This window comes from Paraburkholderia sp. LEh10, assembly GCF_017814945.1.
Taxonomy (GTDB): domain Bacteria; phylum Pseudomonadota; class Gammaproteobacteria; order Burkholderiales; family Burkholderiaceae; genus Paraburkholderia.
In genome coordinates this window covers 1-115,343 of record NZ_JAGIPX010000002.1, presented here as the reverse complement: position 1 = coordinate 115,343, position 115,343 = coordinate 1, and the positions used below count along the sequence as shown (strand labels likewise).

100 protein-coding genes and 1 pseudogene (1 of these 101 running past the window's edge) are annotated in these 115,343 nt (G+C 63.9%); 49 read left to right on the top strand and 52 right to left on the bottom strand.

The features are described from left to right. From J8I87_RS02165 to J8I87_RS02155, 3 genes are all read right to left on the bottom strand, one after another. A protein-coding gene (locus tag J8I87_RS02165) for a CheR family methyltransferase (RefSeq protein WP_209929804.1) crosses the window boundary here: on the bottom strand, nt 1–2,680 show its 5' portion. Its footprint begins 1,403 nt before the window's first position; only the first 2,680 of its 4,083 coding nucleotides appear in the window; its start codon is at nt 2,678–2,680; the stop codon falls past the left edge of the window. A 93-nt stretch (nt 2,681–2,773) separates the two neighbouring features. Further along, nucleotides 2,774–3,778: a chemotaxis protein CheB gene (locus J8I87_RS02160; RefSeq protein ID WP_209929803.1), complete on the bottom strand. Its 1,005-nt coding sequence runs from the start codon at nt 3,776–3,778 to the stop codon at nt 2,774–2,776. Nucleotides 3,779–4,406: 628 nt separating this feature from the next. Next, nucleotides 4,407–4,700 carry a hypothetical protein gene (locus J8I87_RS02155; protein WP_209929802.1) on the bottom strand — a complete coding sequence of 98 codons (294 nt, stop codon included), beginning with the start codon at nt 4,698–4,700 and terminating at the stop codon, nt 4,407–4,409. 280 nt (nt 4,701–4,980) lie between these two features. On the opposite strand from J8I87_RS02155, the pseudogene J8I87_RS02150 reads away from it, so the two are divergent. From J8I87_RS02150 to J8I87_RS02140, 3 genes and pseudogenes are all read left to right on the top strand, one after another. After that, nucleotides 4,981–5,214: pseudogene (locus J8I87_RS02150) on the top strand (aldehyde dehydrogenase family protein); the annotation flags it as partial. A gap of 555 nt (nt 5,215–5,769) precedes the next feature. Beyond that, nucleotides 5,770–6,741: a glycosyltransferase family 2 protein gene (locus J8I87_RS02145; RefSeq protein WP_209929801.1), complete on the top strand. Its 972-nt coding sequence runs from the start codon at nt 5,770–5,772 to the stop codon at nt 6,739–6,741. Nucleotides 6,742–7,157: 416 nt separating this feature from the next. Next, nucleotides 7,158–8,255, top strand: a complete 1,098-nt coding sequence (locus J8I87_RS02140; RefSeq protein WP_245253648.1) for a porin — start codon at nt 7,158–7,160, stop codon at nt 8,253–8,255. A gap of 26 nt (nt 8,256–8,281) precedes the next feature. On the opposite strand, the gene J8I87_RS02135 is transcribed toward J8I87_RS02140, so the two are convergent. After that, nucleotides 8,282–8,965 carry a Crp/Fnr family transcriptional regulator gene (locus J8I87_RS02135; RefSeq protein WP_245253647.1) on the bottom strand — a complete coding sequence of 228 codons (684 nt, stop codon included), beginning with the start codon at nt 8,963–8,965 and terminating at the stop codon, nt 8,282–8,284. A 243-nt stretch (nt 8,966–9,208) separates the two neighbouring features. Between J8I87_RS02135 and J8I87_RS02130 the strand changes: the two genes are divergently transcribed. The 6 genes from J8I87_RS02130 (at nt 9,209) to J8I87_RS02105 (ending at nt 15,786) form a co-directional block, all read left to right on the top strand. Then, a complete protein-coding gene (locus tag J8I87_RS02130) occupies nt 9,209–10,852 on the top strand; it encodes a fatty acid--CoA ligase (RefSeq protein ID WP_209929799.1) in 1,644 nt (547 codons plus the stop codon). A 27-nt stretch (nt 10,853–10,879) separates the two neighbouring features. Continuing rightward, entirely contained in the window at nt 10,880–11,344 is a 465-nt protein-coding gene (locus J8I87_RS02125) for a MaoC family dehydratase (protein ID WP_209929798.1), read from the top strand. A gap of 49 nt (nt 11,345–11,393) precedes the next feature. After that, complete coding sequence (locus J8I87_RS02120) at nt 11,394–13,112, top strand: alpha/beta fold hydrolase (RefSeq protein WP_209929797.1); 1,719 nt, start codon at nt 11,394–11,396, stop codon at nt 13,110–13,112. A 68-nt stretch (nt 13,113–13,180) separates the two neighbouring features. Continuing rightward, on the top strand, nt 13,181–13,603 hold the full coding sequence (locus tag J8I87_RS02115) for a phasin family protein (RefSeq protein WP_209929953.1): 423 nt from the start codon (nt 13,181–13,183) through the stop codon (nt 13,601–13,603). 69 nt (nt 13,604–13,672) lie between these two features. Then, nucleotides 13,673–14,506, top strand: a complete 834-nt coding sequence (gene phaZ / locus J8I87_RS02110; protein ID WP_209929796.1) for a poly(3-hydroxyalkanoate) depolymerase — start codon at nt 13,673–13,675, stop codon at nt 14,504–14,506. Continuing rightward, nucleotides 14,503–15,786, top strand: coding sequence for a DUF445 domain-containing protein (locus tag J8I87_RS02105; protein ID WP_245253646.1), 1,284 nt, complete (start codon nt 14,503–14,505; stop codon nt 15,784–15,786). The genes phaZ and J8I87_RS02105 overlap by 4 nt, the downstream gene beginning before the upstream one ends. 14 nt (nt 15,787–15,800) lie before the next feature. Here J8I87_RS02105 and J8I87_RS02100 read toward each other — a convergent pair whose 3' ends face one another. Beyond that, nucleotides 15,801–18,533, bottom strand: a complete 2,733-nt coding sequence (locus J8I87_RS02100; RefSeq protein WP_209929795.1) for a LuxR C-terminal-related transcriptional regulator — start codon at nt 18,531–18,533, stop codon at nt 15,801–15,803. Nucleotides 18,534–18,750: 217 nt separating this feature from the next. Then, a complete protein-coding gene (locus J8I87_RS44410) occupies nt 18,751–19,047 on the bottom strand; it encodes a hypothetical protein (RefSeq protein WP_245253645.1) in 297 nt (98 codons plus the stop codon). A gap of 94 nt (nt 19,048–19,141) precedes the next feature. Here J8I87_RS44410 and J8I87_RS02095 point away from each other — a divergent pair, with 94 nt between their 5' ends. Beyond that, nucleotides 19,142–19,987, top strand: a complete 846-nt coding sequence (locus J8I87_RS02095) for a GNAT family N-acetyltransferase (RefSeq protein ID WP_313063658.1) — start codon at nt 19,142–19,144, stop codon at nt 19,985–19,987. Nucleotides 19,988–20,280: 293 nt separating this feature from the next. Here J8I87_RS02095 and J8I87_RS02090 read toward each other — a convergent pair whose 3' ends face one another. Next, nucleotides 20,281–21,633, bottom strand: coding sequence for an MFS transporter (locus J8I87_RS02090; RefSeq protein WP_209929794.1), 1,353 nt, complete (start codon nt 21,631–21,633; stop codon nt 20,281–20,283). Nucleotides 21,634–22,126: 493 nt separating this feature from the next. Here J8I87_RS02090 and J8I87_RS02085 point away from each other — a divergent pair, with 493 nt between their 5' ends. The 4 genes from J8I87_RS02085 (at nt 22,127) to J8I87_RS02070 (ending at nt 27,831) form a co-directional block, all read left to right on the top strand. Further along, complete coding sequence (locus J8I87_RS02085) at nt 22,127–23,122, top strand: LacI family DNA-binding transcriptional regulator (protein ID WP_209929793.1); 996 nt, start codon at nt 22,127–22,129, stop codon at nt 23,120–23,122. A gap of 179 nt (nt 23,123–23,301) precedes the next feature. After that, entirely contained in the window at nt 23,302–25,086 is a 1,785-nt protein-coding gene (locus J8I87_RS02080) for an IlvD/Edd family dehydratase (protein WP_209929792.1), read from the top strand. Between the two features lie 79 nt (nt 25,087–25,165). Further along, a complete protein-coding gene (locus J8I87_RS02075; RefSeq protein WP_209929791.1) occupies nt 25,166–26,344 on the top strand; it encodes a fumarylacetoacetate hydrolase family protein in 1,179 nt (392 codons plus the stop codon). 44 nt (nt 26,345–26,388) lie between these two features. Continuing rightward, nucleotides 26,389–27,831 (top strand): aldehyde dehydrogenase family protein, encoded by a 1,443-nt coding sequence (locus J8I87_RS02070; RefSeq protein ID WP_209929790.1) that lies wholly within the window; start codon nt 26,389–26,391, stop codon nt 27,829–27,831. A gap of 166 nt (nt 27,832–27,997) precedes the next feature. Here the strand turns inward: J8I87_RS02070 and J8I87_RS02065 are convergent, their stop codons facing one another. Together J8I87_RS02065 and J8I87_RS02060 are read right to left on the bottom strand one after the other, a co-directional pair. Further along, on the bottom strand, nt 27,998–29,476 hold the full coding sequence (locus J8I87_RS02065) for a YncE family protein (protein ID WP_209929951.1): 1,479 nt from the start codon (nt 29,474–29,476) through the stop codon (nt 27,998–28,000). Between the two features lie 19 nt (nt 29,477–29,495). Beyond that, entirely contained in the window at nt 29,496–29,945 is a 450-nt protein-coding gene (locus J8I87_RS02060; RefSeq protein ID WP_209929789.1) for a DUF305 domain-containing protein, read from the bottom strand. Nucleotides 29,946–30,383: 438 nt separating this feature from the next. Here J8I87_RS02060 and J8I87_RS02055 point away from each other — a divergent pair, with 438 nt between their 5' ends. The 3 genes from J8I87_RS02055 to J8I87_RS02045 all read left to right on the top strand — a co-directional run bounded on the left by J8I87_RS02055 (nt 30,384) and on the right by J8I87_RS02045 (nt 32,671). Continuing rightward, a complete protein-coding gene (locus tag J8I87_RS02055) occupies nt 30,384–30,608 on the top strand; it encodes a 4-oxalocrotonate tautomerase family protein (protein ID WP_209929788.1) in 225 nt (74 codons plus the stop codon). A 331-nt stretch (nt 30,609–30,939) separates the two neighbouring features. Continuing rightward, complete coding sequence (locus tag J8I87_RS02050; RefSeq protein ID WP_209929787.1) at nt 30,940–31,743, top strand: alpha/beta fold hydrolase; 804 nt, start codon at nt 30,940–30,942, stop codon at nt 31,741–31,743. 313 nt (nt 31,744–32,056) lie between these two features. Further along, nucleotides 32,057–32,671 carry an intradiol ring-cleavage dioxygenase gene (locus J8I87_RS02045; protein ID WP_209929786.1) on the top strand — a complete coding sequence of 205 codons (615 nt, stop codon included), beginning with the start codon at nt 32,057–32,059 and terminating at the stop codon, nt 32,669–32,671. Nucleotides 32,672–32,929: 258 nt separating this feature from the next. Here J8I87_RS02045 and J8I87_RS02040 read toward each other — a convergent pair whose 3' ends face one another. Both J8I87_RS02040 and J8I87_RS02035 read right to left on the bottom strand, forming a co-directional pair. Next, nucleotides 32,930–33,157: a hypothetical protein gene (locus J8I87_RS02040; protein WP_245253643.1), complete on the bottom strand. Its 228-nt coding sequence runs from the start codon at nt 33,155–33,157 to the stop codon at nt 32,930–32,932. Nucleotides 33,158–33,210: 53 nt separating this feature from the next. After that, nucleotides 33,211–33,453, bottom strand: a complete 243-nt coding sequence (locus J8I87_RS02035; RefSeq protein WP_209929785.1) for a hypothetical protein — start codon at nt 33,451–33,453, stop codon at nt 33,211–33,213. 121 nt (nt 33,454–33,574) lie between these two features. Between J8I87_RS02035 and J8I87_RS02030 the strand changes: the two genes are divergently transcribed. The 15 genes from J8I87_RS02030 (at nt 33,575) to J8I87_RS01960 (ending at nt 49,109) form a co-directional block, all read left to right on the top strand. Beyond that, a complete protein-coding gene (locus J8I87_RS02030) occupies nt 33,575–34,003 on the top strand; it encodes a hypothetical protein (RefSeq protein ID WP_209929784.1) in 429 nt (142 codons plus the stop codon). A 56-nt stretch (nt 34,004–34,059) separates the two neighbouring features. Then, nucleotides 34,060–34,305, top strand: a complete 246-nt coding sequence (locus J8I87_RS02025; protein WP_209929783.1) for a hypothetical protein — start codon at nt 34,060–34,062, stop codon at nt 34,303–34,305. An 82-nt stretch (nt 34,306–34,387) separates the two neighbouring features. Next, entirely contained in the window at nt 34,388–35,047 is a 660-nt protein-coding gene (narL, locus tag J8I87_RS02020; protein WP_209929782.1) for a two-component system response regulator NarL, read from the top strand. A gap of 137 nt (nt 35,048–35,184) precedes the next feature. Beyond that, the gene (locus J8I87_RS02015) at nt 35,185–35,829 is read left to right on the top strand and encodes an XRE family transcriptional regulator (protein ID WP_209929781.1); all 645 of its coding nucleotides are present in this window, start codon (nt 35,185–35,187) and stop codon (nt 35,827–35,829) included. 365 nt (nt 35,830–36,194) lie between these two features. Then, nucleotides 36,195–37,058 (top strand): formyltetrahydrofolate deformylase, encoded by an 864-nt coding sequence (gene purU, locus J8I87_RS02010; protein WP_245253642.1) that lies wholly within the window; start codon nt 36,195–36,197, stop codon nt 37,056–37,058. A 124-nt stretch (nt 37,059–37,182) separates the two neighbouring features. Next, a complete protein-coding gene (locus J8I87_RS02005; RefSeq protein WP_245253641.1) occupies nt 37,183–38,370 on the top strand; it encodes an FAD-dependent oxidoreductase in 1,188 nt (395 codons plus the stop codon). A gap of 14 nt (nt 38,371–38,384) precedes the next feature. After that, a complete protein-coding gene (locus J8I87_RS02000; RefSeq protein WP_209929778.1) occupies nt 38,385–38,642 on the top strand; it encodes a sarcosine oxidase subunit delta in 258 nt (85 codons plus the stop codon). Then, entirely contained in the window at nt 38,643–41,609 is a 2,967-nt protein-coding gene (locus tag J8I87_RS01995) for a glycine cleavage T C-terminal barrel domain-containing protein (protein WP_209929777.1), read from the top strand. Beyond that, nucleotides 41,606–42,280 (top strand): hypothetical protein, encoded by a 675-nt coding sequence (locus tag J8I87_RS01990; RefSeq protein ID WP_209929776.1) that lies wholly within the window; start codon nt 41,606–41,608, stop codon nt 42,278–42,280. The genes J8I87_RS01995 and J8I87_RS01990 overlap by 4 nt, the downstream gene beginning before the upstream one ends. Nucleotides 42,281–42,357: 77 nt before the next feature. Further along, a complete protein-coding gene (gene glnT / locus J8I87_RS01985) occupies nt 42,358–43,686 on the top strand; it encodes a type III glutamate--ammonia ligase (RefSeq protein WP_209929775.1) in 1,329 nt (442 codons plus the stop codon). Between the two features lie 51 nt (nt 43,687–43,737). After that, nucleotides 43,738–44,646 (top strand): amidophosphoribosyltransferase, encoded by a 909-nt coding sequence (locus tag J8I87_RS01980; RefSeq protein WP_209929774.1) that lies wholly within the window; start codon nt 43,738–43,740, stop codon nt 44,644–44,646. Beyond that, nucleotides 44,634–45,332 (top strand): protein glxC, encoded by a 699-nt coding sequence (locus tag J8I87_RS01975; protein WP_209929773.1) that lies wholly within the window; start codon nt 44,634–44,636, stop codon nt 45,330–45,332. The genes J8I87_RS01980 and J8I87_RS01975 overlap by 13 nt, the downstream gene beginning before the upstream one ends. Before the next feature lie 15 nt (nt 45,333–45,347). Beyond that, nucleotides 45,348–46,715, top strand: coding sequence for an FMN-binding glutamate synthase family protein (locus tag J8I87_RS01970; protein WP_209929772.1), 1,368 nt, complete (start codon nt 45,348–45,350; stop codon nt 46,713–46,715). Beyond that, entirely contained in the window at nt 46,712–47,632 is a 921-nt protein-coding gene (gene folD / locus J8I87_RS01965) for a bifunctional methylenetetrahydrofolate dehydrogenase/methenyltetrahydrofolate cyclohydrolase FolD (RefSeq protein WP_209929771.1), read from the top strand. The genes J8I87_RS01970 and folD overlap by 4 nt, the downstream gene beginning before the upstream one ends. Before the next feature lie 25 nt (nt 47,633–47,657). Then, a complete protein-coding gene (locus tag J8I87_RS01960; protein ID WP_209929770.1) occupies nt 47,658–49,109 on the top strand; it encodes a pyridoxal-dependent decarboxylase in 1,452 nt (483 codons plus the stop codon). 79 nt (nt 49,110–49,188) lie between these two features. Here the strand turns inward: J8I87_RS01960 and J8I87_RS01955 are convergent, their stop codons facing one another. From J8I87_RS01955 to glyA, 7 genes are all read right to left on the bottom strand, one after another. Then, entirely contained in the window at nt 49,189–50,166 is a 978-nt protein-coding gene (locus J8I87_RS01955) for a CoA ester lyase (RefSeq protein WP_209929769.1), read from the bottom strand. Between the two features lie 51 nt (nt 50,167–50,217). Continuing rightward, nucleotides 50,218–53,130, bottom strand: a complete 2,913-nt coding sequence (locus J8I87_RS01950; protein WP_209929768.1) for a phosphoenolpyruvate carboxylase — start codon at nt 53,128–53,130, stop codon at nt 50,218–50,220. Next, nucleotides 53,108–54,013 (bottom strand): succinate--CoA ligase subunit alpha, encoded by a 906-nt coding sequence (gene sucD, locus J8I87_RS01945; RefSeq protein ID WP_209929767.1) that lies wholly within the window; start codon nt 54,011–54,013, stop codon nt 53,108–53,110. Before sucD ends, J8I87_RS01950 begins: the two co-directional genes overlap by 23 nt. An 11-nt stretch (nt 54,014–54,024) precedes the next feature. After that, complete coding sequence (locus J8I87_RS01940) at nt 54,025–55,212, bottom strand: malate--CoA ligase subunit beta (protein WP_209929766.1); 1,188 nt, start codon at nt 55,210–55,212, stop codon at nt 54,025–54,027. Nucleotides 55,213–55,259: 47 nt separating this feature from the next. After that, on the bottom strand, nt 55,260–56,216 hold the full coding sequence (locus tag J8I87_RS01935) for a D-2-hydroxyacid dehydrogenase (RefSeq protein WP_209929765.1): 957 nt from the start codon (nt 56,214–56,216) through the stop codon (nt 55,260–55,262). Between the two features lie 67 nt (nt 56,217–56,283). Beyond that, nucleotides 56,284–57,540, bottom strand: a complete 1,257-nt coding sequence (locus tag J8I87_RS01930; RefSeq protein WP_209929764.1) for an aminotransferase class V-fold PLP-dependent enzyme — start codon at nt 57,538–57,540, stop codon at nt 56,284–56,286. 45 nt (nt 57,541–57,585) lie between these two features. Next, nucleotides 57,586–58,893, bottom strand: coding sequence for a serine hydroxymethyltransferase (gene glyA, locus J8I87_RS01925; RefSeq protein WP_209929763.1), 1,308 nt, complete (start codon nt 58,891–58,893; stop codon nt 57,586–57,588). A 284-nt stretch (nt 58,894–59,177) separates the two neighbouring features. Here glyA and J8I87_RS01920 point away from each other — a divergent pair, with 284 nt between their 5' ends. After that, nucleotides 59,178–60,101, top strand: a complete 924-nt coding sequence (locus J8I87_RS01920) for a LysR family transcriptional regulator (protein WP_209929762.1) — start codon at nt 59,178–59,180, stop codon at nt 60,099–60,101. Here J8I87_RS01920 and J8I87_RS01915 read toward each other — a convergent pair. From J8I87_RS01915 to J8I87_RS01900, 4 genes are read right to left on the bottom strand one after another with little or no spacing between them, the layout of a single operon-like run. Then, complete coding sequence (locus J8I87_RS01915; RefSeq protein WP_209929761.1) at nt 60,098–60,922, bottom strand: formylmethanofuran dehydrogenase subunit C; 825 nt, start codon at nt 60,920–60,922, stop codon at nt 60,098–60,100. The genes J8I87_RS01920 and J8I87_RS01915 overlap by 4 nt on opposite strands. Then, entirely contained in the window at nt 60,919–61,905 is a 987-nt protein-coding gene (fhcD, locus tag J8I87_RS01910) for a formylmethanofuran--tetrahydromethanopterin N-formyltransferase (RefSeq protein ID WP_209929760.1), read from the bottom strand. Before fhcD ends, J8I87_RS01915 begins: the two co-directional genes overlap by 4 nt. Beyond that, nucleotides 61,902–63,593 (bottom strand): formylmethanofuran dehydrogenase subunit A, encoded by a 1,692-nt coding sequence (locus J8I87_RS01905; RefSeq protein ID WP_209929759.1) that lies wholly within the window; start codon nt 63,591–63,593, stop codon nt 61,902–61,904. The genes fhcD and J8I87_RS01905 overlap by 4 nt, the downstream gene beginning before the upstream one ends. Further along, nucleotides 63,590–64,954: a formylmethanofuran dehydrogenase gene (locus J8I87_RS01900; RefSeq protein WP_209929758.1), complete on the bottom strand. Its 1,365-nt coding sequence runs from the start codon at nt 64,952–64,954 to the stop codon at nt 63,590–63,592. Before J8I87_RS01900 ends, J8I87_RS01905 begins: the two co-directional genes overlap by 4 nt. 266 nt (nt 64,955–65,220) lie before the next feature. On the opposite strand from J8I87_RS01900, the gene J8I87_RS01895 reads away from it, so the two are divergent. From J8I87_RS01895 to J8I87_RS01885, 3 genes are read left to right on the top strand one after another with little or no spacing between them, the layout of a single operon-like run. After that, entirely contained in the window at nt 65,221–66,219 is a 999-nt protein-coding gene (locus J8I87_RS01895; RefSeq protein ID WP_209929757.1) for an ATP-grasp domain-containing protein, read from the top strand. Beyond that, nucleotides 66,209–67,279 (top strand): hydantoinase/oxoprolinase family protein, encoded by a 1,071-nt coding sequence (locus J8I87_RS01890; protein WP_209929756.1) that lies wholly within the window; start codon nt 66,209–66,211, stop codon nt 67,277–67,279. Before J8I87_RS01895 ends, J8I87_RS01890 begins: the two co-directional genes overlap by 11 nt. A 30-nt stretch (nt 67,280–67,309) precedes the next feature. Next, nucleotides 67,310–67,900, top strand: coding sequence for an aspartate kinase (locus J8I87_RS01885; protein ID WP_209929755.1), 591 nt, complete (start codon nt 67,310–67,312; stop codon nt 67,898–67,900). Here the strand turns inward: J8I87_RS01885 and J8I87_RS01880 are convergent. From J8I87_RS01880 to J8I87_RS01865, 4 genes are read right to left on the bottom strand one after another with little or no spacing between them, the layout of a single operon-like run. Continuing rightward, nucleotides 67,882–68,688, bottom strand: a complete 807-nt coding sequence (locus J8I87_RS01880) for a (5-formylfuran-3-yl)methyl phosphate synthase (protein ID WP_209929754.1) — start codon at nt 68,686–68,688, stop codon at nt 67,882–67,884. The genes J8I87_RS01885 and J8I87_RS01880 overlap by 19 nt on opposite strands. Beyond that, the gene (locus J8I87_RS01875) at nt 68,685–69,278 is read right to left on the bottom strand and encodes a DUF447 domain-containing protein (RefSeq protein ID WP_209929753.1); all 594 of its coding nucleotides are present in this window, start codon (nt 69,276–69,278) and stop codon (nt 68,685–68,687) included. The genes J8I87_RS01880 and J8I87_RS01875 overlap by 4 nt, the downstream gene beginning before the upstream one ends. Before the next feature lie 2 nt (nt 69,279–69,280). After that, on the bottom strand, nt 69,281–70,666 hold the full coding sequence (locus tag J8I87_RS01870) for a DUF6513 domain-containing protein (RefSeq protein ID WP_209929752.1): 1,386 nt from the start codon (nt 70,664–70,666) through the stop codon (nt 69,281–69,283). Then, a complete protein-coding gene (locus J8I87_RS01865) occupies nt 70,666–71,280 on the bottom strand; it encodes a flavoprotein (RefSeq protein ID WP_245253640.1) in 615 nt (204 codons plus the stop codon). The genes J8I87_RS01870 and J8I87_RS01865 overlap by 1 nt, the downstream gene beginning before the upstream one ends. 204 nt (nt 71,281–71,484) lie before the next feature. Here J8I87_RS01865 and J8I87_RS01860 point away from each other — a divergent pair, with 204 nt between their 5' ends. Further along, nucleotides 71,485–71,898: a dihydroneopterin aldolase gene (locus tag J8I87_RS01860; protein ID WP_209929750.1), complete on the top strand. Its 414-nt coding sequence runs from the start codon at nt 71,485–71,487 to the stop codon at nt 71,896–71,898. 56 nt (nt 71,899–71,954) lie between these two features. On the opposite strand, the gene J8I87_RS01855 is transcribed toward J8I87_RS01860, so the two are convergent. The 7 genes from J8I87_RS01855 to J8I87_RS01825 form a co-directional block, all read right to left on the bottom strand. Further along, nucleotides 71,955–72,887 carry a triphosphoribosyl-dephospho-CoA synthase gene (locus J8I87_RS01855; RefSeq protein ID WP_209929749.1) on the bottom strand — a complete coding sequence of 311 codons (933 nt, stop codon included), beginning with the start codon at nt 72,885–72,887 and terminating at the stop codon, nt 71,955–71,957. Further along, on the bottom strand, nt 72,887–73,840 hold the full coding sequence (locus J8I87_RS01850; protein WP_209929748.1) for a RimK family alpha-L-glutamate ligase: 954 nt from the start codon (nt 73,838–73,840) through the stop codon (nt 72,887–72,889). Before J8I87_RS01850 ends, J8I87_RS01855 begins: the two co-directional genes overlap by 1 nt. Nucleotide 73,841: 1 nt before the next feature. Next, nucleotides 73,842–74,870, bottom strand: a complete 1,029-nt coding sequence (gene mch / locus J8I87_RS01845; RefSeq protein ID WP_209929747.1) for a methenyltetrahydromethanopterin cyclohydrolase — start codon at nt 74,868–74,870, stop codon at nt 73,842–73,844. Beyond that, nucleotides 74,845–76,026, bottom strand: a complete 1,182-nt coding sequence (locus J8I87_RS01840) for an ATP-grasp domain-containing protein (protein ID WP_245253639.1) — start codon at nt 76,024–76,026, stop codon at nt 74,845–74,847. Before J8I87_RS01840 ends, mch begins: the two co-directional genes overlap by 26 nt. Nucleotides 76,027–76,033: 7 nt before the next feature. Next, nucleotides 76,034–76,954 carry an NAD(P)-dependent methylenetetrahydromethanopterin dehydrogenase gene (locus tag J8I87_RS01835; protein WP_209929746.1) on the bottom strand — a complete coding sequence of 307 codons (921 nt, stop codon included), beginning with the start codon at nt 76,952–76,954 and terminating at the stop codon, nt 76,034–76,036. Between the two features lie 23 nt (nt 76,955–76,977). Beyond that, nucleotides 76,978–78,000 (bottom strand): beta-ribofuranosylaminobenzene 5'-phosphate synthase family protein, encoded by a 1,023-nt coding sequence (locus J8I87_RS01830; RefSeq protein WP_209929745.1) that lies wholly within the window; start codon nt 77,998–78,000, stop codon nt 76,978–76,980. A 192-nt stretch (nt 78,001–78,192) separates the two neighbouring features. Beyond that, entirely contained in the window at nt 78,193–79,164 is a 972-nt protein-coding gene (locus tag J8I87_RS01825; RefSeq protein ID WP_209929744.1) for a LysR substrate-binding domain-containing protein, read from the bottom strand. 134 nt (nt 79,165–79,298) lie between these two features. On the opposite strand from J8I87_RS01825, the gene J8I87_RS01820 reads away from it, so the two are divergent. From J8I87_RS01820 to gph, 3 genes are read left to right on the top strand one after another with little or no spacing between them, the layout of a single operon-like run. Next, nucleotides 79,299–80,510 carry a fructose-1,6-bisphosphatase gene (locus tag J8I87_RS01820; RefSeq protein ID WP_245253638.1) on the top strand — a complete coding sequence of 404 codons (1,212 nt, stop codon included), beginning with the start codon at nt 79,299–79,301 and terminating at the stop codon, nt 80,508–80,510. A 14-nt stretch (nt 80,511–80,524) separates the two neighbouring features. Beyond that, complete coding sequence (locus J8I87_RS01815) at nt 80,525–81,397, top strand: phosphoribulokinase (RefSeq protein ID WP_209929743.1); 873 nt, start codon at nt 80,525–80,527, stop codon at nt 81,395–81,397. Between the two features lie 46 nt (nt 81,398–81,443). Continuing rightward, entirely contained in the window at nt 81,444–82,211 is a 768-nt protein-coding gene (gene gph, locus J8I87_RS01810) for a phosphoglycolate phosphatase (RefSeq protein WP_209929742.1), read from the top strand. Nucleotides 82,212–82,262: 51 nt separating this feature from the next. Here the strand turns inward: gph and J8I87_RS01805 are convergent, their stop codons facing one another. The 8 genes from J8I87_RS01805 to J8I87_RS01770 form a co-directional block, all read right to left on the bottom strand. Next, entirely contained in the window at nt 82,263–84,311 is a 2,049-nt protein-coding gene (locus J8I87_RS01805; RefSeq protein WP_209929741.1) for a sigma-54-dependent Fis family transcriptional regulator, read from the bottom strand. A 254-nt stretch (nt 84,312–84,565) separates the two neighbouring features. After that, nucleotides 84,566–85,213, bottom strand: coding sequence for a two-component system response regulator NarL (gene narL / locus J8I87_RS01800; protein ID WP_209929740.1), 648 nt, complete (start codon nt 85,211–85,213; stop codon nt 84,566–84,568). Between the two features lie 218 nt (nt 85,214–85,431). Continuing rightward, complete coding sequence (locus J8I87_RS01795; RefSeq protein WP_209929739.1) at nt 85,432–86,391, bottom strand: electron transfer flavoprotein subunit alpha/FixB family protein; 960 nt, start codon at nt 86,389–86,391, stop codon at nt 85,432–85,434. Further along, a complete protein-coding gene (locus J8I87_RS01790) occupies nt 86,391–87,191 on the bottom strand; it encodes an electron transfer flavoprotein subunit beta/FixA family protein (RefSeq protein WP_209929738.1) in 801 nt (266 codons plus the stop codon). Before J8I87_RS01790 ends, J8I87_RS01795 begins: the two co-directional genes overlap by 1 nt. Then, the gene (locus tag J8I87_RS01785) at nt 87,188–88,699 is read right to left on the bottom strand and encodes a hypothetical protein (protein ID WP_209929737.1); all 1,512 of its coding nucleotides are present in this window, start codon (nt 88,697–88,699) and stop codon (nt 87,188–87,190) included. Before J8I87_RS01785 ends, J8I87_RS01790 begins: the two co-directional genes overlap by 4 nt. 89 nt (nt 88,700–88,788) lie before the next feature. Then, nucleotides 88,789–90,951: a heterodisulfide reductase-related iron-sulfur binding cluster gene (locus J8I87_RS01780; RefSeq protein WP_209929736.1), complete on the bottom strand. Its 2,163-nt coding sequence runs from the start codon at nt 90,949–90,951 to the stop codon at nt 88,789–88,791. A 150-nt stretch (nt 90,952–91,101) separates the two neighbouring features. After that, nucleotides 91,102–93,294, bottom strand: coding sequence for an FAD-dependent oxidoreductase (locus tag J8I87_RS01775; protein ID WP_209929735.1), 2,193 nt, complete (start codon nt 93,292–93,294; stop codon nt 91,102–91,104). A gap of 171 nt (nt 93,295–93,465) precedes the next feature. Continuing rightward, a complete protein-coding gene (locus J8I87_RS01770; RefSeq protein WP_209929734.1) occupies nt 93,466–94,578 on the bottom strand; it encodes an aminomethyltransferase family protein in 1,113 nt (370 codons plus the stop codon). A 504-nt stretch (nt 94,579–95,082) separates the two neighbouring features. Between J8I87_RS01770 and J8I87_RS01765 the strand changes: the two genes are divergently transcribed. The 5 genes from J8I87_RS01765 to J8I87_RS01745 all read left to right on the top strand — a co-directional run bounded on the left by J8I87_RS01765 (nt 95,083) and on the right by J8I87_RS01745 (nt 100,822). Then, entirely contained in the window at nt 95,083–96,039 is a 957-nt protein-coding gene (locus J8I87_RS01765; protein ID WP_209929733.1) for a PDR/VanB family oxidoreductase, read from the top strand. Between the two features lie 10 nt (nt 96,040–96,049). Beyond that, nucleotides 96,050–97,120, top strand: coding sequence for a DUF3445 domain-containing protein (locus J8I87_RS01760; RefSeq protein ID WP_209929732.1), 1,071 nt, complete (start codon nt 96,050–96,052; stop codon nt 97,118–97,120). A 146-nt stretch (nt 97,121–97,266) separates the two neighbouring features. Next, nucleotides 97,267–98,946 carry an APC family permease gene (locus tag J8I87_RS01755; RefSeq protein WP_209929731.1) on the top strand — a complete coding sequence of 560 codons (1,680 nt, stop codon included), beginning with the start codon at nt 97,267–97,269 and terminating at the stop codon, nt 98,944–98,946. Nucleotides 98,947–98,972: 26 nt separating this feature from the next. Next, complete coding sequence (locus J8I87_RS01750) at nt 98,973–99,566, top strand: dimethylamine monooxygenase subunit DmmA family protein (protein WP_209929730.1); 594 nt, start codon at nt 98,973–98,975, stop codon at nt 99,564–99,566. Nucleotides 99,567–99,685: 119 nt separating this feature from the next. Further along, on the top strand, nt 99,686–100,822 hold the full coding sequence (locus tag J8I87_RS01745; RefSeq protein ID WP_209929729.1) for a porin: 1,137 nt from the start codon (nt 99,686–99,688) through the stop codon (nt 100,820–100,822). Between the two features lie 21 nt (nt 100,823–100,843). Here J8I87_RS01745 and J8I87_RS01740 read toward each other — a convergent pair whose 3' ends face one another. Further along, entirely contained in the window at nt 100,844–102,670 is a 1,827-nt protein-coding gene (locus J8I87_RS01740; protein WP_209929728.1) for a histidine kinase, read from the bottom strand. Nucleotides 102,671–102,742: 72 nt separating this feature from the next. Here J8I87_RS01740 and J8I87_RS01735 point away from each other — a divergent pair, with 72 nt between their 5' ends. Continuing rightward, nucleotides 102,743–104,620, top strand: a complete 1,878-nt coding sequence (locus J8I87_RS01735; protein ID WP_209929727.1) for a PAS domain-containing protein — start codon at nt 102,743–102,745, stop codon at nt 104,618–104,620. Nucleotides 104,621–104,628: 8 nt separating this feature from the next. On the opposite strand, the gene J8I87_RS01730 is transcribed toward J8I87_RS01735, so the two are convergent. The 9 genes from J8I87_RS01730 to J8I87_RS01690 all read right to left on the bottom strand — a co-directional run bounded on the left by J8I87_RS01730 (nt 104,629) and on the right by J8I87_RS01690 (nt 111,808). After that, on the bottom strand, nt 104,629–105,117 hold the full coding sequence (locus tag J8I87_RS01730) for a hypothetical protein (RefSeq protein ID WP_209929726.1): 489 nt from the start codon (nt 105,115–105,117) through the stop codon (nt 104,629–104,631). Nucleotides 105,118–105,167: 50 nt separating this feature from the next. After that, complete coding sequence (locus tag J8I87_RS01725; protein WP_209929725.1) at nt 105,168–106,808, bottom strand: APC family permease; 1,641 nt, start codon at nt 106,806–106,808, stop codon at nt 105,168–105,170. A 187-nt stretch (nt 106,809–106,995) separates the two neighbouring features. Next, the gene (locus J8I87_RS01720) at nt 106,996–108,126 is read right to left on the bottom strand and encodes an aminomethyltransferase family protein (RefSeq protein ID WP_209929724.1); all 1,131 of its coding nucleotides are present in this window, start codon (nt 108,124–108,126) and stop codon (nt 106,996–106,998) included. A 300-nt stretch (nt 108,127–108,426) separates the two neighbouring features. Then, nucleotides 108,427–108,714 (bottom strand): hypothetical protein, encoded by a 288-nt coding sequence (locus tag J8I87_RS01715; protein ID WP_209929723.1) that lies wholly within the window; start codon nt 108,712–108,714, stop codon nt 108,427–108,429. Continuing rightward, a complete protein-coding gene (locus J8I87_RS01710) occupies nt 108,701–109,378 on the bottom strand; it encodes a hypothetical protein (protein WP_209929722.1) in 678 nt (225 codons plus the stop codon). The genes J8I87_RS01715 and J8I87_RS01710 overlap by 14 nt, the downstream gene beginning before the upstream one ends. A 17-nt stretch (nt 109,379–109,395) precedes the next feature. Further along, entirely contained in the window at nt 109,396–110,790 is a 1,395-nt protein-coding gene (locus tag J8I87_RS01705; protein ID WP_209929721.1) for an APC family permease, read from the bottom strand. Nucleotides 110,791–110,826: 36 nt separating this feature from the next. Further along, the gene (locus J8I87_RS01700; RefSeq protein ID WP_209929720.1) at nt 110,827–110,967 is read right to left on the bottom strand and encodes a hypothetical protein; all 141 of its coding nucleotides are present in this window, start codon (nt 110,965–110,967) and stop codon (nt 110,827–110,829) included. Beyond that, a complete protein-coding gene (locus J8I87_RS01695) occupies nt 110,964–111,350 on the bottom strand; it encodes a hypothetical protein (protein ID WP_209929719.1) in 387 nt (128 codons plus the stop codon). The genes J8I87_RS01700 and J8I87_RS01695 overlap by 4 nt, the downstream gene beginning before the upstream one ends. A gap of 122 nt (nt 111,351–111,472) precedes the next feature. Next, nucleotides 111,473–111,808 carry a hypothetical protein gene (locus J8I87_RS01690; RefSeq protein WP_209929718.1) on the bottom strand — a complete coding sequence of 112 codons (336 nt, stop codon included), beginning with the start codon at nt 111,806–111,808 and terminating at the stop codon, nt 111,473–111,475. 539 nt (nt 111,809–112,347) lie between these two features. Between J8I87_RS01690 and J8I87_RS01685 the strand changes: the two genes are divergently transcribed. The 3 genes from J8I87_RS01685 to J8I87_RS01675 are packed head-to-tail and all read left to right on the top strand — an operon-like array spanning nt 112,348 to nt 114,432. Continuing rightward, nucleotides 112,348–112,968 carry a cytochrome b/b6 domain-containing protein gene (locus J8I87_RS01685; RefSeq protein ID WP_209929717.1) on the top strand — a complete coding sequence of 207 codons (621 nt, stop codon included), beginning with the start codon at nt 112,348–112,350 and terminating at the stop codon, nt 112,966–112,968. Nucleotides 112,969–112,971: 3 nt separating this feature from the next. Beyond that, nucleotides 112,972–113,763: a molybdopterin-dependent oxidoreductase gene (locus J8I87_RS01680; RefSeq protein ID WP_209929716.1), complete on the top strand. Its 792-nt coding sequence runs from the start codon at nt 112,972–112,974 to the stop codon at nt 113,761–113,763. 54 nt (nt 113,764–113,817) lie between these two features. Further along, nucleotides 113,818–114,432, top strand: a complete 615-nt coding sequence (locus J8I87_RS01675) for a hypothetical protein (RefSeq protein ID WP_209929715.1) — start codon at nt 113,818–113,820, stop codon at nt 114,430–114,432. 171 nt (nt 114,433–114,603) lie between these two features. On the opposite strand, the gene J8I87_RS01670 is transcribed toward J8I87_RS01675, so the two are convergent. Then, nucleotides 114,604–115,248 carry a hypothetical protein gene (locus tag J8I87_RS01670; protein ID WP_245253637.1) on the bottom strand — a complete coding sequence of 215 codons (645 nt, stop codon included), beginning with the start codon at nt 115,246–115,248 and terminating at the stop codon, nt 114,604–114,606. Between the last annotated feature and the right edge of the window lie 95 nt (nt 115,249–115,343).

Below are 115,343 nucleotides of genomic sequence, written 5' to 3'. Positions count from 1 at the left end.
TGTAGCCGAAGATGCGTTCCGCGCCCGCGTTCCAGCTCGTGATGATGCCGTCGTCGTCGAACGTGATGATCGCGTAGTCCTTAGTGCCCTCGGCCACGATGCGCATGCGCCGCTCGCCTTCGCGCAGCCGGTCTTCCGCCTGCCGGCGGCCCGTGATGTCGATAAAGGAGAGCACCGCGCCGTCGATGCGGTCTTCCGTCGTCCGGTACGGGACGAAGCGCGCGAGATACCAGCGTCCGTCACTGCTTTTCAGTTCGCGTTCGATCAGACGCAGTGAATCGAATGCCTCGGCCGCGTCGTCGGCGAGCTTGTCATATTCGAGCCGGTGCGTGATGTCGAGTAACGAGCGGCCAATGTCGGACGGAATGATGCTGAACACGTCGGTCGCGCGCGGCGTGTAGCGCTTGATGCAGATGTTGCGGTCCACGAAGATCGTGCCGATGTCGTTCGCGGCGATCAGGTTCTGCAAGTCGTCGTTGATCTTGCCCGTTTCCTCGACCTTCGACTTCAGTTCGGCGTTGACGGTCGTCAGTTCTTCGTTGATGGACTGCAGTTCTTCCTTGCTGGTCTCGAGTTCTTCCGTTGCCGAGCGCAATTCTTCGTTGATCGCCTGTAACTCTTCGTTGGAAGCCTTCAACTCTTCCGTCGACGTTTCCGATTGCTCGATCGTCGACTGGAGCTGTTCTTTTGTGCGCTGCAGTTCGCGTTCGAGCTGGCTGATGATCGGGTCTTTCTGCGCATCGCTCGACGCGGTTTCCGCGCCGCTCATGCTGTCTTCGACTTCGTCGAACAGCACCAGCACGAAATCCGCATTGGCCTCGGAATCGTGCACGGGGCGTGCCGTCATGTTGACGAAATACGAACGCCCCTCGCGCTCGATCCGCACGCGCCGCGCCTCCACACTCCGATTAGTGTGCAAGGCCTGATAGATCGCGGTGCGCAGTTCGAGGCGCAGTTCGGATCGCACCACGGCGATGATGTTGTGAGACGGCTCGCCGCCCGAATACTGCAAAAAGCGGCCCGCGCGGTCCGACAGATGGACGATCTCGGAATCGCGGCTGACGAGCACGCTAGGCGGCGCATATTGCTCGACGAGACGTTGATGCAGGTCGCCAAACGAGAAGCGGCGGCGTCCGGGCGGCTGCACCGTCGCGACGACGGGCCGTGCGCTCATTGTTCCCGAGATCGCAACGGGGACGGGCGTATCGCCGCGCACCGCCATGTTCGCGCGATAGATGCGGTTGCGCTTGTCGACGACACTGAACATCGAACTGACGCTGTCGGCGGATTCGGAACTGCCGAGAAAAAGCACGCCGCCTGGACGCAGCGCGAAGTGAAACATTTTCAGAATTTCGATCTGCGCTTCCCGATCGAGGTAGATCAGCAAGTTGCGGCAGCAGATCAGATCGAGCCGCGAGAAGGGCGGGTCGCTCAGCACGTTATGGTGCGCAAACAGCATGTGCTCGCGCAGTTCCTTCTTGACGCGATAATGCGCAGCGTCTTTCGTAAAGAACTGGCGCACGCGGGCAGCCGGCACGTCGGCGAGAATCGAGTCGGGATAGAGACCCGTGCGTGCAAAGGAAATGGCCCGTTCGTCGATATCGGTCGCGAACACCTGGAACGAGTTGCCCTCCGGCGACTTCTGCGAACGCTCCTGCAACAGCATCGCAACGGAATAGGCCTCCTCGCCCGTCGCGCAGCCGACCGACCACACGCGGATGCGATCCTGCTCGCCGCGCCTGTCGAAAAGCTGCGGCAGGACTTCACGCTCCAGCACCTCGAAGGCTTCCTTGTCGCGGAAGAAATTCGTGACGCTGATCAGCATGTCCTGCAACAACGCCTGCGTTTCTTCCGGATGCAGATGGAGGTGGTCGCGATATCCCTGGAGGTCCGTGATGCCGTTGACTTGCATCCGGCGTTCGATCCGGCGCAAAACGGTCGCGCGCTTGTAGTGACGGAAATCGTGTGCCGTGCGCGTGCGCAGGATGATCATGATCTCGCGCAGCGCGCGCTCGGCCGTCTCGTTGATCTGGTCCTCGTAGCGCTCCTCGCTTTCGACGACGGGCAAATGAATTTCCCTCGCAGTCGACCAGAGATCCATCAGCCTTTGCGGCATTTCCGCAGCGGGAAGCACGAAATCGACCATGCCCGTGGCGATTGCGCTTCTCGGCATGCTGTCGTATTCGGCTTCCGCGGGGTCCTGGGCGAGCGTGATGCCGCCCATTTCCTTGACTCTCGACAGGCCGACGGAACCATCCGAACCGGCGCCGGACAGCACGATGCCGATCGCGCGCTCGCGATGGGCTTCGGCAAGCGTCCGGAAGAACAGATCGATGGCGGCCCGGCGGCCTTCCCGGGGCTGATTGGGCGCGACGCGCAGGAAGTCGTCGACCATGGTCAAATCGAGCGACGGCGCGATCAGGTAGACGTGGTCGGGCTGGATCGGCGTGGCGCTCGTCACCTCCAGCACGGGCATGTCCGTCACCTTCTGGAGCAACGAGGCCAGATTGCTTTCGTGATCCGGCGCGAGATGAACGACCACGACGAACGCCATCGACGTATGGGCGGGCAGCGCTTCGAAGAATTCCGTCAACGCATTCAATCCACCCGCCGACGCGCCGATACCGACGATCGGATGATGTGCCTGACTCGGCAGAGCCTGCCCACGTCGTTTCGGCATGTCTGCTTGTCCCTTTGGAAGAATAATAGTGTTCGCCGCCCGCCTCCGGCAGGCGCGTGGACCCTTCGCGCAAAGCCGCCGCGCAATTACTTATTATCCCTCCAACAGCATAGACTGCAAAAGTCCTGCCGCTTCGCCCGCCCGGCGGGCCGTTGCCTCCTCGCGTTTCTGAGCCGCGGCGTCGCCGCGTCTGCGGAATTGCTCGCCCAACGCACGGCACATGATTTCCCGCTCGCGCAGCGCGCGCAGGGCGTCCCGCAGCGAGCGCTCGACATCCCCGACCCGGCCCTGCGCCAGCGACGCGGCCGAGTACGCGTGGCCCGTGTGGCATCTGTAGCGCAACAGGCCGGAATGCTTCAGCTGCCATAACGTGCCGCTGCACTCGGGGCACGTCAGCGTGGATGGTGTCGCGATGCGGCACAGCTCGCCCGGCAAGGGATCGCCCGCAAGCCATGCGCGCTGCTCGGAGGCGGCGGCGGCGCGCGCGGCGGCGCTGCGAATTGCCGGGTCGCCTGCCGAGCGCGCGTCGTGCGCATCCGTTGTTCCGCCCGTCAGTTGGACCAGCCGGCCCGGCATCCGGGCGAGCGGCAGGACGTAGTCCGCAAACGGCGACGCATGCAGCGGCATGTCCTTCGCGAACGCATCGGCGCGGTCCTGGACGATCGTCGCTCCGCCGCACGCCTGAACGGCTTCGAGGCCCGCCGCCCCGTCGTCCAGCAAGCCCGTCAGGATCACGCCGATCACGCGCGTGCCGATTTCGGCGGCGGCACTGCGAAAGAGGGGGTCGATGGCGGGGCGCGCAAAGTTTTCCTTCGCGCCGCGTGAAAGCCGTAATTGGGCGCCGTCGACGGTCATGTGCTGATCCGGCGGCGCAACGTAGATTCTGGCGCGTTGGTATTTTTCGCCGTCTGTCGCGTGCGAGGCTCGCAGCGGTCCGGACTCGCTCAGCAACGACGGCAGGAGGCTGTCGTGCGCGCCCACATGCAGCACGATCGCGAGAGTGGCGGGCAGGTCGCGAGGCAGCCCGGAAACGAGTGTGCGCAGAGCATCGACTCCGCCCGATGACGTGCCTATTGCAATGAAGTCTCGGGGGATCAAATGTGCGCTCCCGTCTGCCTAATCTTCTTAACGTAGCAATTGGCGTGCCGCATCGTGCCAGTTTTGCCTGTTCTTGGCTGGTGCCGTCGCGATCCCGCCGAGAGCCTCGTCACGCTCCGCCGCAACGGAAGCGATCAATCTCAGTCTTCAGGCGGTGGGGCGCGCGGGCGACGCCATTGCCGCCGAGTCGCCGACGCGTGACGATGACCGCTCCGGCAGGCGGCTATCTGTTGTGGGTCGAACTGCCGCACGCGTTCGATTCGAAGCGGCTATACAGAGACGCGTCGACAACGGCATCACGATCGGACCCGCTTACATGTCGTCGAGGTCGGGAAATTCGGAGATTCACTTCGCCTGAATTACAGCTGCGCGTGGTCGCCTGAAATCGAGGGAGCAGTCATCACGCTCGGAAAGCTGGCGTCGCAAAGCGCGACTTTTCGGCGGCACGAAGAACGGCTGACGCAGGCGTTTGCCGTTCGTTGATGCGTGCGCGGTTGCGCTCGCCATCAGAAGAGCATGGGGATTCGACGCGCATCAGCGTCGGCTTCAGAGCGAAGCCGGCCGCCGACGTGAAGAGCGACTTATATGAAGAGCGCTCATGCCCAACGCGAACGCGCGCATTGGACGATCAGTCGCCAAAGTAGGTGTTGCAGTAGCTGACGGGGCCCACGCACGAATTGGCGCCCGTGCTGCGCTTGCGAAACAGACCGCCCGCTTGCGACGTGCCCGAAGTGACACCGCCGTACGACGTGGCAGCGTTATCGCCACCTTGAGCCGTCGTGGCAGACGGGCCGCGCTCGGAAGCGGGCGCGCCGGCGATGGGGTTGTAGTATGGCGCCGGACCGTACCCGCTAGCGAAGACAGGAGCGGATACGAAAGCGGTGGCGGCGAGAAGGGCGGCGGCGACGAATCGGGTTTTCATGGCTGGTACCTCAGAATCAGTTCAGGAATCGAAAGTTCGTTGAACGAATGTGCGTCAACGTTGATGCCAGTCTATAGGCTGAGGCGAAAGAGAATAAGACCTCCGTCGGGAACGCTCACTTGCAGGATTCGCGCGTAATCCGTGGATGGAAATGAAACGCGGCGTGTTGTCGCGACGTGCGTATCCGCACCCGTCGATATCACCGGAACCTGGCAAATCTATTTGCCGCGCCGATCCCTTATTCATGCTTGCGCGCACTTTTAGACTCTCGCCTGTGATCGGCAACGCGGCGCGTGCATTTTCCCGTCAGATTCAGATCGGCATGGTGGGGATCGACGTGCCGAGTCCGGTGCCGCCAGCATGGCATTCGTTCGGGGGCTGGAAGCGTTCGCTGTTCGGCGGCCATCACGCATACGGTGAGGAAGCCGTGCGCTTTTACACGCGCTACAAGAGCGTCATGCAGGGCTGGCCCGACAGCATCGCTAAAGGTGCTGAATTCACGATGCCCGTAGCCAGCCAGGCTGGCACCAGCATCGCTACGCCGCTCATTCATTTCGTTGCGCAATCCCGGCATGAATGAGCGAGCGGCGCAGCGACGCGGGTTTTTATCCGCTAAAGCGTGACCGCTTGTGCGGTTAAGCAGGGGCGAATTTCCCTGAAGCCCATTTACGATCAGAAGCACTGTAATCGAAGACCACAAATATCGAGTAGATCATTACTATCTTTTCAATCGCCCGTTTGCGCTCATCCACCGATGGCTACACTCAATCTAACCATGGTCTGCCGCTTTCATGTGAGGTGAGGGGAAGGCGCACGACCACGATGGTTTGTCCATTGATCCTCCGCCCGGCAAGCGCGTTTCAAAAGCTTGCCGCAATACTTCTGAGCAAAGCTGTTCGTCGACCGATAGCCGTTTGACTGACGATGCCGTCGGAGTCACTTAAGTGTGGCAAACAAAACTGAGTCAGGTTCCGGGAGCGCTGACGGCGAATATAGGTAGAACCTGCGAGTAGTCCCCGATCCGGAATGGCACAGTCTTGTTGGCGAAACTAACCTCGGAGGATAGTTCATGCCAGCTTTTTCGATTATCGTGCCGGCCTACAACATGCAGGATCACCTCGAGGAAGCGCTGGAGAGCATTGCCGGCCAGACCTTTACCAATTTCGAGGCGATTGTCGTCGACGACGGATCGACTGACGCCACGGGCGTGATTGCAAAACGCTTCTGTGCAATGGACTCCCGCTTCAGATATCTCCGCCGGCAGAACGGCGGCTTGTCGGCCGCTCGCAATTCGGGCACTTCAGTCGCGGTCGGAACGTACATTTATTACCTGGATAGCGACGACATCATCGATACAGGTGCATTAAGTACCTGCTATCGGGAACTCACGAATCAGAAAATCGATGTGGTCCTGTTCGAGGGCGAGGTCTTCCCGATCGACTCGCCGATGTACAGGCTCGAAGCAGATTACTTTCAGCGGCCGGTCGGAAACTCTCCGCTATGGTCCGATGATTTCATCATCGAGTCGCTTCGACAGGGACGATATTGCGTACAGGTATGCTGCTTTGTCGCCCGACGCTCGGCGATAGGCGATCTGCGCTTTATAGAAGGGATGGTGTTCGAAGACAATCACTTTTTTGTGTCGCTGTTGCTGGAGAAAAAGCTCAGAGTTTCCGTGCTGCATGACAAGCTATATAAGCGACGGCTCAGGTCAGGCTCTATCATGTTTTCGGCACGAACCCTGCACCATTACGACAGCATGGATCGACTAGTTCGGGAATTGTCGGACTTGTCGTTTTCCGCGCTCAAGTCTCCGGAGCGGGCAACGATTAAAAAAGAAATCGTCGGCAATGCGCTGAGTGATCTGCACTTCGCCAGTTCACTTGTTGGTCCCAACATAAGCTTGCGAAAAAGAAACGTTGCCGCGATGTGGCGTGTCGCGACGCACGTCTCGCCACGGCTGTTCACGCCCAAACGTCTTTTGCTTGCTCTCGTGCCGGAGCTATACAGACTGAAGACGGATGCCTGGCTTCATCGTTGAAGATGCAGCTGAATGCCGCGGCGCCTTCCGATCTTCTACCTGACACTGACACCGCGCGGGCTCCACTGAATCCTGACACGACAGCCCCAACCGCTGCTGCAGGAAAGGTCTCGCGTGTCACTTCGTTGTTCGCGAGCTTGCCCCCGTTCGCCGAGCGAAAGGCTCCCATTCGCGAATTGTAAATTTTCTGGCAGTTGCCGCGATTTTTTCCGGGCAAGGTGTGGTTACAGCGCGCCGATTCCTGATTGCTGCGATTCCTCGTTCGGTGAGGTCCGATTGTCAGCGATCCAATTGCGCAATGCAAAGTTCTGGAATGTTTGGCAATAGCACATAATCATAATGATGGAGATTTACGCATGACGAAGGTTAGGAGATTGATTTGCAAAGCCACTCGAAAGAAGGGCAAGGCGAGACTGATGGCAGGCGTTATATCGACGGCTACCCTCTATTCCATTTCAGCGAGTGCGCAGTCATTGGTAACGTTTTATGGCGTCGTCGATACGGGCATTCGCTACACGACTCACGCAGATCCACAAGGCGATTCAGCCATTCGACTCGCTAACGGCGGCGCGACGGAAAGTCTTTTCGGATTCAAGGGAACGGAAGATCTCGGTGGCGGCACGAAGGCCGTGTTCCAGCTCGAGGACCGGTTTTTCCCGAACTCCGGCGTCACTGATCCGGCCTATCCGTTTTTCAACACGGCATTCGTCGGCCTGCAATCGAATACCTTTGGCAAGTTGACGATGGGGCGTCAGATCAATCCGTTTTCTGATGCGGTGGTGAGCGCCTTCATCACCAATCCGTGGCTGCCGACCTTCTATCAATTCCGGCCGGAAGTCATGATGGCGCAGGGTGTGTGGACCAGCAACATGGTCAAATACGCAGCGCGATGGCAATATCTGACGGCCGAGGTGTCGTATGCATTCGGTGGCAATGCGGGCGCATTCGGTGCGGGCAGTCAGATCGGCGCATCGCTTCTGTACTTGCCGGGTGCGCCATTGCGGCTTGCGGCCGCGTATCTCGATTCGCGTGATGCCGTCAACTCTTCCGCGCACCTCAAATCGTGGACGGCGGGCGGCTCGTATTCGTTCGGAAGCACGACGCTGACGGCCGGCTGGGCCGTGAACCGGCAGGACGCGAACTTTGTCGGCAACTTTCCAAACGGCCCGTTCACGCCTCCCGAACTAACCGCGCTGAAGTTCAATACGTTCAGTTCCCGAAAAATGTACTTTGGCGGGGTGACGCAGCAGGTGGGCGATGCCACTCATCTTTCCGCCAATGTATGGCGCACGATTCAAACGGGAAAGACACAGACGGGCGATGGCAACGCGACGCAGTTCCAGCTGCTTGCGGACTACAACCTGTCGAAGCGCACCGACACTTATCTGGAAGTCGACTACTCACTGTATCGCGGCGGACTGGTGGGAGCCCAGCTTCAGGGCATCAACGCTTTGAGCTCCGCGTTCGGTACGACACAACTGGGCATCATGGCGGGATTGCGGCACCTGTTCTAGGCTGCTGGCAAACGCGGGTGGAGCGATCACGGGCAATCCTGAAAGGACGACAGGATGTTCACCGAACATATTTCGATCCGACCATACCGGAGAGCGATCGCTCCTTTTTCAGCCATGGCCTTGAGTTCCACCGACAGCGTCTGGCGGGTGATGCCGAGCATCATTGCAAGCGTGTCCTGTGAAACGGTCACGTCGGGGCGGCTCTGCGACAACATGGTCACGTCGCCCGACGCCAGCAGCAGCAGGCGCCGGGCAATACGGGCGCGCGTCGAGTAGAGGGTGGCGTCTTCGACCATGCGGTAGAGCCAGTTCATGTGGATAGACTGCAACTCGGCGATCGCCCGGAAGAAAACCTGACTCTTCATGAGTTCGTCAAAAGCCTGATTCCTGACGACGAACAGGCTGGACCGCTCGAGTGCCGCGACATCGCGCAGGCGCGGGTGTCGACTGGCCATGGAGGTCTGTCCAAACCAGTTGCCCGGCTCGAGGACGGCAAGAATCGCTTCCTTTCCGTCTTCGCGCAGCGTGAAGGCCTTTAGCTTTCCGCTCTTGAGCCCAAAGAAGCCGTTTGGCAAATCGCCTCGGCGAAACAGATATTCGCCGGCGTGCAGCGTAATCGTCTCGCATCGGCGTATCAGAGCTTCTTGCGCGGATGGAGGCAAAGAGCTGAACCACAGGTTCGTTCGCATCGCTTCGGACATGTCCGTCATGAGCGCCATACTCTCCTTTCAAATCGAAACCGTAGGCTTGACGAAAGCTTCAGCGCTTCGATTCCGGCAGCGCCTTCCCACGCCACATTGTCGCCAGGCGGCTGCCTGGTGTGGCTCCCCTGTTCAGGGGATATTGCTTCCCCCAAAACAACCCGATGATGGTCTCACTCGGGATGCACCGTGCGCGACACCCATCGACGGACCTGCGCCCGCCCGATCCACCCCCGACTTCAGGAGACACCGATGCTGGATGCCGTGCACGACTCGACGTCATCTCCCTACGCCTATCCGCTACTGATCAAGCAGCTGCTGCACACGCCGTTCGTTCAGGCGCCCGATCAGGAAATCGTCTACCGCGGCGAGGTGCGGATGACCTATGCGACGCTGCGGGAGCGCATCGCGCGGCTCGCCAGCGGCCTGCACCAGCTGGGCGTGCGCCACGGCATCACGGTGGCCGTGATGGACTGGGACAGTCATCGCTATCTGGAGTCGTACTTTGCGGTTCCGATGATGGGCGCCGTGCTTCAGACGGTCAACGTGCGGCTGTCGCATGCGGAGATCGCGTACACGATCAACCACGCGGGCGCCGAGGTGCTGTTCGTCCATACCGACTTTCTGCCCGTGGTCGAAGCGATCAGGGACCAGCTTGAAACGGTCCGCACTTTCGTCTGGATCGACGAACCAGGCAGCGATGCGTGCGCGCACGCGATCCCGTTCGCGACGGAATACGAGCGGATGCTGGCGGCGAGTGCAACCCGCTACGACTTTCCCGACTTCGACGAAAACACCCGCGCCACCACGTTCTACACGACGGGAACGACGGGCTTGCCCAAGGGCGTCTACTTCTCACATCGGCAACTGGTCCTGCACACGATCACGTTGATGGCGGCATTGTCGAGCCCCGTATCGGGCCAGCGTTTTCATCGCGGCGACGTCTATATGCCGCTCACGCCGATGTTCCATGTGCACGCGTGGGGCATGCCCTATATCGCGACGGTGCTGGGCGTGAAGCAGGTCTATCCGGGCCGTTATGTGCCCGAGCGTCTCGCGCAACTCGTGCGCGACGAAGGCGTCACGTTTTCGCACTGCGTCAGCACGATCCTGCACATGCTGCTCTCGTGCGACGAAGCAAAGCATGTGGACTTCAGCAAATGGAAGATCGTGATCGGCGGCGGCGCGTTGCCGCATGGGCTTGCACGCGCCGCGCTCGATCGCGGCATCGATGTATTCGCAGGCTACGGCATGTCGGAAACGTGCCCCGTCCTGAGCCTCGCGCAGCTTCAGCCGGGCACGGAACCGCTCGATCTCGATGAAGAAGTGCGCTTGCGCTGCAAGACGGGCTTTCCAGTGCCGCTCGTCGATTTGCGCATCGTCAACGAACACATGGAAGACGTCGCGCACGACGGCAAGGCGTACGGTGAGATCGTCGTGCGCACGCCGTGGCTCACGCAGGGCTATCTGAACAATCCGCAAGCGTCCGCGCAGCTATGGGCAGGCGGCTATCTGCATACGCAGGACATCGCGAACATCGACACGACGGGCAACGTCCAGATCACCGATCGCATCAAGGACGTCATCAAGTCGGGCGGCGAGTGGATTTCTTCGCTCGAAATCGAAAGCCTGATTTCGCTGCATCCGGGTGTCGCGGAAGTCGCCGTGATCGGCATCAGGGATGAGAAATGGGGCGAACGTCCCGTTGCCCTCGTGGTGCTCAAGCAGAACGCGGAAGTCACCGAGGACGACATCAAGCAGCATGTGCTGGGTTTCAGCAAGACGGGGCAAATCTCGAAGTACGCCGTCCCGCAGACCGTCAGGTTCGTCGACGCGCTGCGGAAGACGAGTGTCGGCAAGACGAACAAGAAGTGGTTGCGCGAGCAGTTCGCCTGACCTGAACCATCACGAGGAGCAAAAACGATGAGCATCAAGGATTACAGCATCGCCACGATCGAGCGCTTCGTTGGCCAGGAACTGGGTGTGTCGGACTGGGTCGCCGTCGATCAGGCGCGCATCGACGCCTTCGCAGCGTGCACGGGCGACAGTCAATGGATCCACGTCGACGTCGAGCGCGCAACACGGGAGAGCCCATTCGGCGGCACGATCGCGCATGGCTACCTGACGCTTTCGCTGCTGGCGGCGCTCACGATGGAGATCGGCCTCATTCCCGAGGATGCGTCGGCGGGCTTGAACTACGGACTGGACAAGGTGCGCTTCATGACACCCGTCAAGGCAGGCGCGCGAGTGAGAAACCGCGTGACGCTGATATCGGCGGAAAAGAAAGAGGGCGGCCGGATCATCGTGAAGACGATGAACGAATTGCAGGTCGAGGGCGAACAAAAACCGGCGCTGATCGCCGAGTCGCTCGCGATGCTGGTCGCGTGAGCACCGGCAACTGCGCTGATGAAAATGGACATGGAGACGGAGCGGCAAGATGGCGGCAATCGATAGGAACAAAGCGGAAAGCACGGCGCGCGGCGAACAGCCGGACGACATCGCAGCATCGGCTGCGGACGGCATGCTGGGACCGAATCCGTTCGTCGGGCTGCGTCCGCGCGACATTCTCGCAACGGTGCAGCAGATCGGCGTGCAGGCGCTGCGTCAACCCGCGCTCGTCGTGGAGCAGGAGGCGGCACTCGCGCGCGATCTGCTGGCCGTCATCGGCGGCAGCGCGGATTGCAAACCGCCGCAAGGCGACAAGCGCTTCACCGATCCCGCGTGGCAGGACAATTCGATGTATCGCATCACGATGCAAAGTTATGTCGCCTGGCGCAATGCGCTGACGGGATTCGTGGACCGTTCCGCGCTCGATGCAAAGACGAAGGAACGCGCGCAGTTCGTGCTGTCGCTCTTCACGGATGCCGTATCGCCGACGAACACGCTGCTCGGCAATCCGGCCGCGCTCAAGAAGGTCATCGATTCGGGCGGCGCGAGTTTGCTCGGCGGCGTGCGCAACCTCATGACGGACATGCTGCAAAATCAGGGCATGCCCGCGCAGGTCGACAAGATGGCGTTCAAGGTAGGCGAGAATCTCGGCACGTCGCCGGGCGCGGTGGTGTTTCGCAACGAAGTACTCGAGCTGATCCAGTACACGCCCGCAACGGAGCATGTGTACGCGCGCCCGCAATTGATCGTGCCGCCGCAGATCAACAAGTTCTACGTATTCGATCTGTCTGAAGGCAAGAGTATCGTCGACTACCTGGTGAAGAGCGAGTTTCAGGTGTTTGTCGTAAGCTGGCGCAACCCGACTGCGGCGCAAAGTCACTGGGATCTCGATACCTATGTTGCCGCGCTGCTCGAAGCGATCACGGCCGTGCGCGACATCACGGGCAGCGACGACGTCAATCTGCATGGCGCCTGCTCGGGCGCGATGACGATGTCGGCGCTGCTCGGCCACCTCGCAAGCCGTGGCGACAACAGCGTGCATGCGGCGACGCTGATGGTCGCCGTGCTCGACAACACGGCGGACTCGCAACTGGGTCTCTTCGCCACCCCCGAAGCCATCGCGGCTGCGAAGCAGCACAGCACGTCGAAGGGCGTGCTGGCCGGCGAAGAAATGGGCCGGGTGTTCGCGTGGATGAGGCCCAACGATCTCGTCTGGAACTACTGGGTCAACAACTATCTGCTCGGCAAGGCGCCGCCCGCATTCGACATCCTCTACTGGAACAACGATGCGACTCGTCTGCCCGCGCGTCTTCATGGGCAACTGCTCGATATCTTCACGGGCAATCTGTTCAGCAAGCCTCGGGCGCTGACAGTGCTGGGCACGCCGATCGACCTTGCCGAAGTGACTTGCGACAAATATGTCGTCGCGGGCATGACGGATCACATTACGCCGTGGAAGGGCGTGTACAACACGGCGCGCGCATTCGGCGGCGACACGCGCTTCGTGTTGAGTTCGAGCGGCCATATCCAGAGCCTGATCAACCCGCCGGGCAACCCGAAGGCGAAATTCTTCCTCAATCCCGAACTGCCCGCCAATGCCGACGCGTGGCTTGCCAATGCAAAGGCCGACAAGGACTCGTGGTGGAGCAACTGGTGCACGTGGCTCGCCGAGCGTTCCGGCGAGCGCCGTCCCGCCCCGGCTTCTGTCGGCAACGAGCGGCATCAGGCTGGCGTGAAGGCGCCGGGAACTTATGTTCTGCAAGCATGACGCTCCACGTTGACGGCATCAATGCAGAACGGCCACTTTTCTAACGCAGTCCCTATGGAGCAGCAATGATGGATTCGACCAGCACGAACAGCATTTTCGCGGAGTACAAGAAGCTCATTGGACAGTTCAAGCTGCCCGGCGTCGACATGAGTGCGATTCTCGAATCGCGCCGCAAGGATATCGAGGCGATCGCGGAGGCCAATACGACCGCGCTTGCAGGCGTGCAGTCGCTGGCACAGAAGCAGTCGGATATTCTCCGCACGACACTGGGCGAATTGCAGGCATTCTTCACGCGAGTCACGCAGTCGGGCGGCCCGAACGCAGGCACCTCCGCCGAAGTCGCCAAACAGGCGCTGCACAAGGCTCTCGTCGATATGCAGGAACTGGCGGACACGGCTTACCGTGCGCAATCGGACAGCGTCGCCGTGGTCACGAAGCGCGTCGCCGAGCACGTCGAGGAACTGAAGGCGCTTCTTCAGCCGAAGAAGTAGTGCGGCACAGCGCGTGCGACACGCCGGTGCGTCGAATGCACACCCATCCATAAGACAGGGAAAATAGAAATGCACATGAGCCCCGAGTCTGCTTGCAGCATGCAAATCCAGATGATCGATCTGGATGGTCAGACGTTGCGTGTCGCAACGTGCCGGGGCAGCGACGCTTCGCCGCCGCTGCTCATCTTCAACGGGATCGGCGCGAATCTCGAACTGGTCGAGCCGTTCGTGACGGCGCTCGACGATGTGAGCGTGATCATCTTCGACATTCCCGGCGTCGGTGGTTCGCCCGCGCCTGTCGTGCCGTATCGTTTTTCGACGCTGTCGGTGCTGACGGACAAGCTGCTGTCGCGCCTCGGCTATGACGGCGCCGTCGATGTGCTCGGCGTTTCGTGGGGCGGCGCGCTCGCGCAGCAGTTCGCGCGTCTTTATCCGCGACGCTGCCGCCGGTTGATTCTCGCAGCAACGTCGCCGGGCGTCGTGATGGTGCCGGGCAAGCTGTCGGTGCTGTCGAAGCTGATCGGGCCGCGCCGCTACACCGATCCCGCTTACCTGCAGGAGGTCGGGGCCGACATCTACGGCGGCGCTTACCGCCGCAACCCGGCGCTGCTCAAGGAACACAGCCGGCATATTCAGCCGCCGCGCGGACGCGGCTACCTGTATCAGCTGCTGGCCGTATCGGGCTGGACGAGTCTGCCGTGGCTCGGCGCATTGCGCCAGCCGACACTGGTGATGCACGGTAGCGATGACCCGATCGTGCCGCTGTCCAATGCGAAGATTCTTGCCGCGCGCATTCGCGACGCGACGCTTTATGTGATCGACGACGGTCACCTGTTTCTCATCTCGCGTGCCAATGACGTTGCGCCTGTCGTGCGCAGGTTTCTGCGGCAGGAGGCGAGTTGAGTTCCCTGGCCGGCGATGACGGCGCGCGGCGCTTGCCTGTCGACGCACGCGCGCACGACAACGCACGAGGCCTCGCGCGCATGCGCCGGGCGGCGCTCGGTCTGCTCGTCCTGATGGGCGTGTTGCTGTGTGCGTGCGTCGTGTGGCAGGCGGGTCACGCGTGGCTTGCGTGGCCGCGCGCGTTCGCGGAGGCTGGCATGGCGGGCGCGCTAGCCGACTGGTTTGCGGTCGTCGCGCTGTTTCGTCATCCGCTGGGTTTGCGGCTGCCACACACGGCCATCATTGCGCGCAACCAGCAGCGCATTGCGGAGAGCCTCGGCAACTTCATCGAGGAGAATTTCTTGCGGCCGGAATTGATCATCGGCAGGCTGGGCACGCACAATGCGGCGCAGGCGCTCGCGCGTTGGCTGGCGCAACCTGTCAACAGCCGTGGCGTTGCCGCTGTGATCGCGGACTCGCTCGCGGGACTGCTCGACGGCATGGACGAAGCGGACGTCGCGTGGTTTTTCGACCGCATTGTGCTGCCGCAATTGCGCACGCTCGATATTGCCGCCGTGGCCGGCAATATGCTCGACGTGCTGACGGATGGCGGCCGCCATCAGCCGTTTCTGGACCACGGGCTCGCGGCGCTGGAAAGGTGGCTGGCCGCGAACGCGGACATGATCAAGGTCAAGTTCAGCGAAGCATCGAGGTATACGCCTGCGCCGCTCGACGCGTATATCGTCAGGAAGTTTATCGAGGGCATTCTCGCGCTGCTCCATGAAGTGGCGGCAAGCCCCGACCACGCGCTACGCCGTCAGTTCGATGAAGCCTTGCGGACTCTGGCCGTGCAGTTGCGGACGTCGGCCATGCATCGACGCCTCGGCAAGTCGTTGCTGCGCGACTGCATTCGCTACTTCCGACGTGCGAACGGGCCTCGCGCACTGCTCGATTGCGTGCGCACGCGCGCGCTCGCCGATCTCGGCCGCGAGCAATCGGCCGTGCGTGACGGGCTGATGCGAACGTTGGGATCGCTCGGCAAGCGCATCGGTGATGAGCCTTCGATCCAGCGAAAGCTCAACGCCTGGTGGCTCGCGCTCGCACATGAACTCGTCGTGCGCTATCGACACCTGTTGCCCGCATTGATCACCGAGATCGTGAAGAGCTGGAACGCAGACGAGGTGAGCCGGAAGATCGAGACGGAAATCGGTCGCGACCTGCAGTATGTGCGGATCAACGGCACGTTCGTGGGCGGCCTGGTCGGCGTGCTGATTCACGCCGCCACGATCGCCGCCGCCTGACGGCACGCATTGCGTCAGCCCGACGCAACGAGGCCCAGTGCCTGCGCGCGAGCAACGGCCTGCGCGCGCTTGTCGACCTCGAGCTTCACGAAGATATTCTTGATATGGGTCTTGACGGTCTCAGGTGCGATTCCGAGCGTGCGCGCGATCTCCTTGTTCGATTGCCCTTGAGCAATCAGCTCGACGATGCCGCGTTCCCTTGCGCTCAACGGCTCGCGCACGGTGTCGCGCTCGGGCTGCGCATCGGGCTCGTACATCACGCGCCAGCCATCCAGCAGGCGGTCGATATACGCGAGGGTGTCTTTCGCCTTTGAAGTGGCGCACGTGTCGTCACGGGCCGCCTGCAGGAGCGCTCCGATTTCCACGCCCTGGTCGAAAATCGAGCGATGGATTTCATGATTGGCGTTCAACACGTCGCGAAAGATTTCGACGGCGCGCGCCCGTTCGCCCGCACGCAGCCAGACGAACGCAAGCACGGTGCGCAGGCGCAGCGCGAGATAGTCGTTATGCCGGCTTTCGACGCTACGCAACGCGGACGTCAGCGATCCGACGGCTTCCTCTGTGCGGTTTTGCGTCATCGCCAGCGATGCCACTGCGATCGCGCGGAAAGTGTCGATCTCCGGCGACACCGGTTTCGAAGCGGCGGCCCGCGTGTCCACCAGCTGATCCAGTTGCGCGACGGATGCCGACGCTTCCGTGATCCTGCCTTCCCTGAGATAAAGACGTGTGCGCTCCACGAGGACGCCCGCAATCATCCGGTCCCAGCGGCGCGTGTGGCCGAGAGCTTGTGCATGGTCGAGCAGCGCATGGGCCTGCGCGAAGTTGGCGCGCGCGATCGCGACCCGCACGAGCACCCGATAAGCGAAGAAGGTGCTGTCGAGCAGAACGGCCAGGTCGATGACGGGCATCAGGTCGGCGAGCAGCGCTTCGGCCTCGTCGAGGCGTCCCTGTTCGTACCAGATCTGCGCGATCATCGGCGTGCATAGCGCGGCCGCGATGGACTTCGGGCCTGAATGCCGTTCCGCGAGCTGGATCGACTCGGTGAAGTAGCGCTCCGCGAGGACGAAGTGCATCTGCTGCATCTCCGCGTGACCGACGAGGCACAGCCGGTAGACGGACGCGAACACGTTGCGCTGGTCTTCTTCGATCGAATAGGGAATCCACGGTGTCGCGTACAAGGCTCCGAGGTTGCCCGCTTTCCAGTGCCCGAAGCGCACGACGTTGGACGCCACGTTGGTAGTCCAGCTATCAGTGGACGGATACTCGAGACAGCCTTGCGCCATCTTGAGCGCGCGCGGCGCGTCGTCCTGCAGCCCGGCCACCACCGAGCGGATCGCCTGGCATTCCCAGCGGATGTTCGCGGCGTTCCTGTCCGTGCCTGTCCCGGCATCACGCTCGATATCATCGAGCATCGCCAGCGCTTCGTCGAAACGCATCGCGAGCGCCATTCCCCATGCGATCGCGAGCGTGATCTTCACTTGCCCGCGCATCAAATGCGCGGGGAACTGGCGCTGCCAGCCGAGCAGCGTGAGCAGGTCGCCTTTCGTGACGAGCGTCATCGCGCAGTTTCCCACCAGCGAGACGGCGTGCTTCGTGTCGCCGGCTGCAAGGGCGTGCTTGACCGCGTCCGTCCATTGTTTTTGCCCCGCGTACCACTCGCAAGCCCGGCGGTGCAGGTCGGCCACTTCATCGCGATGCTGGGTTTCGAGCCGCCGCAGCAGGTATTCGCCCATCAGATGGTGATAGCGAAACCAGTACCCTTCGATGTCGAGCGGTTCGAGCAGCAACTGGCGCGCGGAAATCGTGTCCAGCATGCGCTGCTCGTCGGCAATGCCCGTCACGGCTTTGCACAGCGGCGCGCAGAGGCGATCGAGTATCGACGTGCGCAGCATGAAGCCGACCATTTCAGCCGGCAGGCGCTCTAGCATGTCCTCCAGATAGGCGGCGAATGGTCTTGAAGCGCCCGACGGCGCGTTCACCCCTTGAGCGGCTTTGCCTTCGTCACGCGATAGCACCGACGCGCAAATGCGCAGCGCAGCCGCCCAGCCTTCCGTGCGCGCGAACAGCGACTTGATGCCGGCGGCGTGTATCGCGCCGGGGCATTCGTGCTCGACGAAGCTGCGGGTTTCGTCCAGGTTGAAGCGCAGCGCCGTGGCATCGATCTCGAGCAGGTCGTTTTTCGCGCGCAGCCGTCCGAGCGGCAGCGGCGGCTCGGTGCGCGTAAAGAGCACGACATGCACGTTCGACGGGATATTCGTGATGAAGTACGACAGCGCGTCGTGAATCGCGGGCAGGCTGATCAGGTGATAGTCGTCGATGAACAGATACAACTCGTCGTCGACCTCGACCAGTTCATTGATCAGCGTCGACACGATCGACTGCGGGGGCACGAGCGGCGCCTCGGTGGTCATGCTGATCGCGGCCGCGCCGACGCTCAGGCAGGCACTGCGCAATGCCTGCGCCAGATGATGGAAGAAACGTGCGGATTCATCGTCGTCGGAGTCGAGAGAAAGCCACGCGATGAAGGCCCCGCTTGCGGCCAGCCGGTTCAGCCATGTGAGCGCGAGCGACGTCTTGCCGAACCCGGCAGGCGCCTTGACGACCGTGAGCCGCTTGCTCTCCGCCTTGTCGGCGAGCGCGATGAGGCGAGGCCGGTCGATCAATCCGGCGGGCAGGCGTGGCGGGCAAACCTTGGTGGCGAGGAAAAGCGGCGGGCTGCTGATGGGCATCTCTTCTGTCACGTGCATCGGCTGCTCCTGGCGTTCGGGTTGACCCTGGCTGCCATTCCGTTCCAGTATGGCGATCGACGTCACGCATGAAATGATACGCCCATCCCATTCAACGGTGTCAGATCGCCCTGGTCGTGCGCTATGTGGCGTGGCGCACAGTCGCAGCGCGCAATCGAATGACTATATAGCCTTTCGACAGGCATTGTTTGCGACAATCGAATCGCGTCCGGCTAGATCAATCGACGGGCATGGAGGGGAGAGAATGAGTCAATTGATAGCCGATTTGTCCGACGCGCGCGACGCAGCTCGCGCTCAATACAAGATTCACATCATTGAGTCGTTGGATGCTTTCAAAGGCGTACGCCGCAAGTGGGAGCAACTGGAGGCTGCGTCTGAAGCGCATTCGCTGTGCCAGACCTATCAATACTGCGAACTGGCTGCGGCCCGTGCGATTGCCAAAGGTGGACGCGTTGCCGTCGCGATGGTGTACGACGATGCCGGTTTGCAGGCGATCTGGCCGCTTGCGATTCATCGTCGGGGCATCCTGCGTATCGCGAACGTGATGACGTGCGGCAACCACGAGGAGTACGGCGGGCCGCTCATGGGAGGCCGCGCGACGGGCGCCCGTGCTGGCCGAATGTATTCACGCCGTCATGCAGGTTCCAGCCGATGTCCTCGAAATTCCGTTTGTTCAGGATGGCAGCCCGTTACAGCAGGCGCTCGAATCGGCACCGCAATCGTGGGTGCTGCGGCTGCTGCCAGGCAGATTGACCGAGGTGCCCGGTTACTCGATAGACCTGCGCGGGTTCGACGCGTGGGACGACTTCGTACGCACGCGCTCGCAATCTCTTCGACGCAATCTGCGGCGTTATGGAAAGGGGCTCAGTTCGGCGGGTTGCGCGGAATTCGGATGGTGCAGATCGATCGACGATGCCGTGTCGGTTCTGACGTGGCTCTTTGCCAATAAGCGTCGCTGGGCCGAGGCGCGGGGCCTGGAGGCAGAGTACCTGATGGACAACGAGGTGAGGGATTTCTTCATCGAGCTTGCTCGCCGGACGGATCTGTCGACCGTTCCGCTCGTTACCTTCATAAAGATGGATGGCGTGCCGATCGCTGCGTCGCTCAACGTCGTCGGACCCCGAACGCTTGAATACTGGATGTTCACCTATGACGAAGCCTACAGCAACTATTCCGTCGGCAATCTGCTGACGGAATTCGTTGCAAGGTGGGCGCACGCCAATAATCGGGATCTCGATTTGGGCGTTTTCTTCAACGAGTACAAGACCTATTGGGTGAATCGCGAAACAAGCCACCAGACGCGTATTGTTGTTGTTAGCGCGCGTGGCCGCTTGCTCGAAATCCGGCTGCTGTTCTACAAGACGTATCGCGTGATGAGTAGAAGAATCGCTGCTGTTCTCGGAAATTTGCAGGCAAGAAATCTTCTACCTTTCAGATTAAAAGACAACGCTTAAAGGGAGCAGTTCATCGGTGCACTTTCTTTCGGTGTGCAGTCGCGATGCCGCCTCTCGTCGAATCGCATTCGTGCGAATACGAATAGAAGATGAGGCGCACGTCTTCCAAAGAATCGCTCCTTTCCCGACGTGAAGAGACGGGCGCGGGGGGAACACGCTTGCGCCCTTCGCAGGCTGGCTGAATTGCAGTCGAAGGCCGGCGATCGGCGCCGGGCCTTCGCACGTTGCCCGGTTCAATAGACGTGAGTGCTTCAAATGGCTTTCACACGTCCAATGAACAGAGACTGACTGCATCAATCACGGTCGACAGCTTCTCCTTTCAGCATGCTCTTTGGAATCGATAGAATCAGAGCGCAACTGACCAGAAGGCACGCTCCAAGCGCATAGGTGCCGTTGTTGATATTGCCAGTCAGGTCTTTCGCCACACTCGTAATCATCGAGCCGGTAAAGCCGGACAGGTTGCCGACCGAATTGATGAGCGCAATACCCGCCGCTGCTGCTGTTCCCGAGAGAATCTGTCCAGGAAAGGTCCAGAAAATCGGCATCAGGCCAAGAATCGCGCAGGTAGCAATCGTCAGGAAGGTAATCGACACGGGTACGTTGTTTGCAAAGAGCGCACTTAGAATCAGGCCGACTCCGCCGATACAGGCGGGAATTGCCGCGTGCAGACGTCGCTCGCCCGTTTTGCGCGAATGGGCCGCGTTCCAGATCATTGCAACCACTGCGCTAAGGTAGGGAATGGCTGTCAGCAGGCCAATGTTCAAGGTGCTCTTCACGCCCGATGCCTTGATGATGGATGGCAGCCAGAACGCCAGACCATAGAAGCCGGTATTGAACGTCAGCAGAATAAAGGTGAGCAACCACACGCGAGGGCTCTTGAGCGCCGCTGCAACGCTATGCGTCTTCTTTGCGCCTTCCTGCTCGAGATTTCTTTGCAATACGGCCTTCTCGGACGCCGTCAGCCATTTCGCGGACTGAATGCCATCGCCCATCCGGAAGAGCACCACGAACGCGACGAGGATGGAAGGAATGCCCTCGAGCAGCAGCATCCATTGCCAGCCGCCGAGGCCGAGCAGGCCGTGTGTGTTTTCCATCAGCCACCCGGAGATGACGCCACCGAGCGTCAGGCTCACGGGAATGGCGATCAGGAACCCTGACATCGCGACGCTTTGGCGGCGGGCAGGGAACCAGTAGTTCATGTAGAGAATGATGCCCGGAAAGAAGCCAGCCTCGCAGACTCCCAGCAGGAACCGGAGGGTGTAGAACATCGTCGACGTTTGAACGTGGAAGAAGTTCGCGAGCGGCGAGATGAACGCAAGGGATGACGAGACGATACCCCACGTCACCATGATGCGGGCTATCCAGAAGCGTGCGCCGTATCGGTGAAGAAGCAGGTTACTGGGCATTTCGAAAAGAAAGTATCCCCAGAAGAAGATGCTCGCGCCTACGGCGTAGACGCTGTCGCTCAGTCCTAGCGAGTCGAGCATTTGCAGTTTCGCAAAACCGACGTTGACGCGGTCCAGGTAGGCGACGACGTAACACAGAAGCAGCAGCGGCAGGATGCGCTTCAGAACCTTGCGGTACAACAGTTCTTCAGCCTCATTGACAGCGGCCGGCGAGGCCGCAGCCTGAGTGATCGTTGGCATGGAATTGTCTCCTTTTGCGTATATCTTGAGCGGTCTGGCTGCAAGGCGGACCGGTCACGGTACTTCGTTGTGGTGTGGCTGAGCGTCGCTCAACTCGATCGAGGGCGAACCGGTGGCGTGTGTGCGTTGAAACGCAGCGGCCGTCCGTCGCAGCAGGCAAAGGCAAAGGCCGTTTGCGCGGACCGTTGAAACCCCAATCTGTTCATTGTGAGCGAGTAATGTCTCTGATTATGTTACCGATAACATCTCATGGCAAAATGTTCCCGTCGAAAATGTTATCGGTAACGAAGGTAGCATGATGTCATGCGGCATGGCAAGCCAGGGGAATCTACCTGGGTTGTCCGCGGCGTCTGTTTTATCATCTCGACTCGTTGCGGGCCCGTGCGCAAATTGCCCTTGGCCTGCCCTTGAAAAGCCAACCAACTCAAGCCTGATGGGCAATACTCGCTTCACTCACCGCGTCGTCGATGACCCGCATTCAGGGCCGCCCCGTATGTCTGACGTCGCGCGTATTGCGGGCGTCTCGAAGATGACTGTCTCGCGTGTGCTCGCAGGGCACAGCGTCGCGTTGGCGACACGCGTGCGTGTGCAACAGGCGATCGACGAACTCGGCTACGTGGCGGATGCGGCGGCAGGGGCGCTCTCGTCGGGAAGGTCTGAATTCGCTGCCGTGCTCGTACCTTCGCTTGCGAGTTCCAATTTCTCGGATACGGTGCGAGGGCTGTCGGGCGCGCTTGAACGCGAAGGGCTGCAACTCCTTCTGGGCGATACCGACTACGACCTTGTGCGCGAAGAGCGCCTCGTCCGCTCGATGCTCAGATATCAGCCGCGCTGTATCGCGCTGACAGGTTCACAGCATACGGACGGAACGCGGCAATTGCTCGAACGTTCGCGGATACCTGTCGTTGAAATGTGGGACCTGCCGGGCAATCCGATTGATATGGCGGTTGGTTTTTCCAACGCCCGGGCTGCGCGAGAGATGGTGCGATATCTGAAGGACCGTGGATACAGGAAGATAGGGTTTCTGGGCGGGGCAAGCGATCTGGACAGACGGGGTCTCGAGCGTCTCAAGGGTTATCAGCAGGAAATTCGCGCGCAAGGCCTCGGCGAGCCGCGCGTGATACGCGTTGGCGAATCACCCATCACGATGAGCCACGGCGGCCCAGCGCTGGATGCTCTGCTCGAACAGTGGCCCGATACGGATGCCGTTATGTGCGTGAGCGACATGTCGGCGTTTGGCGCTATCATGCAATGTCATCGTCGGGGGCTCAGCGTGCCGCATGACATTGCAGTTGCAGGTTTCGGCAACTTCGAGGTCGCCGACTGCTGCCAGCCGGCCATTACAACTGTGTCGGTTGACGCAGTGGGTATCGGCGCGCGCGCGGGCGAATTGCTGGTCTCGGCTCTTGCCTCAGGCGACAGTCAAGCCGCGTCAGAGCGACGCAAGGTTACCATCGACTACACGGTCATTTCTCGCGAAAGCGCGTAAGAGATCCTGGTGCACAGGACGAGCGCGCGTGATAACATCAACAAATGTTACCGATAACAATATCATCGATCGGGCGGCACGGAGACAGCCGCAGGCGCTCAACGGGCGCTAACGCTGTCCGCAAAAGAGGCGATGGTGGCTAAGCCATCGTCAAGACAAGGAACAACGGAGTACAAGCCATGACCCAGTCCAACGCACGGCGCCTGCGAAGCCAGGAGTGGTTCGATGACCCCGCCAATGCGGACATGACCGCTCTCTATGTCGAGCGTTTCATGAACTATGGTCTCACCCGGGAAGAATTGCAGTCGGGCCGTCCCATCATCGGTATTGCGCAGACGGGCAGTGATCTCGCACCGTGCAACCGCCACCACATCGAACTCGCTGCGCGGACCAAGGCGGGCATCCGGGATGCGGGCGGAATTCCGATGGAATTCCCCGTCCATCCGCTTGCCGAACAGAGCCGCCGGCCTACGGCCGCGCTCGACCGGAACCTGGCCTATCTTGGTCTCGTCGAGATTCTTCACGGGTTCCCGCTCGATGGCGTCGTTCTGACGACGGGCTGCGACAAGACCACGCCGGCCTGCCTGATGGCCGCCGCAACGGTCGATATGCCCGCCATCGTGTTGTCGGGCGGCCCGATGCTCGATGGCTGGCATCAAGGCAAACGCGTCGGCTCCGGCACCGTGATCTGGCATGCACGCAATCTGCTTGCAGCGGGTGAGATCGACTATGAAGGCTTCATGGAGCTCACGACAGCCTCGTCGCCCTCCATTGGCCATTGCAACACGATGGGCACGGCGCTGTCGATGAACAGTCTCGCGGAAGCGCTCGGGATGTCGCTGCCTGGGTGCGCGAGTATCCCGGCGGCCTACCGGGAGCGTGGCCAGATGGCGTATGCGACGGGAAAGCGCATCGTGGACCTGGTGCGCGAAGACGTGCGCCCGTCGCATGTGATGACCAAAGAGGCATTTGAGAACGCGATCGTTGTCGCTTCGGCGCTTGGTGCGTCCACCAATTGTCCGCCGCACCTCATCGCGATTGCGCGCCACATGGGTGTCGAGCTGAGCCTTGATGACTGGCAGCGTGTGGGCGAGCCGGTGCCGCTCATCGTGAATTGCATGCCCGCGGGCGAATTTCTGGGCGAGAGCTTCCATCGGGCGGGTGGCGTGCCCGCCGTGCTTCGCGAACTCGACCGCGCGGGCCTCGTGCATCGCGACTGCGTGACTGTGTCGGGGCGAACCATTGGCGCGATTGCTGACAGCACGGCCGAGCCGGACCGCGATGTCATCAAGACCACGGATGAGCCGCTCAAGCATGGGGCGGGATTCATGGTGCTGTCGGGCAACTTCTTCGACAGCGCGATCATGAAGATGTCGGTCGTTGGCGATGCGTTCAGGCAAACGTATTTGAGCGAGCCGGGCGCGGAAAACACCTTCGAAGCAAGGGCGATTGTGTTCGATGGTCCCGAGGACTATCACGCGCGCATCAACGACCCGTCGCTCAACATCGACCAGCATTGCATACTCGTGATTCGGGGTGCGGGCACGGTCGGCTATCCGGGCAGCGCGGAGGTGGTCAACATGGCGCCGCCCGCCGAACTGGTGCGCAAGGGCATCACGTCGCTGCCAACCATGGGAGATGGCCGGCAAAGCGGCACCTCGGCGAGCCCGTCGATCCTGAACATGTCGCCCGAAGCAGCCGTTGGTGGCGGACTCGCGCTTCTGCAAACGGGCGACCGCATTCGCGTCGATCTGAACGCGCGCAGCGTCAATGTCCTCGTCGATGAAGAAGAGCTTGCACGGCGCCGCGAGAACGCCTGCTTCGACGTTCCGCCTGCACAGACACCATGGCAGGAGTTGTACCGGCAGACAGTGGGGCAACTGTCGACGGGCGGATGCCTGGAGCCTGCAACGCTTTATCTGAAAGTGATTGCCGAGCGCGGAAATCCGCGCCACTCCCACTAAACCGGATTCGGCCGGGCGAATGCATTGACGCGCGCCTTGCCGTATCGATGTTCAGAACGAACTGGAGACATTCCGTACCATGAACTCACAATCCCCATCGGCCTATCTTCCCGACGACATTCGGCGCGCCCTGCTGGTTGGCCGCGTGTGGCGCAAAACGGGCGAACAGGAAGGGCCTTGCGTCGTGCTCGTTCGCGATGGCGAAGTCCTGGATATCACCGCGACCGTTCCGACCACCGCGGACCTGTTCGACCGCGAGGACATTGTTCAGTTTGCGCGCACGGTGACGGGCGACTCGCTAGGGTCGGCAGAGAAGCTCGTTGGGGCGAATCTTTCTGCTACCGGGCATCGCGCATTGCAACTGCTCGCGCCGAATGACGTTCAGGCTATCAAGGCGTGCGGCGTTACGTTCGCGGTCAGCCTCATCGAGCGCGTGATCGAGGAACAGGCGGGCGGCGATCCCGCCAAAGCGCAGGAAGTGCGCAACACCATCGCGGCCACCATCGGCACCGACCTCTCGAAAATCAAACCAGGTTCGGACGCTGCGATGAAGCTCAAGGCGGAACTCGAGCGGCGCGGTGCATGGTCACAGTACATGGAAGTGGGCATCGGGCCCGACGCAGAGGTCTTTTCGAAGTCGCAGCCGATGTCCGCCGTTGGCTTTGGCGCAGACATCGGCTTGCTGCCGGCATCGACCTGGAACAATCCTGAGCCGGAAATCGTTCTTGCCGTCAACAGCCGCGGTGAGATTGTCGGTGCGACGCTTGGCAACGACGTCAATCTGCGGGACATCGAAGGCCGTTCCGCGTTGTTGCTCGGCAAGTGCAAGGACAACAACGCATCGTGTGCGATTGGTCCCTTCGTGCGTCTGTTCGATGAATCGTTCAACCTCGACTCGGTGCGCAAGGTAAGCGTCGCGCTGCGTGTGGAGGGTGCCGACGACGGCTTTCTGCTTGAAGGCGTCAGCCACATGAGCGAGATCAGCCGCGATCCTGCTGAGCTCGTCGCGCAGACGTGGGGGCGCCATCATCAGTATCCCGACGGCTTCATGCTGTTTCTCGGCACGATGTTCTCGCCCATCAAGGATCGCGACACGAAGGGCGGCGGCTTTACGCATCACCTCGGCGACAGGGTAACCATCTCGACGCCGGAACTCGGCGCATTGACCAACACCGTGCAGTTGAGCACGGAAATCGCGCCGTGGACATTCGGCGTGCGCGCGCTTTATCGCAACCTGGCCTCGCGAGGCTTGCTCTGATCCACTGCGCGTTGAACCGACAACACTGAATCAGGAATGGCAACATGAACCAGTTCGACAATTACATCGATGGCAAGTGGGTACCGGGTGCGACTACCTCTGCCAATATCAACCCCTCCAACCTCGATGACGTGATTGGGGCGTTCGCACAGGCAGACGAGACGCAGGCATACGCTGCGATCGCCGCCGCGCGAAAAGCGTTCGCCCAGTGGTCGCTGTCGACGCCGCAGCAGCGCTTCGATCTGCTCGACCAGGCCGGCAGCGTCATTCTTGCCCGCAAGGCTGAACTCGGCCGGCTGCTCGCACGCGAAGAAGGCAAGACCCTTCCCGAGGCAATGGGCGAAGTAGGCAGGGCGGGTCAGATTTTCAAGTTCTTCGCTGGCGAGGCGCTTCGTGTCGGCGGCGAGACTGTGCCTTCCGTGCGGCCCGGGATGACAGTTGAAATGACCCGCGAGCCTGTCGGTGTCGTGGGTCTGATTACGCCGTGGAATTTCCCGATTGCCATTCCGGCCTGGAAGATTGCGCCGGCGCTCGCCTACGGCAACACGGTCGTCATCAAGCCCGCCGACCTCGTGCCGGCGAGCACGTGGGAACTGGTGAAGATCATTGCGGAGGCGGGCGCGCCGGCAGGCGTCATCAATCTGGTGATGGGCCGTGGCTCCGTGGTCGGAGAGGCTATCGTGAGTTCACCGGACGTCGACGCCGTCAGCTTTACTGGCTCCGTGGCGACGGGACGTGCGATTGGCGCAAAGTGTTTCGCGACCGGCAAGAAGTTCCAGCTCGAGATGGGCGGCAAGAATCCCATGGTCGTGCTGGATGACGCCGACCTCGATGTTGCCGTCGATGCGTGCATCAACGGTGCATTCTTCTCTACGGGGCAACGTTGCACTGCGTCTAGCCGGCTCATCGTCACGGAAGGCATCCACGACCGGTTTGTCGAAGCGATGAAGGCACGGATGAAGTCCTTGAAGGTCGGCGATGCGCTCGCTGACGGAACGCATATCGGACCTGTGGTCGACGACAAGCAGCTTCAGCAGGATGAACGGTACATCGCCATTGCGCGCGAAGAAGGCGGAGAAGTGTTCGGCGGCGAGCGGGTTGAGGGTTCGACGCGCGGCTATTACCTTGCTCCTGCGCTGATCACGAATACCAGCGCCGGGATGCGTATCAATCGGGAAGAGGTGTTTGGCCCTGTCGCGTCGGTTATCAAGGTGAAGGACTATCAGGCGGCGCTGGCGGTTGCGAACGATACCGAGTTCGGGCTGTCGGCTGGAATCTGCACGACGTCTCTCAGTCATGCAAGCCACTTCCGGCGCCACGTACAGGCAGGAATGGTCATGGTGAACACGGCAACGGCGGGTGTCGACTATCACGTCCCGTTTGGTGGCCGCAAGGGTTCGAGCTATGGTCCACGCGAGCAGGGTAGCTATGCGCGCGAGTTCTACACCACGGTCAAGACTTCGTATATCAATCCGGGTGCTGTTTGAGGTGTCGTAGAAGATCGACCGGCTGCCGGTCAAGCCGGCAGCGGTATAACGGCGGGTGTGGTTCGAACGTCGAGCCGGCATGCGCGAGGGCATCCTCGAACGCGGCTTCTCTCTTGTCCGCTGGCCCGGCTTCAGGTGAACAAGGCAGGCCTGTTGAAAGGGTCTCTTAAAGCGCCTGCACCTGAACCACCGTGCCGGGCTTACCCGCTACTTGCGGGGCGATGATGAGGTAACGGCGCGTATTGCCCGCCGTGCTCGCGCCCGGTGCAACCAGCTGGCGAATCTGGCCCAGCGCAGTGACGATTGCGGCGCCGGCCCCGTTCGTCATGAAGTCGGCAAGCGGCTCCACGTGGCCGCTGCCATCGGGCTTTTCCGAAAGGCCCAGCACGTAGCGCTGCTTCGGCGCAAGCCCGGTGACAGCGGCTTGTAGCACCTGAATCAGTCCCTGGTCGAACAGCGTGACACTGGTCGGCATGCTTGCAGCGTCGGCCGGTTTGCCCGTTCCGACGGCCTTCAGCGCAAGGTGCGTGGTTTGTCCCGCCTGGCCAGGCGGCTGCGTATTCTGCGTGCCATCGCCCTGCGGCACCGCATCCGGCACGTAGGTCACGGCTTGCGGCGCCTGTCCAATCGGCACGTTGGCAATGACCTTGTTCGTCAGCGTATCGATGGCGGCCATCGCGTCGGCGTTCTCAAGCCCAACATAGATGCGCGAGCCGTCGCCCGAAGGCCAGATACCGTGCGGCAGATTGCCGACGGGAATCGTCGCGACCTGCGAGAAGTCGTCGGTCCTGAATACCTTGACCTGATTCAGGCCGCCTACCGTCACGTAAGCAAACATGCCATTCGCGTTCTGCACGATGTTGACGTGGTTCGTGATCGGGCCGGTGTCGATTGTCGTGAGCAACGCGAACGGCGGCCGTGCATCGAACACCTGGGTCTTGCCCACATCCTTCAGCGTGAACCAGACCTGCTTGCCGTCCGGCGTCGCCGCGAGGTCAGGGCAGAACGGACTGTCCTGCGTCACCTTTCCGACAATCTTGTGGTCGGCCACCGAGATGACCTCAGTCTCAGGATTGAACGACGAGCACACATAGCCGTATTTCCCGTCCGGCGAGAAGATCTGCATGCCGGGGCCTGCGGGAACGATGATGCGTGTCTTCTCTTCATATGTGCTGCCATCGAGGACGTCGACGTAGTTTTCACCGCGCACGGTCACCCACACCTCGTTGCCGTCCCGTGTGAAGAACGCCTCGTGCGGCGACCGGCCGACATAGCTGACATGCTTGATCGTATTCGTCTGCGTGTCGATGAACGTGACGGAATTGGAACCAATCGACACTACCGCGAGCGTGCGGTGGTCCGGCGAAAACCCCATGCCGTGCACCAGCACCTGGCCGCGGTACAGCGGGCTGAAGTAGGCGGGCGCCGGATCGCCGAGGCGAATCAGGCCAACCAGATGATTGTCGGCGGGATCGATGACGGAAACCGTATTCGAGAACTGCTCGGCTGCGTACACGCGATCATGATGGGTGACCGGGATGTCCGGATCGGATAGCGAACCAGGCACCTGGCCTGCCGAGGCGAACCGCACAGCGGCGAGCGCGACGGCCACGAGAACGGTCGCGGCGATGGACGTGATTTTCATCATGGCTCCTTCTGCGTGTTCATTGAGTTGCAGCGGGCATCGAATGCGCCGGTACGGAGGTCGATGCGGGCGTCGGCGCGGTAGGCGCAGGAGCGGGCGCCGGCAGCGACTGGCCCAGCGCGAAGCGCATCGCGACAATTTCCTGCTGCTGCTCGATCACGATTTCCTGCGCGATGCGGCGCAGTTGTTCGTTGTGTCCGTAGCGCAGCTCGGCCAGCGCCATATCGATCGCGCCTTGATGGTGCGGGACCATCATCTCCACGAAGTCTCCGTCTACGTCGCCTGTCGGTTTGATGGACATGTCGTCCATCATTTTCGTCATTGCCTTCTGGTTTTCGGAGAGAAACGGCTGCTCGTCGGCAGCCGCGCCGCCAGCGCCGGCGGCGACGGCGGGGAAGGCGCCCACTATCGCCGCAAGGGTAGCGAGTACAGTCGATCGGCAGGCGTGAGCGCGGAGAAAGGAACGCATGAGAGAACTCCTGTACCACCGGCAGCGCCGGGCCAACGATCTGCCGCTTATGTTCTACGCGATCGCCGTACCCCATCGCGACTAGCGGCCCGCACGGCATGATCAGTGTAGTACCGATCGTATGCGCAACGCTTGCGGTCGCCTGGAGACCCTGATGCATCAATACGTGGAAGACGGAAAACAGCGCCGTGCGCGACAACGGCGCCAACCATCCAAAGCGCTCTGCAGGCTCTGATGGGAACCCGTTGGGCAGCCTTTTGAGGAAACCGTGAAACGACTCGCGCTTCGCTCGTTGCCACGCAAATGCGGACGCTGGAGCAGATTCGACGGCGTCGTGAGCATTTCAAAAAGTGGACGGATGACTGAGACTGGTTGCGATCGCGCAGCACATGGCTGCCGATTCAGAGAAGTCCCAGCGACCATCAAAGGAGTTTCCCTATGCCACTCATCAATGTGAAACTGATTGACGGCGTATTTTCGCCAGCACAAAAGAAACAGATTGCGGAGAAGTTGACCGACGCGATGGTATCGATCGAGGGAGAGGCGATGCGCTCCGTCACGTTAGTGATCATCGACGAAGTCAAGAGTGGCGATTGGGCGATCGGGGGCCGGCCTCTAACCACGGCTGACGTCCACGCGCTGGCGGGAATGAAGGCGGCCTGACCGCACCGGGGCCGTGTCGAACCGTGTGAAGAAAATCGCGGCTTCGCGCGGCCCCCGTCATAGCCGTCTTCGTTGCAGGACGTGCGAGCGGGCACGTTGTCGAGTGTTTGCTCGCTGACGTTTTCAGCATTGAAAACGTTGGCGCGTACCCGACACTTCGCATGCACCGGTGGCGGGTGATTTCGCCGAAAGCCCCACGGCGCAAGACATCCGCGAAACTGGCGCGGCAGATGCATAGGTGGTCAATACCCGCGGATCGGCCGGCGCGCAATCGAACGCGTCGCTTGATGCACATCCACGGTCCACCTGCCAAACGAAATGGAATTCCCACATGTCGAGCTTTTCTTCGAACAATGAGCGCACATCCATCATCGCCTTGCATTGCTCAGGTTCCGGCGCGAATCAATGGCGTGCGCTCGGCGAACTGCTCGATGGGCGCTACGCGCTGATTGCGCCCGAGCATTACGGCTGCGACAGCGTCGGACCGTGGAGCGGCGAGCGCGCTTTTACGCTCGCGGACGAAGCGGCGCGCACCGTTGAAATAATCGACCGGCAGCGCAACAGGGTGCATCTCGTCGGCCATTCGTATGGGGGCGGGGTCGCGTTGCGCGCCGCGCTCGAACGGCCGCATGGTGTGGCGAGCATCACGCTGTACGAGCCTTCCGCATTCCATTTGCTCAAACGGATGGGCTCCCGCGGCGCGCACGAATTCGCGGAGATTCTGGGCATCGCGGCGCGTACGGCGGAAGGCGTCGTCGCGGGAGATTTGCGCGGCGCGGCCCGCTCGTTCGTCGACTATTGGGGCGGGCATGGCGCATGGTCAGCGCTGCGCCCTTCCGTGCAGGCGATGCTCACGCGCTGGGTGCCCAAGGCGCCGCTCGATTTTCGCGCGCTGATTCACGAGCCGACACCTGCGAGCGCCTACGCGGGACTGCGTATCCCGACGCTCGTGCTGCGTGGCGAGCACGCTCCCGCTCCGACGCGCCTGATCGCGGAGACCTTGCCCTCGCTGATGCCGGACGCGAAGCTGATCGTCGTGCCCGAAGCGGGGCACATGGGGCCGCTTACGCATGCGCAGACCGTCAATGCGGCGATCGCGCGGCATATCAGCGAGTGGGACGGGCGCGCGGCCTGACGCGCTGCCCTGCGGACCATCGGGCAACCGCCTCAGGCGGTCCGGCGCTTTAGCAGGGAAAACCGTGGGCCGACGGGACGCGCCCGCCAATGAACCGCACTGGCTCGCGCGCGTTGCGCGTTGTTCGAACGCGCTGCGACTGCTGGTGGCGGGCGACAACACGGCTGTAGTTTGGGCTTACCATGGTTGGCATCGGCCCGGCGGGCCGTGCGCCCTGCCGCGCCAACGCCCACTTGGCGCGAGCCAACCACCTGCCATGCGGGCGCCGTCGCGGATATCGGAGCCAGCAAGTGGAAATCGAGGAACGCCCACGATGAGCACACGAAACGTGAACCAGGGACGGCGCGACTTTCTTCGCAGATCGGGTGTGGTGCCGTCCACGTTGCTGCTATTGAGCCTTGGAGAGGCGGACGCTGCGCAAGCCGGCGCACTTCCAGCTACGCCCGCCTGCACAGACGAACACGAACCGACCCGGCATCAGACGGCGGGGCCGTTCTTCCTGCCGCATTCGCCGCAACGCGCATCGCTGCTTGAACCGGGCATCAATGGAACGAAGATGATTCTGACGGGACAGGTGTGGTCGACGCGATGCACGGCCGTGTCAGGGGCATTGCTCGATTTCTGGCACGCCGATGACGCTGGCGAATACGACGTCGACGGGTTCCGGCTTCGCGGACATCAATTCGCCGACAGTGACGGCCGCTATCGCCTCGAGACCATCGTGCCGGGGCTGTATCCCGGACGCACACGACACTTCCACGTGAAGGTGCAGCCGCCCAATGGGCCGATCCTCACTACCCAACTGTACTTTCCCGCCGAGCAGCGCAATGCGCGCGATTCCCTGTTCGATCGCCGGTTGCTGATGACGATCCACGACGCCGGCGAGCAAAAGGCGGCCCGGTTCGATTTCGTCGTCGCGCTCGCGTAGCGCGAGTCGTCGTGAAGCTATGCAGTGTCGAGTGTCGAGTGTCGGGCGACAGCGTGATTCATGACAGGGCGGCAAAAAAAAAAAGCCTCGACTAGCCGAACAAGTCGAGGCTGAAAACATCGCCACCCTGACCGACCGCTGCGGAGACAGCCCATCTCCAACGGCAGATGACGATGACCCTTGGTTTCCCGTCAAGCCGCGAGCGCTTCGCACTTGATCTGACCTGGCGTGTCTTCCGACGGCCTGGGCGCGCGGATATCAGTCATGTTTTGTCGCTGCGGATCGCCGCTGACGGCTGCGTTCAATGGCCTGTCTTGCAATGGATGCCATTTCATCGACGCTCAGCGAATCGGCAACGGTTTGTGCATACGCGTGATGCCGTCTCGTCAGCGGCGCCGCGAGGTCTTTGGCATCCATGTACCGAAGCAGCGCGATCCTCCGATGCCCGCATTCGATGCTGTGGTCGTATAAGGTCAGCGCCGCCATTGCGTCGCAGTGCTTCGCAACATCCTCCACCAGGCTTCTCGTGTCAGATCGTTTCATTTGGAACGCTGCTGTGATCGCCGCCACGCGGCAATAAGAATGCCGTCGACTGGCAGTATCGGCATCGGCCAGAAATGCGGCAATTCCCCGTCGGGACTACCACCCGATGGGTAGTGAGTAACGCCTGGATGCGCCTGTTCGACCAACGCCGTCACGCGCTGCGCCGTCAACGTGATTCTCCTCGCGCAACCTCGGATTCGTGACGATTTCAGTCCACCCGAAGCGGTTTCGATCGCCATGATTGCCTCCCCTACCCCCAAAGAGGGAGCCCCCTCTGGACGATTGCAACGCGCAGTTGACTCGCCATACTAGAGTCATGAATCGTCACGAATCGTCAATGCCTGGCAGCGGAGCAACATCATGGAATGCACAAATTTCCTGACCCATCAGCAGATCTTCGATCACGCTGTCGGACATCTTCTCGGCCAGGGCCGCGCTGCGCTGTTGCCGCAAGGAGGGGGCGCGTATCGCGGTTATTGCGGGGGCTGTCCCGTTGGCAGTTTCATCAAGCCACGCGACTACATGACCGCGATGGAAGGCGTCCCCGTCCGCTACATCGGCAAACGATCGTCGGACACGATACCGGCGTACATGGACGTCGGCATCGCTGCACTCAGAAAGGCACTGCTTCGGGCGCATATCAATGTCTACGATCCCGTCACGATCGAGTTGCTCAGCTGTCTGCAGAACGTGCACGACGTTTTCGGCAAATGGGAATGGCACGAGCGGCTTCAGTCGATCGCCCGCCAGTTTGGTCTGTCGGCGCAGCGGGTCAAGGCGGCGGCCTGATCGCTTTGACACAGGCAGGAAACGCAAATCATGAACGGGTGACTGGAGTGAAGATCATGAACGTCCATCAGCAGTCTTTGCGCGAACTGGTCGAGAAATGGCTGTCGCCGACTCCGGCAACGCCCCTTCGGGTGACGCAGTTCAGCCGCACGCGAGATAGCAACCGCCGTTATGTCTGTGTCGAGGTGGCGCGGCCTGCGTGCTCGGTGGCCATCATGTTCTTCCGGCATGACGATGGCTCCTGGCGCGTGTTTCCGCCTCGCCGCGAGCGTCCCGCGATGGCCTGTCCGAAAGCCGCGTGACGCGCGCAGTCTCGCCGCGCGTGGCCTATGATGAAACCGTCGGCTGCCCGCTTCAGGGTAATTCAGGTATGAGGAATAGGACGTGGAGCCAGTCAATACGGTACTGCTGATCGACGATCATGCGCTGTTCCGCAAGGGCGTCGCGCAGCTGATCGGAATGAACCCCGCGTTTCGCGTGGTCGGCGAAGCGTCGTCGGGGCGAGTGGGCGTCGACCTCGCGGTTCGGCTCAAGCCGGACGTGATCCTGATCGACCTGAACATGCCGGAAATGAGCGGAATCGAAACGCTCCAGATGATGAGGGAGCACGGCGTCGATGCACGCTTTCTGATGTTGACGGTCTCGGACAACGAGCGCGATGTCGTGGCTGCGTTGCGCGCCGGCGCGAGCGGCTATCTGCTCAAGGACATGGAGCCGGAAGAGCTCTGCGTGAACTTGCAGAAGGCGCTGCAAGGAACGGCTGTGCTCAGCGAGTCGATCACGGGCAAGCTGTTTCATGCGCTGTCCGCCGGGCAACCTCTGCCTGCCAGCGAATCAGGCCTCTCCGCGCGTGAGCAGGAGGTGCTCGACTATCTCGTCGAAGGGCTGTGCAACAAGGAAATTGCACGCAAGCTCGATATCAGCGTCGGTACTGTAAAGGTGCACGTCAAGCATCTGCTGCACAAGCTCGATCTGCATTCGAGGGTTGAGGCCGTCGTGTGGCATCACGAGCACCACGCACGCCGCAATCCGCCGCGCCCATGAGATCGCTTCGTTGACTGCATTCATTGAACGGGCGAGTCCTCACGGCCGCCACGCACTGGTACTATTCGCACTGCGGACACCCATGAAGGGTCGCGCCGCATAACCGAATTGCCGATAGTCACGTGTAGAGCCGAGCGATGAAGAGCGAGATAAATGCCGATCCGCCCACCAGTCAACTTGAAGACTCGGGCGACGGGAGGTCGATTGAGTCATTCCTGGGCAAGGTCGTCAAGGAGCATCGCACCAACCAGGGGCTGACGATCGCCGACCTGGCGGAGCAAAGCGGCCTGTCGCGAAGCATGGTATCGAAGATCGAGAACGGGCAGGTGTCGACCAGCCTCGACTCGATCGTGAGCATTGCGCGGGCACTGGGCATTTCGATCTCGGCGCTGTTCAAGAACTTCGAGCATCGTGAGGGCAACGCACAGCATGTGAAGGCGGGCAAGGGCATGGAGGTGGTACGCCGGGGGACCACCAAGGGGCATACCTACCATCTGCTTGCCTACGATCAGGGCCCCGTCAAGCTGTTCGAGCCGTTCCTCATCACGATGGACGACGAGGCCGAGGTGTTTCCGACCTTCGAGCATCCCGGCACCGAGTTCATCTACATGCTGCAAGGCAAGATGGAATATCGCCATGGCAACCGCAGCTATCTGCTGCAACCCGGCGACGCGCTGACCTTTCGCGGCTCGGTCGCGCATGGCCCCGAGCGTCTGATCAAGCTTCCCATCCGGTTCATCACGGTGATCATGTACGGCCAGTCGCCGGAACTGGACACCTGAACGATGCGCGCCCCGTCTGGCTGACGGGCCGTGCATCCTCCGCGCGCCGGCTGCGCCCTTTACAGCCGCCTAAACCCGCCTTCGACCGCCTCGCCATCGTCCCGTAAGAACGGACGGCTGGCGCTCGTCCATTGTCTCTTTCCGGCTGTCATCTGTTCGGAACGCTGCCGCGGTCCGGGCACGCGTGGGCGTGCGCGGGCGTGCGCGTAACCCGCGGGTGATACGCGCGTCGCAATACTCCCGCGTGGGTAGCAAGGAAGTACGGGTGTTTCCTGACAGGAAAAAAAGTTGATTGTCGTTGACATGCGAATTTCGACTGACTACTGTTGTGCTCAATGATTCCTCTTCGAATCGACGCACACACCATGTCCTCCATTACGCATCGTTTCACGCTTACCCTTTCCTGTCCCGATCGCATTGGGATCGTGTCTGCTGTAAGCACGTTCCTTGCCGAGCATCGCGGGTGGATCATCGAGGCCACCCATCACGCGGACGAAATCGAGAAGCGCTTCTTTATGCGCCATGAGATCGCGGCGGACTCGCTGCCCTTTGGCATCGGCGGGTTTCGCGAGCGCTTTGCCCACATCGCGAAAGAGTTCGCGATGGACTGGAAGGTCTCGGACAACCAGATCAAGAAGCGGGTCGTGATTCTCGTGTCGAAGCTGGAGCACTGTCTCTACGATCTGCTCGCGCGCTGGAAGGCGGGCGAACTGGACATCGAGATTCCCTGCGTGATCTCGAATCACGACACGTGGCGCAGCTTCGTCGAATGGCACGGCATTCCGTTTCATCACGTGCCCGTCACGCCCGACAACAAGGCGCAAGCCTATGACGAGGTGCAGCGCCTGTTCGAGGATGCGCGCGCCGACACGATGGTGCTCGCGCGCTACATGCAGGTGCTGTCCCCGAAGCTGTGCGCGGCGTATCCGGGGCGAATCATCAACATCCACCACTCGTTCCTGCCGAGCTTCGTCGGCGCGAAGCCCTATCACCAGGCTTATGGGCGCGGCGTCAAGCTGACGGGCGCCACCTGCCACTACGTGACGGAAGAGCTCGACCAGGGGCCGATCATCGAACAGGACGTGATACGCGTGCGTCACTCGGACCGGCCCGATGACCTCGTGCGTCTTGGCCGGGACATCGAGAAAGCCGTATTGGCGCGAGGCTTGCGTTATCACCTCGAGGATCGTGTGCTGATCCACGGCAACAAGACCATCGTGCTGCGTTAGCAGCGCGGCCCGTCTTCCATCGTACAGGTCGTAGAGCCGCCTCCAGCGGGGCGGCACAAAGGAGCGTTTTATGCCATGGCGTCTCGTCCGCTTCGCTCTCTCGAAGAAACATCCGGAACCGAGGATGTTCACGAGACACGACACTTTGCGTCGTTCATATGACGTTGTGATCATCGGCGCGGGAGGTCACGGTCTCGCGTCCGCCTACTATCTCGCGAAGGAGCATGGCATCACGAATGTGGCCGTGCTGGAGAAGGGGTATATCGGAGGAGGTAATACCGGGCGTAACACCACCATCATCCGCTCGAACTATCTGACGCCTGAAGGCGTGCAGTTCTATGACGAGTCGGTGAAGCTGTGGCAGGACCTGTCGCAGGACTTCGATCTCAACCTGTTCTATTCGACGCGCGGCCACTACACGCTCGCGCACACCGATTCGGCGATGCGCACGATGCGCTGGCGCGCCGAGGTCAACAAGCACTACGGGGTGGACTCCGAGGTCGTCGGTCCGAACGAGGTGAAGAAAGCGGCGCCGATGATCGACATCTCGTGCGGCGGCGTCGCGCCCATCATGGGCGCGCTGTATCACGCGCCGGGCGCCGTCGCGCGGCACGATGCCGTCGCGTGGGGTTACGGGCGCGGCGCGGACCAGCGCGGCGTCGAGATCCATCAGCAGACGGAAGTGCTCGGCATCGATGTGGTCGGCGGCAAGGTCAAGGGCGTGAAGACCTCGCGCGGCTATATCTCGACCAACAAGGTGCTGTGCGCGGTGGCGGGCTCGACGCCCCGCGTGACGGACATGGTCGGCATTCGCACGCCCATCTTCATCCATCCGCTTCAGGCGATGGTGAGCGAGCCGCTCAAGCCCTGGCTCGATCCCATCCTCGTGTCGGGCAGCCTGCACGTCTATATCAGCCAGTCCGCGCGGGGCGAACTCGTGATGGGCGCTTCGCTCGATCCTTACGAACTGCACTCGACCCGCTCGACGCTCGATTTCGTCGAAGGGCTCACCGCGCACATGCTCGAGATGTTCCCGTTTCTGTCGCAAGCGAAGGTGATGCGTCAATGGGCCGGGATGGCCGACATGACGCCCGACTTCGCGCCGATCATGGGCAAGACACCCGTCGAAGGTTTCTATCTGGACGCGGGTTGGGGCACCTGGGGCTTCAAGGCCACGCCCGTGTGCGGCAAGACGATGTCCCACACGGTTGCCAACGACGCCACCCATCCGCTGATCGAGGGCTTCTCGCTCGACCGCTTCCGCCGCTTCTCGCTGACGGGCGAGAAGGGCGCGGCATCCGTTGGCCACTGACCTGGAGAATGACGATGAAGATCATGACCTGTCCGGTGAATGGCGCGCGCCCGGTGTCGGAGTTCGCATACTGGGGCGAGATTCGCCCGATACCCGACCCGGCGACGGCGAGCGACGCGCAATGGGCCGACTATGTGTTCTGCCGCAACGGCGCGCCGGGCGTGAAGCAGGAATGGTGGTGCCACACGCCGAGCAATACGTGGTTCATTGCCGAGCGTGACACCGCAAAAGATCTCGTGCTGCGCACGTGGCTTGCCGGCGAGGAGGCCTGAATGCGTCTGACTCCTCACCGCGGCGAATGGATCGAGCGCAATACGCGCGTCGATTTCTCGTACGAAGGCAAGCAATACAGCGGCGTCGCCGGCGACACGATCACGAGCGCACTGTGGGCTGCGGGCGTGCGCGTGCTTGGCCGCAGCTTCAAGTATCACCGTCCGCGCGGCGTGCTCTCGCTCGCCAACCACGATGTCAACGTGATGGTCCAGGACGGCGCGCGGCTCAACGTGCGCGCCGATGTGACGGCGCTGACGCCGGGCGGCAACTGGCATTCCGTCAACACGTTCGGCGGCGTGGAAGGGGATCGCGCGCGGATCGTCGGCAAGCTCGCCGCGTTCCTGCCCGTCGGCTTCTACTACAAGGCCTTCTATAGCAAGCGCTGGTTCCCGCGCTGGGAACGCATGTTCCGCGCGATGACGGGCCTCGGCACCGTCGACTTCAATGCGCCGCATGTGCGCACGCCGAAGCGCTATGGCTTCTGCGACGTGCTGGTGATCGGCGCCGGGCCATCGGGTTTGTCGGCGGCGCTGGCGGCGGCGGAGGAGGGCGCGGATGTCGTCATCGTCGACGAGAACGCACGCATCGGCGGCAGCGGCGGTTATCAGCTTGGCGGCGACGAGCGGCGCTTCGACACGATTCGCGCGCTGGAGACGTCCGTGCTCGGGCATCCGCGCATTCGCGTGATGACGGGCACGCTCGCGGCAGCGTACTACGCGGACCTCTGGGTGCCGCTCGTGGATGGGACGCGTATCACGAAGATGCGCGCGAAGGCGGTGATCGTCGCGAGCGGCGCGTTCGAGCAGCCCGCCGTGTTCCGCAACAACGACGTGCCCGGCGTGATGCTCGCTTCGGCGGCGCAGCGGCTCGCCTATCGTTATGCCGTCGCGCCCGGCAAGCGGGCCGTCGTGCTGGCGGCGAACGCCGACGGCTACCGCGCGGCGCTGGACATGTTCGCGCGGGGCATCGAAGTGGTTGCCGTGGTGGACCTGCGCGCATCGCATGCCAGCGAGGACCTCGAACGCGAGCTGAGGGCGAAGGGCGTCGACGTGCTGATGTCGAGCTGCGTCGTCGAAGCCGTTGCCGACAATTCAGGCGGACGGCTGACGGGCGTGCGCGTCGGCGCGTTCTCGACGGAAAGGGGCTTGCGCTACTCGACGGCGACCACGCGTCTGATCGAATGCGACACGCTGCTGATGAGCGTCGGCTGGTCGCCCGCTGCGAATCTGCTGTACCAGGCCGGCACGAAGATGCACTTCGATCACGCCGTCGAGCAGTTCGTGCCTGAGCAACTGCCGCCCGGTGTCTTCGCATGCGGACGCGTGAACGGCGTGTACACGTTCGCCAGCAAGCTGCGCGACGGCACGCGCGCGGGCACGCAGGCGGCGGCGCATTGCGGTTTCGGCGACGTCAAGGCGAGTGCCGCGATGCAGCCGCGTCTCGTGGAAGGCGAGTCGCCGTCGCATCCGTGGCCGATCGTGGGTCATACATCCGGCAAGAACTTCGTCGATTTCGACGAAGACCTGCAATTGAAGGACTTCGAAAACGCCGTGCAGGAGGGCTTCGACAACATCGAACTGTTGAAGCGCTTCTCCACCAACGGCATGGGGCCGAGCCAGGGCAAGCATTCGAACATGAACGGCTTGCGCATCCTCGCGCGGCTCACAGGCAAGGAGCCACAGGAAGTCGGCACGACGACGGCACGGCCGTTCTTCCATCCCGTGCCGATGTCGCATCTCGCCGGGCGGGGCTTCAATCCGGAGCGGCGCACGCCCCTTTATGCGCAGCACCAGTTGCTCAACGCCGTATGGATGGCAGCCGGCGTCTGGCAGCGGCCGGAGTACTACGCGCTCGCCGGCAAGGACCGCGCGACGTGCATCGAGGAAGAGGCGCTCGCCGTGCGCAACGGCGTGGGCATCATCGATGTCGGCACGCTCGGCAAGATCGAAGTGCGCGGGCCGCAGGCCGCCGAGTTCCTCGAACGCGTGTACGTGTCGAAGTACGCGGGACTGAAGCCCGGCATGACCCGCTATGCGGTGATGTGCGACGAATCCGGGGTCGTGATCGACGACGGCGTGATCGCGCGCCTCGCCGACGACCATTTCTACTTCACGACCACGACTTCGGGCGCGGCCACCATCTATCGCGAGCTGTCGCGCCTCAATACGATCTGGCAGCTCGATTGCGGCATCGTCAACGTGACGGGCGCATTCGCGGCGGTGAACCTCGCGGGTCCGGCGTCGCGAGCCGTGCTCGGCAAGCTGGTCGATCTCGATCTGTCGTCGACGGCCTTTCCGTATCTCGGCGTGCGCGTGACGGGTGTCGCCCTCGGCCTGAACCGTGTGGCGGCGCGCCTGATGCGCGTGGGCTTCGTCGGCGAATGGGGCTACGAGATCCACATTCCCGCCGAGTACGGCGCGGCGCTCTGGCGCGCATTGCAGGAAGCGGGCAAGGAACACGGCATCCGTGCGTTCGGCGTCGAAGCGCAGCGTCTGCTGCGGCTCGAAAAAGGACACGTGATCGTGAGCCAGGACACGGACGGTCTGACGACTCCGCGCGACGCCGGCATGGAATGGGCCGTGAAGATGGACAAGCCGTTCTTCGTCGGCAAGCGCAGCCTGCAGATCATCGACCGGCTGCCTGCAAAACAGTGTCTCGTCGGCTTCGCGCTCGATGCGGGCGCGCGCGATACGGGCCTGCGCGAGTGCCATCTCGTGATCGAAGGCGGCGAGATCGCGGGACGCGTGACGAGCGTCGCGTGGAGCGCGACGCTGCAAAAGACGATCGGTCTTGCGTTCGTACGGCGGGACCAGGCCAAGCCCGGCACGCCCATCAGTTTCCGTTTGAGCGATGGCCGGATGGTGCGCGCGACCGTTGTGCCGACACCGTTCTATGACCCTGAGAGCGAGCGTCAGAAAGACGCCGTAACGACAAAGCCGGCTGCGCCGAGGAAGGAGACAGCATGAACGCGCCACTTCGAATGAGCCCGGTGCACGACGCATGGAAGACGGCCAGCCTGCAATGGAGCGTGCGGGACAACATGCGCGTCGAGGATCGCGTCGATGCCGCCGACGGCACGCGCGCTGCGACGCTCGGCATCGCCGATGTGTCGTATCTCGCCCGCACCGGCTTCAAGGGCAAGGGCGTCGCCGCATGGCTGCAGGCGCAGGACCTTCCCGTGCCGCCGCAGCCCAATAGCTGGGCGCCCCTTGCCGGCGGCGGAATCGTATTGAGACTGGGCGTCTCCGAGTACCTGATCGAAGACGGTCTCACGCAAGGCAGCTCGGCACGGATGGCGCATCTCGAACCGCCCGTGCATGTGTATCCCGTGTTGCATCAGGACGTCGCGCTCGTGCTGTGCGGCGAAGCCGTGCACGAGCTGCTGCTGCAAACCTGCAATGTCAATTTTGGCGCGCTCGACCTGGCGGCCCGGCCAGTCGTGCTGATTTCGATGGCGGGTGTCGCCGTCACCGTCATGCCAGGCGCCCGGGCAGGCAGGCCTTACTACCGCGTATGGGCCGATGGCACGTACGGTTTGTATCTGTGGGAAACCCTTGCGGGCATCGCTGCCGAACTGGGCGGCGGCCCGGTAGGTGTCGCCGCGATCACGGATATCGACCCGCCGGCATCCCGGTAGACAAGTAGTCGACGCGGGCGCGAAGGCGGGCCGGCGTTCTCCGAAACCCAGGACTTATCACGTTTGAGGACATTTACATGACCCCCGAAGACGCCCGGAAGTTTCTTGCAGCAAACGAGGTGAAATACATCCTCGCGCAGTTCGTCGACATTCACGGAGTCGCGAAGACGAAGTCCGTGCCTGCCGCGCACCTCGACAGCATTCTCACGGCGGGGGCCGGCTTCGCGGGCTTCGCCGTGTGGGGGCTCGGTATCGATCCGCAGGGGCCCGACTTCATGGCCGTCGGCGACATCAACACGCTGCAGCTGGTGCCGTGGCAGCCAGGCTACGCGCGCATCGTCTGCGACGGGCATGTGAAGCGCGAGCCGTGGCCGTTCGAAAGCCGCGTGACGCTGAAGAAGCAGGTGCGCCGTCTCGAAGAGCGCGGCTGGATTCTGAACACAGGTCTCGAGCCGGAGTTCTCGCTGCTGCGCAAAGGGCCCGACGGCGCGATCGTGCCGTGCGACCACACGGATGCGCTGCCCAAGCCGTGCTACGACTACAAGGGGCTGTCGCGTTCGCGCGAGTTCCTGGAGCGGCTGACGGATGCGCTGATCAAGGCGGGCATCGACGTCTATCAGATCGACCACGAAGACGCGAACGGCCAGTTCGAGATCAACTACACGTACACCGATTGCCTGAAGTCCTGCGATCACTATGTCTTCTTCAAGATGGCGGCCGCGGAGATCGCCAACGAGCTGGGCCTCATCTGCTCGTTCATGCCGAAGCCCTTCGCGAACCGTCCCGGCAACGGCATGCACATGCACATGTCGATTTCCGATGGCAAGAAGAACCTGTTCGCCGACGATCACGACGAGAACGGCCTCGGCCTGTCGAAGCTCGCGTACCACTGGACGGCGGGCATTCTCAAGCACGCCGCGGCGCTCACGGCGATCTGCGCGCCGACGGTGAATTCGTACAAGCGCCTCGTCGTCGGGCGTTCGCTGACGGGCGCGACATGGGCGCCCGCCTATGTGAGCTATGGCGACAACAATCGCTCGTCGATGGTGCGCATTCCTGGCGGGCGGATCGAGCTGCGCCTGCCGGACGCAGCCTGCAACGCCTACCTCGCGACGGCCGCCGTGATCGCGGCGGGGCTCGACGGCGTCGAGAACCGCCTCGAACCCGGCAAGCCGTGCAACGCCAACCTCTATGAGATGTCCTCGCAGGACCTCAAGGAAAACGGCATCAGCATCCTGCCGCAAAACCTCCAGGCCGCGTTGCACGCGCTGGAGCGCGATGAAGTGATGCTCGAGGCGCTGGGCCCGGCGGGCGCCGAGTTTCTCCGTCTGAAGCACATGGAGTGGATCGAGTACATGCGCCATGTGTCGGACTGGGAACAGAAGACCTACCTCGAATTTTTCTGATCGAGAACCATGAACAGCTTTTTCGCTTGAATTGAGCGCGAGGAGATAACGATGTGTGGAATTGTCGGACTACTCGTCAAGAAGCCTGAGTTGCGCGAGCGGCTCGGCGAATTGATGGTGCCCATGCTGTTGGGCATGACTGAGCGCGGCCCGGATTCAGCGGGACTTGCAGTGTTCACGGAGCCCGTCGCGAACGGCGTGCGCAAGATCAGCCTCTACTCGGGCCTGACGGAAGAGGGCGCGGATTTCAACTGGCAGGGACTCGTGCATGAACTGAACGAGCATCTCGGCGCGAAAGCATCCGTGCACGCGAAGGACAATCACGCCGTGCTGAGCGTCGCCATCGATCCCGAGACGGTCAAGCACTGGATCCGGGAAACGCATCCGGGGCTGCATGTGCTGTCGACGGGCCGCATGATCGATCTGTACAAGGACACGGGCACGCCCGGCCAGGTCGCGGACCGTTACGCGTTCAGCGGGCTGACGGGCACGCATCTGGTCGGCCATACGCGGATGGCGACGGAATCCGCCGTGACGCCCGATCGCGCGCATCCGTTCACGGCGGGCGAAGACTTCTGCCTCGTGCACAACGGCTCGCTGTCGAATCCGAATGGCGTGCGGCGCATGCTCGAACCGCACGGCATCCGCTTCGACACCGACAACGACACGGAAGCCGCATGCCGTTTCCTCGAATACCGGCTGCGCGAAGGCGACGACCTCGAATCCGCGCTGCAAAAAGGCTTCGAGCAGCTCGACGGCTTCTACACGTTCCTGATGGGCACGCCCGACAAGCTCGCGTTGATCCGCGATCCGTTCGCCTGCAAGCCTGCCGTGGTGGCCGAGACGGACGATTTCGTCGCGATCGCGTCCGAGTTCCGCTCGCTCGCGCATCTGCCCGACATCAAGCATGCCCGCGTTTTTGAACCGGCACCGGAGGAGATGTACGTATGGAAAGTATGAACTTCGATCTGGCGTCCGCTTCCGTGACGGACGTGAACGGATTCCTGCACCGCGAGGCTGCGAAAGCGGGCACGCGCAGGGTGCTGATTGCGAATCCGGACGGCGCGCACAACATCGCGGTCGGGCTCGATCTGCCCATTGAAGTCGAGATCGACGGCCATGCGGGCTATTACGCCGCCGGGATGAACAAGGAAGCGAAGGTGACGATCTCGGGCAGCGCCAGTACGGGCGTGGCCGAGAACATGATGAGCGGCCGCGTGCACGTGAAGGGCTTTGCGTCGAACGCGGCGGGTGCTTCGGCGCACGGCGGGCTGCTCGTCATCGAAGGCGATGCGGGCCTGCGCTGCGGCATCTCGCTCAAAGGCGCGGACATCGTCGTGAAGGGATCGGTCGGCAGCTTCTCGGCCTTCATGGCGCAGGCGGGCCGCATCGTGATCTGCGGCGATGCGGGCGATGCGCTCGGCGACTCGCTGTACGAGGCGGTGATCTATGTGCGCGGCAAGGTCAAGTCGCTCGGCGCCGACGCGCGTGAGGAGCCGATGCAGCCAGCGGACGTGGAAGCCGTTGCGCAACTGTTGCGCGCAGCGGGGCCCGCGTTCGCGGAGTTCGATGCGAAGGAATTCAGGCGCGTCGCGTCGGCTCGCTCGCTTTATCACTGGAATGCCGACGCGAATCAGGAATATTGAACCGGGGACCCCGCCATGGAAATCAAGCCCGTACACATGAAACACATCGCCACTGAAGAGTCCTGGGGCTTCGACCGCAAGACGATCGACTATATCCAGAACGCCGCGGCACACGGACTGTATGAGATCCGTGGCCTCGGCGCGAAGCGGCGCGTGCCGCACTTCGACGACCTGCTGTTTCTCGGCGCATCGTTGTCGCGCTATCCGCTGGAGGGATACCGCGAAAAATGCGTGACCAAGACCGTGCTCGGCACGCGCTTCGCGAAGAAGCCGATCGAGCTCGCCATTCCTATCACCGTCGCGGGCATGAGCTTCGGCGCGCTGTCGGCGAACGTGAAGGAGTCGCTCGGCCGCGCGGCAACGGAACTCGGCACCTCGACGACGACGGGCGACGGCGGCATGACGCCCGAAGAGCGGCGCTCGTCGAAGACGCTCGTCTATCAGTGCCTGCCGTCGCGCTATGGCTTCAATCCCGACGACGTGCGCAAGGCCGATGCGATCGAGGTGGTGATCGGACAGGGCGCGAAGCCCGGCGGCGGCGGCATGCTGCTCGGCCAGAAGATCTCGCCGCGGGTGGCGAAGATGCGCACGCTGCCCGAAGGCATTGACCAGCGCTCCGCGTCGCGCCATCCCGACTGGACGGGTCCCGACGATCTGCAGATCAAGATTCTCGAATTGCGCGAGATGACCGACTGGCAGACGCCCATCTACGTGAAGGTCGGCGCGACCCGCACGTTCAACGACGTGAAGCTCGCGGTGCATGCGGGCGCGGACGTGATCGTCGTCGATGGAATGCAGGGTGGCACGGCGGCAACGCAGACCTGCTTCATCGAGAACGTCGGCATTCCGACGCTCGCCGCGCTGCGCCAGGCCGTCGATGCGCTCGAAGACCTCAACATGAAGGGGCAGGTGCAGCTGATCATCTCGGGCGGCATCCGCAGCGGCGCCGACATTGCGAAGGCGCTCGCGATGGGCGCCGATGCCGTGGCGATCGGCCAGGGCGTGCTGGTGTCGCTCGGCTGCAATAGCGGCTCGTACATCGAGAACGGCCAGCATGTGAACGCGCTCGACGACTACGCGAACCTCGGCACCGCGCCCGGCTACTGTCATCATTGCCACACGGGCAAGTGCCCCGTCGGCATCACGACACAGGACCCGGTGCTGCAGGAGCGCCTGAAGCCGGACGTCGGCGCGAAGCGTCTAAAGAACTATCTGAAGACGCTTAACATGGAACTCACGACGATTGCGCGCGCATGCGGCAAGCAGAACGTGCACCATCTGGAGCTCGAAGACCTCGTGGCGCTGACGGTCGAAGCGGCGGCGATGGCGCGTGTGCCCCTCGCCGGGACCAACTGGATTCCTGGCGTGAACGGCGCACGATGACAGCGCAACTGATCGACGGTCGGCACCTCGCGCGGCGTTTGCGCGCGCGCTTTCGCGAGCGCGTCGCCGCTCTCGCCGCGCGGGGCGTCGTGCCAGGGCTTGCCGTGGTGCTGGTCGGCGACAATCCCGCGTCCGAGCTGTACGTCGCGAACAAGGTGAAAGCGTGCGAGGATTGCGGCGTGCGCTCGTTCATGCACCGCTTCCACGCGGACTGCCGGGAGACGGAACTGCTCGACCGCATCGCCGCGCTGAACGTCGAGCGCAGTACGCACGGCATTCTGGTGCAGTTGCCGTTGCCCGCGCAGATCAATGTGCGGCGCGTGCTGGAAAGCATCGTCGTCGACAAGGACGTCGACGGTTTCCATCTGTACAACGTCGGCGCGCTGGTGGCCGGCAATTCGATCTTTCCGCCTTGCACGCCGTATGGCGTACAGCTTCTGCTGGAGACGACGGGCATCGACGTGGCGGGCAAGAATGTCGTGGTGGTCGGCGCGAGCAACATCGTCGGCAAGCCGATGGCGTTGATGCTGCTGCAGAAGGAAGCGACCGTTACCGTGTGTCACGTGAAGACACGCGACCTCGCGCAGCACACGATACACGCCGACATTCTCGTCGTCGCGGCAGGCAAGCCCGGCCTCATCAAGGCCGAGATGGTCAAGCAAGGGGCGATCGTGATCGACGTCGGGATCAATCGCATGCCGGACGGACGCATCGTCGGCGACGTCGATTTCGAGCCGGTGCGCGAGCGGGCTTCATGGATCACGCCCGTGCCGGGCGGTGTCGGACCGATGACGGTCACGATGCTGATCGAGAACACGCTGCGCTCGGCCGAACGGTTCGCGCGCGGCGAAGCGTTTCACCCGCCTCAACCCTTCTGGCAGGTGCCAGCGGGCCAGGCGGGGAGGGATGGACCATAGCGCTTACGATGGCAGGGAGCTTCGCATGACTGACACTGCACGCAACGCACTCGAAACCGCCGCGAGGCTCGCGCTGGCATTCCATGACTCGCGCGCGTCGCGCCCGGCAGGTCCCGCGGCGAGCTTCGACGACCTGAGCGCGGCATTCGGTGGCCCGACGCCGGAACAAGGCGAACCCGCCGACGCCGTGATCACCAGGCTCGCGGAAATCGCCGGGCCGGGCCTGCTCGGCACGGCGGGGCCGCGCTTTTTCGGCTGGGTCGCGGGCGGCTCGCATCCCGCGGGCGTGGCGGCCGACTGGCTCACGAGCATCTGGGGGCAAAATGCGGCGACCTGGCACGGCGCGCCCGCGGCCGCCGTCGCGGAACAGGTGGTGGCGGCGTGGCTCGTCGATCTGCTCGATCTTCCTCGCGAATGTTCCGTCGGCTTCACGACGGGCGCCACCATGAGCAATTTCGTCTGCCTCGCGGCCGCACGCGATGCCGTGCTGCGGCGCGTGGGCTGGGACGTGGAGGCCGACGGGCTGTGCGGCTCGCCGCCCGTCTCCGTGTATGTCGGCGAGGGCGTGCATGTCAGCGTGCTGGCCGCGCTGCGTTATCTGGGCATCGGCGAGCGGCGCGTGATCCGGGTCGCCGCCGACGAGTCGGGCCGCATGCAGGTGTGCGCATTGCGCGAGGCGCTAGCCGGGCATGCGGGGCCGCTCATCGTGATCGCCCAGGCGGGGCACATGATGACGGGCGCGTTCGATGCCGTCGGCGACATCGCGGCATGCGCGCACGAGCACGACGGATGGGTGCATGTCGATGCGGCGTTCGGGCTGTGGGCGAGAGCAAGTGGGCAGCGCAGGCATCTGGCGGCGGGCCTCGAAGACGCCGATTCATGGGCCGCCGATGCGCACAAGTGGCTGCAGGCGCCTTACGAGACGGGTTGCGCTTTCGTGCGCGACGCCGGCGCGCACCGCCGCGCGATGTCGATCCGCGCGAGCTATCTGCCGCAGGTCGACGACGATGTGCGCGACCCTGCCCACTACACGCCGGAGCTTTCGCGGCGCGCGCGCGGCTTTGCGCTGTGGGCGCTCGTGCGCTCGCTCGGCCGTCAGGGGATTGCGGCGATGGTCGAGCGCCATTGCGCGCTGGCGTGCCGGATGGCGCGCCGGCTTGCGTTGGGACCCGGCGTCGCGCTGCTCAACGAGGTCGAGCTGAATCAGGTGATCGTGCGCTTCGGCTCGGCCTACGACGACGCGCTCGCCGATGACCTGACGCTGCGCACGGTCGAACGCATTCGTGCGCAAGGCATCTGCGATGTGCGCGCGGCGCGCTGGCAAGGACGTGCGGTGATGCGTTTGTCGGTGATCTCGTGGGCGACGACGGAGCACGACGCGGATCGCGCCGCCGATGCGATTTTGACCGCCTGGGATCAGGTGCATGGCGATTATCTGAATCAGGAGCGTGAGGCGATGGCGCTGGCGTTTGGTTGATCGCAGGACTGACGCGCTGTTTATGCGCTGTTTGTGACGGGCGGCCCGCGGGCCGCCCGTTTCTCTATCACTTACTGCTTCACTTGCTGCTGCCGATCGCATCCGCCGTCGCAAGCAACGCCTCGGCCATGCGTATGCTCGCGGCGTCGATCAGCCGCCCATCCAGCGACACCGCGCCTTTGCCTTCCTTCGCCGCCTGCGCCATCGCGTCCATGATGCGGCGCGCCTTGTTCACTTCGGCGTCGGCGGGCGTGAACACGCGGTTCGCAAGTTCGATCTGCGACGGATGAATCGCCCACTTGCCCTCGTAGCCCAGCACGGCTGCACGGCGCGCGGCGGCATCATAGCCATCGGGATCGCTGAAATCGCCGAACGGACCGTCGATGGGACGCAGCCCATACGCGCGGCAGGCGACCATCATCCGTGTTTGCGCGGCATGCCATTGATCGCCCCAGAAGTAGTCGCGCTCGCCGCGCTCGTTCCGGTCGGTGAGCACGCCGTAGTCGCGGTTCACGCCGCCGATCACGGTCGTGCGCGCGCGCGTCGACGCCGCATAGTCCGCGACGCCGAACGACATCGCCTCCAGACGACGGCTCGATTGCGCGATGGCCTCGACGTTAGCCATCCCCAGCGCCGTCTCGATCAGCACCTCGAAGCCGATCCGCTTCGTGCGCCGGCGCGCGGCCTCGATCTGCGTGACGAGCATGTCGACGGCGTACACGTCCGCGGCCACGCCGACCTTCGGAATCAGGATCATGTCGAGTCGCGGACAGGCCTCGACGATATCGACGACATCGCGATACATGTAGTGCGTATCGAGTCCGTTGATGCGGACCATCATCGTTTTGGTTCCCCAATCGATCTCGTTGAGGCCCTCGACGATGTTCTTGCGCGCCTGTTCCTTGTCGTCCGGTGCGACGGCGTCTTCGCAGTCGAGGAAGATGATGTCCGCGGCCGAGCGCGCCGCCTTTTCGAACATCGCGGTATTCGAGCCGGGGACGGCCAGCTCGGAACGGTGCAGCCGTGCTTTGGCCTGCTCGATGACAGTAAAGCTCATACGGTTCTCCTATAGGCAGTCTGTGATATGACGGGTATCGGCGGTGGAGGGTCAGCCCGTCGCGCCAAAGCCCGCAGCGATGCAGTTGATGGACAGCAGCAGCGGCACCTGATATGCGCGCCGCTGCCGTTCCGTCTGCGCCGAACGATAGAGGCGAAGCAGTTCGATCTGCTGCCGGCTGATCAGGTCGATCGCGGGCAGCCGGCGTTGCAGGCGAGCGCTGAACTTCGGAAAGCGCGTGCCCAGCCCGTTCGAGCCCGTGATCGTCTTCACCATCTTCACGGTGAGCCGGTATTCGGCCTCGATCTGCGCAAAGATCGTGTCGCGCGTCTGCGCGTCCGGAACGAGGCTCGCGTATTCGCGTGCAATATCGAGGTGCACCTGAGCCAGCGTCTTCTCGACTTCATCGATGACGAGCCGGAACAGCCGCGATTCGTCGAACATTCGCCGCAACAGATCGCGTCCGCGCTCGTGCCGCACGCTGAGAAAGGCTTCGATCGCGCTGCCCACGCCGTACCAGCCCGTCAGCGCATGCCGGTTCTGCGTCCACGCGAACACCCATGGAATCGCGCGCAGGTCCTGCAGGCTCTTTGCGCCGAAGCGGCGGGCAGGGCGCGAGCCCATGTTGAGCATCGACAGTTCTTCGAGCGGGCTCGCCGCCTGGAAATACCCAAGCATGCCCGGCTGCTCGATGAACTTCGCGTACGCGGCCCGCGACGCACCGGAGAGCGCTTCCATCGCCTCATCGAATTCGCCTTTGGGCAGCAAGGCGTCCTCGCGTTCCGACTTCAGCGTATGTTCGAGCACGCTCGACGCGAGCAACTCGACGTGATACTGCGCGGTGCCCCGATTCGCGTATTTGAACGACACCACCTCACCCTGCTCCGTCACGCGGAAACGTCCGTTGACGGAGCCCGCCGGCAGCGCGGCAATCGCGCGCCCCGCCGGAATGCCGCCCCGGCTCACGGAACCGCCGCGCCCGTGAAAGAACGCAATCGAGACGCCGAGCTCGTCGCCGAGCCGCTTGATCTTCGTCTGCGCCTTCGACAGCTCCCAGTTGCTCGCGAAGAATCCGCCGTCCTTGTTCGAATCGGAATAGCCGATCATGATTTCCTGGACGCCGCCCTGCGCGCGGATGCTGCGCCGGACCATCGGCACGGCCAGCAGTTCGCGCAGGATGTCGGGCGCGCGGCGCAGGTCGTCGATGGTTTCGAGCAGCGGCACGATGGGCAGCGTGCAGCTTTCCGTGCCGGCCGCGTCGGAAAAGAGACCGGCTTCCTTCGCAAGCAGATAGACGCCGAGCACGTCGCTCGCGCGATGCGTCATGCTCAGGATGAATGCGCCGAACGCATTGCGATCCACCTGCTGACGCATCTCACGCACCGTACGGAAGATCTGCAGCGTCTGCGCTTCGTCGGGCGGCAGCGACAGGAAACGGCGCTCCCGTTCCGCATCGCTGTCGGACGGTTGGCCCAGTTCGCTGAGCAGCCACGCCTTCCACTGCGGCGAGTCGCTCGCGGGCGGTTCGCCCGACGTGCCGCACGTCGCGCGCCACAACGCGCGCAGTGCCTGCTCGACGACGGTCGTGTTCTGACGCAGATCGAGCTGCACGGTGCTGAAGCGGAATGTCTCCACTTCATGCCGCAAAGGCCGCACGAGCATCCGCGCCAGTTGCCCGCTTTCTGTCGCGAAGAGCGTCTGCTCGATGGTCAGCAGGTCGGCGGCCAGTTCGTCGGCGCTCGTGTAGCAGCCCTGAACGGGCGCGCCGTCGGCGGGACGGCTCGCGTTCGCGAGCGTCGCATCGAGCCGGCGCAACATGCACGTCAGGTACTGACGGAACAGTTCGCCGGGGTTGCGCGACGCGATCGATGTCGGGTCGCCGCTCGCCATCAGCGCGCGTGCGAGCGCTTCGTGAAAACCGTCCGGCACGGGCATCGCCTCGGACGTGATGCTCAGCATCTGCGTCAGTTCGACGAGCCGCAGCCGGTAGCGCTTCAGGCACGCGAGCCGGTTCTCGTGCAACGTCGCACGCGTGACGCTGTCGTCGACGAACGGATTGCCGTCGCGGTCTCCCCCTATCCACGAACCGAACTGGAAAAAGCGCGGCATGTCGAAGCGCTCGCCCGGATAGTGGCGTTCGAGCGCGCTCTCAAGCTTGTCGATCAGGAGCGGCACGGCCTCGAACAGCGTCTCGCCGAAGAAGTGCAGGCCCCACGCGACTTCCTGCGCGACCGTGGGCTTTTCGAGCCGCAGTTCGCCGCTCATCCACAACAGCTCGATATCGTTCCTGAGCGCGAGGATCAGCGCATGGCGTTCGCGAGGCGTCCAGCGCGGCGATTCGAGCTCCATCAGACGCCGGTAGATGCGCCGGTGGCTTTCGAGCACGGTGACGCGCTTCGCCTCAGTCGGGTGAGCCGTCAGCACGGGGCGCACTTTCATGTGGCTCAGCGCGTCGCGCACTTCGGCGGCGGGAACGCCCGCTTCAGCGACTTCGGCAATCACGCGCGCAAACGAATCGGGCAGATGGTCATAGCCGCCTTCGATCTCGATCTCGCGGCGCCGGCGCATCGCGGTGCTCTGCTCGGCGATGCTGAGCAGCTGGAACCACATGCCTTGCGCTTGCAGCATGCGCCGCAGCACGACGCGGGCGGTGCGGTCGTCCATCCGCTCGCGCATCAGTTCGCTCATCGATTCGTGCGCGGACTCGCCGAGCAGCGTGCGTTCGACTTCGGGCTGGCGGCCGCGCGCGATGTCGCGCAACAGTTCCGACAGCAGATCGATGACGGCGTGTTCATATTGTTCCGCGCTGAGCGTGGGCAGTGACGCCGACGCAGCCGCGAGCTTGTGCAGCCCGTCGACGGCGGCGTGCCTGCCCGCATGGAGGGGGCGCACAGCCTCGACGCGCGGCGGGTCGGGCTGTGTGTCGATGCCGTAGCCCCAGTCAGGCAACGCGGCGCGTGACATTGTCTTCGAGCACGGAGGCAACGGTGGAACCCAGCTCGGACGCGCTGGGCGCAACCGAGAGGCCGTAGGACTGCATGATTTGCGCTTTCTCCGCCGCGCTGTCGCCCGCGGCCGAGATGATGGCGCCCGCATGTCCCATGCGGCGCCCCTTCGGCGCAGTCAGGCCGGCCACATAGCCGACGACGGGCTTGGTCATGTGCTCGCTGACCCACTTCGCGGCTTCCGCTTCCTGCGGGCCGCCGATCTCGCCGATCATCACGACGGCCTCGGTCTCGGGGTCCTGCTCGAACAGCTTCAGATGATCGAGGAACGAGCTGCCGTTGATGGGGTCGCCGCCGATCCCGACGCTCGTCGTGACGCCGAGGCCGAGCGCGTTCAGCTGCGCGGCGGCTTCATAGCCGAGCGTGCCCGAGCGCGACACGATGCCGATATTGCCGCGCCGGTAGATATGGCCCGGCATGATGCCGAGCATCGCGCGTCCCGCGCTGATGATGCCCGCGCAGTTCGGGCCGACCACCATCGTGCGGCTTTCCTTCGGGTAGCGCAGCAGATAGCGTTTGACGCGCATCATGTCCTGCGCCGGGATGCCGTCGGTGATCACGCAGACGAGTTTCAGCCCGGCGTCGGCGGCTTCCATGATGGCATCGGCGCAATAGGGCGGCGGCACGAACACGAGGCTCGCCGTCGCGCCCGTTGCGGACACGGCGTCTTTCACGGTGTCGAATACGGGGCGATCGAGGTGATGCTTGCCGCCCTTGCCGGGCGTCACGCCGCCGACCACGCTGGTGCCGTAGGCAATCATCTCTTTCGCGTGGAACGAGGCCTTGTCGCCCGTGAAGCCCTGCACGATGACGCGGGTGGTTTCGTCGATCAGGATACTCATGTCCGTTCTCCTTATCTGGGGTTGCCGGCCTGGCGCGCGCGATGCGCCTTGGAGGCCTCGACGGCCTTCTGCGCCGCTTCCAGCAGCGATTGCGCTGCGATGATGGGCAGGCCGCTTTCCTTGATGATGCGTCGTCCTTCTTCGACGTTCGTCCCCGCGAGCCGCACGACGAGGGGGACTCTCAGTCCGCGCGCCGCCTGCACGACACCCTCGGCGACCCAGTCGCAGCGATTGATGCCCGCGAAGATATTGACGAGCACGGCCGACACGTTCTGGTCCGACAGCACGAGGCGAAATGCAGCCGCGACGCGCTCGGGCGATGCGCCGCCGCCGACGTCGAGAAAGTTGGCGGGTTCGCCGCCCGCGTACTTGATCGTGTCCATGGTGGCCATCGCGAGACCGGCGCCGTTGATGATGCAGCCGATGTCGCCGTCGAGCCCCACGTAGTTCAGGCCGAACTGCGCGGCTTCCGCTTCGCGCGGATCTTCCTGCGCCGCATCGCGCATCTCGGCCACGTGCGGATGGCGAAACAGCCCGTTGTCGTCGAACGAAATCTTCGCGTCGAGGGCGATCACGCGATCGTCGGCCGTGACGACGAGGGGATTGATCTCCACCATCGTCGCGTCGAGATCGCGAAACGCGCGGTACGCGCCCATGATGGTCGACACGGCGCGGCTCACCTGCTTGATGCTCAGGCCGAGACCGAAGGCGAGCTCGCGCGCCTGGAAGGGCTGCAAGCCGACGGCGGGTTCGACCACCGTCTGCAGCACGGCCTCCGGGTTGGTGCGCACGACTTCCTCGATGTCCATGCCGCCCTGCGCCGAGACGATCACGCGCACCCGTTCCGCCTTGCGGTCGAGCACGATGCCGACATAGATCTCGCGCTCGAACTTCTCCGCGACTTCCACATACACACGCTCGACGATCTTGCCTTCGGGTCCCGTCTGCGTCGTCACGAGCTGCTTGCCGAACAGGGCGGTTGCCGCTTCGTGCACGTCGTGATAGGTCTCGCAAAGCTTGATGCCGCCCGCCTTGCCGCGTGCGCCGGAATGGATCTGCGCCTTGACGGCCCAGTGCCAGCCGCCGAGTTCCGTGGCGCAGTACACGGCCTGATCCGGCGTGTACGCGACCGCGCCGCGCTGGATCGGCACACCGAACCCAGCCAGCAGGTCCTTGGCCTGATACTCATGAATGTCCATATCGATGTCTCCGTTGTATTGCGTGAATTGCGCGTGGTTCGTGGCCGTCAGATCACGAGGTTGCGAGGCTCGCCGCGCGCGAAGGCCTCGATGTTGTCGATCAGCTGGTCGGCGAGCGACTGCATCGCGTTGTCGGAAGCCCACGCGACGTGAGGTGTCAGGATGAAGTTGGGCAGATCGAGTTCGAGCAGCGGATTACCCGCGACGGGCGGCTCCTGGCTCAGCACGTCGAAACCTGCTCCCGCGATCAATCCTTCCCTGAGCGCGGTGGCGAGCGACGCTTCGCACACGAGACCGCCGCGCGCCGTGTTGATCAGCAGACAGCTGCGCTTCATGATGCGCAGCTCGTCCAGCCCGATCAGGTTGCGCGTGGCGGGCGTGAGCGGCGTGTGCAGCGAGATCACGTCGGACGTGCGCAGCAGCGTGTCGAGCGGCACGTATTCGAGGCCGGGCGTGCGTGCGCGCTGCGAGTCGTGCGCGGCGAACACCACACGCATGCCGAAGCCGCGTGCGATCTGCGCGGTGCCCTGGCCGAGCGCGCCGCCGCCGATAATGCCGAGCGTCGAGCCATGCAGATCGCGGATCGGGTGATCGAAGAAACAGAACTGCTTCGTCTGTTGCCAGCGTCCTTGCAGCACGTCGCTGCGGTAGGCGAGCAGGTTGCGCCGCAATGCGAGGATCAGCGCGAACGTGTGCTCGGGAACCGTGTGAGCCGCATAGCCGCGAATGTTCGCGACGGCGATGCCGCGCTCGCGGCAGTACGCCGTATCGACACAGTCGTAGCCCGTCGCCGCCACCGCGATCATCCTGATGGAAGGATGCCTGTCGAGCACATTGGCCCGCAGCGGCACCTTGTTGGTGATCGCGATGGTGGCGCCTTCGAGCCGCTGCGCGACCTCTTGCGCCGAGGTCGATGCGTACTGGACCCAGTGGTGTTCGAACCCTGGACGCCGGACATCGGCATTCAACGTCGAACGGTCGAGAAAGACGATTTCGTGTTGCATGGTGTCGTGGGTGCCGTTGTGTGAGCGGGAAGTTCGCGACCCGACGCGCCGCATCGGGACGGCGCAATCAGGCGGCGGCGACGCGGCGAATTGCGGGCGCGGCGGCCGGTTGCGCGGCGGCTTGCGCGTGCGGCGCGTGTGTGCGCCAGTACTGTCCCGCCGCTCCCACGCCGCTGCCCGGACGCACGTCGATACCGGCATCGAGCATCGCCATTTCCGCGCCCGCAATCGCGCTCATCAGCATCAGCTCGTTCAGGTCGCCCAGGTGGCCGATGCGGAACACCTTGCCCGCGACCTTCGAGAGTCCCGCGCCGAGCGCGAGGTTGTAGCGGCGATAGGCCGTGTCGATCACCTGCGCGGCGTTAAAGCCCTCGGGTACGACGATCGCGGACACCGTATCCGAATGCCACTTCGGCGCCTTCGCGCACAGCTCCAGCCCCCAGCCTTCCGTGACGGCGGCGCGCACGCCCGACGACAGGTAGTGGTGACGCGCGAACACGTTTTCGAGGCCTTCCTGGAACAGCAGATCGAGCGCGGCGCGCAGCCCGTACAGCAGCGAAAGGGCAGGCGTGTACGGGAAGTAGCCCGTGGCGTTGGTGCGCACCATATCGGCGAGATCGAAGTAGCAGCGGCGCGATTTCGCGTGGCCGATCGTCTTCAGCGCCTTCTGGCTCACGCACAGGATGCCGAGGCCGGCAGGCAGCATCAAGCCTTTCTGCGAGCCCGTCACGGCGAGATCGACGCCCCATTCGTCCATGCGGAAGTCGATGCAGCCAATCGAGCTCACGCCGTCCACGAACAGCAGGGCCGGGTGGCCCGCCGCATCCATCGCTTGACGCAGCGCGCCGATATCGCTCGTCACGCCCGTTGCCGTTTCGTTGTGGCAGGCAAGAATGCCCTTGATCGTGTGCTGACGGTCCGCCTTCAGGATCTCGGCGATGCGCTCGACGGGCACCCCTTCGCCCCAATCGACATCGAGAATCTCGACATCGAACCCGAGGCGCTGCGCCATGTCGGCCCACAGATGGCTGAACTGTCCGAAGCGCGGCACCAGCACCCGGTCGCCGGGCGACAGCGTGTTCGTGAGCGCCGCTTCCCATGCGCCCGTACCCGACGACGGGAAAATGAACGGCTGACCTTCGGCCGTCCGGTAGAGCTTCTTCAGGTCCGAGAGCAGGCCATGCGCGAGCTCGGGAAATTTCGTCGAGCGGTGGTCTTCCATCGACACGACCATCGCGCGCAGCACGGCGTCAGGGATATTCGTCGGGCCGGGGACGGCGAGGATGTTGCGTCCGGCGATGCGCGTGCCTGAAGTATTCGACATGGTTTGTCTCCTTGAGTGATGGTCTTCAGAATTCGTTCGAAAGATTCAGTGCGCCGCGTGAGCAGCGGCCACTTGAGGTGCGTCGTGACGCAGCGCGTCGGGTGCGTCGCGATAGACAGGGAACTTCGCGGTCAGCGCGAGCACGGCGTCGGCGGTGCGGCGGATCACGAGATCGTTACCCGGCGCGTCGAGCACATCGGCGATCAGATGCGCGAGCTGTTGCGCATCGGCTTCGCGCAAGCCGCGCGTCGTGATCGCGGGCGAACCGATACGCACGCCGCTCGTGACGAACGGCTTTTGCGGATCGTTCGGAATCGCGTTCTTGTTGACCGTGATGAACGCGCGGCCGAGCGCGGCTTCCGCCTCCTTGCCCGTCACGTTCTTCGCACGCAGATCGACGAGGAACACGTGTGAGTCGGTGCGGCCCGACACGATCCGCAAGCCGCGCTGCTGGAGCGTCTGCGCAATGGCCCGCGCGTTGACGAGCACCTGTTGCTGGTATTCGCGGAATTCGTCCGTCATTGCTTCGCGCAGCGCGGCGGCCTTGCCCGCGATCACATGCATCAGCGGGCCGCCCTGGATGCCGGGGAAGATCGTCGAATCGATTGCCTTGGCGGTCTGCGCGCCCGTGAGAATCAAGCCGCCGCGCGGGCCGCGCAGCGTCTTGTGCGTGGTGGTGGTCACGTAGTCGGCGATGCCGACGGGGTTCGGATAGAGTCCCGCCGCGACGAGACCCGCATAGTGCGCCATGTCGACCATCAAGGTCGCGCCGACGCTGTCGGCGATCTCGCGAAAGCGCTGCCAGTCGATCACGAGCGAGTACGCGGAAGCGCCCGCGACGATCATGCGCGGCTGATGCGTCTGCGCGAGCTTCTGCACCTGGTCGTAGTCGATTTCTTCCGTGTCCGGGTTCAGACCATACGAGACGGCATTGAACAGCTTGCCGCTCACGTTCACGGACGCGCCGTGCGTGAGGTGTCCGCCATGCGCGAGCGACATGCCGAGAATGGTGTCGCCCGGCTTGAGCGCGGACAGGTACACGGCCTGATTGGCCTGCGATCCCGAATGCGGCTGCACGTTCGCATGCTCGGCGTTGAACAGTTGCTTCGCGCGATCGATCGCGAGCTGCTCGACGACGTCGACGTGTTCGCACCCGCCGTAGTAACGGCGGCCCGGATAGCCCTCCGCGTACTTGTTGGTCAGCTGCGAACCCTGCGCTTCGAGCACGGCGGGCGACGTATAGTTCTCCGACGCGATCAGTTCGATGTGATCCTGTTGACGCTGCGTTTCCGCCGCGATCGCGCGCTGCAACTCAGGGTCGGTGACGGCAAGCGTGTTTTTGTAGCTGAACATGAGTGAACCTCTGTTGAGTGGACCAGACAGGCTGGATGCGCAGCTCGTTCATCCCGCTCGTTCATCCATTTGGTATTCCTGTTGAAACGATGGTAGTGGCGAGCCGCCGAAAACACTCATTCGGGTTACTTATCCGACCCATAACCATGCGTGCGAGCCTTGCCAGCCGGACGTGAAGCCTTGCGGAGTACCTACTCGTGGGCATTGCGGACGTAGCCCCGGCTGGTACAGTTGAGGCCTGAAATCAAGGTGTTTTTGGCCATCAGCGGAGGGTAGGGAGCGAGATGCTGCACCTCACTTTGCGTCAGCTGCGGGTGTTCGAAGCGAGCGCGCGCCACCTGAGTTTCTCGCGCGCGGCGGAGGAGCTTCACCTGACGCAACCCGGCGTTTCGTCGCAACTGAAGCAACTCGAAACCAGCATCGGCATGCCGCTGTTCGAGCAGGTCGGGCGGCGCGTCTTTCTGACGGCGGCGGGCAAGGAGCTATACAGCCATACGCGGCTGCTTCAACAGCAGTTGTCGGTGCTCGAAGAGTCGCTTGACCAGATGCGCGACATGAAGCAGGGCAAGCTGAAGGTGTCGCTGGTGAGCGGCACGGCCAACCCGCTTGCGCTTCAGTTGATCGCGAATTTCACGAGGGCGTTTCCGGGCGTGAAGATCAGCCTGTCGGTCGGCAATCGGGAATGCGTGCTGAACGAGCTGGCGAGCAACGAGACGGATCTCGCGATCATGGGCATGCCGCCCGAAGGGCAAGGTCTCGCTGCCGTGCGTGTCGCGAAGAATCCGCTGGTGATGATCGCGCCGCCCGACCATCGGCTCGTGCGCGAACGCCGGATCGCACTGGACGCGTTCGAGCGCGAAACGTTCCTCGTGCGCGAGTCCGGTTCCGGCACGCGCCGCGCGATGGAGCGCTTCTTTGCCGAGCACCGCATCAGTTTTCGTCCGGGGATGGAAGTGAGCAGCAACGATGCGCTCAAATGGGCCGTGCAGGCGGGCATGGGCCTGTCAGTCGTCCCTCTCGCGACCATCATGGCCGAACTCGAAACGCTGCGGCTCAAGGTGCTCGACGTCGAGCATTTTCCGATTGTCCGGTATCTGTACCTCGTGCATCGCGAGAGCAAACAGCTTTCCACTGCCGCTTCCGCGTTCCGGGACAGCATGCTGAGCGGCGCGCACGAGGCGGGCGAGCGGGTCGCGATCGAGGCTTAGCCGGGCAGCAGGATTTCTCCCTTGCCCTGCACCGCGGCGTCGCCGCGCAGCCGGCGCGGCGCATGTGCGCGCGACAGCATCGCAAACGCGCCGCCTTCCCGCGCGAGTGTCGGCACGAGCAGCCGCCAGAATACGTCGATATCGCTGCTGTTTTCGGCGAAGCGTTGCGTCGCGGGCCAGGCGGATTCGAGCAGCAGCAGCGAGCCGCGCCGCATCCCATAGGCGGGATGTTCGCCGACCCGGCCAGCAATGGCGATGGTGCCCGCGACCATGCGCGACGCGACGAACGCGCCTGCGCAGCCGAACACGATAGCCGTGCCGCGACGCATGCGATCACCCAGGCGCGCGCCCGCGTCGCCGTGAATGACGAGCGTGCCGCCGCGCATGCCGTCCATGTCGCCCGGCAGCGCGGCGCCCGCGAAATCCCCGGCATTGCCGCGAATCTCGATGCGCCCGCCCGACAGTTCGCACGCAGCGAAGCTCCCGCCATCGCCATCGACGACGATCGTTCCCGCGCTCATCTGCGCACCTACATAGTCACCCGCGTTGCCATTGATGAGGATATGGCCCGCGTCCATCCGCGAGCCGAGCCGGTCGAAGCGTTGCATGTCGCCTTCGAACACGAGTTGCGGGACGTGCGGCTTTCCCTCTTCGATGTCCACTGCGAACAGGTCGCCTACGTTGATCCGCTCGGCGCCGTGCCAGAGCGCGAGGGCGCTGATGTCGCGGGCGTCGAGTTGCGCGAGCCTCGCGGGCAGAAGCTCGCGCGCATCGATGCGCAAGGCGGGCGCGTGCGTGAGACGTAACGTGATGCGCTTCATCGGCCCTCCGGCGGGTTGTGCAACTGATCGCACAGCTGATGCAGATGGAAGTGAAACGGCCCGAGCTTGCCGCCGTAATTGCCCGCGGAGATCCGCACCAGACCGTTCGCCACGCCGGCCTCTGGGCCTGTCGCGGCGTCGATCCCGACGCGCATCGCCTCGGCGACGTCCGTATCGCTCAATCCGTCGATCACGATTTCGAGCACGCTTCGCACCTCCCCGTTCAGCTCCGTGCGCAGCGCGAGTTCGGCGAGGCCGGGACAGAATGCGTCGTTGGTCGAAGCGGGCAATGCCGGATACTTCGAGCCGACCTTCGATCCCGAGCGCACGACGCCGCCCGGAAACGGCAGGATCACGTTCGGCACGTTGCGCATCGCCTGCACGGCGGTTTGCGCGGCGACGAGCGCCGCATCGGTGTCGCGGGCGAGAAACAGCAGGTTGCCGCCGCCCACGCCCTTGACGACTGACGTCGTTTCCTCGGCAACGAATTCGCCGTCCATCACGGGAACACGCCAGTAACGCTTGCCGTCGATCATCTTCGCGATCTGCCAGCCATCGCCGAAGAACCGCAGGTTCTTGCCGAGCGCGATGGGCTCGCCGTTCGCGATGCCACCGAACACGGCCGTCGTCGGGCACGTCAGCACGCACTGTCCGACGCGGCGCTCGACCTGTTTCGCGAGTTCCTTGCCCGACATCGAAAAGAGCAGCAGCGCGACGCCGGGCCGCCCGTCGGGTGTCTCTTCAGGCGGGAGTTCGCGCTCGATGCCGGCCTCGCAGCCGCATGCGATCACGGAAGTGGCAAAGCCCGTGGCCGCGATGGCCGCGTTGCGCGCCCACGCGGCGTCGCGCGCCGTCACGATCAGGCGGGTCGCCTTCATCGGAAAGGCTTCGGCGAAGGTGTCGTCGATCGAGACGCCGCGCACGACACGCGGCGCGGCGGGGCGTTCGGCCAGCGTCGCCGCGCTCGAAAGGGTTGCGCTCATGACGTCGCCTCCGCGCGCGGCTGACGATGGACGCCGCACGCGGCGGGCAAGAGACGCCCGCCATTGCCGCACAGACAGAGCTCATCGCGGCTGATGGGCGCGCGCCGCATATTGGTCGCAAGGTATGTATCGCCGTAGTCCTCGACCACCTTTTCGATCGAGCGGTCGTATTCGGGCTCGACATAGTGCGTGCCGCCCGCCGGCGTCGCGACAATGCGGCCTTCGCGCGCGACCAGTCCGCCGTCCTTGAACACATAGACAGGCGCGCGGAACATCGCTTCGCGGTCGGGATGCTCGCGGTACACGGCGATATCGGCGGCCGCGCCCGCATCGAGGCGGCCACGATCGGCGAGTCCCAGCAGCCGGGCGGGAGCCGCGCGCGTCAGGATCGCGATCTCGTTGAAGTCGAGTTCCCGTTTGAGGCTGGCGAGCGGCGATTGCGCGGCGACATCGGGATGCAGCTTCGCCAGTTGTTCGTCACGGAATGATTTGTCCATCAGAAGGCGGATCAGATGCGGATAGCTCGTGAAGGGGCCGCCGTTCGGATGATCGGTCGTGAGCGTGATCTGCCACGGGTTGTTGACGAGCAGAAAGAGTTCGAGCCCGATCGTCCATTGCAGCGCGTTGACATAGCTGGTTTCCCGGTAGCGAAACGGCACCACGCCACAGCCCGCATCGCACTCGATATCGCCGGCCACCCACTTGCGCGGCGACGCGAACGCCGCCTGCCTGACCTGCTTCATCGTGTCGCCCGACGCGGTCACCGTCTGACCGAACATGATCTGGCCGACGTCGATCGAGATATTCGGATTGGCGTTGACCGCCTCCGCGATGCGGTGCGCCGCCGACGAAAACTTCTTCGGGCCGTCGTTGCCGTAGCTGTGGAACTGGATGTGCGTGAGGTGCCCGGGAAGACCTTCGAGCGCGTCGATGGTGGCGAGCGTCGAATCGATATTGCCCGGCACGCCCAGATTGCTCGCGTGGATATGCAGCGGATGCGGCACGCCGAGATCGGTGAGCGCGCGAGCGAGCACGTGCAACACGTCGCGCGGTGTGATCCCGTAGTGCACATGTTGTTCATCGACATCAAGGCTGCGCTGGTTGAACTTGAATGCCGAAATGCCGCCGGGGTTGACGACCTTCACGCCGAGCGCCCGGCTCGCGTTGATCGACCAGCCGACGTAGTCGCGCATGCGTTCGTAGTCGGTATGTTCGGCCAGCATCCGCAAGAACAGTTCGTCGTTGCCGAGCATCACATAGGCGCCGTGATCGATGATCGGCGTGTCGCCCATTTCCAGATGCGTGTGACGCGCGTTCGACGCGATCATCGCTGGCTCGAATGCTGCCGTATAGCCCATTTCCGCGTAACGGTAGCCCGTCGCGAGCGTGCCCGGCGTACAGTCGCCGCAAGAAGCGAGTTCCAGTGGATTGTCGGGCGCGCCACGGCCGCGATGATCCTCCGGCATCAGCAGGCGCGCGAGATTGACCTTGCCGCCGCCGATATGCGAATGCATGTCGATGCCGCCCGCCATGACGACCATGCCCGACGCGTCGTATTCGCAATCGACGGGCGCCTGTTCGGGTAGATCGACGATCCTGCCGTCGCGCACGCAGATGTCCCTGATCTGCCCGTCGATGCGTGACGCGGGATCGAACACGCGGCCGCCGCGCAAGCGGAATGTGCTCATCGTGCGGCCTCCTTCGGTGTTGAACGCGCAACGGGCTGCGGCGCGGCGAGCACGTGTGCGATCTGTCCGGCGACATGCGCGACGGTGGGCAGCGTGTCGTCGTAGATCGGCACGAGCGGCAGCACGACGCCGCCGTCCGCGCGGAACAGGTGACCGCTGGAGCCAATGCCCGGCGTGGACACGGGAATGAACAGCGTCGGTCCGTTACGATCCGACGACGCGGCGCCAAGCGCGGGATGACCGAGCACGATCGTCGGCATGGCCGTCTGCGGCGCGCGCAGCTCGGCGCCGAAACTCGCGACCCAGACGAGCGCATCGACGGCGCGATCATCGAGGAGCCGCGCCGCGTCGTACCGATGCGGATCGTGTTCGAGCCCGCTTCGATGAATGCCCGTGCGCAGCGGCAGCCCGGACATCCACGTGAGCGTTTGGTTGACGGTGGCCGCGCCGTCGTCTCCGCCGAGCGCGAGATACCCTGCGCGCGTCCTGACGTTGATCGACTTGGTCAGACGATCGAGCGCTTCGACGAGCAATGCCGCATGGTGGCCAGGCAGATCGGCCGTGTTCCAGACGAGCGTGACGTAACGCGCCGCGAGCATTTGAGCCGCTAGCGATTCGAGTTCGGGCGCGGTGCCCGGCATCGGCTTGCCGCTCAGCAGCCAATCGATTCGCGCGTTCAGCAGCGCAAGCGTCTCGTACAGATCGCCTTGCAACGCAATCGCGCGTTGTGAAACGGTTCCCGTCTGGGTCCCCGTCTGGGTTCCCGTCCGGGTTTCCGTCTGTGCGACGCGTGCGAGGCTCGCATCGACATCGCTGCCGACGAAAATCACGTCGCGCCGCGCGGGTCCCGTTGCATCGCACGGCTTGACGCCAATCCCGCAGCGGTTGAAGAACTCCGGGTATCTCGCCGTCGGCGTCGCCGCGAAACAGACGATCAGGTCCGAGCGCGTGCGCACTTCAGCAAGCGTGGTCGTGAACGCGCCACGATCCTGCATCGCCGTGAGGCTGCGCATCAGCGAGCGGCCGTGGGCATGATCGATGATCGCGGCGCTCGCGTTCGCGAGCCGGTAGAGCGCGCGCGTGCCGGCCACATCGGTGGCCATGCCCGCGAACAACGGCTGCCTCGCTCGTGCGAGCCATTGCGCCGCGATGTCGATGGCATCGCCGAATGCGACGGGCTTGCCATCATGCATCGGCTGCGCTTGAGCGGGACGTGTGCCGAATTGCGCGAGCGAGCGGGCCGCGCGCGCACAGTCGGTGCCGTTCAACGTCAACGTCGTGTCCGTGCCGATCGAAAGCCGATCGCACAACAACGGGCAGAACGGACACGTCCAGGAAGTAGGAGAGCTGTTCGAGGTCATGCCCGCTTATCAGCAACTCATATGCCATTGGCGCTGATTGCACGCCACGCCTTCTGTCTCGTGAGCCAGGGCGGTTGCTGCCCATGTGCATGTGCCGCCCGCATTCGATGTGTTTTGCGCCGTGCGCGATGCAGATTGTCACGCATCGCGTGCACGCGGCGTGACGCATCGGCATCGGGCCGTCGCGAGCACGCTGCGCGCCGGTCGATGGCATGGAACATGAATGCTGCAATCCCGAAGTGCAACGACCTGCGGGAAAGCGAGCGATGAAAAAGATCCTGTTGTACGAGTATCTCAGCGCCAACGGTGGCGCTGACGACTACGTGCCAGCGGAACTGCGGATGCAGGGCAGGGCGATGCGCGATGCCGTCGCGCGCGATCTGGCGCGTTCCGGCGATGTCGCGCTGACTTGCGTGGCGGGCCACGATGAAGCACTCGACGCCGGCGGTGCCGGGCTCGCAATCGAATGGTGTTGCGCGCCGTTTGCGATCCCGGCGACGCGCTTTCTCGCCGCCGAGTCGCGCCGTCACGACGCCGTGTGGGTGATCGCGCCGGAGACGGGTGGCGTACTGCGTGCACTGTGCGAAGCAGTCGGTCCCGCACGATGGATGGGCTGCGACGCGGCGACCCTGCACATCGCAGGGAGCAAGCGTCGCACGGCGCGGTATCTCGCGCTGGCTGGCATCGCGACGCCGCGTGCATGGTCGGTGGACGCGCCGCTCGATCCCGCGCACAACGCGAGCGCCTGGGTCGTCAAGCCCGACGATGGCGCGGGCGCAGTCGATACCCACGTCTTTGACGACTATCGAATCGCCGAGTACGTATTCCTGCGCCGCGCGGCCGCGCAAGAGCAGGTCACGCTCGAAGAGTGGATCAGCGGCGATACGCTCAGTCTCTCTTTGCTTTGCGCACGGGGCCATGCCGAGCTGCTCGGGATAAACCGGCAGCACATCCAGACTTGCAACGGGCGAGTCGCTTTTGAAGGACTGACGGCGAACGCCGTTGCGCTGTCGAGCCCGATGGGGGCGATGTGCAAAACGCTCGCCGCGCGCGTGGCCCGCGCGCTTCCTGGACTCGCCGGCTTCGTTGGCGTCGACCTCGTGTGGCATCCGCATCGCGGCCCTGTTGTGATCGAAATCAATCCGCGCGTGACGTGCGCCTACCCGGCACTCGCCGGAATTCTCGATACGAACATGGCGGCACGCGTGGTCGCCGAACATTTCGAACTGGACGGCGACGTCAAACGGAGGCGCTATGCCGCGTGATCTCGTGATCGGTTGGGACCTCGGCGGCGCGCATGTGAAGGCGGCGCGCATCGAGGCGGGGCGCGTGTGCGATGTGATGCAATGGGTTTGTCCCCTCTGGCAAGGCGTCGCGCACCTCGATGCCGTATTCGATGCAGCGGCGCAGCGTTGGCCCGATCACGGCGACGCGGAGCATGCCGTCACGATGAGCGGCGAAATGGCCGACATCTTCGAACATCGCGAAGCCGGCGTAGCCGCGCTGGCAGGCAGACTCGCGAGCCGCTTCGATTCACGCGCATCGTTTTACGCGGGACGCTCAGGCTGGCAGCCGTACGAGACGGTCGCCGAACATTGGGCCGATATCGCGTCCGCGAACTGGCACGCGACGGCGGCGCTGATCGCGGCGCGCGTGCCCGCCGCCGTGCTCGTTGATATCGGCAGCACCACCACCGATTTCATTGCAATCCGCGATGGCGTGCTCGCGTCGCGCGCAATGGACGATGCGGGCCGGCTCAGATCCGGGGAGCTCGTCTATCAGGGCGTCGTGCGCACGCCGTTGTGCGCGCTCTCGCAGCGCATCCGCTTTTGCGGCGAGCCGCACAACGTGATGAACGAACTGTTTGCGACGACAGCGGATGTGTACCGGCTGACGGGCGAACTCGACCCGCTGCACGACCAGCATCCCGCCGCCGACGCCGCAGCGAAGGACGGCAAGGCGAGCTGTCAGCGGCTTGCGCGGATGATCGGGCGCGATGCGCGCGATGCATCGATGGCCGATTGGGAGAGTTTCGCCCGCGAATGGCGCAAGATCCAGCTTGCGCATCTGTCGGCGAACCTCGCGCAGGTGCTCGGGCGCGTGGGCCTCGGACACGACGTCGTACTGGTGGCGGCGGGCTGCGGCGCATTTCTCGCGGATGATCTCGCGGCGCAGTTCGGGCGCGACGTGATCGGGTTTGCGTCGCTGATGGAAGCACACGGAATCGACGCGATGGCCGCGCGCTGGACGCAGGTCTGCGCGCCCGCTGTCGCTGTCGCACTGCTGCGCGCGGACGAACGTTGCGCACTCGGCGCCGCCGTCTGAATCCCGGCACTTTCCGCACATGGAGCGCCTATGTGGGTGGTGAAGATTGGCGGCAGTCTGAGCCGCGACCCGTTGCTCGAAGATTGGCTCGCGCATCTGAGCGAGTTCGGCGGCGGGCGGGTCGTGATCGTGCCGGGCGGCGGCCGTTTTGCGGATCAGGCACGCGAGCATCAGGACATCTGGCGTTTCGACGATGTCGCCGCGCACAACATGGCCGTGCTGGCGATGGCGCAATACGCGCTGATGATGCAGGGCCTGTGCCGTCGTCTCGTGATCGCCGCGACGGATGCGCAGATACGCGCCGCGCTGCACGCGGGCCGTGTCGCCGTGTGGGCGCCCCTCGACCTGCTGTTCCAGGAAGCCAACCGGCTGACGAGTTGGGAGGTGACTTCCGACAGCCTCGCCGCATGGCTCGCGAATCGACTGAACGCGGAACGCCTGGTCGTCGTCAAGTCGTGCGAGATCGAGCCGTGGCGTTCAATCGAGGAATGCGCGGCGCTCGGCATCGTCGATCCGTCATTCGTGCGGTTCACGCGCGACGCGCCGTATCCCGTCGACGTCGTGAACCGGCACGACGGGTCGCGCGTGCGCGACCGGCTGGTTCACGCGACGGCGGATTGAGGGGAGACTTCGAAGCCGGTGTCGTTGGCAGCGGGATGGGCTGCGGGGGCTGCCGCCGGGTTTGCCGCCGGGGCTGCCGCCGGGTCTGCAATAGCCGCCCGTCCCGAAAGCTGCGCGCGCAGATCGCGCACGCGGTCGGCGTTGAGCCGGCCCGTGCGCGATCCGTCGCACAGCGCGGTCCGAAAGCCGGCGATCTCGGGACCGAGCGCGCGGATCAGCGGCACATGCTTGCTGAGCAGTGCGCCCGCGAGTCCCGGCATCACATCATGCACGCGCGCGATCTGCACCATGCTGTCGAGCGCGGCAAGCGGCACGCACTGAAAAAGATTGCCGCGTTTCTTGCTCGCCGTATCGACCATCACGCCAGCAAAGCGCAGTTCGCACGCATGTTCGACGACGCGCAGATCGAGGCCGTTGTCCACCAGCAGCACGGGCACCATGTTCCAGTGAAGGCCGCGCATATAGCTGAGCGTTCGGCACGCGATGTCGAATGAAGCGCTATCGGCCGGGACGCCTGCCTTCACATAATCGACGCCGCAGCGTCCCGCCTGCGACGCACGATATTCGAGCGACGCATGATCCCCGGGCCGCAGGTCGCCGATCGCGGCGCTGATGGGCAGGCGCGGGTGCTCCGCGCGCAGCGACTGCACGATATCCGCGATGCTGGGCGCGGAGACGGCGCCGAGCGCACCTGCCCCCGGCTCCTTCAGGTCGATCAGATCAGCGCCGGCGCTGGCGGCGTCGCGCGCTTCGTCGAGATTGCGCACACTGGCGAGCATACGGATCATAGGGCCTCCTCGTTCAGGATTCGAGCGGCCGCAGCCGGACTCGCATAGAAGATGTTCACGGCGTCCATCAGCCATTGCCACGCCTGCTGTTCGCGCGGGCCGGCCGTCTTGCCGATGGCAATGGACAGATAGGCGATTTCCGACTCCACCTTGTCGCGCGGCAGCATCGCGAGCCGGCTGACCAGCACCGCGCCTTCGATCACGGCGGCCTGTGCGCGGTTCAAGCCGGCGAACGGCGCATGCGCGCACATCGCGATGCGCTGCATGACGAGCGTCGGGCGCTGCTGGTCGTGGCTCACGCACACGAGCCGCAATTCGGCGTGCGCGAGCGTGTCGGCGAGCCGGACGCACGGCACGCTGTCGACGTCAATCGTGCGCCACGTGCGGTGGCCCGTCACGCAGCCCGCAAACACGCGCACGTCCGTCGTGAAGTTGACGACGGCACAGCCCGTCGAGACGATGTTGTCGTAGGTGGCGGACGGCAGAAACGGCATCAGGAAGAAGGTGTCGCCTTCGTGGCGAATGCCCATCGGCGCGACGTGCGGTTTGCCTTCGGGCGTGACGGTCGTGACTACGGTTTCGTGGATCATCGTCAGGCTTCCTTTCTGCGTGTCGTGCCTGGCGCGCACTGCGCGAGCAGGCTGGTGTCGTCGCGCGGGCTCGCGCATCCCCACTCGAGCGGCTGGTCCTGGCTATAGCGTTTGCCGAGCTGCCACGCGAGCTCGGCGCGTGCGAGTTCGACACCCATGTAGAACGCGTGCGCGCCGTCTGCTTCGAGACGCAGATGCGGCCAGAGCGCGAACGCGTCGGTCGCGAGATGGTGGCCGTCGCGGTTGTACACGTGGATGCCGTCCACCGACACCTGCACGCGAAAATTCGGATCGCGCACGGCCGCTGCCGTCACGGCGATCTCTTCCGGCGTATCGGGAAATGGACGCTTCGCGTGCACCGTCATCAGCTGATGGGTGAAGCCCTTGGGCAGCGTCTGTAGCTCGCGGGCTGCGTACATCATGCGCCGCGCGACATCGGCCTCGCGTATCGCGCAGCGCGCATGACCGCTGACCTGCGTCGTGAGAATGCCCGCGATGTTCAGTTCGACGCCGATACCGAGCAGCATCGCGTGGATGCCGCTGGTATCGGCTTCCGTGAGTTCGGTGACGTTGCCCGTGCCCATCAGCATCGGCGCGTCGGGGTAGCGCTCGCGCAGCCGCTGATAACGCGTCAACGACTTCAGCAGCCCGAAGGGCAGCGGATCGAGTATCGGATCGGCGAGAAAGGCGCGGCCCTTTTGCATCATCGTGTCGATGCTGTCGTACAGCGACGCCTCGTCGCCGGGTTGGCGCGGGATCAGCACGGGCGTCGAGTCGATTTCGTCGATGACCCACAGCGTGTCGGCCGTCAGACTCAGCAGATAGTCCGCGCCCGCGCGGCCTCCGCGCACCAGTTCCTTCACGTCCATCGAATCGACGCTGACCTTGAACCCTTGCGCCTTCAGCGCGCGAACTGCGTCGGCGAGATGAGGAAAGGGCGTCGACGGCAGGCACCCGAGATCGATCACGTCGGCGCCGTCGGCCGCGAGCCGCGCCGCGCGTGCGCAGATTGCATCGACACTGAGATGCGGCGCATCGACGATCTCCGCGAAGATCGCGATATCGTGCTTCGACAGGTCGATGGGGCGTGCCGTGCGATCGAACCATCCCGGCAGATCCTTGAGCTCGTCGGGGCCGCGCTGGACGGGAATGCCATAGTGCGCGCCCAGCGCATCGAGATCGCCCCGGCATCGGCCAGGAACGATCACGCGGTCGGCCGCGATCGGCGCGGCGACGCGGCGGCGGATCATGTCGGCCGTCATCAGCGCCGCGACCTGCAGGCCGATTTCGCGAATCTCCCAACTGAACGGCGCGGGCGCGAGACTGTGCAATACGCGTTCGAGCGCGGGCTGGGCGAGTCGGCCGGTGAGAAAGACGATATGTTCCATCAGGCGCTCGCACACGAACTCATACGGGTTTCGGCAAGGCGTGCATCGAGCGCCGCGCGCAACTCGGCGGGCGAGCACACGACGCGGCTATGATCGATCTGCCTCAGCCGCTCGACATTGTCGAGTTCGATATTGCGTGGGCGCAGCTCCACCCAATCGAGCGGACTCTTCGTGATGACGACAGGCTGCGTGTCGCACGCGAACACGATGCCCGGGATGCCCAGTTTGCCTGCCTGCGCAAACATGTTGGTCGGCAGCGTGTCGGAGATGCCGAACGCGCATTTGGCGACCGTGTTGCTGGTGGCGGGCGCGACGACGACGGTGTGATAGCGGGTCTCGTCATACAGCATGCCGACGGGGACGGCGCTCGCGCTGTTGTCGCGGAACACGCGGAAGCGTTGCTTGAGTTGCGCGAGTTCGATCCTGTACAACGGCAGCACTTCTTCGGCGGCGCGCGACAGGAACAGATCGACGTAAGGCAGCAGCGTCGCGGCGATATCGAGCGATTCGGCGAGACCGTGTCCCGAGCCTGTGATCGCCCATGCAAAGCGGGCGCTCGTGGCATCGGCATCGGCGTCGGCATCGTAGGCGCGGGGGCGGGTGTCTGTCGTCATCGTCATCGTCGGTCGTGCAGCCAGGTTGTTCAGTTTGCGATACACATTGCGACGCCTCGCGATCGGGCTTCTGTGCGGCTATGCGCCGTCTGCGCGGCGCACATGGGCTTGTGCGGGAGCGGTCAAACCGATCGCTTGCGACATTCGTGCCTGGGCCGCTTCTTGCATGAGCACATGCGCCAGATCGACTATGAGGAACCCCCGATGAACGTGATCGACAGGAATGTGATTGAGCGGCCGCATCTCGCCTCGTCCGGGATGGACCTGATCTTTATCGAAGGCTTTCAGGGCGATACGATCATCGGCATCGACCCGGACGAGCTGACCAGCCGGCAGCCGGTGCAAATCGACCTGTGGGCGGGCGTGCCGCACAGTCACGCGTGCGACACCGATCATATCGGCGACACCATCGACTACAGCAAGGTGCACGCGGCGCTGGAATCGCTGCTCGCGACGCACAAGATGCAATTGCTCGAGGCGTTGGCGGAGTCGGTCGCGCAGATGCTGCTCGTCGATTTCGGCGCACACTGGGTTCGCGTCTCGCTCGCGAAGCCGAACAAGTTCGCGAACGTGAAGGCGGTCGGCGTGACGATCGAGCGGACCATACGCTGGCCTTGAGGCAGACGGCACGGGCAGACGGCACGGAGGAGGCGCGTGCCGTTCAGCCGTGCCGTTCAGCTTGCCACAGTGTGGTCGATGCTGGCTGCGCGTGCCGTCGTATCGATGCACGGAACGCGCAGCAGCGACGGGTCGAGGCACGCGGCTGCGAACAGGGTGGCGACAGTGAGGTCCGCGGTCGTGCCCGGATTGATGCGTTCGCGTTTCAATGACGCGTCCCAGGCGGTGAGCGCGGCGGGGTCCCATGAACGCTGCATGTGCCACGCGCGGGCATCATGGGTGATCTTGCGCGCAAGCGCGATGCCGTGCTTGCGCGCGATGTGCGAGTCGGGCCAGTGCGACAGATAGCCGAGCCAGATTTTGAGCACCGCTCGCAACAGACGCGGTTGATCGACGGCGCCGTTGCCGAGCGCCGCACGCAACTGGATAAGCCCGAATCCAAGCACGTCGGCAAACCCGCTTGCGTATTGGCGCGCGATGCTGTCGCGGTCCCTCGCCAGCGCCATTGCGCAGAGCAGATCGACACTCGGCGGCGCCGTGCCGACGTTCTGGCTGGGCGCTTCGCCGAGTCCGCCTGGATTGGCGAGCGCGATTGCGCGATAGGCGGCGTGCGCATCGGCCAGGTCCAGATGCGATAGCGTCGTTCGCACGGCGGCGCGCGCGTCCTGTGCGGTAGGTGTGTCGCGCGTGGCGAGCAAGGTTTCGAACGCATGCGCAAGCGGCGCACACAAGAGCACGATGCCCAGATTCGTATTGCACCCGGCCGCCTGCATCGACAGGCTCACCGCGCGTTCGATCCGCTCGCCGACGGGCGCGCCTCGCGCCGTCACGGCTGCACAGGCCGCTTGCGCGCTGGAGATGAAAAGGTCGGCTGTCATCGCGTGGCCCGGCGCGCCGATGCTGACGTTGCCGGGCTTCGCGCACGCGACATCGAGCGTGCATGCCCACAGGAATGCTTCAGCAATCACGTCGGGCCGAGTGCCGGGCATCACGCGACTTCCTTGATCTCGCCGTTGCGATGCGTGAGCCTCATCCTGCGGCCCAGCAGATCGTCGACGATGCAGCCCGCGATATCGAACGGCGTCACGGACTGCAGACCGCGCCACGCAGCGACGCCGTTGACTTCGATGACGGTCGCGCCAAACGGATTGTCTTCGCATGGGATCAGATCGACGCCCGCATAGTCGAGTCCGAGCGCGGCGCTCGCGCGTTCGGCGAGCGCGCCGAGCGGCTCGCTGAGCGCGGCCGCTTCGCAGCGCGCGCCTTGCGCGACGTTGTGAACCCAATGCTCGCTGACCCTGCGCATGGCCGTCACGGCCTTGCCGCCGATCACCATCACGCGCCAGTCGTAGCCCGGCGTGCTGACGGGCCTGACGAAGCGCTGCAGATAGGCAAGCTGCCCATACCCTTTCAACGCCGGGAGCGCCTCGCATTCGCCGCCGTCCGCGCCGAGGCGCGCGATGCCTTTGCCTTGCGAGCCGAACAGCGGCTTCATCACGAGCTCATGGCCGCTCGCGTGCTCGCGCATCAGCACGCGTTGCGCGAACGGCGCGGATTCCGTGACCCAGGTGGGCGGCGTCGGAATGCCCGCCCGATGCAGCAAAAACGTGGTCATCGATTTGTCGACGCTGCGTTCGATCGCTCGCGCGTCGTTATAGACGGGCACGCCGAGTTCCCGCAGCGCGTGCAGGATGCCAAGCCGCACGGTGACCTGTTCGAAGGTGCCGCCCGCGATGCCGCGCACGATGACGGCATCGGGCAGTCCGCGCCCGTAGCCGGGAATCGCGATTCCATGCGGCGCATGTGTGGTGTCGAAGCGGCAGTCGGCCAGATCGACGCAGCGGCCGAGCGCGCCGCGCTCGCGCAGCGCGCGCTTGAGGCGCGACGTATGCCAGCCGGTTTCATCCGTCATGATCGCGACGGCGAGCGCGGTGCGTGTCATCTCAAGCCTCGTCGAGCCACAGCGGGCGCAGCAGATCGAAACGGGTTGCGCCCGCGTGGAAGGTTCGGCCCGTGGCGAGGTTGCTCACCCAGACTTCGGCGGGCGCGAAGAGCGCGGGGTCGATCTTGTAGAAGTCGTAGTCGTATTCCTTGAACACATCGGCGAACGGGCGGCCAAAATCTTTCGATGCGCAAGAGGGCAGGCGGCGCGCCAGATCGCGCGCGGCGTCGTCGCTGCCCGTCACGGTGAGATGGACCCGGCCGCCGTAAAGAATCGCGTCATTGGTGCGGCCCATCGCTTCGATGGGGTCGTGGGCGGGCGGCGGCAACGGCGCGCTGGCGCAGCCCTCGCGGATGCCGCCGAGCGCGAAGCCCAGTTCGTGCGCCTTGTGCAGGGCGACTTCGAGCGCGCGCGCGACCACCTGTGTGGTGCCGGCGCGGCTCGCGGTCGGCGTGAGGATCAGGGTGAGATTGCGCGGCTGCAGATTGCAGTCGCGCAGGATCTTGTCGATCACGACGGCGGGCGGCGCGCGATCCACTTCGAGCACGAGGCAGCCCGTCGAGACGACGTCGCGGTAATCCAGTTCGTCGAAAAGCGGTTCCTTGCAGGCGAGCGAGCGCGCCGGGCCCGAGCCGAGCGCGAAGAACTTCTTGCCGCCCGTTTCCTCCTTGCTGGCCGCGAGACTCCAGCCTGCATACTGCGACGCGAGACAGGCGAGCACAGGTTGCGCGCTGGCGATATCGACGAACGTCGGCCATTCGTCCGCCGCGCTGCGGGACGTCGCGGTGCGCAACTTGACCCGGCCAAGGCCGCCCATGCAGATCTCGCCGATCGCGATGCCCGCGGCGACGCTGCCCGATGTGCCGATGCCGGCGTCGACGAGGGTGACGCCGCGCTCGTCGCGCCGGACTTCGATGCCCAGTTCCGTCTGGCGTTCGAGCAGGCTCGCGAGCAATGGCCGCACCAGCGTGTTGACGCTCAGAAACGAAGACGATGACGAAACATCAGCGAGGGACGATGAGTTCTGCATGGCTTGGCTTCCTGGTGATGTCGATGGATGCGACGGTCGCCGCGCGCGCGGCGAGTTCCGCGCGCACGGTTGCCATTGGCGTGCCGCGCGCACAGATGGCCGATACGCTGCACAACGGCGCGCCCGCCGCGACGAAACTGCCCGTGACGGGAATGTCGTGGCACCAGCCGAGGTTCAACGCGCGCTGCACGAATTCGGGCGATACCTTGCGGTCACGGTCGGCGAACACGATCTGCTCGCCGCATAGCGGCGCCTTGTCCGCAATTGCATTCAACGCGTCGGCATCGAGCGGCGCGCCTGCGCACACACGCGTGTGCAGCGCGAGCAGCGAACGGCTGCCATCGTGCTCGTAAAGCGACATCGTCGCCGATGGTCTTGCGTTGACTTCGAGCACGAAACAGCGTTCTCCGTCGAAAATGAAATCGAGACTGTTGAGTCCTTTGAGCCCGGTCCGCGCGACGATCGAACTCACGGCGCACGCGATCTGCTCGCGCAGCGAAGCGGGGACATCGATGGGCCCCGACGCGCCGCCATACACAAACGGGTGCCCGCCGTGCGAGACGATCAGTTGTTCGTTGAAGCCGATGATCGCCGCGTTGCGCGTATCGGCGATGAAAAGGGCCGACATCGAACGGCCGGGCTGATAACGCTGAAAATATCGTCTGTCTTGTGCCGCTTCTGCGCGCACGGCATGGCGAATATGCATGCCGCCTGTTCCATAGGCATCCTTTTCGAGCCAACCCTCTGCGTCGGCAGGCGCATCGAGCCGGGTCTCGGGATGCGCAATCCCCGCGTCGCTGAGCAACGAAAAAAAGCGCGCGGGGTCGCGCACGGCTTCATGGGCGGCGCGCGTATTGCCGATCGGCGCGAGTGCGATGCGGCTGTCGTCGAGCAGGTCGCGATGCGCTTCGAAACCGCTGCCCGCTATCCAGCCCATCACATTCGGCGTGCGGCTCGCCGCATCGAGCGCGTCCCGCACGCGCCGCGGATCGATCGAGAACGACGCGGGATCGCCGATCGAATGCCACGCACCCGACGCGCGCCGCGTGTCGGTGTCGCCGAACAGGTCGAGCACGATCACGCGCCAGCCGGCGCGTCGAGCCGACTCGGCGAGCATGCGGGCAGACAGTGCCGCGACGACGACGGTTGGCGACATGATCGCGTCAGGCCGCGGCGAGCGACGAACGTTCGGCGACCACGCGCCGGGCCATGTCGAGAGCGTCCTCGAAGCCCAGATAGACCTTCTGCTTCGCCGCGAGCATCTGCATGAAAAGCCGCTGCTGGACTTCGTACTTGACGTTGCCGATCGCGAGCGCGCCGATGCCGAGCGCGCCGCGTTGACCGACCCGCTTGCCGTAGTCCATCACGCCGACGCCCGCGATCCCCGCGGGCGGCACCGCGTTCACGTCGGCGGCGACGAGCAGGCGTGCCGCGCGGTCGACCTGTTGCGCGCTCATCACTTCGACACCCGCCGCTGCCGTCCCGAATACGACGTCGACCGACTTCAAGGTTGCATCGAGCGCTTCCGCGGTGCTCGCGTCGGCGCCTTCGAGCGCCGCGCCAAAGCGCGCCCCTGCGCGCTCGCATGCGTCGCGCGCGGCGTCGAGCCCGCGGCTGCTCGCCAGCGACACGCGCGCGCCTGCCTGCGCGGCGAGCACGCCGGCAATCAGGCCGACGGGGCCCGTTCCGCCGAAGATCAGAATGTGCTTGCCGTCGAGAGCCGTGTCGAAGCTGCTGCGCAATTGCCATTCGACGCTTGCGACGAGCGCGGCCGCCGTCGTGAACGATCCGCTCGGATCGGCGAACACGGAGACTTCGAACGGCGGCACCATCGCTTCACGCGACAGGCGCAGCATGTCCGTCGCGAGCATCACGTCGCGCCCGCCGATGAAGATGCCTGTATGCGCGACGCCTTTCGGGCCGCGCGAGAAGATCGCATCCTGGGTCAGCGGTCCGACCATCTTCGCATCGACGTCCGTGTAGGGCACGACCACCTGGTATCCGGCATCGACGGCCATGTTCACATCGAACGGGCTCATCTGCCGTCCCGGCGTGAACATGTGGAGTATGTATTGGCGTTCCATGTTTCCTCGGCAAACAGGGTTGATCAGTCCTGGGCCGATGCCCAGGTGACGGTGGCGCCCGAGTTGAGCCCTCTGACTATCTCGACTCGCAGCCCGGCGCCGATCGCTTTCGCGTCGCGCGCCGATTGCAGCGCGTGTTCGGCTTCGTCCTGCGATTCCATGATCGCGAAGCCCGTCGGTCCCCATGAGCTCTGACCGACGCCCGCGCAATAGCGCGCACTGATCCAGTCGAGCACGCAGCCGACTTCGGGGCTCGTGTAGATGCCGCCTTGCGACTTCGCGAAATAGCGGCCGATGCCGTCTTGCAGCGCGCTCACGCCCTGCGCGAAGGGCGCGAACTCGTGTTCCGCGACGGCGGGCAGGATCTGCATCAACGTCAGGTGGCACGCGTGCGCGGCGAGCGCCTGCGGAAACGGCGGCAACGCGGCGAGCGCCTGACGTTCCGCGGGGCCCGAGAGCCCCGTGCGTGAATCGTCGAATACGAGCATCACGCGCCATGACGAAGGGAAGTCGAAGCGCGACAGCACGGGCGGCAACACGCCTGGTCCGCGCGGGCCGCCATCGACGATCAGGCCGCCGCGCTCGAAGCCGGCGATACCCACGCCCGAGCGCGCGCCGCGCGCGAGCGCCGGCGCGAGTTGCGTCGCGCTCATGTCGAGCCCATGCAGGCGGGCGAACGCGTGCCCCACGGTGAGCGCCAGTTGCGTGCCGGAACCGAGGCCCGCGTGCGACGGCAGCGTGCGCCGCAGACGCACGTCGATGGGCGTGTCATTGCCCGTCAGCTTGCGCAGTGTGTCGATGTGCGCGCGCACGCGCTGCAGTTCGTCACGCGCGGCAGGCACGGCCGTGTAGTGATCTTCATCGTCGGCGGAAAGGCGCGCGTCGAGTGTCGTGCTGATGCCGTCGATCACGAGCCCGAGACTGCCGAAGCGCCGCCCGAGCGACGCGCCAGGATCGAGAAATCCCAGGTGCAAGCGGCCGGGCGCGTTCACGGTGACGATGCTGGTGTGCTTCGCCGGCGATTGAGCGATGCCGTATCGGCTCATAGCGCTTTCCCCAACCCGATGACGGGTAGTCGTTGTTGGGGGCCTTCAACGCAAGCGTCATGCCATACGCGCAACGCGCGAGCGTGAGCGCCCGTGAGGCGGTGCGCACACACAGCGTCAGTTTCCAGCAGCACGGTGGCCGTGCCAGCAAGTGTGCAGACGAACGTTGTGCTGAATCGGTGACATTTTGCTTCATGTCTGCACGAAGGGACTCGCGGCATGGGCGGGTGGCGTGAGGTCGGCGAACTGGCCTTCGAGCCACGCCCCCGTCTTTTCGATCAGGAAGCGCCGGAAGGCCGCGCAGGCGGGCGACATCTGCTTTGCGTTCATGTGAACCACATGCCATACGCGGTCGATGGGCGTGCCGTTCACATTCAGGATCGACACCTCATGGGCGAGCAGTTCCAGCCGCAGCGTATGCAGCGGCAACAGGCTCACGCCCATGCCCGCCACGACCGCCTGCTTGACGGTTTCGTGGCTGTCGAGCGGCAGCGTGCGAGCCGGTGTGAACAGATGATGCCGGAACATTTCAGCCGCAACGGTCGCCGTGTCGGAGCCCGGCTCGCGCATCAGAAAGGTGTCATGGCGCAATTCGTGCAAGTCGAAGCGCGCTGCATCGACGAACGGATGCGTGACGCTCGCGGCGATCACATGCGGGTTGTACGCGAGCGGCTCGCAATGCGCGTCGAGTTCGACGGGCGGACGTCCCATCACGGCGAAATCGATTGCGTTGTCTTGCAATTGGCGCAGCAGCGCGTCCCGTTTGCCGATCGAAAAGCGGATGTCGACTTTCGGATGACGCTCTGCATAGCGCGCGATCTGGCGCGGGACGAAGTATCGCGCCGCGCTGACGAGACCGACGCTGAGGCTGCCGCCATCGGCCGACGAGAGGGAACGCATCGCGTCTTCGGCGTCCTTGATGTCGCCAAGAATCCGCTTCGCGTGATTGGACAGCGTCGCGCCCGCCTCGGTGAGCGTGATGCGCCGCCCGATACGTTCGAAAAGCGGCAGTCCGATCGCCTCTTCGAGCTGCTTGATCTGCATCGAGACGGCGGGCTGCGTCAGATGCATGTCTTCCGCGGCGCGAGCAAAGCTCTCGTACTGGGACGCGGCCGAGAAGATCTGCAACTGGCGCAGGGTGAGGTTGCGAAGCAGGTTGAGCATGATCGGCACTCCATGCGGCGGCAGATAAGCATCGCTTAAAGCGCAAATAAGAATCTCTGAATTTCTCTTGAGGGTCCGCTGGCTTACTGTGTTTGCCAGGCGGTCATCGCAAGCAACGGACGATCGAGGTCACGATGAATGCACGAATTGAACCAGGCGAGCAGGCGCGGTCCGCCGGCGTCGCGAGCGCCCCTCGCGCAGCAGCCATGAATGCAGCAGCCGTGAATGCAGCCGCCATCAATGCAGCCGCCATGAATGCAGCAGCCGTGAACCCTGTCCAGCCGACACTGCGGGAGTTTCTTGCCGCGCATCTGGCGCCGCGCCGCGCGCAAGCGCCTGGCGTCGTGCACGCCACCGACGCCGCCGGACTGCGCACCGCGATCGAGGCCATCGCACAGGCCGTGAAGGCCATCGCGGCACGTGTCGCGCAGGGTGCGATCTGCGGATGGCAGGCGGGCGCTGCACAGGCGCCGGCCATTCACACCGACTTGAGCGCCGCCGCGCATCACGTGCTGAGCGCGACATGCGAGGGCAGCGCGGCGTTTGCGGGCATGGTGTCGCCAGGCGTGGATTGGGTGCGCGCGGCGTCGTCGGGCCGCTACGTTCTGTTCGCCGATCCCCTCGACGGCGCGGCGAATGCCGAAGCGAACGCCGCGCTCGGAACTGTTTTCTCGATACGGCATGCGGGTGCGGCGCGCGCCGACGGCGGCTGCATGATCACGGGCGCGAAGCAGCTTGCCGCGGGCTACGCGCTCTACGGACCGGCGACGATCCTCGTGATCACCGTCGGGCGCGGCACGCACGGATTCACCCTCTGCCGCGAACGCGACGAATTCATGCTGACGCACCACGCGATCCGCATTCCCGAGCAGGGCGCCGAACTGGCCTTCAACGGCGCCCATGAACGCTTCTGGGAAGCGCCCGTCCAGCGTTACGTGAGCGAGTGCCGCGACGGCAGCGCGGGCGTGCGCCAGCGCGACTTCGACACGCGCTGGATTGCTTCGCTGGCGGCAGACACGCATCGCACGCTGATGCGCGGCGGGCTGTGCCTGTTTCCGTGCGAAAGCCGCCGCGCGCCGCGCACCGCACATCAGCCGCTGGTGTGGCAGGCGCAGTCGCTGGCCTGGCTCGTCGAGCAGGCGGGCGGGCTCGCCAGCACGGGGCGCTTGCGGATTCTCGATGTGGCTGCCGATACGCACGCGTCTACGCCGATGTTCATCGGCACGCAGCGCGAGGTCGAGCGCATCGAGCGCTACCATAGCGAGCACGAGCGAGGCGAGGACACGCCGTTCACTTCGCCGCTCTTCAACGAGCGTTCGCTGTTTCGTCCCGAAGCGCGTGTGTAGGCGGGAGTGACGGCATGTCGATCAAACATCCGATCGTCGCGGTGACGGGGTCCAGCGGGGCGGGAACCACGACCGTGATGAACAGCTTCCAGCACATCTTCCGGCGCGAAAAGCTCAATGCGCAGATTGTCGAAGGCGATGCGTTCCATCGCTTCGACCGAACGGCGATGCGGGCCGCGATGAAAGAGGCGGAGGAAAGCCGCCGCCAGTTCAGCCACTTCGGCCCCGAGGCCAACCTGCTGGAGGAGCTCGCGGCGTTGTTCAGCGAGTACGCGGCGACGGGCCGCGGGCGAGTGCGCACCTATCTGCACGACGAAACAGAAGCCGCGCAGTATGGTCTCGAAGCCGGCATGTTTTCGCCCTGGTCGGACATCGAGCCGCCCACGGATCTGCTCTTCTACGAGGGCCTGCATGGCGGCTTCGTCGGACGCGGCATCGACGTCGCGCAACACGCGGACCTGCTGGTGGGCGTCGTGCCCATCATCAACCTCGAATGGATCCAGAAGCTGCATCGGGACAAGACGCTGCGCGGCTACTCACAGGAAGCCGTGATGGACACGATTCTGCGCCGCATGCCCGACTACGCTCACTACATCTGTCCGCAGTTCAGCCGCACGCACGTCAACTTTCAGCGCGTGCCGACCGTGGACACGTCGAACCCTTTCGCCGCACGCGACATTCCGAGCGCCGACGAGAGCTTTGTTGTGATTCGCTTTGCAAACCCGAAGGGCATCGATTTTCCCTATCTGCTCACGATGCTGCACGACTCGTTCATGAGCCGGCCGAATGTCATCGTCGTGCCGGGCGGCAAGATGGGACTCGCGATGCAACTGATCTTCACACCCATGATCCTGCAGATCATCGACCGCCAGAAGCGGGCGGCCTGACGAGGCTGCGGGAAGCACATCCAATCAGTCAACAGGAGACACTGACATGCAAGTCATGCCGCGCAATCTGCCGATCGATGCCGTGCTGTTCGATCTCGACGGCACGCTGTTGCATACGTCGCCCGATATCGGCAATGCGCTCAACCGGGCGCTGGCCGAAAACGGCTTCCCTTTGCTCGCGCCAGGCGTGGCGCAGACGTTGATAGGCGGCGGCTCGGAGATCCTCGTCGATCGCGCGCTGACGCTGCTCGGCGTCGACGCGCGTCCCGCGACGCTCGACCTCGTGCTGCGCCGCTACGAGACGTGCTACTACCAGATTTGCCGCGACGAAAACCAGCTGACGCAACTGTATGCCGGCACCGAGGCGACACTCGACAGTTTGCGGCACATGGGCCTCAGGCTCGGCGTGGTCACCAACAAGGAGTCACGCTTCGTCGATGCGCTGATGTGGCGCTTCGGATTGCAGGCATGGTTCGACATGGTCGTCGACGGTGACGCCCGCTTGCCGCGCAAGCCGGACCCCGAGCCGCTTCTGCACGCCTGCGAAGCGTTGGGTGTCGAACCGTCGCATACGCTTTTCGTCGGCGATTCCGTCACCGATGCGCTCGCGGCGCAGGCAGCGGGGATGCCGATGGTGTGCGTGAGCTATGGGTACAGCGGCGACCATCCCGTGTCCGAACTGCCGTGCATCCGCGTGATCGACGGGATCAGCGAGTTGCCCGAACTGATCGGCGGCCCGCGCAAATGGCATCGCGCAACGCGCGTCGATCACGCGATCGCCGCGCAGGAGATGCAGGCAAATCAGCCGAACTGAGCAGACAAACTGAGCAGATCAAACTGAGCGCGATTGAATGACGAAGGCGCGTCACGTCTTGATATGGACGCGCCTCATTTTCCGATAGAGCGTATTGCGCGTGATGCCGAGTGCGATCGCAACCTGGCTCACGTTCCATCGATGCTTGTCCAGCAATGCGAGCAGCGCCTCGCGCTCGGCCTGCAGGATCGCGTTGAGCGGCGCGGCGGCGTCTGCTTCATCGTCCGCTTCGGCGGCGTCGTCGCTATCGGGCAGCGCCGATCCGGCGCCGGCAGGCTGCGGACGATTCAAATTTTTCTCCCGCTGCACGAGCCACACGGGCAGGTGGGCCGTGGTCAGCTCATCGCCGTCGCACAGCGCTGCCGCCGTGCGCAACACGTTGCGCAGTTGACGGATATTCCCGGGCCAATCGCTATCGAGCAGAATCTGACGCACGTCCGCTGACAGCCGTGGGGCAGGGGTCTGCTCTTTCTCCAGAAGATGGCGGATCAGCGCGAGCTTGTCCTTGCGGGCGCGCAGCGGAGGCAGCTCGAGCATCACGCCGTTGAGACGGTAGTACAGATCCTCGCGGAACTCGCCGCTTTCGACGAGTTCAGCCAGATCGCGGTGGCTTGCGCTCACGAGCTGAAAGTCCACCTTGACCACGGTCTCGGAACCGAGCGGCGTGACTTCGCGCTCTTCGAGCACGCGCAACAGGCGCGCCTGCAGCGCGAGCGGCATGTCGCCGATCTCGTCGAGAAACAGCGTGCCGCCATCGGCTTGCAGGATCTTGCCGCGCCGGCCTTCGCGTTGAGCGCCTGTAAAGGCGCCCGCGCGATAGCCGAACAGTTCGCTTTCGATCAGATGCTCAGGCAACGAAGCACAGTTGACCGCGACGAACGGACCGTTGCCGCGCTCGCTTGCCGCATGCAGCGCCTGGGCGAACACCTCCTTCCCGCTGCCCGTCTCGCCATGCACGAGCACGGCAATGCCGCGATCGATCACGCGCGCGCCGAGATCGAACTGACTGGCGATCTGCGCATCGCCGAATTCGACGCGCGCGGCGCCCGCGCGCAATGCGCCCGCCGGCCGCGCCGCGCGTGCCGGACGCCGGGCCGCCGCGGACGCCGCGGACGCCGTGTCGTCGATCGATGCAGCAAACGGTGCCGGCGCGCTTGCTTCACGCGCGGCACGATCCCGCGGCTCCTGGGCAACCACGAAGAAGCGGCTCGACGCATGCGTGCGGTAGATCGCAACGGGATAGAACGAACTGCGCGCGCTGCGCGCGACGATCTCGTTGAGCGACGCATTGAAGATGTCGGTGATCGATTTGCCCGCGATCTCATCGAGCGTCACAAAGCCGAGTTGAACGAGCGCGCTGCGGTTCGCACCGAGTATCGCGCCGTCTTCATCGACGGTGAGCTTGCCCGCATGCAGGGTGCCCACGAACTCGGGGCGGCTATGAAACTGGATACGATAGGCGTGCGTATGACGTGCATCAAGCAGGCGGTTCTCGATCATCTGCCGGGACATGCCGACGAGCACGAGCGAATGCTGCTGCAACAGCGGCGAGCGGCTCGTGACGTCGAGCACGCCCGCAATCGATCCGCGTTCGTCGAAGACGGGCGCGGCCGCGCAAGTGAGCGTTGCATAGCGCCGGTAGAAATGCTCGTGCTGACGCACGGCGACGGCTTCGCCTTCGGCCAGACAGGTGCCCATGCCGTTCGTGCCCGCTTCACGTTCGTTCCACACGGCACCCGCGCACAGTCCCCAGTCTTCGACTTCGCCTGCGAATTCGGGCGACGACGCGAGATGCAGGATCACGCCGTCGGCGTCCGTCATCACGACGGCCAGTTCGGGATCGCCGAGCTGCTGGTAGAGCGTCGCCATTTCGAGCTTCGCGCAATCGACGAGATCGGCGTTCTGCTCGCGGCGCAGCGCGAGTTCCGCGCTCGTCATCACGGGCGGCGGCGCGCACACGTCGGGATCGAGACCATAGTCTTCGATGCAGCGCGTCCATGAACGGACCACGGGCGCGCTCGGCGCGAACTCGACAAGGCGCTCGCGCATGATGGCTTCGACCCGGTTACCCGTACCCGCAAGCGGCTGGCATGACGACATGGTGAACATCTCCGAGAAGTCGCAGGCGCACGGGCGTGCGGACAGGTGCGCCACGTTGAAGCCCATTATTGGCAAACGAATCACGCGTGACAATTTGCCTTGATGGGCTACCTCTCGGGGAGTAGAGGTTAACCAGAAGCACTTGCTTGAACGCACGGCGGCGCAACGCGCGCGCAGCGCGTCGCCGCTGCGGGTCCCGGATGCGGTTCGAAGAGAGGGAAGCGAAACACGGCGCGCGCATGCGCACCGCTTTTTCAGTGATGCGAGCGCGTGCCGTGCTCCTGCTGCCACAGCACGGCTTCAAGGCGCGAGTGAAGGTCGAGTTTGCGCAGCACGTGCTTGACGTGCACCTTGACGGTTCCCACGCTGATATCGAGCTTGCGCGCAATGGCCTTGTTGCACAGACCCGCCACCAGATAGTCGAACACTTCGAGCTCGCGCGCCGTCAGATCGTTCTGCGCGGCGGGAATGCGCTGGCCGCCCGAGAGCGCGTGAACGAGACTGCCCGTGACGGATTCGCTCAGCACGGCCGTGCCCTTGAGCGCCTTTTGCAGCGAGATGCACAGGTCCTCGGGGTCCATGTCCTTCAGCAGATAGCCGTGCGCGCCCGCGCGCAACGCGGCCACCACATCGCGCTCGCTGTCCGACACGGTCAGCATGATGAAGCGCGAGTCGACGCCCGCCTCGCGCATGCCTTCCAGCGTCTCGATGCCGTTCATCCGTGGCATGTTCAGGTCGATCAGCACGACATCCGGCTTCAGTCGCACGGCCATGTCGATCCCTTCCTGGCCCGAGGTCGCTTCGCCCGCGACCTCGAAGGCCGGGTTCATCTGGATCAGTTGCGCGACGCCCTTGCGAAACAACGCGTGGTCGTCGATGAGAAGTACTGTGTGAGGGACCATCTGCTCTTCCTGGACTCATTGACCAGACCAATCGGCTGAATCGGCCTGGCTGCGTAAGCTGCGCGTTGCGGCACAGCGCGATGTCGTGAACCTGTGAGCGGTGGCTTATTGTTGCTATTGCCGAAGTGCTGCCTGAATGAGTTTAACAACTTGTTGCAATCCAAAAAATAGTTTGTGCCCGGAATGCGCGCACATTCCGGGTTTTCCATAGTGTGGGCTCAGAAGTGTCCGCGCAGTTCTTCTGCAATGTCGAAGATGTCGCCGACGATGCCGTACTTCGCAATCGAGAAGATCGACGCCTCGGGGTCGGTATTGACGGCGATGATGTTCTCGACGTGCTTCATGCCCGCCATGTGCTGCACGGAGCCCGAGATGCCCATCGCGATGTAGAGCTTGCAGCTCGCGGCCGTCTTGCCCGACTGGCCGACCTGATGTGCCTTGGGCAGCCAGCCGGAATCGGCGATGGGACGCGAGCAACCGAGCGTTGCGCCCAGCGAGCCGGCCAGTTCACGGAACTGCTCGACATTGGTTTCTTCGCCGATGCCCCGGCCAATCGACATGATGAAGTCCGCGCCCGTGATATCCACGTCGCCGCTCGCCGCGGGTTCTTCGAACGACACGTGGCTGCTGCGCGCCGTGACGGCGGGCGCGTCGAACTGGCTGACTTCGGGCGTTGCGGTAGCATCGGGCGCCTTGAACGCGCCGGGCCGTATCGTGATGATGACGGTGGCGCGGCCGGGAAACTCGATCTCCATGTTGACCTTCTGCCCATAACCCGAGCGCGTCGCGATCCAGCCGTCGCCGTCGCGCGCGAGTCCGAACGCGTCGGTGGTGAAGCCGTAGTTGCCTTTGACGGCGAGGGGCGCGGCGTAACCGAGCGTGTCGATGGTATGGGGCAGCAGCACGAGCGACGGCTTGCGCGCCTCGATCAGTGCGTGCGCAACCGCCTGGTAGGTATCGGGATCGAACGCATCGCTCGCCGTTTGCACGGTGACGATCTCATCGACGCCCGCGACCTTGAGCGCGTCGACGAATGCTGCGGGCGCCGCGCCCAGCACGGCGACTGTCACGCGTTCGCCGCCTGCCTCACGCGCAGCGGCCGCCGCGCCGATCACTTCCACGCTGACGGGGCGCAGCTGTCCCTGACGATGTTCAGCAATAACCAGAATCCCGCTCATTACGCTTCTCCCCGAAATTCCTTGATGATGCCCGCGAGGCGGGCGGCCTGTTCGGCGGGCGTGCCGTCGATCATCTGCGCGCGTCCCAGTTCGGGCACGTACACGCGGCGGATGCGCGAGAGCGAACCTTGCGCGCCCGTCTCACCGGCGGACAGACCGAGCGCGTCCGGCGCAACGGTTTCGATCGGCCTCGACGCGGCCTGCTTGATGCCGCGCAGCGACGCGTAGCGCGGCGTATTGATGCCCAGTTGCAGCGTCAGCACGGCAGGGCATTGCACGGTGACGTTCGCATAGGCGCCGCCTTCGAGTTCGCGGCGTGCGCTCGCCGTGCCCGCGCCCGGCGTGTACTCGAGGCCCGCGACGACAGCCGCGTGCGGCCAGTCGAGCAGGCCCGCGAGCGCCATGCCCGTCGCGCCATAAGCGTGGTCGGACGCCTGCACGCCGGCGAAGATCATGTCGGGCGCTTCGCGGCGGGCAAGCGCCGCGAGTGCGCGTGCGATGCCGACGGGGTCGGCCTCTTCAAGTTCATCGCTCCACACACGGATCGCGCGATCGGCGCCTTTCGCGAGGCACTTGCGCAGCTCTTCGTCGGCGCGCTCGGGGCCCACGGTGGCGACGACGACTTCGATGTCGCCGCCATTGCCGCTTTCCTTCAGGCGCAGCGCTTCTTCAAGCGCGTAGTGGTCCCATTCGTTGAGATCGAACACATGAAAGTCCGACTCGACGTCGCGTTCATCGTCGCGCAGCTCGAAATCCTCGTCGAGCGACGCGACCTGCTTGATGGTTACGAGTATTTTCATCCTGCCTCCTCCACTGATGTGGTCAGTTGATGTGTGCATGGTTCAGCTGTTTCCGTTGCGCCTGCAACGGTCGAATGCTGGTGCTTGCGATCGAGCGCCGCGGCGAGCGTGCCGGCGAGCTGGCCGTACATGCGGGCGCGGGCCTCCGTGTCCGGTTCGAAGCGCATCCGCCAGCGGTCCGCGTCGGTCAGGCCTGGATGCATGAAAACGAGCACCCGGTGCAGCGGGTACGCCTCGTCGCGCAACGGCAGCAGCACGCGCCGCTGCGCGTGGCGGTTCAGAATGACGGCCCGCCGTACATCGGGCGACGCGTGCCCGGCCAGACGCGCGAGCGTCGCCTGCGGTGTGCCGCGGTTGCGCGCCACGCCCGCCAGCACGTCGATATGCGTGTCGTGCAACAGCCGGTGCAGCACGGGGCCCGGCAGGTCGTCGCGCAACGCGACGCCCGCCCTGACCCACGCGACCTCGTCGCCGGCGAGCAGCGTGAGCAGTTGCGCCGGACAATCGGGGTGGCGCGTCACCGAACGGCGCACGTCCGCTTCGCGATCCCGCGCGAGCCGGTCGAGCCAGATGCGCGGGCACGCGCGATTGCGCGCGAGACTGCTGCGCACCCACGTATCGCCGTCTTCCGCGAGCCATTCGACCACCTTCAGCGGCAGATCGTCCCGCACGGCGATCGCGCGTCTGACGAGCGTATCCGCGTCGAAGCACAGCAGAATCAGCGCGCCCGCGGGTGTCGCGGGATTGGTGGCGGCGGCGCGCCGCACGGCGGGGTCGTCGTCGCGGGCGAGGGCAGTCAGGATTTCGCCCAGGGTCCGCACATTCAGCGCGAGACTGCGCCGCTCGGCGCTCGATGCCGGGATGCTGCCCAACAGTTCGTTTGGGCACGCGGCATGGCGCAGCACCTGCGCGCGGACGGCACTCTCGCGCGTGCCCTGCCACAAGCGATGCAGCGTGCGCGCGTCGGTCGCGAAGTGAATCGCGAGCAGCCGTTGCAGCGGCTCGATGCCGCGATCGGCCAGTTGGGCGAGCAGATCGGTCTGCACGCCGACGTTTTCGCACAGCGAGCGCAATGTCTCGATGCTCGCGGCGTTCGACGCGATCTTCGCGAGCAGCGTCGGCGGCGCGAGCGGGTGGCGCGCGATCAGTTGCGCGATGCGTTGTGCTGGCTGTTGCGGCCCGCTTCCATCGAGGCTTGCACCGAGCGTTTGCAGTCCGCCGGCGGGCGTGGCGGCATTGCGCGCGAGCCGCGTTGCGAGCGTGGTGTCCGCGTCTGCCGTCGCGAGCGCGCAAAGCCTCGCCAGCACGGCGGGCGGCGCATACGGGCACGCCGCGAGCGCAAGCCGCTCGCTGCGCGAGCCGAACATGCGGGCTTCGAGCCGTTTGCGATCCGCGCCGCCCGCGTGCGGATAAAGCATCGCGGACGCGAATGGATCGGATGCGTCGAGTGCGAGCCGCACCAGTTCCCGCCAGTGGCGGCGCAGCCGCACGTCTTCGCGCGCCGCCATCGCGGCGCGCGGCGCTCCCCGCCCCCCCCCCGCGGCGCTCCATCGGCGGGACGGGCAGAGGTCGTCATGAGGTCTTCGCGCGGCGCCCGTCAGACGTCGGCGGTGACGCGGACGTCGTCAGCGGGCGGCGTGTCGCCGTCGACGTCGACGAGACTTTCGGCGATCAGCTCGATCAGTTCGCGCACGACGAAGCGGCCTTCGTATCCGCTCGTCTTGAGCGCATCTTCGAACATCGTCAGGTCTTTCGGGCAGCACACGACGAACACTTCCAGCCCTTCGATGTTCGCTGCTTCCTTCATGCGGTTCTGCGACGGCTTTTCCTGGCCGACGGGGTCGTTCATCCAGATGCGCCCGCCACCCGCGCCGCAGCAGAACGAGTTGTCGCGCGAGCGCTTCATTTCGACCAGCTCGCAACCGAGCGCATCGATGATCTGGCGCGGCGCGTCGTAACCCTTGTTGAAGCGGCCGAGGTGACAGGGATCGTGGAACGTCACGCGATAGCCGAGCTTGCGCTTCGGTCGCAGTTTGCCGTCGGCGAGCATGCGCGCGACGTAGCTCGTGTAGTGCTCGATTTCGAAATGACCGCCGAAGTCCGGGTACTCGTTGCGGATCGTGTTGTACGAATGCGGGTCCGTCGTGATGATGCGGCGGAATTGCGACGTGCCGAGCGTCGCGATGTTCTGCGTCGCGAGCAGCTCGTAAAGCCCTTCTTCGCCGACGCGCCGCACATCGTTGCCCGCGTTCGCCTCGCCTTCGAACAGCAGGCCGAAATCCACGCCCGTATCGTGCAGGAGCGTCGCGAAGGACTGCGTGACCCGCTGGTTGCGCGGATCGAACGATGCGTAGTCGCCGACGAACCACAGCAGATCGACGGGTTCCTTGCGCGCATCCTTGATCGGGAAGGGCAGCGTCTTGGTCCAGGCCGCGCGCTTGCGCTTCGATTCGTTGAACGAGTTGCCGTTCTTGTGGATGGCCTGCAGTGTCTTTTGCACCTGGGGTTCCATCTGGCCGTCTTCGACGAGATTACGGCGCAGCTGCACGATGATGGGCACATGCTCGACAGCGACGGGGCAGATCTCGACGCACGCCATGCAGGTTCTGCACGACCATACGGTTTCCATGAACACCTGGCCGATATCCTTGCCGTGCACGTCGAGCTTCACCTCTTCGGGCAGGGTGTTCTTCTCCAGCGCCTCATTCGCGAATTCGCGCAGCGACAGGATCACGTCGCGCGGCGACAGCGGCGCGCCGACGGCGCGGGCAGGGCACGCCTCGTGGCAGCGGCCGCATTTGGTGCAGGCGTCGAGATTGAGCAGATGCTTCCACGTGAAGTCGGTGATGGTCTTGTAGCCTGCGCGCTCGGCGTCCGGCTCGACCTTCGGCAGACGCTGCGCGGCGAGCGGATCGCGCATCAGCAGCGAGCCGCTTGCGGTGAAGATGTGCTTGACCTTCGTGTACGGAATCAGCGCGATGAACGTCAGCGCGAGCGCGCCGTGAAACCACCACAGGCCGGTGCGCAGCACGTACGCGGCCGATGCGCTGAGTCCCGCGCCGCGCATGATTTCCGCGAGCAGGGCCGCGACGGGCGACCACCAGCGCGTGTCCCAGACGACGGCGCGATCCTGGAGCCATACGAGCCGCAACCCGCTCAGCACGAAACCCGTGATGCCGATCAGCACGAGCGACCACAGGAACGCCCAGTCTTCGCGGCGATAGCCGCTGCGGTCGTAGTCGGGGTCGCCCGGCTTGCGGTCGGGGCGCGTGTAATCGAGCTTCGGCGGTTTGATCCAGCCGCGCCGCACCATCATGTAGATCAGGCCGCCCACCAGCGACAGACCGGCGAGATTCATCGCCAGCTTGAAGAACAGGTAGAAATCGCCGTTCCAGAAATGGAAGCCGAGAAAGCGCGCGGTGATGTCGTAATCGACGGTGACGGTGGCCGTGCCGAGGAACAGCACCGCGAAGCCGTAGAAAATAAAGCGGTGCGCGCGGCCCGCCGCGGGGTCGCGGCGCGCGATCGTGCGGTGGCTCAGCACGACCCGCACCATTGCGCCAACCCGCGCGCGCAGATCGATAGGGCCGGCCACGGGCTTGCCGCGCCGGTACTTGCGCACCTGCACGTAGACGCCCCACGCGAACGCGGCCATGGCCGCGACGCCTGCCAGATAGAACAGTACGATCGCGAACGTGGGGAATCCCTCGAAGAGAATCCGGGTGACGTTGACGGGGTCGAAGTTCGCTGCGCTCGACATGGGCTCGTCCGTTGAAAGAGTAAAGAGGGTCCTCCGCCACGGCACCGGCTCTTCGCGTCCCAAGCTGCGGGCGACCCGAATCGCGCGATGCGGTGGCGTTCAGATTGACGGGCAAGGGTGGCGCGAGCCCGCTGGCTCGCGTGCCGCCTGCTACTTCTTGTAGACGATCTCGAAGGTGCCGCCGGGGTTGTGCGGCGTGCCCCAGACGGCCACTTCACGGCGGTACGGCAGCGGCAACTGGGCGTTCTTCTCTTCGATTTCGCGCGCGAGACGGTGGCCCGTGAAGGTCGCGTCGGCGATCAGGCGCGGCGCTTCGGCATCGCCGATCAGGTACACGTCCTTGATGCCCTTGGCGTCCCATTCGCTCTGGCGCTGCTTCAGTTCGCGATAGAGGCCGTCGTTGGAGCGGCGGCCCGTCACGAGCACCAGCGAATCGAATTCGAGCCAGCGATGGGTCTTGTTCTCGTCGCGCGGCAACTGGCCCTTGCCCTTGTACGTGCGGCGGGAACCATCGCCCCAGATGTTGTAGATCTGGATGCGGCCCGGCTCGATGCGGCTCGCGAAGTGGTCGCCGAGTTCTTGCACGCCCAGCTCGTGCAGGCGGCGCATCATGTTCGGATATTCGAGCGTGAAGTGCATGTAGTTCGCGAGATGGACGCCGCTGACGATGGTCACTTCATGACCGGCCGCCGCGAGCTTTTCCGCGAGGCTCGGCGCCATGAAGTACGTGTCCGCGTTCAGGATCACGACGCGCTTGCCGATCGCCTTCTTGCCGGAGAGCACCTGTTCGGGCGTCAGCTGGTCCGGCAGCGTTGCGTCCGCGCCCGGAATCGGGTCGTGCGTCAGGCAGTTGGTGCCATCGCCGACCCAATGCGAACCCGTGGCGATCACAACCTTTTCTGCGCCGTAGTCGAGCACGTCGTCGGCCGTGAGCGGCTTCTGGCCGAGTGCGAGCTGGCTCTGGCGGTTTTTCTTCAGCAGCTTGGCGATCTGCGTTTCGCGATAGTCGCGGTGATAACCCCATTCGCCGAGTCCCGGCAACGTGACCACGCTATTCAGATGGCCGCCGATCTTCTCGGCCTGATCGACGAGGTGAACCGTATAGCCGCGCTGCATCAGCACGCGTGCGCACTCGGAGCCCGACGGGCCCGCGCCCACCACAAGGACGGAATCGTTCGACGCGCACTCGGCGAACTTTTCCGGATGCCAGCCGCGGCGGTATTCTTCGCCGGCCGTCGCGTTCTGCGTGCAGATCATCGGCGGGCCACCGATTTCCCAGCGCGAGATGCACACGTTGCAGCCGATGCAGACGCGGATATCGTCGATACGGCCTTCGTCGATCTTCTTCGGCAGGAACGGGTCGGCGATCGACGGACGGGCAGCGCCGATGATGTCGGCGATTCCCTTGGTGACGATCTCCGTCATCTTCTCCGGGTCGGTGAAGCGGCCGACGCCGAGCACGGGCTTCTTCGACACCTCCTTGATGAAGCGCGTCCACGGAACCTGGTGACCCTGCAAATAGAAGCGCGACGGGCCCGCGTCCTCGCCCCATTCGGCGATATCGCCGACGTCCACGTCCCACAGATCGACGAGCGAATCGGCCATCTCGACGAACTTCATGCCGTCTTTCTCGACTTCGATCCCGCCGCTGCCGTACAGCGAATCGACGGCGAAGCGCGTTGCGATCGCGCAGTCGCTGCCCACGGCGCGGCGCACCTTTTCGAGCGTTTCAAGCCAGAAACGCGCGCGGTTTTCGAGCGAGCCGCCATAGCCGTCGGTGCGCTTGTTGTAGTACGGCGAAAGGAATTGCAGCGGCAGGTACGAGTGCGCGCCGTACACGTAGACGATGTCGAAACCGGCGTCGCGGGCGCGCAGCGCGGCCTCGACATAGTATTGCTGGACATCGCGGATGTCGTCGAGGTCCATCTCCTTGCAATAGGTCAGCGTCTCGAACTCGGACGCGTACTGGCTCGGACCGCGAGGCGTCGCGCGGCTTTCCATGCAGGGGGCGTGCGCGCCGCCGTACCACATTTCGATGCCCGCCAGCGCGCCGTACTTGTGGACTTCCTCCGTCATCGCGCGCAGGTTGCGCACGTCGCCTTCATCCCAGATGCGCGCCGACAGACGGTGCGTGTCGTCCGACTCGGGGTGGATCGAACAATATTCCGTGTTCATCGCGGCCCAGCCGCCTTCAGCCTTCATCGAGCGGTGGGCTGCCTGAAAGCCCGGCAGGTTGCTGCCTGCGCCGATGCAGTGCGGAACCTGATAGAAGCGGTTGCGCAGCGTCTTGGGGCCAATCTGGATCGGCTGGAACAGCACGTCATGACGGGGATCGCGGGGCATGGAAAGAGTCTCCTTTAACATGGACTACATGAGACAAAGGCGGGGTCCCGTCCGGGACCCTGGACAGTTGTTGTGCTTCCTCTGCCTCTGTCTTTCTCGTGATGGCGGCGCGGCGCCCTGTGGCATGCCGCGCGCCGCCGTATCGGGGGTACTGCGAATACGGGTGCGGCCTCAGGCGGCGACGCGGGTGCGCAGGCGCATCGGGTCGTAGAACGGCGTCTTGCTGACGACGCCGCTGAATTTGCCCGCCGCATCGCGGATCTCGACCTTGGTGCCGAGCGCCGTGTGGTTCGGCTTCAGGTGCACCATCGCGAGTGACTGCATCAGATAGCGGCTGAAAATCGCGCTGGTCACGACGCCTACCTGCTCGTCGCCGATATAGATCGGCGAACCGGCGCTGACGGCGGCATCGTGCCTGACCACGACGCCCGCCTGCTTCACGCGCTGCTTGCCGCGCGCCGCGAGCAGCGCTTCTTTGCCGACGTAGTCGCCTGCCTTGCCGGCATCGACCATCCAGTCGAGATTCAGCTCCCACGGCGTGGTGTCGCCTTCGGGCATGTCGAACGGATAGAAGAGCAGCGCGGCTTCGATACGCGCGATTTCCAGCGACATCCACGAGGCGGGCACGGCGCCGTGCGGCTTGCCGGCTTCGAGAATGTTGTCCCACAGCGCGACGGCGTCAGTGGCGGCGCACGACACTTCGAAGCCTTGCTCGCCCGAATAGCCGCCGCGCGAGACGATGATCTTGCGGCCGAAGAGCTGCGTTTCGACGTGCGCGAAGTACGGCAGCTTGTTCAGCTCGATGCCGATATGCGGCTGCAGAATGTCCGTCGAACGCGGGCCTTGCAGCGACAGCATATGGACATCGAAGTCCTGGCGCCATTCGACGTTGCGCTTGTGCGCGGCGCGTTCGAGAAGCGTCTGCGTCGTGCCGCCGCCATGCGAGAGCCTGAAGTTCTGCGGGGCGTCGTAGATCACCATGAGGTCGTCGCAGATGCCGCCGCGCTCGTCGACTTCGGCGGCGAGCCGCGCCGTGCCCGGCTTCATCCGGCTGACATCGATCGCGCAGATGCTGTCGATCACGGCTGCCGCGTCGGGGCCCGTCACGCGCACGATGTTCAGTGCGCTGATGTCGTAAAGGCCTGCCGCCGTGCGCACCGCCACCACGTCGTCATACGGATCGCCCGAGTAATACCAGGGAATCGGCATGTCGTTCCAGGAATCGCCATCCAGCTTCGAACCTAGCTCACGATGACGGACGTTGAGAATGGATTGCCTTGTCATGATGTTTTCCCGAAAGTAGGACCCGTTTGCCGGGGAATGACTGCACGCTTTTGTATTGCGTAGGCGTTGATATCGGATGGCTTGAATGCGCCAGCGTCGATGACCGCAAGTCTCTGCCGTTCAATTTCGCCCCACAATCGCCCGGTGGCACTACCTCCAGGTGGGTAGATCCAGGTACTCCGGCCGCGCCGCTGCGAGAGCGGATCGAGGCCGAAGAGCCTCGGCGCGAGACTGCAAAGTTGCCGAAAGGCGCCGGTAAAGGAGGCGGGAGAGCCAATGCCGGTGCCGCTCTCGCGCGGTGGTGCGAAGGCGTCGCAACGAGCGCGATGGCGCCGCGGACGGGGTACCGGGAGTCAACCATTACTGCGCAGGGACTACCCCCACTGAATCATTGATAACGTTTTTTTGCGGGCCGATGCTATTTCCATGAGTGCAGCGGCGCGAACGTCAGGCATCGCTCATCACTCAAGCTCATCCGCCCAGATCTATGGAGGTGTCGCCGGCATGAATGCTTCGAGAACGATCCCCGTACGTGTCGCACGCGTCGAACCTGTGACGCAGGACGTGCGACGTTTTACGCTCGAGAGCGTCAATGGAGTACGGCTTCCGGCGTACTCGGCGGGCAGCCATGTCGTCGTGACGATGCGCGGCAAGGAGCGCATCTGGCGCAACGCCTATTCGCTGACGACGCCTGCGGGCGCACGCGACGCGTATCAGATCATGGTGCGGCGCGTGCCCCAGTCGCGTGGGGGCTCGGCCTTCATGCACAGCGAGGTGCATGAAGGCAGCGAACTCGAAATCTCGATGCCGTCGAACTTCTTCCCGATCGCGCGCTGCGGCGCGAAGCACGTCATGATCGCGGGCGGCATCGGCGTCACGCCGTTTCTGTCGATGCTGCCCGAGCTGGCGCTGGCGCGCGCGCGTGTCGAGATGCACCTGTGCTGCCGCCCGGAAGACGAGGCCGCGTTCACGGAGTTGATCGCGAAGCGCACGACGGGCGGCATCGCCATCTACACCGATCTCGTCGACGCGAGCGAACGCTTTGGCGCGATGCTCGCTGCGCAGCCGGCAGGCACCCATCTTTATACGTGCGGTCCGGCGGGACTGATGGAAGGCGTCGCTCGCACGGCGCGCGCGCTGGGCTGGCCCGCGAGCCACTTTCACCAGGAGAGCTTCGGCGGCGGCTCGCACGGCGAGCCCTTTACCGCCGTGCTGGCGCAAAGCGGCCGCGAGATCGAGGTGCGCAGCGACGAAAGCCTGCTGGAGGCGCTGGAACGCGAAGGCGTGGACACGCCGTACATGTGCCGGGGCGGAGCGTGCGGCACCTGCGCGCTGGAGGTGCTCGAAGGGGAGCCGGATCATCGGGATTTCTGCCTCGGCGAGGCGGAGCGGGCCACGGGAGGCCAGATGCTGCCCTGTGTGTCGCGTGCGCGAGGCGAGCGTCTCGTGCTGAACATCTAAGGGGGACACCATGGCAATCGACTTCAAGACAGACGAGACCTTCCGCGACACCTACACGTTCCGCAACAGCGACGATGCGATCCTGCGCTTTCCGTTTCCATTCCCGGAAGACAGGTACATGTACTCGATCAACATCGAGCCGCATGTGAAGGAAGGCAACTCGCCCGCGTTCCTGTCGACATTCGATATCGACGAGCACTATGTCGCCGAATGCCGTGACCGCGCGCTGACGCTCGAACGCGACCCGATGCGCTGCCAGGTGCTCGACCACATGGGATGGGCGCAATGGGACACGCTCGAACTGATCATGGAAAGCCTCGCGGAGGACTACCCCGAGCATTTCGCGCTGGAACGCAGCGGCGACACGTGGAAATGGACCAACCGTCCGCTCGGGCTTGAGCAGACCTTCACGTTCGGCGACGAAAGCACGTTGCCCTGTGCTCCCCTCGAATACATCACGCGCCAGGCGCAGGGCGATTTCGTGCTGATCGACCAGCGCGACGACAACCTGTTCATGGACGGCGGAATGGTGACGACCCAGGCCGACTGGTCGCTCGACTTCGATCTCGGGATGAACTTCATCGAATGGCACGGCCCCGTGCCGCTCGCGCATCAGGCGGGCATCTTCGAGCGCGCGCTCAAGTTCCTGTTGCGCCTGCAACTGGGCGCGCCCGTGCGCCGGCTGAACTGGACGATGACGGTCAACCCGCGGCTCGATACGTCGCCTGAGAACTACCACGAGTGGGGCAAGGACAGGGCGAGCGTGACGCCGGAGAACGTCGGCGACAAGCTGCATCTGCGCGTCGAGTTGCAGACGTTGTTCCGCCTGCCTCGCAGCAACGCGATTCTCTTTTGCGTGCGCTGCTACCTGATCGGGCTCGGCGAACTGGCGCGCGTGCCGAAGTGGGGCAAGCGCCTGCATCGCGTTTTGTCGACGCTGCCCGATGAGCTTGCCGAGTACAAGGGCATCACGCGCTATCGGCAGACGGCCATCGAGTGGCTCGCGCCGCTGGACGACGGCGAGGAACTCGCGAAGGGCACGGATCCTGAAGTCGAGCGGCCAGGGGTGGAAGTCGCCTAGACGTATTCGCCGGGGTACACGTTTCACACAATCACAAAAGCTGGTGCAGTGTTTCATTCCCGCGTTCGCGCCGCTGTTGTGCAGCACGGGTACTTTCACGCGGAACGATTCCCACAATCGGTATTCCACCGGAAAAGGACACAGATATGAGTGCGGTTTCCGAAGACTACGCCGTCGAAGCAACGGACGGCACCTTACATCGAAAGATCAGCTGGACGGGCGCATTCTGGGTGGCGAGCGGCGTGCCTGCGCTCGTGCTTTTTTCAATCGGTTCGATCGCGGCAACGGTGGGCAAGCTGTCGTGGGCGGTATGGATCATCTCGATCGGCCTCGGCTTCATCCAGTCGTTCTCGTATGCGGAGATCGCGGGTCTCTTTCCGCACAAGTCGGGTGGCGCTTCCGTGTATGGCGCGATCGCCTGGGTCCGCTATTCGAAGCTGTTCGCGCCGTTGTCGGTGTGGTGCAACTGGTTCGCGTGGTCGCCCGTGCTGGCGATCGGTTCGGGACTCGCGGCCGGCTACATTCTTTCCGTGCTGTTCCCGGCGGACGCGGTCATCAATACCTGGCAGATCACGCTGGTGAATCTCGACTGGCTTCGTTCGGGCCTGAGCCTGCGAATCAACTCGACGTTCATACTCGGCGCCGTGGTGCTGCTCATTACGTTCGCGATTCAGCACCGCGGCATTCTGAACGCAGCGCGAATCCAGACGATCCTTGGCGTGGCCGCCCTGGTCCCGCTGATCCTCGTCGGGACGGTGCCGCTTTTCAGCGGCGACCTGCCGATGCACAACCTGTTTCCGCTCGTGCCGTTCGCGAAGGACAGCGCCGGGCAGATCATCGACGGCACGTGGGATCGCGCGGGCATCACGTTGATGGCGGGCGGGCTGTTCATCGCGGCCTGGTCCACTTACGGGTTCGAGACGGCTGTCTGCTATACGCGGGAGTTTCGCGATCCGAAGGTCGACACGTTCAAGGCCATTCTGTATTCGGGCCTCCTGTGCATCTTCGTGTTCACCGTGGTGCCGCTCGCGTTCCAGGGCGTGCTGGGTCTCGGCCATCTGGTGACGCCCGCCGTGAAGGACGCGGCAGGCAATATCGTCACGCCGGCGGTCTATGACGGCATGCTGTCGCCCGATATCTACAGCGGCATGGGGGTCGCGAAAGCGATGGCGCCGATGATTCACGGCGGCCTGCTGATCGAGCGCGTGCTGATCGTGATGCTGGTGCTGGCGCTCGTGCTGGCGATCATGACGTCGATGGCGGGCTCGTCGCGCACGCTGTATCAGGCATCCGTCGATGGCTGGCTGCCGAAGTACCTGTCGCATGTCAACGAGCACGGCGCGCCGACGCGGGCCATGTGGACGGACCTGTGCTTCAACCTGGTCCTGCTGCTGATGTCGGACTATGTGTTCGTGCTGGCGATGTCGAACGTCGGCTACATCATCTTCAACTTCCTGAACCTGAATTCGGCGTGGATTCACCGGATGGACCGCCCGGACTGGGCCCGGCCATTCCGCGCGCCGAGCTGGCTGCTCGCGCTCGGCACGCTGTTTTCGTTCGTCAATCTCGCGCTGCTCGGCATGGGCGCGGATATCTGGGGCTCGGGCACGCTGATCTCGGGGTTGTGCTTCGCCGCGCTGATTTTGCCCGTGTTCCTGTTCCGCCATTACGTGACCGACAAGGGCCATTTCCCGGATGCGATGAAAGAGGATATGCAGCTGGCCGGCTCACAACGGGTAACGCGCCGCGCGGGCATTCTGCCGTACGTGACGGTGGCGGCGGGTATCGTGGTCGTCGCGGTGACGCACAGCCTCGCCATCTATTGAACCTTCGCTGAACGGATGGAATAGCCATGATGTCGACCAATACAAGTCGTCCGCAATACGCGCGGCTCGCTCCCGACCCGCACGGCACGCGCCACTGGTTCGTCACGAACGGGGCGAGCGCCGAGGATCGCGTGCGCGTGAGCCTTGCGCTCGCGGGGCTCTCGCCGATGGACATATGGGAGGTGAACGACCCCGCGAGGCACGGTGCAGGTGTCACGTTCCACGAAGCGACGGAACGTCTATTCGCCGACGAAGCCGCGCTTTACGCCGCATTCGACGAGGCGCTGCGCGATACGGCGACTGCGACGATTGGCTTGCGCATCTATGTGCTCGGCAGCGAGCCGTTCATCTGGTCGGTCCGGCGCATCGCGCAGCACCACGGGCTTGCGCCGGAAGCCGTCCAGTTGCAGCACAGCGGCACGCTGCAGCGACGTGTCTACTGCATTCATTGTCACGCGTTCAATGAGCCCGTCACGCAGAACGTGGTCGCCTGCTGCGGCTGCGGCAGGCAACTCTACGTGCGCGATCATTTTTCGCGGCGTCTTGCTGCGTTCATGGGCGTACAGGCAGATGCCGAAGTCGCCGGCGAATTGCCTGCCATCTCTGAGCCGTATCTGTAGTTCTCTCCCAGTTTGAAACGAAAGACTCATCGCGCCGCTTCGGCGGCGCGATGAGTGCGCGCGCATGGACAGCCGGTCGCCGGGTGTCCCGCGATAACCATCGCCAAGGGGAAATCTGGATGAATCACATAGCTCGTCATGCTGCGTTATTGGCCTTCTGCCTTTGTGGAAACAGTTATGCGCAAAGCTCCGTCACGCTCTACGGCGTGCTCGATACCGGCTTGAACTACACCAGCAACGCCGGCGGACACCATGCGTTCGCAATGGTGAGCGGCGACACGGCGGAAACCAGTTTCGGCCTGAAGGGCACGGAAGATCTGGGCGGCGGGCTCAGCGCGATCTTCACCCTCGAAAACGGCGTCAATCTGAATACGGGGCAGCTCAACGAGGGGGGACGCCTGTTCGGCAGGCAGGCATTCGTCGGGCTGTCGTCGACACCCGCCGGCACGCTGACGCTCGGTCGACAGTACGACGCAACCATCGACATGTGGAGCCCGTTCACCGCTGCCGGAAGTTCGATCGGCGATCTGGCGGCCCATCCGTTCGACAACGACAACGCGGATTTCGATTTCCGGCTCAACAACTCGGTCAAGTACGTGTCGCCGGCCTGGTATGGATTTCAGCTGGAAGGCGTGTACGGCTTCAGCAACGCGACGAACTTTTCATCGAACCGGGCCTACAGCGCGGGGTTGACTTATAGCGTGGGTCCGTTGTCCCTTGCTGTCGCGTACCTGCATCTGAACGGCGCAGGCAACACAACAGACGGCGCTGTGACGTCCGACGCCGTATTCATTGCCCCGAAGCAGGAGAATATCGATGCCGGCGTGAAATGGACGTTCTCCGAAAACGCCAATGTGTCGCTCGCGTATTCGCACGTCAACGTGACGGCGCCCACCGCCAATGGGTATGCGCCCAACATCGGCACGCAGGCATGGACGTCGTGGAAATTCGACAACGTGGAAATCAACGGGCAGTATTTCTTCATGCCCGACCTTTCTCTGATCGGCGCCTACACGTTTACGCACGGGCGGCTCGAATCCGCAACGGGGAGCGACAGTCCGAACTGGCATCAGGTCGCGCTGATGCTGAACTACAGCCTCAGCAAGCGGACTTCCGTCTACGTTCAGGGCGCATGGCAACACACCAACGCAAACACGGGAACCGACCTGGACGGCGCGCATATTATCGGTTCGAGCGGCCTGTCGTCGTCCGGCAATCAGGTGGTGACGCGCATCGCGCTGTCGCACAAGTTCTAGGCAAGGCTCGCTAAACGCGCGTCAGCGCACGCCAGCGCCGCTGACGGCACGCGCCTTGTGCGCGGCGAGCGCCGTGGGCACGAAGCTCAATACCACGCGCGAACCGCGTTCGGCCGGCTTCACTTCGAGCCGGCCGCCGAGGCTGCGAGCCCGTTCACGCATGATCGCGAGGCCGTAGTGGTGTTCGTCGCCCTGGGTGCGGTCGATGCCGCGGCCATCGTCCTCGATCGACACCGTCATCGTGGGGCCGTCCGACATCAGTTGCACCTGGGCCGTCGTCGCGCGCGCGTGGCGGATCACGTTGGTCAGGGCTTCGCGCACGATCTGCGCGACGTGCATTTCCTCGTTGACCGAGAGGCGCATGCGCGGCACACGGTTGTCAATCGAGATTTGTACCTCGCTGCGCGAGCCGAATTCTTCGGCCAGTTCTTCGAGTGTGGAAGCAAGGCCGTGTGCATGCATCGGCGAGCGGAACGTCGTGAGCAGTTCGCGCAACTGCCGGTACGCGCTGTCGATCCCTTCGCGAATGCCGCGTGCGATTTCGGCAATATCGGTTTGCGAGAGCTCGGGCGGCAGCACGGCTTGCAGGCGGGCGAGCTGGATCTTCATATAGGACAGCGATTGCGCAAGCGAGTCGTGCAGTTCACGTGCAATGGCGTTGCGTTCCTCGAAAAGCGCCATGCGCCGGTCGCGCACGTCGCGGCTCACATTGGAGATCGCGTGGGCCAGCACGCTCGCGATGGTCTCCATCAGATACAGATGGCGCTGCTCGAAGCGCGCGTCCGGCTCGCCTTCCGCGATCAGCACGCCGTAGCTCGCGAGCGGCACGCGCACGGGGGCGGCCAGCACGGGGGCGGTCAGCACGGCCGGCGGCGCGTCGCCGCCTTCAGGCGGCGAAAACGTGTGGGTGCCGACCAGCGTCATCAGTTCGTTCGTGACGCGTGCGCGCACGATGGCGGGCACGTCGCCGCTTGGCGATACGACGGCATCGACGTCGAGCAGCTGGGCTGTCGATTCCGTCAGCACGAGTGCGATGCGGCGAGCGCGCAGCACCCCGACCAGACGTTGCAGCAGCGCTTCGAGCGTTCGGCCGGAGGGCTCTTCTTCGGCAAGCTGTGCGCAAATGTGATGGAGCAGTTCGAGCGACTGGTCGGCGAACGCAATGTAGTCTTCGACGATCCGCTTGAGCCGCGTGGACTCGTCCTGTTCGGTGCGCAGCCGCACGGCGAGCTGCGCCTGAAGTTTCAGCAGGCGATCGAGTTCATCACGGCCTTGCGGCACGGGCTGCCCCGTCTCCGCGAGTGCCTGCAATGCCGCGCGCGGCCGCGTGACGAGCGTGCGCCGCGCGCCCCACGCGAGCGACACCACGCCGAAGATCAGCAGACAAACGGTACAGGCCTGCAGCAGTCCGAGCACGGCCCTGTGCACCTGAGCCTGGTAAGCGACCTGGGCGCGCAGCTCGCCGAGCGCCGCGAGCTGCGCATCCGGCGCGCTCGCGCTAGCGGACGCGGCGCTCGCGGCCGCCAGCGACTTCACGATTTCGGGGCTTGGCGCGCCGCGTTGCCTCCAGTCGTTCAGTAGCGTATCGTTGCGAACAAGCGAGTCGGCCAGATCCCTGAGCGCACGGGCCGTGTCGGGCGAACCCGGCTCCAGGTTCGCCGCCGTGAGTCTCAATCTCGCCGCTTCGTCGAGCGAGAACAGCGTCTGCCGAAAGCCTTCATTTCCACTCGTCTGCGTGAACTCGCTCACATAGAGCAGCGCAATTAGCGCGACAATGCAGGCGAGCAGCGAACAGACCTTTGCATAAAGCGGATAGCGATGAATGGGCGCAGCCTGGTCGGTATTCATGGGCAGGTGAAATAGTGACGCGCAACTCGCGTGCTCACGGTCAGTGGTCCTGTTTTTTGAGGCGAGAACGTCATGTCGGTTTATCTGTTCGCCACGGTATTGCTGGCCGCAGTGGCTGTACTGGTGATCCCCAGGCTTGGCTACAGTCCTGACAGCAATGATCTATTGTATGTCTCGATCGGGCTGGCGGGGTGCCTTGCGGCATTTCTGCTCAGCATGGCGTATGGCGCGCGCCGCACCGCGCCGCGCGCCGTACGGGCCGCCGAGTCCCCCGAACTGGGCGCCTTTGCCGCGAACCTGTCCACGCCTGCCGTGCTGCTCGACAACGACGCGCTCGTGTTCGTCAATAGCGCGTTCCTCAAGCATGCGCGCTGGGAGTCCTATGCCGATGAAATCGTCGGGATGCCGTTCAGCAACCTCGTGCATCCGCAGTCGCTGCTCGATCTGACGGCTTTGCTGACCCAGTCGCGCGATGGCGACGAGCGCACTTCGGGCTCGCTGCGGATCGCCTACGGCGACGGCAGTTTTCGCCTGCATCCCGTCACCGCGCTGCGCGCGCGCGGCTCACGCATGACCCTGCTGCAGTTCCCCGCGCCTTATACGAGCGTGGACACGCAGCGCAGCGAGTTGCACCTGCTGAACCATTGCAAGGATGCCGTTCTGCAGTTGCCTCAGGCGTTGTTCCGCGTCGACCGCGAGTTACGTCTGATCTTTTCGAATCCTGCGTGGCGCAGCCTCGTGCGCGCCGTCGGCAGCGACGCGGAGCCCAAGCCGTTCTCGTCGTTCTTTCATCCCGAAGACGCCGAGACGTTGAATGCGCGCGTCAAGGCGCTGCTCGACGGCCATGTGAACGAACTGGTGACGGAGGTGCGGCTGATCCGCGCCGACAATACGACGGCTCACGTCGAACTGCGCTGCCATGCCGTGACCGACGACGAAGGGACGCTGGTCGGCGCCGTCGGCCTCGTGACGGACATTTCGAATCGCCGCCGCAACGAAGAAGCGCTGCGCGCGAGCCGGCGCAGCCTGCGCACGCTGCTGTCCAACTTGCGGGCGATGATCTATCGCGGGCAGAACAATCGCGACTGGTCGATGGAGTTCGTCAGCGAAGGCTGCTTCGATCTGACGGGCTACGAGGCGTTCGAACTGATCGACGAGAGCCGGATGACATTCCGCTCGCTGATTCACCCGGACGACCGCGAATTTGTCTGGAACGAGGTGCAGGCGCGCGTCGTGGCCCGCGAGCCTTATGAGCTCACTTACCGGATCGTGGACCGCTCCGGCCAGACCAAGTGGGTCTGGGATCAGGGTTGCGGCGTCTACTCGGCACGCGACGAGCTGATGGGACTCGAAGGGTTCATCGTCGAGGTGGCGCGCAGGCAGATGGTCGAGGAAAGCGCCCGCCGGCGCTTGACGTTCGAGCATTCGACGGGACTCACGAGCGTGTCGATGTTCGTCGACCGGGTCGAGTTTTCCGCCGCTGTCTCGGCGCGCGTCGCGCTGCCGTGCGCGATCTTCGCGATCAACGTCGGCGAACTCGAACATGTGGCGGCGCGCTTCGGCCAGGACTACGCGGATCGGGTGATGATCGACATCGGGAGGCGTCTCGAAGTGACGCAGGGGCAGCTCAATTGCGCGGCATTGCTGGACCCTCACGTGTTCGTAGTGCTCGTCGTCGATTTCAGCGCGGACGCGCTCGCGTGGTGCCGTGACGCGCAACAGCTGGCGCAGCGCGCCGCGGCGAACCCGGACGCAGTGCTCGATGAACTGCGGGATGACTTGCTCAACCTGCTTGAAGCGCCCGTGCGCGTGGAAGGGCATGAGTTCAAGGTGCCGACGCGCATTGGCTGCGCGTCGATTGGGCACGGCAAGACCGACCCGAAGAAGGTACTCGATCATGTGCTGGCCGCTGCGGGTTGGGACGCCGGTGGCGAAGCCGGCGAGCAATGAGCGCTGTTTCAGGGATTGTTCACGCAGTCCCGATTGTCCAGCAGTGCAAGCACCCGTTCGAGTGAGCGGTCCGGCCGGCCCGCTGCTTCAAGGCGGGCGAATTCGAGCAACGCGCGTTCATGGCGCGCCAGTTCGGCCAGTATCGCTGCGTCCTCTTCCGTACTGGTGCGCTCCATCTCATCGTATAGCGTGACGAACCGGGCGATCTCCTCGATGAACCACGAGATGAACGCGGGCCACGATTGTCCCGCGTGTTCCCTCGCGAGCCGGATTCCTTTTTCACGCTGAGCTGCTTCGTCGATTCCCGTGATGCCAAGGCGCGTTACCAGCGGCATCATGCGCATGCGCGTCTGGTATTCGAGTTGCGCCATGGCGGCGAGCTTGCGGCGCCGGTCGGGCGCCATCGCGTCGGCCGCCATCGCGGCGAACCAGGCTTCCCCAAAGAGCTCGCCTTCGTAAGCCGCCTTGATCCTCGCGATATAGTCGGTTCTGTTCACTCGGGGCTCCTGAAGCGAGATGAAGCGAAATGAAGCGCCTGATGCATCCGTTACGCCGGAAACACCGCGTAGTGATGGGACAGCCAGATCACGAACACGGCAGCGGCCAGCGTCAGATACGGAAGCCAGCCGGCGCGTCGTTTCGGCGCGGCGTCGTCGGGGCGCAGTTCCATGTCGTCCAGCATCGCGTCGGGGAAGCGGCCTTTGTCCTGGACATAATGCCGAAATAGGAACACGGGGATGATGAGCGCGATCGCCACGAGACCATTGCGCAACGTTCCCGGTCCCCAGATGTCAGCGCCTGCGCCGATGCACACCAGATCGACGAATCCGCACAGCGCGCCGAGTGCCAGCAGCCAGTTCGGACATTTGAACGGACGCGTCCAGTTTGGACGGTCGATGCGGTGAATCCAGCCCGCCTGAAGGTTCAGGAATACAAACCCGAAATAGCAGACGTTGGACATCGCGAGCACGGCGACGTTGTCCGACATCATCAGCAGAATCAGGTTGAAGCACAGGTCGGTCCACATCGCGCGGGTCGGTGCGCCGTGCTCGTTCACATGCGAAAGATAGCGCGGCAGCCAGCCGTCGACGGATGCCTGGTACAGCGTTCTGGACGAGCCCATCATCGACGTCATCACGGACAGCAGCAACGTGAAGACGAGCATCACGACGATCAGATAGAAGATCGCCACGCCGCCGCCGATGATTCTCGCCATCGCGGCCGCGACACCCGTGCCGTCGTAAATGTCGGGCGCAAGCAGGCCCTTGAGTCCCATCGCGCCCTGGAACGACAGTGGCACGAGGATATACACCGCGAGGCACAGCAGCCCGGAGTAGAAGATCGCCTTGAACGTATCCGTTTTCGGATTCTTGAATTCACGCGTGTAGCAGACGGCCGTTTCGAAACCGTAAGTCGACCAGCCCGCGACGAAGAGTCCGCCGATCATCAGCGTCAGGCCCGCTGCATTCCATGTTCCCGGAACGACATTGCCCTTGGCGTCGTGCGCAAGGGGAACGAGGGGAAACCAGTTGCTCATGTGAACGCTGCCCGTGATCAACGGTTCGAGACCGAACACGGTCAATGGGATCAATGCCATGATGCCCATGTACTTCTGCAGCCTGGCGGCGCGTTCCGCGCCGTGGTGTTGCACGAAGAACGTCAACAGCAGGAGGGCCGCGCCGAGAATGAAAGTCGAGTTGATGCGCAGGCTCAAGCCGTCCTTGATGAAGTCGAGCTTCAGAAGCGTGAAGGACCACGTGTTGATTGCGGCGTCGGCGGGAAAGAGCGTGGAGAGAATATAGCTTGCGCCAAGGCCCGTGCCGAGCGCCAGCACGGGCGACCACGCAAACCAGTTGCACCATACGGAGACGGGCGCCAGAAACTTCGAATACCGGACCCATGCAATTGCGCCATAAATTGACGCGCCACCGGATTTGTGAGGAAAGAGCCCGGAAATCTCCGCATACGTGAAGCATTGGATAAAGCCGATGGCAATGGACGCAATCCAGACTATCCATGCGGGCTGGCCGACCGTTGCGGCAATCGCGCCCAGCGTAAACAGAACGAACGCCGGCGAGCCGCTCGCCACCCAGAAAGCGTCCTTCCATGTCAGCGAACGCTTGAGGGTTGACCGCACGCCGTCGTCGGCCAGTCCCTCGAGGCGGTGGACTTCTTCTATTGCACTCAATTTACGTCTCCTTGATCACACGACGGACAATGCGTCGCCGCGGTGATCTGTCGTCTTTGAAAAACACATCTATGAAGTCATGGTGCGATGCGCGACTGCGGGCCCGCAATACCTCGCGGGAGGTAAGATCTATCGGCGCGTCGCGCCGCAGCGACGCCGATGGCAGCGCGCATCGGTTGCCGCTTGACTATCCCACTGCCGTGCGCTTTTTCTTTTCCGGGTCGTCGAATGGCAGTGCTGCAGCCGTCGCGTGCGCTTCGAGACTGCCTTTGACCTGGAGCGCGACGCCTTCGCGGGCTTGTTCGACATTCAGGCGCGCAATCGCGAGTGAACGGCCCGTCAGCCGCGAATACATTGCGCAGGTGATTACGCCGGCCTGTTCTCCGTTGTGCCATAGCGTGTCGCCGGCAGCGGCGGCTTTGGACGTCTGGATGTCGACGCCGTAGATCTTGAAGCGCTCCTTGCCGGCAAGCCGGAAGTGCTCGCGCGCGCCACAGAATTCGGTCTTGCCCGGCGACACCGTGAAGTCGAGGCCCAGTTCCCACAATGTATCGCCCGCCTTTTCGTCCGCGAACGGGTACATTTCAGAGTTGTCGTACGGGAAGAAGAGCAGGTAGCTCTCGACGCGTAGCCAGTCCAGCGCAAGGAACGCGCATGGAACGATGCCGAATCCCGCGCCTTTGGACAGTATCGTGTCCCAGATGAATGGGGCATCGGCGGCCTTGCAGAAGATCTCATAGCCGCGCTCGCCCGTATAGCCCGTCCGCGAAATCATCACGGGCCGGCCAAAAAGACGCGTTTGCACGTGATGAAAGTAGGGCAGCTCCCTGATGCCGGGCACATGCTCGGCGAGGAAGTCCACCGCGCGCGGCCCTTGCAACGACAGGTCATGCAAGTCGTCGTCGAACAGCACGGCGACCTGACGACCCTGCGCGGAACGCACGAGGCGTTCATAGCCCGTGCCTGCGCCATGCACGACCATGAACGCATTAGGACCCGTGCGATACACGATGCAGTCGTCGATGAACTTGCCTGCTTCGTCGAGGATGCCCGCGTAGACCGATTTGCCAGGGTACAGCTTGCCGATGTCGCGCGTCGTCGCCCAGTCGAGCAGGCTTTCGGCATGAGGGCCCACGTAATGGACCTTCTTCAGCCCTGATACGTCCATCAGTCCCGCTTTCGTGCGGATCGCCTCGTGGTGATCGGCGAGGTCCGCCGAGTAGGTCCAGGGGGTCCCCATGCCGTTCCAGTCTTCGAGACGGGAACCCAAGGCACGGTGGCGGTCGGCCAGTGCCGAGATGCGCCAGGAATTTGCCATAGAACACTCCGTATTGTCGATGAGTCGATTCGTGTGCGGTGTTGTCTCCACAGCCGACATCGTTTCCTATCATCGACAAATGCTCAATCCGTTAGTCGGGGTACGACTAATGAGGTAGGCAAGAGAGGGAAATGGGAGTGTGGGTTGAAGCAGGCGATGACGCGGACGGGGAGCGTGGCCTATGCTGATCGCGTCGCGCGTCCCGGGTGCCGTACTGCGGGCCGGATTGATCGGGTGGGCGAACGCCCTATGAGCGGCAAGCGCCCGGCGCCCGCGTGCGTGTTCACGAAAACACCGCCGTCAAGCAACGGTCCGGGTCCGAAACATCTCCCACCGATACCTGGCGATCAAATACGCGTCCATCACCGCGATCGCGTAGACGAAGATGCCTCCAGCATGCCGCCCGACAAACGACCGCTCGGGGGCGGCAAGCTGCATGGTGACGAATCCAAGCGACAGCATGAAAAACAGCATGATCAATGCGCGCGTCGGCATCCGGTTGAGCAGTTGCCCGGCACCCGGCAACAGCACGGCCGCCACCAGTACGATATACGGATGCACCGCCCGTGCCGCCTTAAGCTTGCCCATGAGCATTCCCCTTCATCACGTCGGCACATACCTGCACAGCCTGATCGAGTAGCGAGCCGACGAGCGTCGCTGGCAACTGGACGTTGCGAAATACAGCCCGACGCAGCACGAGATACTCGCCGCGCTCCGCACCCTGCGCCTGATAGACGATCCTCACCCCATGACGGGTAACAAGCATCTCCTTTGCACGCGGATCGGCAAAGAAGCGCTTCACGTGCGGATCGAGCACGGCAAGCGGCAGATCCGCAGCGGGCCGGTCGGCCTTGATCGTCATCTGGCGCGGCCATTCGTGCGGCGTCGCGAGCCGCATCGGCAAGCCGTCCGCAGGTGAATAGAACTCCGTGTTGTGGGCACGCGCGAGCATATCGACGGCGCCCGTCATCGGTAATTTCCGTTTCACCGTGACGAGCAGCCAGAGCGATGGCACCTTGCGAAAGGCTACGTCGTCGACGAGCGGCGCAATGCGCACTTCATGGCCGCCGTAGGTTCCCGCCAGAACAGGCCAGTCGACTGCGTCCTGTGCCATGTGATAGCGCTCGAAGAGCGCGAGACACGCATCGAACAGTTTGCCTCGCTCCGCTCTCAGCGCGCTGCGATCGCGCCGGTGCATCAGAGCGAGCGCGGCGAGAAAGAGGAGGGCGAGCACGACGCCTGTCGATTGCATGTCGATGCCCCTTCCGATCAATAGCGTTTCGGGCGTGGCCAATCCATCGTGAATTGATCGCCGCGCTTCACATACTTGTAGCGATGCAACGCGAACCAGATCGACGCCATGATGTAGAACGCCATGATCGACAGCAGCGAAGTGCCGTAGCCGAGATAGGTCGCGAAGTAAGTGGCGATGCACAGCACTGCGAGGACGATCGCGGGTATCGGATGGAACGGATGGATATAGCCGCGATTAATGCTCCCAAGCGGCCATTGCCTGCGGAACTTGACGATATTGATCGACATGAACGTATAACCGAGGAGGCCGGAGAGAATCGAGAACGTGATCACCTGGTCGAGCAGCCCCGTGAACGCGAACGAAATCGCAATCGGCACGAGAAACATGATCGCGCGATAGGGCGTGCGGTAGCGTGGATGCACGGCGCCGAACCACTCGGGCATATAGCGGTCGCGGGACATCGAGAACCATGCGCGTGAAGCATCGTTGATGCAGCCATTGGCTGACGCGACCGCCGAGAACAAGGTGCCGACGAAGAGCAGTGTCTGCAGGCCCTTGCTGCCGGATAGCCGCGCGGCGTCGTAGAGCGGCGTCACCGCCTGGCCCAGGTATTCCCACGGCATCAGGCCCGTGGCGACATACCAGGTCATGGCCGCCGCGATGAGCAGCGTGATCATCCCGCACATCGTTCCGAGCGGAATCGAGCGGCCCGCCGAGCGAACTTCTTCCGCAGCCTGGCATGTGCCTTCGATTCCGAGGTAATACCACATGCCGAATTGCAAGGCCGCGACGACACCCAGCCATCCGTACGGCAGTTGCGTGAGCAGCTCTTGATGAATAAGCGTCTGCCCCGGATGCCACGGGGCGACACCCAGGAACAGCACGACGATCGCAACGAATGCGACAGCCGTGATCACGAAATTGACCGTGAGCGTCACGAACACGCCGCGATAGTTGAGCAACGCGAGAAACGCAATCGTGACAAGCGTGAACGGACGCGAGTCGAAGTTCGCGTAGCCCGAGTCGGCGGCCACGGCCTTGATGAGGTCGCCAACCACGAGGGCATCCGCGGCTTCGAGCATCGTATACGCCATCACCAGGTAGAGCCCCACGTTGAACGCCATCAATGGCCCGATGATGTGCTTTGCCTGTGTGTACTGCCCGCCTGCGGCCGCCACGGTCGACGTCACCTCCGAGTCGATCATCGCGACACACGTATACAGCAGGCCGATGATCCAGCATGCGATCAGCGATCCATATGCACCGCCTTTCGCGACGGAGAAATTCCATCCCATGAACTCTCCGACGAGCACAATGCCGACACCGAGCGCCCACACGTGAATCGGTCCCAAGACTTTCAGCAACGCGATGCGCTCGCCTGGCTGTGCTACTCCTGCTGCGTCACTCATGAGTTGCTCCTTTGCGGCATGATGCCTGTCGTCCGTCTATTCGTTGCCTTCCGTGGAACTCATCAGGAAGTCGTCGTCGTAGTCACGATGGACCTTGATCGCGTCGATGAGAATCCACGCGAAGATGAGAATCGACAGGCCCCACGCGGCGTTGCTCAACCATTGCCAGAAGTTCATGACGTTTCCCCAAATTTTTCCGCGATGACCTGCCGGTATTGCCTTTCCGACACGCGCAACACGAACACGAAATAACCGGCTATCACGAGTGCCGTCACGATGAGCGAGACAGGTTCGATCTGATAGTCGAAGCGGGTTGTGATGATCGGCCTCGCCTGTTGTGCGTCATAGCCGAGCTTTTGCCATTGCGCTTGCATGGCCGGGTTTTGTCCAAGCTCCCGCCAGGACATCTGCGTTTTCGCGTTCTGGCTTTCGGGCGGCTTGTCGGGCGCCTTGAGCAGCAATGGCGCAAGCAGGCTGCAGTAGACGAGTACGAGAAGAAAGATGCTATCGACCAGCTGGCCGAAGCCTTTCTGAATGGGCGGGACGTAGTCGGCTGCCATGATGGGTCTCCTCACGGGTCTGCACTTCGGTTTGCGCGCATACGGGCAATGCGGGTACAGCCCGGTTGCCCGCGTGGCAACACGAGCACACATCGGCACGCGCGAAAACAGGATTCAGAGGCTCACTCGACGGCGGGATTGAGCGTCTCTTCGTCGCGTCTCGCCAGTTCTGCCTTGCGGGCACGGTTCTCGTCGAGGTGACGGATGTCGAGCCCATAGATGTGATCCTTGTCTTCCTTGTAGTGGCGAATCATGGCAAGAATCGACGCGGAATTGAAAACGAGCACGCCACCTGCACCGATGGTGAGGGCGATGCGTACGGATGAATCGGTTGTCTGGGAAGTAACGGCGAAGTAGACGTAGGCCAGCGTGACCCACAGCAGTAAAAGAGCGACTTGCGCCATGCGCCGGTCGCGGGAGAACATTTGATCGATGCGTTTGCGAATTCCTCGTTCCATCTCGGCTACTCCCTGGTCATGCCGGCCACGCCGGCGGTTGTCAATGATGCGGCCGTTCTATGAATTCCCAGCGATCAACAAAGTTTCCTGACAATATTTGTAGCTGGGCGCGGGCTTGTCAATACGATTTGAGGGGGTAGACGGCCGGAAGTCCGCCGTGTGGGGCCGTATGCGGGTAAGCGAGTACATCGGGAGGGCTGGGGATGCCGCGCGGCTTGGCGGATGGAGTGGGGCTTGCCATTCGCGCGGAAACGGCCAGACAGGCGATGGCCACCATGGAAAGATTCCTCTTCTTCGTCACCCCGTTCCTGGTGGCGCCTCTCCCTCGACCTGACAGAACGGCGTGCAGGCGTGGCCGATGAAAGTTGATTGCAAGAAAAATTTCTTCGAGTGCAGCGGAATAACCCGCGACGAATAGTGTTAGTGGTGGTGTCGCAATGCCAGGTCGACGGTCATCACACGCGCTTTCCCGTCATCGATCCTGCTTGCGTCGCGTGCCAGTAGCCGGGCTTCGCGTGAGCGGAAAATCCGGCGCTGGAATGGACATCATCAGACCTGGAGCGGTTTTGACTCACAATACGGTTCAACCGGGATGGGTGCGCATTACGCACTGGATCAATGCTTTGGCCGTCATCCTGATGGTCATGAGCGGCTGGCAAATATACGATGCATCGCCCATCTTTCCCGTGATTCAGTTTCCCCCTTCGACGACACTTGGCGGCTGGCTCGGCGGCGCGCTGCAATGGCACTTCGCGGTGATGTGGCTGCTGGTCGCGAATTTCATCGTCTACGTCGCGCTGAATCTCGCGTCCGGGCGCTTTCGGCGCAAGCTGCTGCCCGTCACGCTGAAGCAACTGGCCGCCGATGCCATCGCGGCACTGCGAGGACGCCTGAAACACGACGACCTCGCGCACTACAACGCGATCCAGAAGCTCGCCTATCTGGTGGTGATCGCCGACATCGTGCTGATTGTCCTGTCCGGGCTCGCCGTATGGAAGTCGGTTCAGTTCCCGCTGCTGCGCACGCTGATGGGCGGCTATGACAACGCGCGCGTGGTGCACTTCGCATGCATGAGCGTGCTGGTGGCGTTCTTCGTCGCGCACGTCGCGATGGTCGCGCTCGTGCCGCGCTCGCTGCTGCTGATGCTGCGTGGACGGTGAATCATGACGATCCGGAAACGAACCCCGCAGCCAGGCAGCTTTCTCGCGACGCACGGCGAATCGATCATCCGTGACGCGCAGCGCGAACTCAAATCGCCCGCGCGCCGCCTGTTCGGTCAGCGGCTGCTGACGCTCGGCGGCATCGCGCTCTTGTCCGGCTGCGATCTGACCAGCGACAAGGCCGTGAACACCGCGTTGCGCCGCATCTCGTTCTTCAACGACGACGTGCAGGCGCTGCTGTTCGATCCGAACAAGCTGGCGCCGACTTATCCGGAGTCGATGATCACCCGGCCTTTCCCGTTCAACGCGTTCTACGATATCGATGATGTGCCGGAGGTCGATGCGGCCACGTACCGTTTGCAGGTGAGCGGCCTCGCGCACGCAAAGCGGACATGGACGCTCGAAGAACTGCGCGCGTTGACGCAGGAAAGCCAGATCACGCGCCACATCTGCATCGAGGGATGGAGCGCGATCGGCCACTGGGGCGGCGTGCGCTTCTCCGACTTTCTGCGCCGCGCAGGTGCGGACACCACTGCGAAGTACGTGTCCTTGCGTTGCGCCGACAACTATTGGACCAGCATCGACATGCCGACCGCGCTGCATGCGCAGACGCTGCTCACGCTGACGTACGACGGCGACGTGCTGCCGCCGAAGTACGGCTTCCCGATGAAGCTGCGCATGCCGACCAAGCTCGGCTATAAGAATCCGAAGCATATCGTCGCCATCGAAATCACCAACCAGTATCCGGGCGGGTATTGGGAGAACCAGGGCTACAACTGGTTCGGCGGCTCGTGACGCGATGACATTTTTCAGTCCCTCCACACTCAAACCAACCAGTTGGGAGCTTTTATGTCTTTCCGCATCAAACTCGGCGCAACCATTCTGACTGCGGCGCTCGCCGGCTCCGCTTTTGCGCAGGCGCCTGCCACGAAGCCCACGCGCATCCGGGGCGAAGTCGTTTCGCTCGACGGCGACACGCTCAAGGTCCATCGCCGCAGCGGCGACACGGTGTCGATCGAATTGAAGCCGGCTGTGGCCGTGTCGGCCGTCAAGCAGATGCAGCTATCGGATATCAAGCCAGGCTCGTTCATCGGCACGGCCGCGACGGCGGGCACGGACGGCAAGCTGACGGCGACGGAAGTGGTCGTGTTCCCCGAGTCCGCGCGCGGCACGGGCGAAGGGCATTATGCGTGGGACCTGGGGCCGAACAGCTCGATGACCAATGCGAACGTCGATACCGTCGTGCAGAGCACGAGTGGCCGCGATCTGAAGCTGTCGTACAAGGGTGGCAGTAATGTGGTGACAGTGCCGCCCAACGTGCCCGTCGTCACGTTCACGCCAGCTTCGCATAGCGATCTCGCGCCGGGCAAGAAGGTGTTCGTCGTCGCGACGCCCGCGGCCCAGGGCGCTTACGTTGCGCAACGCGTCGTGGTCGAGAAGGATGGTGTCGTGCCGCCGATGTAAATGAAAGAGGCGCACGCGACGTTGCCTCGCGCGGCGGTGGCGTCGCGCCCTTCGGATGTTTGCGTGGCGTCGTCACACCATCGACGCCCGCATGCGCGCGCCGCTTTCCACTTTGCCTTCAATCGGGCTCGACTTCCAGTTCCTGGCCCCTTTGCGCGTGATGCCTGATCCTCAAGGGGTGCCCAGGCGTGATTCGGCTATTCGCTTCAGATCGTGCGGTGTCGAAGCAGATTCAGCCAACTGCTTAAGCAAGTCGGTGGCTCTCTTTTCGTCTTTCGGCCCGCCATCGCCAAGCGTCAAACTCGTTGCCAGGTTAAGTATCGATCGGGGCAGTCCGCGCGAGGCCAAAGCCTCAAGGAGGCGACGCGCCACTTCCGGTTCCCGGTTTCGGTTGCCGCTTAGCAGCTCATCAGCAATCGATTCCACAAACCTCAGCGAGTTTTCGTTTTCTGTTCGGTGTATGCCAGTGATGAGCACTTGTTCGAAGTGCCCAACGGGATGATGCAGGGCGTGAGCCAACGTGCTAAGCGCCTCTTGAAAACTCAGGTCTTCCTTTGAGCCGGCAAACGGTGTTTCTGCCGGGGCCCCGCCCTCGTCTTGCGCGTACGCGGCCGATGGCCGCCACCACCGAACAAAGTCGTCCGCCGATTCACCATGAAGATCGACCGACGCTGCAATCAATTGCGAAGCCTGATAGACCCGTCTCTGCGTCACTGTCGCGCTGTCACAAGCCTCGTCGAGCGCGGAACCTGCTTGGCTGCCCAACTCGCTGAGGAGGTGGGTCCAGTCTCTATAGCCCAGGACTTCGGAAGTCACCTGTCGCGCTTGCGATTCCTTTAGGGAAAGTGTTCAAAACTCGCCCATGCCATGCTGTTCAACCCGAAGCCTGCCAGGCACAATAAGCGCATGAA

Bases quoted from the DNA above. Each gene is read 5' to 3' on its own strand.
- J8I87_RS01880 (WP_209929754.1), bottom strand. From the start codon at position 68,688: ATGATCCGTATGCTCGCCAGTGTGCGCAATCTCGACGAAGCGCGCGAC.
- J8I87_RS01710 (WP_209929722.1), bottom strand. From the start codon at position 109,378: ATGCAATCGACAGGCGTCGTGCTCGCCCTCCTCTTTCTCGCCGCGCTC.
- J8I87_RS01760 (WP_209929732.1), top strand. From the start codon at position 96,050: ATGGCAATCGACTTCAAGACAGACGAGACCTTCCGCGACACCTACACG.
- J8I87_RS01885 (WP_209929755.1), top strand. From the start codon at position 67,310: ATGTGGGTGGTGAAGATTGGCGGCAGTCTGAGCCGCGACCCGTTGCTC.
- J8I87_RS01905 (WP_209929759.1), bottom strand. From the start codon at position 63,593: ATGAGCACATTCCGCTTGCGCGGCGGCCGCGTGTTCGATCCCGCGTCA.
- J8I87_RS01975 (WP_209929773.1), top strand. From the start codon at position 44,634: ATGGAAAGTATGAACTTCGATCTGGCGTCCGCTTCCGTGACGGACGTG.
- J8I87_RS01865 (WP_245253640.1), bottom strand. From the start codon at position 71,280: ATGACGACAGACACCCGCCCCCGCGCCTACGATGCCGACGCCGATGCC.
- J8I87_RS02045 (WP_209929786.1), top strand. From the start codon at position 32,057: ATGAGCACACGAAACGTGAACCAGGGACGGCGCGACTTTCTTCGCAGA.
- J8I87_RS01860 (WP_209929750.1), top strand. From the start codon at position 71,485: ATGAACGTGATCGACAGGAATGTGATTGAGCGGCCGCATCTCGCCTCG.
- phaZ (WP_209929796.1), top strand. From the start codon at position 13,673: ATGCACATGAGCCCCGAGTCTGCTTGCAGCATGCAAATCCAGATGATC.
- J8I87_RS01825 (WP_209929744.1), bottom strand. From the start codon at position 79,164: ATGCTCAACCTGCTTCGCAACCTCACCCTGCGCCAGTTGCAGATCTTC.
- J8I87_RS01855 (WP_209929749.1), bottom strand. From the start codon at position 72,887: ATGCCCGGCACTCGGCCCGACGTGATTGCTGAAGCATTCCTGTGGGCA.
- J8I87_RS44410 (WP_245253645.1), bottom strand. From the start codon at position 19,047: ATGAATCGCAAGCGGCCAGATCGCCTGCAAACCGGCATCGTCGTACAC.
- J8I87_RS01955 (WP_209929769.1), bottom strand. From the start codon at position 50,166: ATGAGCTTTACTGTCATCGAGCAGGCCAAAGCACGGCTGCACCGTTCC.
- J8I87_RS02070 (WP_209929790.1), top strand. From the start codon at position 26,389: ATGAACCAGTTCGACAATTACATCGATGGCAAGTGGGTACCGGGTGCG.
- J8I87_RS02080 (WP_209929792.1), top strand. From the start codon at position 23,302: ATGACCCAGTCCAACGCACGGCGCCTGCGAAGCCAGGAGTGGTTCGAT.
- J8I87_RS01995 (WP_209929777.1), top strand. From the start codon at position 38,643: ATGCGTCTGACTCCTCACCGCGGCGAATGGATCGAGCGCAATACGCGC.
- J8I87_RS01755 (WP_209929731.1), top strand. From the start codon at position 97,267: ATGAGTGCGGTTTCCGAAGACTACGCCGTCGAAGCAACGGACGGCACC.
- J8I87_RS01705 (WP_209929721.1), bottom strand. From the start codon at position 110,790: ATGAGTGACGCAGCAGGAGTAGCACAGCCAGGCGAGCGCATCGCGTTG.
- J8I87_RS01930 (WP_209929764.1), bottom strand. From the start codon at position 57,540: ATGTCGAATACTTCAGGCACGCGCATCGCCGGACGCAACATCCTCGCC.
- J8I87_RS02130 (WP_209929799.1), top strand. From the start codon at position 9,209: ATGCTGGATGCCGTGCACGACTCGACGTCATCTCCCTACGCCTATCCG.
- J8I87_RS01875 (WP_209929753.1), bottom strand. From the start codon at position 69,278: ATGATCCACGAAACCGTAGTCACGACCGTCACGCCCGAAGGCAAACCG.
- J8I87_RS01685 (WP_209929717.1), top strand. From the start codon at position 112,348: ATGGACATCATCAGACCTGGAGCGGTTTTGACTCACAATACGGTTCAA.
- J8I87_RS01690 (WP_209929718.1), bottom strand. From the start codon at position 111,808: ATGGAACGAGGAATTCGCAAACGCATCGATCAAATGTTCTCCCGCGAC.
- narL (WP_209929740.1), bottom strand. From the start codon at position 85,213: ATGGTCCCTCACACAGTACTTCTCATCGACGACCACGCGTTGTTTCGC.
- J8I87_RS01940 (WP_209929766.1), bottom strand. From the start codon at position 55,212: ATGGACATTCATGAGTATCAGGCCAAGGACCTGCTGGCTGGGTTCGGT.
- J8I87_RS01765 (WP_209929733.1), top strand. From the start codon at position 95,083: ATGAATGCTTCGAGAACGATCCCCGTACGTGTCGCACGCGTCGAACCT.
- J8I87_RS02000 (WP_209929778.1), top strand. From the start codon at position 38,385: ATGAAGATCATGACCTGTCCGGTGAATGGCGCGCGCCCGGTGTCGGAG.
- J8I87_RS02140 (WP_245253648.1), top strand. From the start codon at position 7,158: ATGGCAGGCGTTATATCGACGGCTACCCTCTATTCCATTTCAGCGAGT.
- J8I87_RS02075 (WP_209929791.1), top strand. From the start codon at position 25,166: ATGAACTCACAATCCCCATCGGCCTATCTTCCCGACGACATTCGGCGC.
- folD (WP_209929771.1), top strand. From the start codon at position 46,712: ATGACAGCGCAACTGATCGACGGTCGGCACCTCGCGCGGCGTTTGCGC.
- J8I87_RS02050 (WP_209929787.1), top strand. From the start codon at position 30,940: ATGTCGAGCTTTTCTTCGAACAATGAGCGCACATCCATCATCGCCTTG.
- J8I87_RS01970 (WP_209929772.1), top strand. From the start codon at position 45,348: ATGGAAATCAAGCCCGTACACATGAAACACATCGCCACTGAAGAGTCC.
- J8I87_RS01900 (WP_209929758.1), bottom strand. From the start codon at position 64,954: ATGACCTCGAACAGCTCTCCTACTTCCTGGACGTGTCCGTTCTGCCCG.
- J8I87_RS02085 (WP_209929793.1), top strand. From the start codon at position 22,127: ATGTCTGACGTCGCGCGTATTGCGGGCGTCTCGAAGATGACTGTCTCG.
- J8I87_RS01850 (WP_209929748.1), bottom strand. From the start codon at position 73,840: ATGACACGCACCGCGCTCGCCGTCGCGATCATGACGGATGAAACCGGC.
- J8I87_RS01680 (WP_209929716.1), top strand. From the start codon at position 112,972: ATGACGATCCGGAAACGAACCCCGCAGCCAGGCAGCTTTCTCGCGACG.
- J8I87_RS02060 (WP_209929789.1), bottom strand. From the start codon at position 29,945: ATGCGTTCCTTTCTCCGCGCTCACGCCTGCCGATCGACTGTACTCGCT.
- J8I87_RS02100 (WP_209929795.1), bottom strand. From the start codon at position 18,533: ATGCACGTGACAGAAGAGATGCCCATCAGCAGCCCGCCGCTTTTCCTC.
- J8I87_RS01790 (WP_209929738.1), bottom strand. From the start codon at position 87,191: ATGAAAATACTCGTAACCATCAAGCAGGTCGCGTCGCTCGACGAGGAT.
- glnT (WP_209929775.1), top strand. From the start codon at position 42,358: ATGACCCCCGAAGACGCCCGGAAGTTTCTTGCAGCAAACGAGGTGAAA.
- glyA (WP_209929763.1), bottom strand. From the start codon at position 58,893: ATGTTCAGCTACAAAAACACGCTTGCCGTCACCGACCCTGAGTTGCAG.
- J8I87_RS02120 (WP_209929797.1), top strand. From the start codon at position 11,394: ATGGCGGCAATCGATAGGAACAAAGCGGAAAGCACGGCGCGCGGCGAA.
- fhcD (WP_209929760.1), bottom strand. From the start codon at position 61,905: ATGAGCGCAACCCTTTCGAGCGCGGCGACGCTGGCCGAACGCCCCGCC.
- J8I87_RS02155 (WP_209929802.1), bottom strand. From the start codon at position 4,700: ATGAAAACCCGATTCGTCGCCGCCGCCCTTCTCGCCGCCACCGCTTTC.
- J8I87_RS01700 (WP_209929720.1), bottom strand. From the start codon at position 110,967: ATGAACTTCTGGCAATGGTTGAGCAACGCCGCGTGGGGCCTGTCGATT.
- J8I87_RS01915 (WP_209929761.1), bottom strand. From the start codon at position 60,922: ATGAAGCGCATCACGTTACGTCTCACGCACGCGCCCGCCTTGCGCATC.
- J8I87_RS01775 (WP_209929735.1), bottom strand. From the start codon at position 93,294: ATGCCCCGCGATCCCCGTCATGACGTGCTGTTCCAGCCGATCCAGATT.
- J8I87_RS01745 (WP_209929729.1), top strand. From the start codon at position 99,686: ATGAATCACATAGCTCGTCATGCTGCGTTATTGGCCTTCTGCCTTTGT.
- J8I87_RS02115 (WP_209929953.1), top strand. From the start codon at position 13,181: ATGGATTCGACCAGCACGAACAGCATTTTCGCGGAGTACAAGAAGCTC.
- J8I87_RS01735 (WP_209929727.1), top strand. From the start codon at position 102,743: ATGTCGGTTTATCTGTTCGCCACGGTATTGCTGGCCGCAGTGGCTGTA.
- J8I87_RS02015 (WP_209929781.1), top strand. From the start codon at position 35,185: ATGAAGAGCGAGATAAATGCCGATCCGCCCACCAGTCAACTTGAAGAC.
- J8I87_RS02125 (WP_209929798.1), top strand. From the start codon at position 10,880: ATGAGCATCAAGGATTACAGCATCGCCACGATCGAGCGCTTCGTTGGC.
- sucD (WP_209929767.1), bottom strand. From the start codon at position 54,013: ATGAGTATCCTGATCGACGAAACCACCCGCGTCATCGTGCAGGGCTTC.
- J8I87_RS01740 (WP_209929728.1), bottom strand. From the start codon at position 102,670: ATGAATACCGACCAGGCTGCGCCCATTCATCGCTATCCGCTTTATGCA.
- purU (WP_245253642.1), top strand. From the start codon at position 36,195: ATGTCCTCCATTACGCATCGTTTCACGCTTACCCTTTCCTGTCCCGAT.
- gph (WP_209929742.1), top strand. From the start codon at position 81,444: ATGCAAGTCATGCCGCGCAATCTGCCGATCGATGCCGTGCTGTTCGAT.
- J8I87_RS01805 (WP_209929741.1), bottom strand. From the start codon at position 84,311: ATGTCGTCATGCCAGCCGCTTGCGGGTACGGGTAACCGGGTCGAAGCC.
- J8I87_RS02145 (WP_209929801.1), top strand. From the start codon at position 5,770: ATGCCAGCTTTTTCGATTATCGTGCCGGCCTACAACATGCAGGATCAC.
- J8I87_RS01950 (WP_209929768.1), bottom strand. From the start codon at position 53,130: ATGTCACGCGCCGCGTTGCCTGACTGGGGCTACGGCATCGACACACAG.
- J8I87_RS02005 (WP_245253641.1), top strand. From the start codon at position 37,183: ATGTTCACGAGACACGACACTTTGCGTCGTTCATATGACGTTGTGATC.
- J8I87_RS02055 (WP_209929788.1), top strand. From the start codon at position 30,384: ATGCCACTCATCAATGTGAAACTGATTGACGGCGTATTTTCGCCAGCA.
- J8I87_RS01675 (WP_209929715.1), top strand. From the start codon at position 113,818: ATGTCTTTCCGCATCAAACTCGGCGCAACCATTCTGACTGCGGCGCTC.
- J8I87_RS01830 (WP_209929745.1), bottom strand. From the start codon at position 78,000: ATGAGCCGATACGGCATCGCTCAATCGCCGGCGAAGCACACCAGCATC.
- J8I87_RS01785 (WP_209929737.1), bottom strand. From the start codon at position 88,699: ATGGCGGCGCGCGAAGACGTGCGGCTGCGCCGCCACTGGCGGGAACTG.
- J8I87_RS02090 (WP_209929794.1), bottom strand. From the start codon at position 21,633: ATGCCAACGATCACTCAGGCTGCGGCCTCGCCGGCCGCTGTCAATGAG.
- J8I87_RS01840 (WP_245253639.1), bottom strand. From the start codon at position 76,026: ATGTCGCCAACCGTCGTCGTCGCGGCACTGTCTGCCCGCATGCTCGCC.
- J8I87_RS01920 (WP_209929762.1), top strand. From the start codon at position 59,178: ATGCTGCACCTCACTTTGCGTCAGCTGCGGGTGTTCGAAGCGAGCGCG.
- J8I87_RS01715 (WP_209929723.1), bottom strand. From the start codon at position 108,714: ATGGGCAAGCTTAAGGCGGCACGGGCGGTGCATCCGTATATCGTACTG.
- J8I87_RS01960 (WP_209929770.1), top strand. From the start codon at position 47,658: ATGACTGACACTGCACGCAACGCACTCGAAACCGCCGCGAGGCTCGCG.
- J8I87_RS01895 (WP_209929757.1), top strand. From the start codon at position 65,221: ATGAAAAAGATCCTGTTGTACGAGTATCTCAGCGCCAACGGTGGCGCT.
- J8I87_RS01720 (WP_209929724.1), bottom strand. From the start codon at position 108,126: ATGGCAAATTCCTGGCGCATCTCGGCACTGGCCGACCGCCACCGTGCC.
- J8I87_RS02035 (WP_209929785.1), bottom strand. From the start codon at position 33,453: ATGGCGATCGAAACCGCTTCGGGTGGACTGAAATCGTCACGAATCCGA.
- J8I87_RS02030 (WP_209929784.1), top strand. From the start codon at position 33,575: ATGGAATGCACAAATTTCCTGACCCATCAGCAGATCTTCGATCACGCT.
- J8I87_RS02040 (WP_245253643.1), bottom strand. From the start codon at position 33,157: ATGGCGGCGCTGACCTTATACGACCACAGCATCGAATGCGGGCATCGG.
- J8I87_RS01780 (WP_209929736.1), bottom strand. From the start codon at position 90,951: ATGTCGAGCGCAGCGAACTTCGACCCCGTCAACGTCACCCGGATTCTC.
- J8I87_RS01815 (WP_209929743.1), top strand. From the start codon at position 80,525: ATGTCGATCAAACATCCGATCGTCGCGGTGACGGGGTCCAGCGGGGCG.
- J8I87_RS01835 (WP_209929746.1), bottom strand. From the start codon at position 76,954: ATGGAACGCCAATACATACTCCACATGTTCACGCCGGGACGGCAGATG.
- J8I87_RS01750 (WP_209929730.1), top strand. From the start codon at position 98,973: ATGATGTCGACCAATACAAGTCGTCCGCAATACGCGCGGCTCGCTCCC.
- J8I87_RS01870 (WP_209929752.1), bottom strand. From the start codon at position 70,666: ATGGAACATATCGTCTTTCTCACCGGCCGACTCGCCCAGCCCGCGCTC.
- J8I87_RS01935 (WP_209929765.1), bottom strand. From the start codon at position 56,216: ATGCAACACGAAATCGTCTTTCTCGACCGTTCGACGTTGAATGCCGAT.
- J8I87_RS01980 (WP_209929774.1), top strand. From the start codon at position 43,738: ATGTGTGGAATTGTCGGACTACTCGTCAAGAAGCCTGAGTTGCGCGAG.
- J8I87_RS01795 (WP_209929739.1), bottom strand. From the start codon at position 86,391: ATGAGCGGGATTCTGGTTATTGCTGAACATCGTCAGGGACAGCTGCGC.
- J8I87_RS02065 (WP_209929951.1), bottom strand. From the start codon at position 29,476: ATGAAAATCACGTCCATCGCCGCGACCGTTCTCGTGGCCGTCGCGCTC.
- J8I87_RS02025 (WP_209929783.1), top strand. From the start codon at position 34,060: ATGAACGTCCATCAGCAGTCTTTGCGCGAACTGGTCGAGAAATGGCTG.
- J8I87_RS01990 (WP_209929776.1), top strand. From the start codon at position 41,606: ATGAACGCGCCACTTCGAATGAGCCCGGTGCACGACGCATGGAAGACG.
- J8I87_RS02135 (WP_245253647.1), bottom strand. From the start codon at position 8,965: ATGACGGACATGTCCGAAGCGATGCGAACGAACCTGTGGTTCAGCTCT.
- J8I87_RS01820 (WP_245253638.1), top strand. From the start codon at position 79,299: ATGAATGCACGAATTGAACCAGGCGAGCAGGCGCGGTCCGCCGGCGTC.
- J8I87_RS01770 (WP_209929734.1), bottom strand. From the start codon at position 94,578: ATGACAAGGCAATCCATTCTCAACGTCCGTCATCGTGAGCTAGGTTCG.
- J8I87_RS01695 (WP_209929719.1), bottom strand. From the start codon at position 111,350: ATGGCAGCCGACTACGTCCCGCCCATTCAGAAAGGCTTCGGCCAGCTG.
- J8I87_RS01890 (WP_209929756.1), top strand. From the start codon at position 66,209: ATGCCGCGTGATCTCGTGATCGGTTGGGACCTCGGCGGCGCGCATGTG.
- mch (WP_209929747.1), bottom strand. From the start codon at position 74,870: ATGCAGAACTCATCGTCCCTCGCTGATGTTTCGTCATCGTCTTCGTTT.